General features: G+C 73.9%; 106 protein-coding genes and 1 pseudogene (1 of these 107 running past the window's edge). 42 read left to right on the top strand and 65 right to left on the bottom strand.

Annotated features, from left to right (window positions below; genetic code table 11):
- The 3 genes from ACFPL3_RS23110 to ACFPL3_RS23100 form a co-directional block, all read right to left on the bottom strand.
- Nucleotides 1-1,141: the 5' portion of a TerC family protein gene (locus tag ACFPL3_RS23110; RefSeq protein ID WP_343944527.1), read on the bottom strand. It extends 47 nt beyond the left edge of the window; the window shows 1,141 of its 1,188 coding nt (coding positions 1-1,141); the start codon lies at nt 1,139-1,141; its stop codon lies beyond the left edge, outside the window.
- Nucleotides 1,142-1,178: 37 nt separating this feature from the next.
- A complete protein-coding gene (locus ACFPL3_RS23105; protein ID WP_343944526.1) occupies nt 1,179-2,537 on the bottom strand; it encodes a PepSY-associated TM helix domain-containing protein in 1,359 nt (452 codons plus the stop codon).
- 78 nt (nt 2,538-2,615) lie between these two features.
- Complete coding sequence (locus tag ACFPL3_RS23100) at nt 2,616-3,173, bottom strand: hypothetical protein (RefSeq protein ID WP_379589632.1); 558 nt, start codon at nt 3,171-3,173, stop codon at nt 2,616-2,618.
- 178 nt (nt 3,174-3,351) lie between these two features.
- On the opposite strand from ACFPL3_RS23100, the gene ACFPL3_RS23095 reads away from it, so the two are divergent.
- Entirely contained in the window at nt 3,352-3,900 is a 549-nt protein-coding gene (locus tag ACFPL3_RS23095; RefSeq protein ID WP_343943791.1) for a DUF5134 domain-containing protein, read from the top strand.
- A gap of 79 nt (nt 3,901-3,979) precedes the next feature.
- Nucleotides 3,980-6,115 (top strand): heavy metal translocating P-type ATPase, encoded by a 2,136-nt coding sequence (locus ACFPL3_RS23090; protein ID WP_343943792.1) that lies wholly within the window; start codon nt 3,980-3,982, stop codon nt 6,113-6,115.
- 3 nt (nt 6,116-6,118) lie between these two features.
- On the opposite strand, the gene ACFPL3_RS23085 is transcribed toward ACFPL3_RS23090, so the two are convergent.
- The gene (locus ACFPL3_RS23085; RefSeq protein ID WP_379589631.1) at nt 6,119-7,996 is read right to left on the bottom strand and encodes a cytochrome c oxidase assembly protein; all 1,878 of its coding nucleotides are present in this window, start codon (nt 7,994-7,996) and stop codon (nt 6,119-6,121) included.
- Between the two features lie 148 nt (nt 7,997-8,144).
- Here ACFPL3_RS23085 and ACFPL3_RS23080 point away from each other — a divergent pair, with 148 nt between their 5' ends.
- A complete protein-coding gene (locus tag ACFPL3_RS23080) occupies nt 8,145-8,429 on the top strand; it encodes a GlsB/YeaQ/YmgE family stress response membrane protein (protein ID WP_343943794.1) in 285 nt (94 codons plus the stop codon).
- Between the two features lie 29 nt (nt 8,430-8,458).
- Here the strand turns inward: ACFPL3_RS23080 and ACFPL3_RS23075 are convergent, their stop codons facing one another.
- Nucleotides 8,459-8,803 carry a hypothetical protein gene (locus ACFPL3_RS23075; protein WP_343943795.1) on the bottom strand — a complete coding sequence of 115 codons (345 nt, stop codon included), beginning with the start codon at nt 8,801-8,803 and terminating at the stop codon, nt 8,459-8,461.
- Between the two features lie 35 nt (nt 8,804-8,838).
- Complete coding sequence (locus ACFPL3_RS23070) at nt 8,839-9,489, bottom strand: trimeric intracellular cation channel family protein (RefSeq protein ID WP_343943796.1); 651 nt, start codon at nt 9,487-9,489, stop codon at nt 8,839-8,841.
- Nucleotides 9,490-9,587: 98 nt separating this feature from the next.
- Here ACFPL3_RS23070 and ACFPL3_RS23065 point away from each other — a divergent pair, with 98 nt between their 5' ends.
- The gene (locus ACFPL3_RS23065) at nt 9,588-10,121 is read left to right on the top strand and encodes a hypothetical protein (RefSeq protein ID WP_343943797.1); all 534 of its coding nucleotides are present in this window, start codon (nt 9,588-9,590) and stop codon (nt 10,119-10,121) included.
- A gap of 1,754 nt (nt 10,122-11,875) precedes the next feature.
- Here the strand turns inward: ACFPL3_RS23065 and ACFPL3_RS23060 are convergent.
- Together ACFPL3_RS23060 and ACFPL3_RS23055 are read right to left on the bottom strand one after the other, a co-directional pair.
- Nucleotides 11,876-12,559 (bottom strand): hypothetical protein, encoded by a 684-nt coding sequence (locus ACFPL3_RS23060; RefSeq protein ID WP_343943798.1) that lies wholly within the window; start codon nt 12,557-12,559, stop codon nt 11,876-11,878.
- A gap of 102 nt (nt 12,560-12,661) precedes the next feature.
- Nucleotides 12,662-13,915 carry an NAD(P)/FAD-dependent oxidoreductase gene (locus tag ACFPL3_RS23055; RefSeq protein WP_343943799.1) on the bottom strand — a complete coding sequence of 418 codons (1,254 nt, stop codon included), beginning with the start codon at nt 13,913-13,915 and terminating at the stop codon, nt 12,662-12,664.
- Nucleotides 13,916-14,035: 120 nt separating this feature from the next.
- Here ACFPL3_RS23055 and ACFPL3_RS23050 point away from each other — a divergent pair, with 120 nt between their 5' ends.
- The 7 genes from ACFPL3_RS23050 to ACFPL3_RS23020 are packed head-to-tail and all read left to right on the top strand — an operon-like array spanning nt 14,036 to nt 22,507.
- The gene (locus ACFPL3_RS23050) at nt 14,036-15,598 is read left to right on the top strand and encodes a PucR family transcriptional regulator (RefSeq protein WP_343943800.1); all 1,563 of its coding nucleotides are present in this window, start codon (nt 14,036-14,038) and stop codon (nt 15,596-15,598) included.
- A gap of 58 nt (nt 15,599-15,656) precedes the next feature.
- Nucleotides 15,657-16,889 carry a CaiB/BaiF CoA transferase family protein gene (locus tag ACFPL3_RS23045; protein ID WP_343943801.1) on the top strand — a complete coding sequence of 411 codons (1,233 nt, stop codon included), beginning with the start codon at nt 15,657-15,659 and terminating at the stop codon, nt 16,887-16,889.
- 32 nt (nt 16,890-16,921) lie between these two features.
- Entirely contained in the window at nt 16,922-18,247 is a 1,326-nt protein-coding gene (locus tag ACFPL3_RS23040; RefSeq protein WP_343943802.1) for an MFS transporter, read from the top strand.
- A 15-nt stretch (nt 18,248-18,262) separates the two neighbouring features.
- On the top strand, nt 18,263-19,408 hold the full coding sequence (locus ACFPL3_RS23035; protein ID WP_343943803.1) for a zinc-binding dehydrogenase: 1,146 nt from the start codon (nt 18,263-18,265) through the stop codon (nt 19,406-19,408).
- Nucleotides 19,405-20,937 (top strand): aldehyde dehydrogenase, encoded by a 1,533-nt coding sequence (locus ACFPL3_RS23030; protein WP_343943804.1) that lies wholly within the window; start codon nt 19,405-19,407, stop codon nt 20,935-20,937. The genes ACFPL3_RS23035 and ACFPL3_RS23030 overlap by 4 nt, the downstream gene beginning before the upstream one ends.
- Nucleotides 20,934-21,827, top strand: coding sequence for an HpcH/HpaI aldolase/citrate lyase family protein (locus ACFPL3_RS23025; RefSeq protein WP_343943805.1), 894 nt, complete (start codon nt 20,934-20,936; stop codon nt 21,825-21,827). The genes ACFPL3_RS23030 and ACFPL3_RS23025 overlap by 4 nt, the downstream gene beginning before the upstream one ends.
- Entirely contained in the window at nt 21,824-22,507 is a 684-nt protein-coding gene (locus ACFPL3_RS23020; RefSeq protein ID WP_343943806.1) for a GntR family transcriptional regulator, read from the top strand. Before ACFPL3_RS23025 ends, ACFPL3_RS23020 begins: the two co-directional genes overlap by 4 nt.
- Before the next feature lie 7 nt (nt 22,508-22,514).
- Here ACFPL3_RS23020 and eda read toward each other — a convergent pair whose 3' ends face one another.
- Nucleotides 22,515-23,174 (bottom strand): bifunctional 4-hydroxy-2-oxoglutarate aldolase/2-dehydro-3-deoxy-phosphogluconate aldolase, encoded by a 660-nt coding sequence (gene eda, locus ACFPL3_RS23015; RefSeq protein WP_343943807.1) that lies wholly within the window; start codon nt 23,172-23,174, stop codon nt 22,515-22,517.
- 70 nt (nt 23,175-23,244) lie between these two features.
- Between eda and ACFPL3_RS23010 the strand changes: the two genes are divergently transcribed.
- Nucleotides 23,245-23,388, top strand: a complete 144-nt coding sequence (locus ACFPL3_RS23010; RefSeq protein ID WP_343943808.1) for an NAD-dependent epimerase/dehydratase family protein — start codon at nt 23,245-23,247, stop codon at nt 23,386-23,388.
- A 125-nt stretch (nt 23,389-23,513) separates the two neighbouring features.
- On the opposite strand, the gene ACFPL3_RS23005 is transcribed toward ACFPL3_RS23010, so the two are convergent.
- Together ACFPL3_RS23005 and ACFPL3_RS23000 are read right to left on the bottom strand one after the other, a co-directional pair.
- A complete protein-coding gene (locus ACFPL3_RS23005; protein WP_343943809.1) occupies nt 23,514-23,933 on the bottom strand; it encodes a nitroreductase/quinone reductase family protein in 420 nt (139 codons plus the stop codon).
- A 49-nt stretch (nt 23,934-23,982) separates the two neighbouring features.
- Nucleotides 23,983-24,477 (bottom strand): FBP domain-containing protein, encoded by a 495-nt coding sequence (locus ACFPL3_RS23000; protein WP_343943810.1) that lies wholly within the window; start codon nt 24,475-24,477, stop codon nt 23,983-23,985.
- 71 nt (nt 24,478-24,548) lie between these two features.
- Between ACFPL3_RS23000 and ACFPL3_RS22995 the strand changes: the two genes are divergently transcribed.
- Complete coding sequence (locus ACFPL3_RS22995; RefSeq protein WP_343943811.1) at nt 24,549-25,121, top strand: TetR/AcrR family transcriptional regulator; 573 nt, start codon at nt 24,549-24,551, stop codon at nt 25,119-25,121.
- A 64-nt stretch (nt 25,122-25,185) separates the two neighbouring features.
- Nucleotides 25,186-26,082, top strand: coding sequence for an SDR family oxidoreductase (locus ACFPL3_RS22990; RefSeq protein WP_343943812.1), 897 nt, complete (start codon nt 25,186-25,188; stop codon nt 26,080-26,082).
- Nucleotides 26,083-26,095: 13 nt separating this feature from the next.
- On the opposite strand, the gene ACFPL3_RS22985 is transcribed toward ACFPL3_RS22990, so the two are convergent.
- Nucleotides 26,096-26,476: a winged helix-turn-helix transcriptional regulator gene (locus ACFPL3_RS22985; RefSeq protein WP_343943813.1), complete on the bottom strand. Its 381-nt coding sequence runs from the start codon at nt 26,474-26,476 to the stop codon at nt 26,096-26,098.
- A gap of 97 nt (nt 26,477-26,573) precedes the next feature.
- Between ACFPL3_RS22985 and ACFPL3_RS22980 the strand changes: the two genes are divergently transcribed.
- Nucleotides 26,574-26,981: a RidA family protein gene (locus ACFPL3_RS22980; RefSeq protein WP_343943814.1), complete on the top strand. Its 408-nt coding sequence runs from the start codon at nt 26,574-26,576 to the stop codon at nt 26,979-26,981.
- Nucleotides 26,982-27,070: 89 nt separating this feature from the next.
- Nucleotides 27,071-27,949 (top strand): manganese catalase, encoded by an 879-nt coding sequence (locus tag ACFPL3_RS22975; RefSeq protein WP_343943815.1) that lies wholly within the window; start codon nt 27,071-27,073, stop codon nt 27,947-27,949.
- Here ACFPL3_RS22975 and ACFPL3_RS22970 read toward each other — a convergent pair.
- The 8 genes from ACFPL3_RS22970 to ACFPL3_RS22935 are packed head-to-tail and all read right to left on the bottom strand — an operon-like array spanning nt 27,925 to nt 35,892.
- The gene (locus ACFPL3_RS22970) at nt 27,925-29,049 is read right to left on the bottom strand and encodes an MSMEG_0565 family glycosyltransferase (protein WP_379589630.1); all 1,125 of its coding nucleotides are present in this window, start codon (nt 29,047-29,049) and stop codon (nt 27,925-27,927) included. The genes ACFPL3_RS22975 and ACFPL3_RS22970 overlap by 25 nt on opposite strands.
- On the bottom strand, nt 29,046-29,861 hold the full coding sequence (locus ACFPL3_RS22965) for a carbon-nitrogen hydrolase family protein (protein WP_343943817.1): 816 nt from the start codon (nt 29,859-29,861) through the stop codon (nt 29,046-29,048). Before ACFPL3_RS22965 ends, ACFPL3_RS22970 begins: the two co-directional genes overlap by 4 nt.
- Nucleotides 29,858-31,171: an MSMEG_0569 family flavin-dependent oxidoreductase gene (locus ACFPL3_RS22960; RefSeq protein ID WP_343943818.1), complete on the bottom strand. Its 1,314-nt coding sequence runs from the start codon at nt 31,169-31,171 to the stop codon at nt 29,858-29,860. Before ACFPL3_RS22960 ends, ACFPL3_RS22965 begins: the two co-directional genes overlap by 4 nt.
- Entirely contained in the window at nt 31,164-32,012 is an 849-nt protein-coding gene (locus ACFPL3_RS22955) for a carbon-nitrogen hydrolase family protein (protein WP_343943819.1), read from the bottom strand. The genes ACFPL3_RS22960 and ACFPL3_RS22955 overlap by 8 nt, the downstream gene beginning before the upstream one ends.
- Nucleotides 32,009-33,421 (bottom strand): MSMEG_0567/sll0787 family protein, encoded by a 1,413-nt coding sequence (locus ACFPL3_RS22950; protein ID WP_379589629.1) that lies wholly within the window; start codon nt 33,419-33,421, stop codon nt 32,009-32,011. Before ACFPL3_RS22950 ends, ACFPL3_RS22955 begins: the two co-directional genes overlap by 4 nt.
- Complete coding sequence (locus tag ACFPL3_RS22945; protein WP_343940143.1) at nt 33,418-34,485, bottom strand: MSMEG_0568 family radical SAM protein; 1,068 nt, start codon at nt 34,483-34,485, stop codon at nt 33,418-33,420. Before ACFPL3_RS22945 ends, ACFPL3_RS22950 begins: the two co-directional genes overlap by 4 nt.
- A 4-nt stretch (nt 34,486-34,489) precedes the next feature.
- Nucleotides 34,490-35,047 (bottom strand): MSMEG_0572/Sll0783 family nitrogen starvation response protein, encoded by a 558-nt coding sequence (locus ACFPL3_RS22940; RefSeq protein ID WP_343940141.1) that lies wholly within the window; start codon nt 35,045-35,047, stop codon nt 34,490-34,492.
- A complete protein-coding gene (locus ACFPL3_RS22935) occupies nt 35,044-35,892 on the bottom strand; it encodes an amidohydrolase family protein (protein ID WP_343940139.1) in 849 nt (282 codons plus the stop codon). The genes ACFPL3_RS22940 and ACFPL3_RS22935 overlap by 4 nt, the downstream gene beginning before the upstream one ends.
- Nucleotides 35,893-36,048: 156 nt before the next feature.
- Here ACFPL3_RS22935 and ACFPL3_RS22930 point away from each other — a divergent pair, with 156 nt between their 5' ends.
- Complete coding sequence (locus ACFPL3_RS22930) at nt 36,049-36,717, top strand: FCD domain-containing protein (protein ID WP_343940137.1); 669 nt, start codon at nt 36,049-36,051, stop codon at nt 36,715-36,717.
- Nucleotides 36,718-36,735: 18 nt separating this feature from the next.
- On the opposite strand, the gene ACFPL3_RS22925 is transcribed toward ACFPL3_RS22930, so the two are convergent.
- From ACFPL3_RS22925 to ACFPL3_RS22885, 9 genes are all read right to left on the bottom strand, one after another.
- A complete protein-coding gene (locus ACFPL3_RS22925) occupies nt 36,736-37,827 on the bottom strand; it encodes a zinc-binding dehydrogenase (RefSeq protein WP_343940135.1) in 1,092 nt (363 codons plus the stop codon).
- Nucleotides 37,824-38,447, bottom strand: a complete 624-nt coding sequence (locus ACFPL3_RS22920) for an alpha/beta hydrolase (RefSeq protein ID WP_343940133.1) — start codon at nt 38,445-38,447, stop codon at nt 37,824-37,826. The genes ACFPL3_RS22925 and ACFPL3_RS22920 overlap by 4 nt, the downstream gene beginning before the upstream one ends.
- The gene (locus ACFPL3_RS22915) at nt 38,447-39,412 is read right to left on the bottom strand and encodes a VOC family protein (RefSeq protein ID WP_343940131.1); all 966 of its coding nucleotides are present in this window, start codon (nt 39,410-39,412) and stop codon (nt 38,447-38,449) included. Before ACFPL3_RS22915 ends, ACFPL3_RS22920 begins: the two co-directional genes overlap by 1 nt.
- A 53-nt stretch (nt 39,413-39,465) precedes the next feature.
- The gene (locus ACFPL3_RS22910; protein WP_343940129.1) at nt 39,466-40,194 is read right to left on the bottom strand and encodes a GntR family transcriptional regulator; all 729 of its coding nucleotides are present in this window, start codon (nt 40,192-40,194) and stop codon (nt 39,466-39,468) included.
- Between the two features lie 75 nt (nt 40,195-40,269).
- Complete coding sequence (locus ACFPL3_RS22905; RefSeq protein ID WP_343940127.1) at nt 40,270-41,517, bottom strand: acyl-CoA dehydrogenase family protein; 1,248 nt, start codon at nt 41,515-41,517, stop codon at nt 40,270-40,272.
- Nucleotides 41,514-42,827: an MFS transporter gene (locus ACFPL3_RS22900; protein ID WP_343940125.1), complete on the bottom strand. Its 1,314-nt coding sequence runs from the start codon at nt 42,825-42,827 to the stop codon at nt 41,514-41,516. The genes ACFPL3_RS22905 and ACFPL3_RS22900 overlap by 4 nt, the downstream gene beginning before the upstream one ends.
- Nucleotides 42,824-43,801: an alpha/beta fold hydrolase gene (locus ACFPL3_RS22895; RefSeq protein ID WP_343940123.1), complete on the bottom strand. Its 978-nt coding sequence runs from the start codon at nt 43,799-43,801 to the stop codon at nt 42,824-42,826. Before ACFPL3_RS22895 ends, ACFPL3_RS22900 begins: the two co-directional genes overlap by 4 nt.
- Nucleotides 43,801-45,045 carry an acyl-CoA dehydrogenase family protein gene (locus ACFPL3_RS22890; protein WP_343940121.1) on the bottom strand — a complete coding sequence of 415 codons (1,245 nt, stop codon included), beginning with the start codon at nt 45,043-45,045 and terminating at the stop codon, nt 43,801-43,803. The genes ACFPL3_RS22895 and ACFPL3_RS22890 overlap by 1 nt, the downstream gene beginning before the upstream one ends.
- Before the next feature lie 41 nt (nt 45,046-45,086).
- The gene (locus tag ACFPL3_RS22885) at nt 45,087-46,178 is read right to left on the bottom strand and encodes a zinc-binding dehydrogenase (RefSeq protein WP_379589628.1); all 1,092 of its coding nucleotides are present in this window, start codon (nt 46,176-46,178) and stop codon (nt 45,087-45,089) included.
- A gap of 140 nt (nt 46,179-46,318) precedes the next feature.
- Here ACFPL3_RS22885 and ACFPL3_RS22880 point away from each other — a divergent pair, with 140 nt between their 5' ends.
- On the top strand, nt 46,319-46,936 hold the full coding sequence (locus tag ACFPL3_RS22880) for a gamma carbonic anhydrase family protein (RefSeq protein WP_343940115.1): 618 nt from the start codon (nt 46,319-46,321) through the stop codon (nt 46,934-46,936).
- Between the two features lie 19 nt (nt 46,937-46,955).
- On the opposite strand, the gene ACFPL3_RS22875 is transcribed toward ACFPL3_RS22880, so the two are convergent.
- Both ACFPL3_RS22875 and ACFPL3_RS22870 read right to left on the bottom strand, forming a co-directional pair.
- Nucleotides 46,956-47,657, bottom strand: coding sequence for a class I SAM-dependent methyltransferase (locus ACFPL3_RS22875; protein ID WP_343940113.1), 702 nt, complete (start codon nt 47,655-47,657; stop codon nt 46,956-46,958).
- 86 nt (nt 47,658-47,743) lie between these two features.
- Nucleotides 47,744-48,778 (bottom strand): LacI family DNA-binding transcriptional regulator, encoded by a 1,035-nt coding sequence (locus ACFPL3_RS22870; RefSeq protein ID WP_343940111.1) that lies wholly within the window; start codon nt 48,776-48,778, stop codon nt 47,744-47,746.
- A 113-nt stretch (nt 48,779-48,891) separates the two neighbouring features.
- Here ACFPL3_RS22870 and ACFPL3_RS22865 point away from each other — a divergent pair, with 113 nt between their 5' ends.
- The gene (locus ACFPL3_RS22865) at nt 48,892-49,701 is read left to right on the top strand and encodes an MBL fold metallo-hydrolase (RefSeq protein WP_343940109.1); all 810 of its coding nucleotides are present in this window, start codon (nt 48,892-48,894) and stop codon (nt 49,699-49,701) included.
- 41 nt (nt 49,702-49,742) lie between these two features.
- The gene (locus ACFPL3_RS22860; RefSeq protein ID WP_343940107.1) at nt 49,743-51,482 is read left to right on the top strand and encodes an HNH endonuclease signature motif containing protein; all 1,740 of its coding nucleotides are present in this window, start codon (nt 49,743-49,745) and stop codon (nt 51,480-51,482) included.
- 80 nt (nt 51,483-51,562) lie between these two features.
- Here ACFPL3_RS22860 and ACFPL3_RS22855 read toward each other — a convergent pair whose 3' ends face one another.
- The 3 genes from ACFPL3_RS22855 to ACFPL3_RS22845 form a co-directional block, all read right to left on the bottom strand.
- Nucleotides 51,563-51,688 carry a nuclear transport factor 2-like protein gene (locus ACFPL3_RS22855; RefSeq protein WP_343940105.1) on the bottom strand — a complete coding sequence of 42 codons (126 nt, stop codon included), beginning with the start codon at nt 51,686-51,688 and terminating at the stop codon, nt 51,563-51,565.
- Nucleotides 51,689-52,046: 358 nt separating this feature from the next.
- On the bottom strand, nt 52,047-52,523 hold the full coding sequence (locus tag ACFPL3_RS22850) for a nitroreductase/quinone reductase family protein (RefSeq protein ID WP_343940103.1): 477 nt from the start codon (nt 52,521-52,523) through the stop codon (nt 52,047-52,049).
- Nucleotides 52,524-52,571: 48 nt separating this feature from the next.
- Complete coding sequence (locus ACFPL3_RS22845; protein WP_343940101.1) at nt 52,572-53,042, bottom strand: hypothetical protein; 471 nt, start codon at nt 53,040-53,042, stop codon at nt 52,572-52,574.
- 121 nt (nt 53,043-53,163) lie between these two features.
- Here ACFPL3_RS22845 and ACFPL3_RS22840 point away from each other — a divergent pair, with 121 nt between their 5' ends.
- The 5 genes from ACFPL3_RS22840 to ACFPL3_RS22820 all read left to right on the top strand — a co-directional run bounded on the left by ACFPL3_RS22840 (nt 53,164) and on the right by ACFPL3_RS22820 (nt 59,032).
- Nucleotides 53,164-54,477: an MFS transporter gene (locus ACFPL3_RS22840; RefSeq protein WP_343940099.1), complete on the top strand. Its 1,314-nt coding sequence runs from the start codon at nt 53,164-53,166 to the stop codon at nt 54,475-54,477.
- A gap of 31 nt (nt 54,478-54,508) precedes the next feature.
- The gene (locus tag ACFPL3_RS22835; protein ID WP_343940097.1) at nt 54,509-55,540 is read left to right on the top strand and encodes a LysR family transcriptional regulator; all 1,032 of its coding nucleotides are present in this window, start codon (nt 54,509-54,511) and stop codon (nt 55,538-55,540) included.
- A 131-nt stretch (nt 55,541-55,671) separates the two neighbouring features.
- On the top strand, nt 55,672-57,024 hold the full coding sequence (locus tag ACFPL3_RS22830) for an MFS transporter (RefSeq protein ID WP_343940095.1): 1,353 nt from the start codon (nt 55,672-55,674) through the stop codon (nt 57,022-57,024).
- Complete coding sequence (locus ACFPL3_RS22825; RefSeq protein WP_343940093.1) at nt 57,021-58,208, top strand: CaiB/BaiF CoA transferase family protein; 1,188 nt, start codon at nt 57,021-57,023, stop codon at nt 58,206-58,208. Before ACFPL3_RS22830 ends, ACFPL3_RS22825 begins: the two co-directional genes overlap by 4 nt.
- Before the next feature lie 29 nt (nt 58,209-58,237).
- Entirely contained in the window at nt 58,238-59,032 is a 795-nt protein-coding gene (locus ACFPL3_RS22820) for an enoyl-CoA hydratase/isomerase family protein (RefSeq protein WP_379589627.1), read from the top strand.
- Between the two features lie 9 nt (nt 59,033-59,041).
- Here ACFPL3_RS22820 and ACFPL3_RS22815 read toward each other — a convergent pair whose 3' ends face one another.
- The gene (locus tag ACFPL3_RS22815) at nt 59,042-59,836 is read right to left on the bottom strand and encodes an SDR family NAD(P)-dependent oxidoreductase (RefSeq protein WP_343940087.1); all 795 of its coding nucleotides are present in this window, start codon (nt 59,834-59,836) and stop codon (nt 59,042-59,044) included.
- A gap of 97 nt (nt 59,837-59,933) precedes the next feature.
- Between ACFPL3_RS22815 and ACFPL3_RS22810 the strand changes: the two genes are divergently transcribed.
- Nucleotides 59,934-60,377 carry a fluoride efflux transporter FluC gene (locus ACFPL3_RS22810; protein WP_343940085.1) on the top strand — a complete coding sequence of 148 codons (444 nt, stop codon included), beginning with the start codon at nt 59,934-59,936 and terminating at the stop codon, nt 60,375-60,377.
- Nucleotides 60,374-60,766, top strand: coding sequence for a fluoride efflux transporter CrcB (gene crcB, locus ACFPL3_RS22805; protein WP_343940083.1), 393 nt, complete (start codon nt 60,374-60,376; stop codon nt 60,764-60,766). Before ACFPL3_RS22810 ends, crcB begins: the two co-directional genes overlap by 4 nt.
- A gap of 7 nt (nt 60,767-60,773) precedes the next feature.
- Here the strand turns inward: crcB and ACFPL3_RS22800 are convergent, their stop codons facing one another.
- Nucleotides 60,774-61,346: a TetR/AcrR family transcriptional regulator gene (locus ACFPL3_RS22800; protein WP_343940081.1), complete on the bottom strand. Its 573-nt coding sequence runs from the start codon at nt 61,344-61,346 to the stop codon at nt 60,774-60,776.
- Between the two features lie 60 nt (nt 61,347-61,406).
- On the opposite strand from ACFPL3_RS22800, the gene ACFPL3_RS22795 reads away from it, so the two are divergent.
- From ACFPL3_RS22795 to ACFPL3_RS22775, 5 genes and pseudogenes are all read left to right on the top strand, one after another.
- Nucleotides 61,407-62,240, top strand: coding sequence for an LLM class F420-dependent oxidoreductase (locus ACFPL3_RS22795; RefSeq protein ID WP_343940079.1), 834 nt, complete (start codon nt 61,407-61,409; stop codon nt 62,238-62,240).
- Between the two features lie 47 nt (nt 62,241-62,287).
- Entirely contained in the window at nt 62,288-63,523 is a 1,236-nt protein-coding gene (locus ACFPL3_RS22790; RefSeq protein ID WP_343940077.1) for a cytochrome P450, read from the top strand.
- A 37-nt stretch (nt 63,524-63,560) separates the two neighbouring features.
- Nucleotides 63,561-64,610, top strand: a complete 1,050-nt coding sequence (locus tag ACFPL3_RS22785; RefSeq protein ID WP_343940075.1) for an NAD-dependent epimerase/dehydratase family protein — start codon at nt 63,561-63,563, stop codon at nt 64,608-64,610.
- Nucleotides 64,562-64,777, top strand: a pseudogene (locus ACFPL3_RS22780) (hypothetical protein); the annotation flags it as partial. The gene ACFPL3_RS22785 and the pseudogene ACFPL3_RS22780, both read left to right, overlap by 49 nt.
- Before the next feature lie 25 nt (nt 64,778-64,802).
- Complete coding sequence (locus ACFPL3_RS22775) at nt 64,803-65,258, top strand: TetR family transcriptional regulator C-terminal domain-containing protein (RefSeq protein WP_343940074.1); 456 nt, start codon at nt 64,803-64,805, stop codon at nt 65,256-65,258.
- 72 nt (nt 65,259-65,330) lie between these two features.
- On the opposite strand, the gene ACFPL3_RS22770 is transcribed toward ACFPL3_RS22775, so the two are convergent.
- From ACFPL3_RS22770 to ACFPL3_RS22760, 3 genes are read right to left on the bottom strand one after another with little or no spacing between them, the layout of a single operon-like run.
- On the bottom strand, nt 65,331-65,696 hold the full coding sequence (locus tag ACFPL3_RS22770; protein WP_343940072.1) for a cupin domain-containing protein: 366 nt from the start codon (nt 65,694-65,696) through the stop codon (nt 65,331-65,333).
- The gene (locus tag ACFPL3_RS22765; RefSeq protein WP_343940071.1) at nt 65,693-66,598 is read right to left on the bottom strand and encodes an allantoinase PuuE; all 906 of its coding nucleotides are present in this window, start codon (nt 66,596-66,598) and stop codon (nt 65,693-65,695) included. Before ACFPL3_RS22765 ends, ACFPL3_RS22770 begins: the two co-directional genes overlap by 4 nt.
- Before the next feature lie 31 nt (nt 66,599-66,629).
- Nucleotides 66,630-68,063 (bottom strand): MFS transporter, encoded by a 1,434-nt coding sequence (locus tag ACFPL3_RS22760; protein WP_343940069.1) that lies wholly within the window; start codon nt 68,061-68,063, stop codon nt 66,630-66,632.
- Between the two features lie 350 nt (nt 68,064-68,413).
- Here ACFPL3_RS22760 and ACFPL3_RS22755 point away from each other — a divergent pair, with 350 nt between their 5' ends.
- Complete coding sequence (locus tag ACFPL3_RS22755; protein WP_343940067.1) at nt 68,414-69,070, top strand: GntR family transcriptional regulator; 657 nt, start codon at nt 68,414-68,416, stop codon at nt 69,068-69,070.
- Nucleotides 69,071-69,135: 65 nt separating this feature from the next.
- On the opposite strand, the gene ACFPL3_RS22750 is transcribed toward ACFPL3_RS22755, so the two are convergent.
- From ACFPL3_RS22750 to ACFPL3_RS22730, 5 genes are read right to left on the bottom strand one after another with little or no spacing between them, the layout of a single operon-like run.
- Nucleotides 69,136-69,858: an amidohydrolase family protein gene (locus ACFPL3_RS22750; protein WP_343940065.1), complete on the bottom strand. Its 723-nt coding sequence runs from the start codon at nt 69,856-69,858 to the stop codon at nt 69,136-69,138.
- 25 nt (nt 69,859-69,883) lie between these two features.
- A complete protein-coding gene (locus ACFPL3_RS22745) occupies nt 69,884-70,900 on the bottom strand; it encodes an ABC transporter permease (protein WP_343940063.1) in 1,017 nt (338 codons plus the stop codon).
- Entirely contained in the window at nt 70,900-73,392 is a 2,493-nt protein-coding gene (locus tag ACFPL3_RS22740) for an ATP-binding cassette domain-containing protein (protein ID WP_343940061.1), read from the bottom strand. The genes ACFPL3_RS22745 and ACFPL3_RS22740 overlap by 1 nt, the downstream gene beginning before the upstream one ends.
- 13 nt (nt 73,393-73,405) lie before the next feature.
- Complete coding sequence (locus ACFPL3_RS22735) at nt 73,406-74,542, bottom strand: substrate-binding domain-containing protein (RefSeq protein WP_343940059.1); 1,137 nt, start codon at nt 74,540-74,542, stop codon at nt 73,406-73,408.
- Nucleotides 74,539-75,558 (bottom strand): sugar-binding transcriptional regulator, encoded by a 1,020-nt coding sequence (locus ACFPL3_RS22730; RefSeq protein WP_343940057.1) that lies wholly within the window; start codon nt 75,556-75,558, stop codon nt 74,539-74,541. The genes ACFPL3_RS22735 and ACFPL3_RS22730 overlap by 4 nt, the downstream gene beginning before the upstream one ends.
- Nucleotides 75,559-75,681: 123 nt before the next feature.
- On the opposite strand from ACFPL3_RS22730, the gene ACFPL3_RS22725 reads away from it, so the two are divergent.
- Nucleotides 75,682-77,238, top strand: a complete 1,557-nt coding sequence (locus tag ACFPL3_RS22725; protein ID WP_343940055.1) for an HNH endonuclease signature motif containing protein — start codon at nt 75,682-75,684, stop codon at nt 77,236-77,238.
- 18 nt (nt 77,239-77,256) lie between these two features.
- On the opposite strand, the gene ACFPL3_RS22720 is transcribed toward ACFPL3_RS22725, so the two are convergent.
- From ACFPL3_RS22720 to ACFPL3_RS22675, 10 genes are all read right to left on the bottom strand, one after another.
- The gene (locus tag ACFPL3_RS22720; RefSeq protein ID WP_343940053.1) at nt 77,257-78,129 is read right to left on the bottom strand and encodes a methylenetetrahydrofolate reductase; all 873 of its coding nucleotides are present in this window, start codon (nt 78,127-78,129) and stop codon (nt 77,257-77,259) included.
- Nucleotides 78,119-78,970 carry a bifunctional methylenetetrahydrofolate dehydrogenase/methenyltetrahydrofolate cyclohydrolase FolD gene (gene folD / locus ACFPL3_RS22715; RefSeq protein ID WP_379589626.1) on the bottom strand — a complete coding sequence of 284 codons (852 nt, stop codon included), beginning with the start codon at nt 78,968-78,970 and terminating at the stop codon, nt 78,119-78,121. Before folD ends, ACFPL3_RS22720 begins: the two co-directional genes overlap by 11 nt.
- A complete protein-coding gene (locus ACFPL3_RS22710; RefSeq protein WP_379589625.1) occupies nt 78,967-79,956 on the bottom strand; it encodes a carbohydrate kinase family protein in 990 nt (329 codons plus the stop codon). The genes folD and ACFPL3_RS22710 overlap by 4 nt, the downstream gene beginning before the upstream one ends.
- A gap of 23 nt (nt 79,957-79,979) precedes the next feature.
- Nucleotides 79,980-80,849, bottom strand: coding sequence for a formyltetrahydrofolate deformylase (gene purU / locus ACFPL3_RS22705; RefSeq protein ID WP_343940048.1), 870 nt, complete (start codon nt 80,847-80,849; stop codon nt 79,980-79,982).
- The gene (gene metK, locus ACFPL3_RS22700) at nt 80,846-82,054 is read right to left on the bottom strand and encodes a methionine adenosyltransferase (RefSeq protein ID WP_343940046.1); all 1,209 of its coding nucleotides are present in this window, start codon (nt 82,052-82,054) and stop codon (nt 80,846-80,848) included. The genes purU and metK overlap by 4 nt, the downstream gene beginning before the upstream one ends.
- Nucleotides 82,051-83,091, bottom strand: a complete 1,041-nt coding sequence (locus tag ACFPL3_RS22695; protein WP_343940044.1) for a uroporphyrinogen decarboxylase/cobalamine-independent methonine synthase family protein — start codon at nt 83,089-83,091, stop codon at nt 82,051-82,053. Before ACFPL3_RS22695 ends, metK begins: the two co-directional genes overlap by 4 nt.
- Nucleotides 83,091-84,569: a hypothetical protein gene (locus tag ACFPL3_RS22690; RefSeq protein WP_343940042.1), complete on the bottom strand. Its 1,479-nt coding sequence runs from the start codon at nt 84,567-84,569 to the stop codon at nt 83,091-83,093. The genes ACFPL3_RS22695 and ACFPL3_RS22690 overlap by 1 nt, the downstream gene beginning before the upstream one ends.
- 30 nt (nt 84,570-84,599) lie before the next feature.
- Nucleotides 84,600-85,805, bottom strand: coding sequence for an epoxyalkane--coenzyme M transferase (locus ACFPL3_RS22685; RefSeq protein WP_343940040.1), 1,206 nt, complete (start codon nt 85,803-85,805; stop codon nt 84,600-84,602).
- Between the two features lie 100 nt (nt 85,806-85,905).
- Entirely contained in the window at nt 85,906-86,910 is a 1,005-nt protein-coding gene (locus ACFPL3_RS22680) for a peptidyl-alpha-hydroxyglycine alpha-amidating lyase family protein (protein WP_343940038.1), read from the bottom strand.
- Nucleotides 86,907-88,172: an amidohydrolase family protein gene (locus ACFPL3_RS22675; protein WP_343940036.1), complete on the bottom strand. Its 1,266-nt coding sequence runs from the start codon at nt 88,170-88,172 to the stop codon at nt 86,907-86,909. The genes ACFPL3_RS22680 and ACFPL3_RS22675 overlap by 4 nt, the downstream gene beginning before the upstream one ends.
- Before the next feature lie 199 nt (nt 88,173-88,371).
- Here ACFPL3_RS22675 and ACFPL3_RS22670 point away from each other — a divergent pair, with 199 nt between their 5' ends.
- Nucleotides 88,372-89,298, top strand: a complete 927-nt coding sequence (locus tag ACFPL3_RS22670; protein ID WP_343940034.1) for a LysR substrate-binding domain-containing protein — start codon at nt 88,372-88,374, stop codon at nt 89,296-89,298.
- 26 nt (nt 89,299-89,324) lie between these two features.
- Here the strand turns inward: ACFPL3_RS22670 and ACFPL3_RS22665 are convergent, their stop codons facing one another.
- From ACFPL3_RS22665 to ACFPL3_RS22625, 9 genes are all read right to left on the bottom strand, one after another.
- Nucleotides 89,325-90,857 carry an ABC transporter substrate-binding protein gene (locus ACFPL3_RS22665; protein WP_343940032.1) on the bottom strand — a complete coding sequence of 511 codons (1,533 nt, stop codon included), beginning with the start codon at nt 90,855-90,857 and terminating at the stop codon, nt 89,325-89,327.
- Complete coding sequence (locus ACFPL3_RS22660) at nt 90,854-91,924, bottom strand: ABC transporter ATP-binding protein (protein ID WP_343940031.1); 1,071 nt, start codon at nt 91,922-91,924, stop codon at nt 90,854-90,856. The genes ACFPL3_RS22665 and ACFPL3_RS22660 overlap by 4 nt, the downstream gene beginning before the upstream one ends.
- On the bottom strand, nt 91,921-92,934 hold the full coding sequence (locus ACFPL3_RS22655; protein ID WP_343940028.1) for an ABC transporter ATP-binding protein: 1,014 nt from the start codon (nt 92,932-92,934) through the stop codon (nt 91,921-91,923). The genes ACFPL3_RS22660 and ACFPL3_RS22655 overlap by 4 nt, the downstream gene beginning before the upstream one ends.
- A gap of 41 nt (nt 92,935-92,975) precedes the next feature.
- On the bottom strand, nt 92,976-93,872 hold the full coding sequence (locus ACFPL3_RS22650) for an ABC transporter permease (RefSeq protein ID WP_343940027.1): 897 nt from the start codon (nt 93,870-93,872) through the stop codon (nt 92,976-92,978).
- On the bottom strand, nt 93,869-94,816 hold the full coding sequence (locus tag ACFPL3_RS22645; RefSeq protein ID WP_343940025.1) for an ABC transporter permease: 948 nt from the start codon (nt 94,814-94,816) through the stop codon (nt 93,869-93,871). The genes ACFPL3_RS22650 and ACFPL3_RS22645 overlap by 4 nt, the downstream gene beginning before the upstream one ends.
- Nucleotides 94,817-95,000: 184 nt before the next feature.
- Nucleotides 95,001-96,527, bottom strand: coding sequence for an ABC transporter substrate-binding protein (locus tag ACFPL3_RS22640; protein ID WP_343940023.1), 1,527 nt, complete (start codon nt 96,525-96,527; stop codon nt 95,001-95,003).
- A 103-nt stretch (nt 96,528-96,630) separates the two neighbouring features.
- A complete protein-coding gene (locus tag ACFPL3_RS22635) occupies nt 96,631-98,949 on the bottom strand; it encodes a CoA transferase (RefSeq protein ID WP_343940021.1) in 2,319 nt (772 codons plus the stop codon).
- Between the two features lie 190 nt (nt 98,950-99,139).
- The gene (locus ACFPL3_RS22630; protein WP_343940019.1) at nt 99,140-100,144 is read right to left on the bottom strand and encodes a cyclase family protein; all 1,005 of its coding nucleotides are present in this window, start codon (nt 100,142-100,144) and stop codon (nt 99,140-99,142) included.
- A 32-nt stretch (nt 100,145-100,176) separates the two neighbouring features.
- Nucleotides 100,177-101,595, bottom strand: a complete 1,419-nt coding sequence (locus tag ACFPL3_RS22625) for an MFS transporter (protein ID WP_343940017.1) — start codon at nt 101,593-101,595, stop codon at nt 100,177-100,179.
- A 355-nt stretch (nt 101,596-101,950) separates the two neighbouring features.
- Between ACFPL3_RS22625 and ACFPL3_RS22620 the strand changes: the two genes are divergently transcribed.
- Nucleotides 101,951-103,024: an extracellular solute-binding protein gene (locus ACFPL3_RS22620; protein ID WP_343940015.1), complete on the top strand. Its 1,074-nt coding sequence runs from the start codon at nt 101,951-101,953 to the stop codon at nt 103,022-103,024.
- 30 nt (nt 103,025-103,054) lie between these two features.
- On the opposite strand, the gene ACFPL3_RS22615 is transcribed toward ACFPL3_RS22620, so the two are convergent.
- On the bottom strand, nt 103,055-103,798 hold the full coding sequence (locus ACFPL3_RS22615; RefSeq protein WP_379589624.1) for an SDR family NAD(P)-dependent oxidoreductase: 744 nt from the start codon (nt 103,796-103,798) through the stop codon (nt 103,055-103,057).
- Nucleotides 103,799-104,007: 209 nt separating this feature from the next.
- Between ACFPL3_RS22615 and ACFPL3_RS22610 the strand changes: the two genes are divergently transcribed.
- From ACFPL3_RS22610 to ACFPL3_RS22590, 5 genes are read left to right on the top strand one after another with little or no spacing between them, the layout of a single operon-like run.
- Nucleotides 104,008-104,901, top strand: a complete 894-nt coding sequence (locus ACFPL3_RS22610; protein ID WP_343940011.1) for an ABC transporter permease — start codon at nt 104,008-104,010, stop codon at nt 104,899-104,901.
- Entirely contained in the window at nt 104,898-105,692 is a 795-nt protein-coding gene (locus tag ACFPL3_RS22605) for an ABC transporter permease (protein ID WP_343940009.1), read from the top strand. Before ACFPL3_RS22610 ends, ACFPL3_RS22605 begins: the two co-directional genes overlap by 4 nt.
- On the top strand, nt 105,689-106,771 hold the full coding sequence (locus ACFPL3_RS22600) for an ABC transporter ATP-binding protein (protein WP_343940007.1): 1,083 nt from the start codon (nt 105,689-105,691) through the stop codon (nt 106,769-106,771). Before ACFPL3_RS22605 ends, ACFPL3_RS22600 begins: the two co-directional genes overlap by 4 nt.
- Nucleotides 106,772-106,797: 26 nt before the next feature.
- Nucleotides 106,798-107,829: an ABC transporter substrate-binding protein gene (locus ACFPL3_RS22595; RefSeq protein WP_343940005.1), complete on the top strand. Its 1,032-nt coding sequence runs from the start codon at nt 106,798-106,800 to the stop codon at nt 107,827-107,829.
- A 53-nt stretch (nt 107,830-107,882) separates the two neighbouring features.
- On the top strand, nt 107,883-108,836 hold the full coding sequence (locus ACFPL3_RS22590) for a DUF6282 family protein (protein ID WP_343940003.1): 954 nt from the start codon (nt 107,883-107,885) through the stop codon (nt 108,834-108,836).
- Here ACFPL3_RS22590 and ACFPL3_RS22585 read toward each other — a convergent pair.
- The gene (locus ACFPL3_RS22585) at nt 108,820-111,312 is read right to left on the bottom strand and encodes an ATP-binding protein (RefSeq protein ID WP_379589623.1); all 2,493 of its coding nucleotides are present in this window, start codon (nt 111,310-111,312) and stop codon (nt 108,820-108,822) included. The two genes, ACFPL3_RS22590 and ACFPL3_RS22585, sit on opposite strands and share 17 nt — an antisense overlap.
- Nucleotides 111,313-111,513: 201 nt before the next feature.
- Here ACFPL3_RS22585 and ACFPL3_RS22580 point away from each other — a divergent pair, with 201 nt between their 5' ends.
- Complete coding sequence (locus ACFPL3_RS22580) at nt 111,514-111,753, top strand: hypothetical protein (protein WP_343939999.1); 240 nt, start codon at nt 111,514-111,516, stop codon at nt 111,751-111,753.
- Nucleotides 111,754-112,328 lie beyond the last annotated feature (575 nt).

The raw sequence follows: 112,328 nt of genomic DNA, 5'->3' as shown, positions 1-112,328 counted from the left end.
CGAGGAGCGTCATCAGCTTCTCCTCCTCGCGGATCCGCGCCCGGTACTTCTCCGGCAGCCTGCGCAGCTGGGCCTCCTCCGCGAGCAGCCTGCGGAAGACGTCCTCGCGCACCTCGGGGTCGACCTCGCAGGTCAGGTACTCCGTGGCGTGCCGCCGCGCGGCCGACACGATGTTCACCGCCCGGCCCTTGGGGCTCACCAGCGAGGCGATCACGGTGACGACCAGGACACCGATGATCACCACCAGCGAGAGGCCGGTGCCGATCTCGACCACGTTCACCGGCTGGCCCTCGTTGATGAACGGGACGTTGTTCTCGTGCAGCGCGTGGAGGATCAGCTTCACGCCGATGAACGCGAGGATCGCGGCCAGGCCGTAGGAGAGGTAGACGAGCCGGTCGAGCAGGCCGTCGAGGAGGAAGTACAGCTGCCGCAGGCCCAGCAGGGAGAACGCGGTGGCCGTGAACACCACGTACACGTTCTGCGTGAGCCCGAAGATCGCCGGGATCGAGTCGAGGGCGAACATGATGTCGGTGCCGCCGATGGCCACCATGACCAGCAGCATCGGGGTCATCATCCGCTTGCCGTCCCGCACCGTGAACAGCTTGTCGCCGTCGTAGTGCTCGGAGGTCCGGAACAGCCCCCTGGCCAGCCGCACCACGATGTTCTCCGGGGACCGGTTCTCCGAGTCGCGCGGCCGCAGGATGTTGCCCGCCGTGATCAGCAGCACCAGCCCGAACAGGTAGAACACCCACGCGAAGGTGTTGATCAGCGCGGCGCCCAGGAGGATGAAGCCGGTGCGGGCGATCAGCGAGAACACGATGCCGAAGAGCAGCACCTTCTGCTGGTCGGCCCGGGGCACCCGGAAGCTGGTCATGATCACGAGGAAGACGAACAGGTTGTCGACCGAGAGCGCCTTCTCCGTGAGGTAGCCCGCGAAGTACTCCGCACCGGTGGCCGGGCCCGCGAGGACCAGCACCCCGACCCCGAACAGGACCGCGATCCCCACGTAGAGCCCCGACCACACGGCGGCTTCCGAGATCGTCGGCACGTGCGCCTTGCGCACGTGGAAGAAGTAGTCGAACGCGAGCAGGCCCACGATCCCGGCGATCGTCGCCCACCAGACCACGGCCGATGTGTCCATCCAGGCTCCCCGGTTCGGGCCGACCAGGGGCCCCACCCTACGGGGCCACCCCCCGGTGGGCGCGCCGGCCGAGGACCGCGTCGACGACGAGAAAACCCAGAAGGCTGATGCCGAACAACGGCGCGAACCAGCCCACCACCAGGGCCGCCACCACCGCCGCGAACACCACCGGCTGCCCCGCCCCGCGCAACCGCCCCCGCGGCACCGGGCGGCCGCCCCACCCACCCGTGGGACGGCGCTGCCACCACATCCGATACCCGAGCAGGATCAACACGATCAGCCCCACGCCGAACGCCACCAGCAGCAGCTGGTTCACCCACCCGAACAACACGCCCATGTGGGCGTCGATCCCCCACCGCGCCAGCTTCGCCATCAGCGGGTAGTCCGCGAACCGCACCTGGTCCACCACCGTGCCGGTCGCGGCATCCACCGCCACCGCGTCCACCTGGGTCGGCCAGCCCCGGCCCACCTCGGTCACGGTCCACGCCGCACCCGCCTCGGTCGGCAGCGCCACCTCCACCCGGCCCGCGTCGATCCCCGCCGTCCGCGCCGCCCCCAGCACCGCATCGAACGCACCCGGGTCGACGTGCCCCGCGCCGGCACCGTGGTCTGCGGCGGCGGCGCCGTGGCCGGCGTGCTCGCCGCCCACCGCCGTCTCCAGCACCGGGTTCTCCCACCCCAGCGCGGCCCGCAGGGCGGCCACGTTCTCGCCCGCGTACGTCGACCAGGTCAAGCCGGTCGCCGACAGGAACAACGCCCCCAGCAGCAACCACACCCCCAACGCGCCGTGCCGGCCGAGCGTGCGCCGCCTGCCGGTCACCCCCGGCTGCGGGCGGACCAGGTCGCGCACGGCTGCCCGGCGGGCCCGCCACCGCGTCACCCACAACGCCACGCCACCCAGCGCCACCACCCACAACCACGACGCCGCCAACTCGCTGTACAAGCGCCCCGGCTCCCCCAGCAGCAGGTTCCGGTGCAGCTGGTCGATCGTCGTCCGCAGCGGCAGCACCCCGCTCGTGCCGTAGGTGACCAGCGCCCCCGTCAGTTCACCGGTGCCCGGATCGACGAACACCGTCCTCCGCTCGGAATCGCCGAGACCGTCTTCGTCGAACAGGACCCGGGTGGTGGCGCCGGGCTCCGGCGCGGGCCGGACGGCCACCAGCTCGCCACCGGGGCTGCCAGCCACCGCCGCCCGCACCTGCTCCGACAACGGCAGCTGCTGCGCCGAGGGCGGCACCCGCAGCTGCTCGGAGTACAGCCAGTCCTCCAGCTGCGGCGTCAGCACGTACAGGATGCCGGTGGACACCGCCACCAGCAGGAACGGGCCCACCAACAAGCCCGCGTAGAAGTGCAGGCGCAGCACCAGGCCACGCCAGGAACTGGCGTTCGTGAACATGAGAGGCTCCCGATTCAGGGTCGCTGGGGCGGCCGGGCACGGCTCAGGTGCCCGGCCGGATCTGCCGGTGAACGGAGGTCAGAGGCAGATCGCGGGAGGACCCCGGTGCACGATCGAGTGCCGCAGCCGGACACCCGGCAGGGCGGCGAACGGTGCGCCCGCCGGGAACGCGGCCGTGAGCGGGTGGGCGCCGCGCCACTCCCGCGGCAACCGGCCGAACAGGCTCCGCAGCAGGGCGACCGTGCGCCGGGCGGCCGCGACGGCACGGCGCTCGCCCCGGCGCAGCCACGCGCCCGCCGCGGCCGCACCGAGCACGTGGACGAGCAGCACCAGCTCCTGCCGCCCGTGGCCCGCGTGCGCGGCCGGGTCGGCGGCGGTGAGCACGAACAGCGCGTGGCCGCCGAACTGCGCCGCGAGCTGCGCCCCGGCCAGGCGTTCCCAGCCGCGTTCGCCGCCGGTGAGCCACCACGCGGGCCCCGCCAGCACGGCGGCGGTGAGCAGCAGCCCGACCAGGGGCGGCGGGGCGCCGGTGGCCAGCGCGTGCCCGCCCGCCGTGGTGGCCAGCGCGGCGGCGACCGCACCGGCGGCCCGCCCCGCGCGGCTGCGCGGGAGAGCGGAGTGCCGATCGGTGCGCACGGCGTGAGGATGCCAGTCACGGGCGGCGCGCGGACCCGATTCGCACATTCCCTGCCGCCGTACGATCACCGACGGGCGTCGAGCGGTCGCCCGCTGCTCCGTCCGTCCGCAGGTCCGCGGGAACCCGGACGAGCGGCGCGACGACTCCCCTTACGGCGAGTGGAGGAGGTCGGCGCTCATGTTCGGGTCCCCGGTGCAGGGCCTGGTGTTCACGGTGGTGTTCGCGGCGACGGGGATGTACTCGCTGGTGCTCCTCGCCCGCGGCCCCGCCGGGACCGACCGGGTGGCCGAGGTGGCGCACCTGCTGATGAGCATCGCGATGATCGCGATGAGCTGGGGGTGGACCGGCGGGCCGGACACCCTGAGCGGCCTCGCGCAGATCGCGGTGTTCGGCCTGTTCGGCGCCTGGTTCCTGGCACACCAGCTGAGCACCGGCGGGCCGGTGCTGTCCGGACCGACCTACCACGTGGTCGTGCTGGGCGCGATGGTGTGGATGGTCGCGGCGACCCCCGGCGGCGGGCACACCCACCACGCCCACCACGCCGCCGCGGCCGCGGCCGGGACCGGGCCGTTGACCCGGCTGGTGACGGTCGCCGCCGCCGCGCTGCTCGCCGCGGCAGCCGTGTGGTGGGTCGCGAGGGCCGTGCGCACCCGCCGGCGCCTCGAGGCCTCCTGCCACGTCCTGATGAGCCTCGGCATGGCGGCCATGCTGATCGCGATGGCGTGATCTCCCCCTCGGCGGGAACCGCGACGCCACCACCGCCGACCCCTCCGCGGTGAGGACGGAGACACGAACAGCTGCCACCGTGGAACTCGCGGTCGGCGGGATGACGTGCGCGGCGTGCGTCGGGCGGGTCGAGCGCAAGCTCGCCAGGCTCGACGGCGTGCTCGCCACGGTCAACCTCGCCACCGGCCGGGCCACCGTCACGCACCCGGCGAGCACACCGGTGGCCGAGCTCGTCGCGGCCGTGGAACGGGCCGGCTACCGCGCCCACCCGGTCGCCCCGGACACCCCGCCCGCCCCGCCGCACGGCGACGTGACCGACCTGCGCAGGCGCCTCGCCGTCGCGCTCCTGCTGTTCATCCCCCTCGCCGACCTCTCGGTCGCGCTGTCGTTCGTGCCCTCGCTGCGCTTCCCCGGATGGGAGCTCGTCGTGGCCGCGCTCGCGCTGCCGGTGGTCGGCTGGTCGGCGTGGCCGTTCCACCGCGCGGCGCTCACCGGGCTCCGGCACGGCACCACCACCATGGACACCCTGGTGGCGCTGGGCATCGCCACCGCGTCGGCCTGGTCGCTGTGGTCGCTCGCCGTGACCGGCGGGCCGCTCTACTTCGAGGTCGCCGCGGGCATCACGACGTTCCAGCTCGCCGGCCGGTACTTCGAGGCCAGGGCCCGCCGCGCCGCGGGTGGGGCGCTGCGCGCGCTCGGTGCGCTGCGGCCCGCCGAGGTCACCGTGCTGCGGGGACCCGCGGGCCGGGAGGCCGAGCACCGGGTCGCGGTGGCCCACCTGCGGCCCGGCGACCGGTTCGTCGTCCGCCCGGGCGAGCGGATCGCGGCCGACGGCACCGTGGTGTCCGGAGCCGCCGCGATCGACGTCAGCGCGATGACCGGCGAGCCGGTGCCCGTCGAGGCCGGCCCCGGCGACGAGGTCGTCGCGGGCACGATCGCGGCGGGTGGCACCCTCACCGTGCGCGCCGACCGGGTGGGCGAGGGCACGCGGCTGTCGCGGATGCTGCGCGCGGTGCAGGACGCGCAGGCCGGCAAGTCGGCCGCGCAACGCCTGGTCGACCGGGTGTCGGTGGTGTTCGTGCCCGCCGTGCTCGTCCTGGCCGGGCTCACCCTCACCGGCTGGCTGCTGGCCGGGGCGAGCGCCGCCGACGCCGTCGTCCGTGCGGTGGCCGTGCTCGTGATCGCCTGCCCGTGCGCGCTGGGGCTCGCCACCCCCACCGCGATCATGGTCGCCACCGGGCGCGGCGCGGAGCTGGGGATCTTCGTGACCGGCTTCCGCGCGCTCGAGGCCGTGCACGCCGCCGACGTCGTGGTCCTGGACAAGACCGGCACGCTCACCACCGGCCGGATGCGCGTCACCGGTGTGGCCACGGCCCCCGGCGTGGCCGAGCAGGAGCTGCTCGCGCTCGCCGCCGCGGTCGAGACCAGCTCGGAGCACCCGATCGCGGCCGCCGTCGTCGCCCGCGCCGGGGACGGGCCGCTGCCCACCGTGGCGGGGTTCCGCGCGCTGCCCGGCCGCGGCGCCCGCGCCACCGTGGACGGGCGGGACGTCCTGGTCGGCCGGCCCGATGCCGTCGGGGAGGCCGGCCCGCTCGCCGGGCAGGTGGCCGAGTGGGCCACGACTGGCGCGACCGTGGTGCTGGTCTCCGTCGACGGCGCCGTCGCGGGCGCGCTGGCCGTCACCGACACGATCCGCCCCAGCGCCGCGCCGGCCGTCGCGCAGCTGCGGGCGATGGGCCTGACCCCCGTGCTGCTCACCGGCGACGCGCCCGCCGCCGCCCGGCACGTCGCCGCCGCCGTCGGCATCGACGAGGTGCACGCGGGCGCGCTGCCCGAGCAGAAGGTCGAGTTGGTCCGCGACCTGCGGGCCGGCGGCCGGACCGTCGCGATGGTCGGCGACGGGATCAACGACGCCGCCGCGCTCGCCACCGCCGATCTCGGAATCGCGGTCGGCTCGGGCACCGACGTCGCCGTGGAGTCGGCCGACCTCGTGCTCGTCCGCGACGACCTCACCGTGCTGCCCGCCGCCGTCCGGCTCGCCGGGGCCACGATCCGCACCATCCGCGGCAACCTCGCCTGGGCGTTCGGCTACAACCTCGCCGCCGTCCCGCTCGCGGTGGCCGGCCTGCTCGACCCGCTGCTCGCCGGGGCCGCGATGGCCCTGTCGTCGCTGCTCGTGGTGTCGCACAGCCTGCGGCTGCGCCGCCAGGTCTGACGCCTACCGGTCCGAGCCCGCCAGCCGGGCGAGCATCGCGTTGTAGGCGGCGAGCTCGGCGTCCCCGTCGGCGTCGGCGCGGCGGTCGGACCGGGACGCCTCGCGGGCGTCGTCACGCGCCCACCGGGTGAGCAGCACGATCACGACCAGCAGCATCGGCACCTCGCCGGACGCCCAGGCGATCCCGCCGCCCAGCTGCTGGTCGGCCGCCAGGTCGGGCAGCCACGGCAGGGCCAGGGAGCGGTAGAAGTCGCCGCCGAGCAGCCGGTCCGAGCTCATCACCACGATCCCGAAGAACGCGTGGAACGGCATCGCCGCCAGCAGCACGGCGAGCCGGCCCAGGTGGGGCAGCCGCACCGGGGCCGGGTCGGAGCCGACGAGCGGCCAGAAGAACAGGTACCCCACCGCCAGGAAGTGCAGGTTCATCAGCTGGTGGGCCCAGTGGTAGCGCAGCGCGGCGTCGAACAGCCCGGTCAGGTAGAGCGCGTAGAAGGAGCCGACGAACAGCGCCAGCGCCACGAGCGGGTGGGCCGCGGCGCGTGCCGTGCGGGAGCCGACCAGCCCCGCGAGCCACTCCCGCGGCCCCGGCGCGCCGCCCCGACCGGCGACGGGCAGGGCGCGCAGCGCCAGCGTGACCGGCCCGCCGATCGCGAGCAGCACCGGCACCAGCATGTTGAGCGCCATGTGCGTCACCATGTGCACGCTGAACACACCCGGCGAGAAGCGGCCCAGCCCGGACGACGTCGCCAGCAGCAGCACCGCGCACCCGGCCAGCCAGGCCACCGTGCGGCCCCGCGGCCAGCCGTCCCCGCGGCGGGCCAGCCGCCGCACCGCCAGCAGGTAACCGCCCGCGAGCAGCAGCGCCGCCGTGCCGAAGAGGATGTTGAACCGCCAGTCGAGCAGCAGCCGCGCCACCGTCACCGGGTCGGGCAGGTCGTGGCCGATCAGCGTCTCCCCGGGGGTGTCGGAGCGCTCCAGGAAGCGCGGGGGAACCCACCGGGCGAGCACGGCACCGAACACCACGGCGCACACCGCGCCGGCCAGCGCCAGGCGCGCGCCGGCCACGACGACGATCCCCAGCACGGCGATCCGCAGCACGGCCACCGTGCCCCACGGCGTCGCGATCAGCGGCCCCGAGCCGGCCCGCAGCACCGTGAGCACCAGCGCCGACACCAGCAGCGCGGTCCCGAGCACCACGACGAACCGGCGGCAGCGACGCTCCACCACCTCGTCGGCGTCCCCGCGTGCCCGCTGCCTCAGCAACGAGGCGAGCAGGCCGACCAGCACGCCACCCACCGCCTGCAGCGCGGACGCATCGGACGTCCAGTCGTGGTTCGCCCCGGTGGCGGCCGGGCCCACCACGGCAGACGGCACCGATGCGGCCACGGCGAGGACCGCGAACGCGGGCACCCAGCGCCACTGCTGCACCAGCGCACCCCCGGCCGCCACCACCAGGAGCCCGGCCGCGGCGATCAGCCACGCCATCGGCTCCTCCAGCGCCGGGTAGAGGTCGAAGCGCCGCGGGTCCAGCACGTCCCCGAGCGCGACCCCGGCCAGGTCCGCCGCCGTCAACGGCCCCAGCAGCAGCGCCGCCACCCCGGCGACCGCCGCCGCCGCGCCCGCCCGGCGCGCCGCCAGCCAGCCGTCCACGTCGAGCACCCCGGAACGCTGCGGCGCCGCGATGAACGCCGCGAACAGCAGCGCTCCCGCCGCGTACCCCGCGCCCAGCTCCGCCAGCGCGCGCAGGGCGGCCACGAGCGCCTGCGCCCCGGCGGCGGGCGCGGGCACCCCGAGCCGCTCGTAGGCGCCCGGGTCGGCGAGCACGAGCAACCCGGCTGCCACCGACGCACCCGCCGCCACCACACCCGACCCGACCCGCACCCGCCGCCACCGCACCCCCAGTGGTCGTCCACGGGGGAGGGCGCGGTTCCGTCCCCGCGCAATTTCTGATGTTCAGGTGTGGATCGTCGGCCGCGTGGGCACTCAGCACCCGTACGTGCCTCACGCACCCGCTCACCTTGGAGAGGGCATGACCATCACCGGAGTCATCACGGCGATCATCATCGGCGCCATCATCGGCGCGCTGGCGCGGCTCATCCTGCCGGGGAAGCAGCCGATCCCGATCTGGCTCACGATCGTCGTCGGCATCGTCGCGGCGTTCATCGGCACCTTCATCGCCCGGCTTCTCGGCATCCCGACGTCCACGAGCGGCATCGACTGGCTCGAACTACTGGTCCAGCTCGTCGTCGCGGTCATCGGCGTCGCGGCCGTCGCGGGCATGTACACCCGCCGGGGCACCCGCGGAACCGTCTGACACCCGCGCTCACCCGGACGACCCCACCGTCACACCTGGCGGTGGGGTCGTCCGCGCACGCTGCACCAGTACGCGGCGACCTCCGCCGGGCTCATCTCCAACCGCACCTTGGCCGACACCGACCGCCCGAAGCTGCGGCGCAGCCCTTTGCGCGCCACCTTCCGCAGGCGGCGCCCGAAGTCGGCAGGCACCTCCTCCCCGCGCACGCGCAGGATCGCCACGAACCCGTGTCTTCGCCGCCCGTGCCGCGGCGCGGAGCGGACGTCCTCGGCCAGCGCCAGCTCCGCCGACATCGGTTGCTTGCGGGAGCTGGTGATCGCACGGGTGAGCTCGGCCTCGATGACGTGCGGATCGACGTCCGCCGGTGCAGTCACGTGGACCACCGCCATGACGTCCGTCGCAGATTCGGTCACGGCTCCTGGTTCCCCGATTCCGGGCCGCCCACCCGCCCGGCGCCGGGTGCGTTCAACCCGAACCCGACGCCCACCATCCTGATCAGGAAGCAGACCGCGGCCGCCCCCAGCGCGGCGGGCAGGCCGTAGACGCCCAGCCCGACGGCCGCCACCGTGATCGCCGAGGCGACCAGCGCCGGGATCGCGTACAGCTCGCTGCGCAGCACCGACGGCACCCTCCCGACCATCAGGTCGCGGATCGTGCCGCCACCCACCCCCGTGATGGTGCCGAGGATGATCGACGGCCAGACCCCCAGCCCGAAGGCCATCGCCTTGCTCGCGCCGATCACGGCGAACACGCTCAACCCCACCGCGTCCAGCACCGTGATCGGCAGCTCCCAGCGGTCCAGCCACCGGGCCAGCACGAACGCCAGCAGCCCACCGGAGGCCGCCAGCGCCAGGTAGGGCCAGTCCCGCAGCGTGGCAGGCGGCACGTCGCCGATCAGGACGTCGCGGACGATGCCCCCACCCATCGCGGTGACCATCCCGAGCGTGACCACCCCGACGATGTCGAGCCGCGTGGCGCGCAGGGCCGTCAGGGCCCCGTTGAGCCCGAACACGAACGTGCCGAGCAGGTCCAACACGGCGAGCAGCGGCTCGGTCGTCATACCCCTTCCTACCCGCACCGGCCCTACTCCGCCGGAAGACCCCACCGTGTCGCCCGCAGTCGGACGACAAACGCGGCCCCGGACGGGAAGGTCGTCCCATGACCGCGAACGCCGCCCCCCGGCGGCTCGGCGCCCGCACCCGCCGCGCCGTGCTGATCGTCCACATCGCCTCGGCAGGCAGCTGGCTCGGCGTCGACGTCGCGATGGCCGTCCTCATCGCCACCGCGATGACGACCGACGACACGGCCACCCTCGTCTTCAGCCTGCAGGCCCTCGAACTCGTGTCCGTCTGGCCGCTGCTGGCGTGCGGCACGATCTGCCTGCTCTCCGGCCTCACCCTCGGACTGGGCAGCAAGTGGGGGCTCGTGCGCTACTGGTGGGTCGCGATCAAGCTGGTGCTCAACGTCGTCCTCACCGGGCTCGTCCTCGTCGCCCTGCAGCCCGAGGTCGCGAAGCAGGCCGACCTCGCCCGCCGGCTCGCCGCAGGTGAAGCCGTGAGCTTCGACCTCAGCAACCTGATCTACCCACCCACGGTCTCCCCCACCCTCCTGCTCGCCGCCATCACCCTCTCCGTCGTCAAGCCGTGGGGGCGGATCCGGCGGCGGGAGACCGCGCCGGCCGGGGCACGCTGAGGGGGCACGCCTCGAGATCGACCTGACGGTCCTCCGAGCGCCACCGTGCAACCGTGGTGTCGACGTCGAGCGCGTGGACAGCAACCCACCTCGAGACCGCACCGGACGGGACGGCTGCTCGCGCATCGGTCGTGGTGCCGGCACACCGGTTGCAGTCGATGTGTGAGCACCGACGGCGGTGTGTGAGGGCAGCCGGAGGCTGCGGCGGGCGCTCCCACACCAGATGTCGTGCCGACACACCGGTTGCAGCCGATGTGTGAGCACCGACGGCGGTGTGTGAGGGCAGCCGGAGGCTGCGGCGGGCGCTCCCACACCAGATGTCGTGCCGACACACCGGTTGCAGCCGATGTGCCGGCGCCTGAAGTGGTGTGTGGGCGGCAAAGCGGTGTGCCGGCCGCCGGCGCTGCCGAGGGAGAGGCTCGTTCGCTCGCACACCAGGTGTGGTGCCGACACACCGGTTGCAGTCGATGTGTGAGCACCGACGGTGGTGTGTGAGGGCAGCCGGAGGCTGCGGCGGGGCGCTCACACACCAGGTCTGGTGCCGGCACACCGGTTGCAGTCGGTGTGCCGGCACCCGGCGTGGTGTGCCAGCGGCGAAACCGGTGTGCCAGCGGCCGGCCGTCGGCGTCGCCGCCCCGCACGCAACGCAGCGCGCGCAGCGCAGGCCCGCCCACGCGAGGACCGGTGGTCGCACCCCACGGGACGAGTGAGCCCGGGCGCTGTGCATCTCCGACAGGCCGGCGCAAGCCGGGTCTCGAACCGCGCCAACCCCGCCGGCATCCCGCGCCGGGTTCAGCTGAACCCACCCTCACGCGGTGATCATGCGGTTGGCGAGCCGGGTCACCGTGCTGCGGAAGCTCTCAGGCCTCGTCCCGGCCCAGCACGCGATTCCTCCCGTCCCCGGCCCGTCGCGCGTCGCGTCGTGGCCGGGTGGGCATCACTGCCGAACCCCGTGGTCGCTGTGGCGGCCGTCCCCGACGCGGGGGCACGCCCGTTCTCGGCGAGACCGTCACTGCCGGGTGCCTACGCCACTGTCCTGTGGTCCCGAACCATCCCGATCGCCATCCTCAGAGGTTCGGGCGCATCCCGCCGCGCACGTGTCCACATGCTCGAGATCGACCTGACGGTCCTCGCGCAAGATCGAAACAACCGTGGTGTCGACGTCGAGCGCGTGGACAGCGACCCACCTCAAGACCGCGTTGACGGGACGGCTGTCGCACACCAGAGGTGGTGTCGACACACCGGATGCAGTCGATGTGTGAGCACCGACGGTGGTGTGTGAGGGCAGCCGGAGGCTGCGGCGGGGCGCTCACACACCAGGTCTGGTGCCGGCACACCGGTTGCAGTCGGTGTGCCGGCACCGGGCGTGGTGTGCCAGCGGCGAAACCGGTGTGCCAGAGGCAGGCCGTCGGCATCGCCGCCCCGCACGCAACGGCAGCGCGCGCAGCGCACGCCCGCCCACGCGAGGACCGGTCGTCACACCCCGACGGCCGGGTGAGACCGAGCGTGGTGCACCTCCGACCGACATCACGATCTGGCGGCCCAGACAGCTCACCGATCCCGGATGTCGCACCCCCACTCAGCGGGAACCTCGAGGACCTCGCCGAACGGCACGCCCGGATCGACCACCGGACGTTGACCCCGGACTGGTACGGCGACCGCCTCGACCCCGACCCCATCCTCGACGCCCTGCTCCCGAAGCGGATCAAGGCGGTGGCCGCGTGAGCAGAGGGCGTCCTCGGGCGAAGGGCAGATCATCGGCCGGCGAGCTCGGCCCGCACCCGCCGGTAGATCACGATGCCGGCGACCACGGTCCACACCATCGACAGCACGCGGCCGATCGGGAGGAACGCGTTGGCGTAGTAGAACGCCAGGGACAGCACCGACAGCATGGCGAGCGTGCCGGCCACGAAGCCGAACCAGCGGGTCGGCTTGCCGAACAGCAGGTCGCGGCCGAGCACCAGGGCAGCGCCGAACACGAACACGCCGAGCAGCACCACGTTGACCAGGCCGCCCGCGAGGAAGTTGGCCTGGCGCAGGGCCGCCACGGTCGAGTCGCCCGCCGACAGCGAGAGCGCGAGCAGCGTCATCGACAGCGCGGACGACACCACCATCGCGGCCGCCGACAGGTAGCCGACCCGCGGCAGCCACCCGGCGCCCGCCGCGCGCAGGGCCGGGGCGAGGCCGCCGACGAACACCGCGAAGCAGGCCACCGACACGACCTGCAGCACGGCGGTCGTCGTGATCGCCGCCGGATTGGCCGCGTAGTAGGCGGCCACCTCGGCGGCGGGTCCGCCGGGGAGCGGGAGCGGGCGGTCGGCCAGCGCGTCCGCCAGGGGGCTCACCGCGAGGTAGGCGAGGAGGAACCCGAGCGGGGCGAGCACACCGGCGCCGAGGCCGGGGCCGGTCGTGGGGAGGAAGTGGGAACGCAGGGACATGTCGGTCTCCTTCTCCGGGAAGGTCCCCAGAATCCGGATCCGACGTGCCCCGCACGTCCCGCTCAGGGCGACAACCGGCCTACCGCCCCGGTGGTACGCGGCTCAGCGCAGCGGGTCGAACGGGCGCAGCTCGACCGGGCGCACACCCGTGCCGATCTGCTCCGCGAGCAGCCGGGCGCTCGCCGGGCCCAGGGTGATGCCCCACATGCCGTGACCGCCGTCGACGAACACCCGCGGGGAGCGCGTGGCCCCGATCAACGGCAGGCCGTCGGGTGTGCACGGGCGGGAGCCGACCCACTCGTCGGCGCGGTCGTCGAAGTCGGCGCCGCGCAGCAGCGGGCGGGCCGCGTCGACGATCGCCTGGATCCGGCGCGGGTCGAGCGGGGCGTCCGGGCGGCGGAACTCCATCATCCCGGCCACCCGCAGCCGGTCGCCGATCGGCGTGCACGCCACCCGCTGCGCAGGGAAGTAGACCGGGCCCGCCGGCAGGTGCTCCACCGGGACGCTGAAGCTGTAGCCGCGCCCGGCCTGCACCACCGTCCGCACGCCGAACGGCCGCACGAGGTCGCCCAGCCAGGCGCCGGTGGCCACGACCACCGCGTCGTAGGTGTCGGCGCGGCCGTCCTGCTCGATCTCGACAGCGCGGCCGGTGTCGCGGATGCCGGTGACCGGCATGCCCACCCGGATGTCGCCGCCACGCGCCCGCACCGACTCGGCGAGCTCGTGGACGTAGCGGCCCGGGTCGATGAACCGCTGCCCGTGCAGGCGGATCGCGGAACCGATCTCGTCGGACAGCGAGGGCTCGATCTCGCGCGCGTCCGCGCCGGTGAGCACCTCGTACTCGATGCCCTGCCCGGCGGCGTGGATGTGCTCGATCTCCTCGAGCAGCGCCGTGCGCTCCGACTCGGTGCGGTACGCGGCGAGGAACGACTTGGCCTCCACGGTCTCCCCGCCCACACCGCCGTCGGCCAGTGCGTCGAAGCCGTCGAGCGCGAGCCGGTTCATCGGCACGAGGGCAGCCATGGCGCGCTTCCACTGCGTGGCCGTGCTGTGGCGGGCGAACCCGAGCGCGAAGCGGATGAGCTGCGGGTCGGCGGTCGGCGGGAGGTAGACCGGCGACGAGGGGCTGAGCACCGCGCGCAGCCCGTAGCGCAGCACGGCGGGCTCCGGGAGCGGGGTGCTGATGCCCGGTGTGAGCCAGCCGGCGTTGCCCCACGAGGAACCGGCGGCCACGCCCTCGCGGTCCAGCACGGTGACGGTGATGCCGCGTTCCTGGAGGAACCAGGCGGTGGCGAGGCCTGCCATGCCGGCCCCGATGACAGCGACCCGTTCGGGCGGACGGTGCGCGGTGACCATCGGTGAGCTCCTCTTCTGCGGCGGTTCGACACCTCGATGGTCTCCCGGTGCCGAGAGCGAGTCTTCATGCGATGACGACAAACCGATGCGCCGAGATGGTGGAACGAGCACAATGAAGCGGTGATCACCGTCGCCGCGCTCGTCGATGCCGTCGGCCCTGCGCTGCTGCGCGTCGTGGGCGCGGTCCGCGGGGGGCCGGTCGCCGACGTCACGCTGGCCGAACCGGGCGAGGACGTCGTCGGCGTCGCGGGCGACCTGGTGCTCGGGATCGGGCTGGCCGAGCCGGACGAGGCCGCCGACCTGGTCGAACGCGCCGCGGAGCGCAGCGCGTGCGGGGTGGTGGTCAAGCCGCCGCTGGCGCGCGACCCGCTCGTGGTCGCGGCGGGCGACCGCGCCGGGATCGCGGTGCTCGAGCTCGCCCCGCACGCTTCCTGGGCGCACCTGGTGTGGCTCGTGCGCGGCGTGGTCGACCGCGCCGCCGCGCCGGGCCCGCCCGCCCTGGGCGACGCGGGCGTGCACGGCGAGCTCGTGGCGCTCGCCGACGCGGCCGCCGCGATCATCGACGCCCCGGTGACGATCGAGGACGCGCACTCGCGCGTGCTGGCCTACTCGGCGCGCCAGGAGCACACCGACCCGGCGCGGGTGTCGACGATCGTGGGTCGCCGGGTGCCCGACGAGGTCGTGGCGCACTTCCGGGCCCGCGGCGTCTTCCGCACGCTCGCCCGCTCGAGCGAGCCGCTCTACATCACCGACGTGCCGGAGGGGACCCTGCCCCGGCTGGTCATCCCAGTCCGCGCAGGTGGCGAGTGGCTGGGCTCGATCTGGGCCGTCGTGGCCGAGCCGGTCGCCGCGGACCGCGTGGAGGAGCTCACCCGGGCGGCGTCGGTGCTCGCCCTGCACCTGCTGCGCCTGCGCGCCCAGGCGGGGATGGCCCGCCGGGCGTCGGCGGACCGGTTGCGCGAGGCGTTGCGCACCCCGGCGACGTCGGCGAACGAGGAGCTGTGGCTGCCCGAGGGCCCGTGGCGGGTGGTCGCGCTGCAGGGCGCGGGGGACGTCCGGGCCCGGCTCGACCTGTGGGAGTCGATCACCCGCCGGTTCGGCTGGAACCAGCCCTTGCTGGTCGACCTCGACGGCGCGGTGTTCGCGGTGGTCACCGCGTCCGGCCCGGCGAGCGCGGCGGGTTCGCTGCCGTGGCTCGCCGGGCTGCTCGACGCGGTGCACGCTCACGACCCCGCGCTCGCGGCCGCGGCGGGCGGGACGGTGGCGAGCCGGGCCGAGCTTCCCCGGTCGCGCGCGGAGGCCGCGGAGCTGCACGCGCTGATGGCGACCGAGCCCCTGCCCGGGCCGCTGCTGCGGATCGAGGACGCATGGGACACCGTGGTCGTGGCCCGGGCGCGGGCGGCGGTGCGCCCGGAGGTCAGCCTGCTCGGCGGCCCGCTCGCGGCGCTCGTGGCGCACGACCGCGAGCACCACACCGACCACCTCACGACGCTCGCGGCCTGGCTGCGGCACGCCGGCGAGCCGAAGGCGGCCGCCGCCGAGCTGCGGATCCACCCCAACACCCTGCGGTACCGCATGCAGCGCATGGCCGGGATCGCCCCGCTGGACCTCGGGTCGCCACGGGTCCGATTGGCGCTGCAGCTGCAGCTCAGCGCGCTCGAGGCGGGCCGGCTCGCGGGCTGACGAACCACCCGGTTGTGCCCCGCCGAACCCGTCGTCTAGGTTTTATCAAATGTTTGACATGACCTCTGCCGCGGACCGGTCCCCGCTCACGGGGGTGCGGGTCGTCGACGCCGCCACGATCTACGCGGGCCCGATGATCGCGACCCTGCTGGGGGACTTCGGCGCCGACGTGGTGAAGGTCGAACACCCCCGCGGCGACGGCCTGCGCTCCTGGGCGTGGCACAAGGACGGGGAGTCGCTGTGGTGGGCCCTCGTCGCGCGCAACAAGCGGGCGATCACCCTCGCGCTGTCCGACCCGCGCGGCGCCGCGGTGCTGCGCACGCTCCTCGCCGAGACCGACGTGTTCGTCGAGAACTTCCGGCCGGGCACCCTCGAACGCTGGGGCCTGGACCCCGAGGACCTGCTGCGCGTCAACCCGCGGCTCGTGGTCGTGCGCGTCTCCGGGTTCGGCCAGACCGGGCCGTACCGCTCCCGGCCCGGCTTCGGCACGCTCGCGGAGGCGATCTCCGGGTTCGCCGACACCAACGGCGACACCGACGGCCCGCCCGTGCTCCCCCAGTGGCCCCTGGCCGACGGCGTGGCCGCGCTCGCGGGCGCGTTCGCCACGATGATGGCGCTGCGGCACGCGGAGCGCACCGGCGAGGGCCAGGTCGTCGACCTGTCGATCTACGAGCCGCTGTTCTGGATCCTCGGGGCGCAGACCTCCGCGCACGACCAGCTGGGCATCGTGCCGCGGCGCCAGGGCAGCCGCACCGACTTCAACGTGCCCCGCGAGTGCTACCGCACCCGCGACGGCCGGTGGGTCGCCCTCTCCGGGGCCACCGCTGCCACCGGACGGCGGATCCTGCGGGTGGTGGGCCGCGACGACCTGGCCGACGCGCCCTGGTTCGACGACATCACCGGCCGCGTGGAGCACCGCGACGAGATCGACGAAGCCATCGGGAGCTGGATCGCCGGGCGGGACAACGAGGAGGTCCTGGCGGCGTTCGACGCCGTCGGCGCCACCGTCGGGCCCGTGTACTCGATCGCCGACATCGCCGCCGACGAGCACTTCGCCGAACGCAGCATCACCACGGTCGACCACCCCCGCCTCGGTCCGCTGCGCATGCAGGGGCTGATCGCGAACCTGACCCGCACGCCGGGCCGCGTCCGCTCCGCAGGAGCGCCGCTCGGCGCGCACAACGACGAGGTGCTCCGCGAGCTGCTCGGGTGTTCGGCCGAGGAGATCGCGCAGCTCGTCGCGGACGGCGTCGTGGCGCGCGACGCCCCCGAAGACCGGGATCTCGGCTGACCGGAACCCCAACGACGGGAGGACCCACGAGCATGTCCCCGACGAAGCCGCACGCCGGCGCGGACCAGCGGCAGATCCGCCGCGTCGCCCTCGCCAGCGCCATCGGCACGATGCTGGAGTACTACGACTTCTACCTCTACGGCGCGCTGTCGGCCACGATCTTCGGGTCGCTGTTCTTCCACAGCGACGACCCGGCGGTCGGCACGCTCCTCGCGCTGGCCACGTTCGGCGTCGGTTTCGTCGCCCGGCCGCTCGGCGGCGTGATCGCGGGCCACTTCGGCGACCGCGTGGGCCGCAAGTCCGTGCTGATCGCGACGCTGGCGCTGATGGGCTTCTCGACCGTCGGGATCGGCCTGCTGCCCACCTACGACGCGATCGGCACGGCCGCCCCGGTGCTCCTCGTGCTGCTGCGGCTGCTGCAAGGCCTCGCGCACGGCGGCGAGTGGGGCGGCGCGGCGATCATGACCGTCGAGCACGCCCCGCAGGGCCGCCGCGCGTTCTACGGCACCTGGCCGCAGATGGGCGTCTACGCCGGGATCGTGCTGTCCAACCTGGTGCTCAACGGGTTCCTGCTGCTGCCGGAGGAGCAGTTCCGGTCGTGGGGGTGGCGGGTGCCGTTCCTGCTGGGCTTCGTGCTCGTGGTGGTCGGGCTCTACCTGCGCCGGTCGATCACCGAGTCGCCCGAGTTCACCGAGGCCACGGCCGGGGCCCGGGAGGCGGTGAAGGTGCCGATCGTGGAGGCGCTGCGCACGAGCGGACGCGGCATCTTCGTGACGTTCGGCGCGAAGGCGGCCGAGACCGGCACGTTCTACCTGATCACGGTGTTCGCCCTCACGCTCGCCGCCCGCGACACCGGGCCCGGCACGGGCACCGCGCTGAACGGCGTGCTGCTCGCGGCCCTCCTGTCGATCGGCACGGTCGGCGTGTTCGGCGTGCTCGCCGACCGGGTCGGGCGACGCCCCGTGTACGCGCTGGGGGCGGCGTTCATGGGCCTGTTCGCGTTCCCGTTCTTCTGGCTCGCCGGCAGCGGCTCCGCGGCGTCGCTGTGGCTCGCGCTGGTGATCGGGCTGGCCGTCGGCCACGCCTCGATGTACGGCGCCCAGACCCTCTACTTCTCCGAGCTGTTCGACGCGCGCGTGCGCTACAGCGGCGCCTCGCTCGGCTACCAGCTCGGTGCGGCCCTCATCGGCGGCTTCACGCCGCTGATCGCGGCCGCCCTGATGCTGCGCAGCGGCGGCGAACCCTGGCCCGTCGCGCTCTACATCGTCGGGCTGTGCCTGGTGACCGTGGTGGTGATCGGGCTCTGGGGCCAGGTCCGCACCCGCAGCACCGACGCTCCCCTGCCGACCACCCGCTAGAAGGAGGACCACCGAATGACGTCCAGCACCGCGTCGGGCACCCTGCCCGGCCACACGCGCGCGGCGGTCGTGCGCGAGTTCGGCGCGCCCATCGGCATCGAGGACGTGCCGGTGCCGCCGCGGGTCGAGCCGGGCGGCCTGCTCGTCGAGGTCGTCGCCTGCTCGCTGTGCGGCACCGACGTGCACTGCTGGGAGGGCTCGCTGGCCCTCGACATCCGGCTGCCGCTGATCCTCGGCCACGAGATGGTCGGCCGGGTCGTCGCGATCGGCGAGGGCGCCGACGTCGACTCCGTCGGCCAGGACCTGCGGATCGGCGACCGCGTGATCTGGACACACTCGTTCTGCGGCCGGTGCGAGATGTGCACGCGCAAGCGGCCGGCCATGTGCCTGAACCGCACCGCGTACGGCCACGTCTCGATGCAGGAGTGGCCCTACCTGATGGGCGGGTTCGCCCGGCACGCCTACGTGCTGCCCGGGTCGGGCCGGGTCCGCGTGCCCGAGGCCGTGCCGGACGCGCTGGCGAGCATGGCCAGCTGCGCGCTGCGCTCGGTGGTCAACGCCGTGGAGCAGGCGGGGCGGGTGGGGCCCGAGCACACGGTCGTCGTGCAGGGCGCGGGCCCGCTCGGCATCCTCGCCACCGGCCTGTTCGCGCAGGCCGGGGCCGGCCGCGTGGTGACGGTCGGCGCCCCCGCGGCGCGGCTGGAGCTGGCCACCGCGTTCGGCGCCGACGAGGTGATCTCCCTCGAGGACACCCCCGACGCGGCCGACCGGCTCGAGCGCGTGCGCGCGGCCACCGGCGGGCTGGGTGCCGACCTCGTCGCGGAGTTCTCCGGGCACCCGGCCGCCTTCGCCGAGGGCGTGGAGATGGCCGGACTCGGTGCCCGCTACCTCGTGGTCGGGCAGCTCGGGGCCGGCACCACAGCCGTGGCGCCCGGCACCATCACCAAGAAGAACCTCACGGTGATCGGGTCGTTCTCCGGCGACGTCTCGCACTACCACAAGGCCCTCACCGTGCTGGACCGCTACGCGGGCCGGCTGCCCTTCGACCGCCTGATCAGCGGGCAGTACCCGCTCGACCAGGTCAACGCCGTGATCGGGCGCATGCAGGCGTTCCAGGAGATCAAGCCGGTGCTGCTGCCCGGGGAGGAGACCCGCTCATGAGCGACCTCGTCGCCACCCTCGTCTCGACCGAGCGGTCCGGGGCGCACACCGGGCAGCCCGTGACGCTGCCGATGCTCGTCGGCGGTGAGTGGACCGGCGCGGTGGACGGCGCCGTGTTCGACTCCTACGAACCGCGCACCGGCGGCGTGTGGGCCACGCTCCCCCGCGCGTCGGCCGCCGACGTCGACCGGGCCGTCGCCGCGGCCCGCCGCGCGCTCACCGGCGAGTGGTCGCGCGTGAGCGCCGCCGACCGGGCGCGCTACCTGATCCGGATCGCCGCTGTGGTCGACCGGCACCGCGAGGAGCTGGCCGTCATCGAGTCGCGCGACAACGGCAAGCCGCTGCGCGAGGTCCGCGCCGAGATCGACGCGATCGTGCGCTACTTCGAGTACTTCGCGGGCGTATGCCAGACGGTGCTCGGGGAGACCCACCCGCAGGCCGCGTCGGCGTTCACCTACACGCGCCGCGAGCCGGTGGGCGTGGTGGGCGCGATCGTGCCGTGGAACTCCCCGCTGCTCATGCTGGCCTGGAAGCTCAGCCCGGCGCTGGCGGGCGGCAACACGATCGTGCTCAAGCCGGCCGAGGAGACCTCGGTGTCCTCGATCGTCTTCGCGCACCTGGTCGCGGAGGTGGGCCTGCCCGACGGCGTGTTCAACGTCGTCACCGGGCTCGGCGAGTCCGCGGGCGCTGCGCTCGTGGCCCACCCGCAGGTCGACAAGATCGCGTTCACCGGCTCCACGGAGGTGGGCAGGCAGATCGCGGCCACCGCCGCGGACGACCTCAAGCTCGTGACCTTCGAGCTGGGCGGCAAGTCGCCCACGCTGGTGTTCGCCGACGCCGACCTCGACGCGGCCGTGCACCGCACCGCCTACGGGATCTTCTCCGCGGCCGGCCAGACCTGCCAGGCCGCCTCGCGCATCCTGGTGCAGGACTCGGTGCACGACGAGTTCCTCGACCGCTTCGCCGCCCTCGCCCGCAGCATCCGGGTGGGCGACCCGCTGTCCGAGAAGACCCAGATGGGCGCGCAGATCTCCGCGCAGCACCGCGAGCGGATCGCCGGCTACGTGGAGAGCGGCAGGCAGGAGGGCGCCACGCTCGTGTGCGGCGGCACCCGCCCCGACGACCCGACCCTCGCGGGCGGCTACTACTACACACCGACCATCCTCGACGGGGTGGACAACTCGATGCGGATGATCCGCGAGGAGATCTTCGGACCCGTCACGGGCGTGATGACCTTCTCCGACGAGCAGGACGCCCTCGCGAAGGCGAACGACACCGAGTACGGGTTGGCCGGGTCGGTGTGGACCCGCGACGTCGCCAGGGCCCACCGGGTGGCCGCGGGCATCCAGGCCGGGTTGATCTGGGTGAACACCACCCGCACGATCAACCACCTCGTGCCGTTCGGCGGGTACAAGCAGTCGGGCTACGGCCGCGAGGGCGGGATGCAGGTGATGGAGCACTACACCCGGGTCAAGTCGGTGTGGGTGGACCTGCAGGACGAGCTCCCGAACTGGTACGCGGACCGATGAGCCCGCAGCCCACCCCGCTGCGCCTGCGCACGCTGCTGTTCGTGCCCGGCGACCGCCCGGACCGCATCCCCAAGGCCGCCGCGGCGGGCGCGGACGGGATCGCCGTCGACCTGGAGGACGCGGTCGCGCTGTCGCGCAAGGAGGAGGCCCGCCAGGCGGTCGCCGAGACCCTGCCCGGCCTGCCCGCGGACGGCCCGGTGGTCGCGGTGCGGATCAACGGCGTCGACAGCGCGTTCGCCGAGGCCGACGTCGCGGCGCTCGAACCCGTGCTCGGCCGCGTCGACCTGATGATCGTCCCCATGTGCTCCACGCCGGACGCGGTGCACGCGGTGGCCGCGCTCCTCGACGCGGCGGAGGCGCGGGCCGGGCTGGAACCGGGCCGCACCGGGATCGTCCCGCTCGTCGAGACGGCGGCGGGGATCGCCGACGCCCGCGCCGTCGCGTCCGCCGACCCGCGCGTGCGCACGCTGACGTTCGGGCCCGCGGACCTCTCGCGCGAGCTGGGCGTCACCCCCACCGCCGACGGCGAGGAGCTGTTCGTCGCCCGGTCCCAGCTCGTGCTCGCCACGGCGGCCGCCGGGCGCCCGAAGCCGATCGACGGACCGCACCTCGACCTCGACGACGCCGACGGCCTCGCCCGCGCTGCGGCCCGGGCCCGGCGGCTGGGCTTCGGGGGCAAGCAGGTGCTGCACCCCCGGCAGATCCCGGTGGTCGCCGCGGCCTTCGCCCCCACCGCGGAGGAGCTGGACCGCGCGCGGCGCATCGACGCGGCGTTCCGCGAGGCGGAGGCGGCGGGCGTGTCCTCGATCCGCCTCGACGACGGCACGTTCGTCGACTACCCGATCGCCCACCGGGCGCGCGCCCTGCTCGCCGAGGCGGCAGCAGGATGAGCCCGACGCCGGCGAAGCGGGATCGCGGGTCGCTGACGAAGGCCGAGGAGGCCTTCACCGTGATCCGGCGCCAGATCGAGCGCGGGCAGCTGCCGGGCGGCGCGAAGCTCACGTTGCAGAGCCTGTCGGACGAGATGCAGATGAGCCTCACCCCGATCCGCGAGGCGCTGCGCATGCTGCAGGCGCACGGGCTCGTCGAGTACCGGCCGCACCACGGCCACGTCGTCACCCGCTACTCGATCCCGCGCGCGGAGGAGATCTACCTGCTGCGCGAGACCCTCGAGCCGCTGGCCACGCGGCTGGCGGCCGAACGGGCCTCCGCGCAGGAGCTCGAGGAGATCCGCGGGCTGCACGAGGAGTTCCGCGCCGCCTCCGAGAAGGAGGACGGCGAGCAGGGCGTGGTGGTCGACCTGAACGCGCTGTGGCACCGCAGCGTGTACGAGGCCGCGCACTCCGGCTTCCTCGACGAGTTCATCGACCGGCTCTGGACCGGGGTGCCCTACCAGGCGATCTGGTTCATCCACCGCAGGCACCGCTCGGTGCTCGACCACCAGGCCGTCACCGAGGCGCTGCTCGAGCGCCGGGCCGAGCAGGCCGCCGCCGGGATGCTCGAGCACATCGGGCGGGGCAAGAAGGCCACGATCGACCACCTGCGCGCGATCGGGGCCCCGGAGAGCTGACCGGGCGTCAGGCCGCGCCCGGCCGCAGCGCGGCGGCCGCGCGGGCGCGCTCGGCGATCGCGTCCCACCGGCCCTCGGCGATGTCGGCGCGCGGCGCGATCCAGGTGCCGCCCACCGCGAACACGTTGGGCAACGCCAGGTACTCGGCCGCGTTCTCCGGCCGCACGCCTCCGGTGGGCATGAAGCGCGCTCCCGTCCAGCCGAACGGACCGTCGAGCGCCTTCAGCGTGCCGATCCCGCCGTAGGCGCCCGCGGGGAAGAACTTGATGTGCCGCGCCCCCGCCTCCAGGCAGGCGCCCACCTCGCTCGGGGTGACCGCGCCGGGCACGAACGGCAGGCCCGCGTCCGCGGCGGCGGCCAGGCAGGCGGCCGAGTGCCCCGGGGACACGCCGAACCGCGCCCCGGCCGCGGCGGCGGCGGTGACCATGTCCGGCAACACCAGCGTGCCCGCGCCGAGCAGGAAGTCCGGCAGCTCCGCCGCGATCGCCTTCACCGCGTCGCGCGCGGCGGGCGTGCGGAACGTGACCTCCACGAGCGGGAGCCCGGCGTCGGCGAGGGTGCGGGCCAGCGGCACCGCGGACGCCACGTCGTCGATCTCGACGACGGGCACGACGGCGAGCGCCTCGACGGCGGCCAGTACGTCGGACTCGAGTTCGGTGGCGATCACGCCGGTCCTCCCGTGGTGCGGTCGGTGACACTCCTGGGGCCCTACCCAAGCACGTGAGGGAGCGCGACTGATGACCAACCGCTTCGAGGGCAGGCGGATCGCCGTCACCGGCGCCGCAGGCGGGATCGGCCGGGCGATCTGCGAGAGCCTCGCCGGCCAGGGCGCGCAGGTCCACGGGCTCGATCTGACCGGGCTCGACGCGCTCACCGGCTGACCGCCGAGAAGTAGCCCAGGGCGAGCAGTCGCCCCACCCGCATCGGGTCGGCGCCCTGGCGCAGCTCCGCGTGCGTGTCGACCACCAGTTCGGCGAGCTCGCCGCCGAGCGGGTTGAGCGCAGCGTCAGCGCCGCACCGTGATCACGGCGACCGGGAACTTCCGGTCGGTCTTCTCCTCGTACCCGGCGGCGTCCGGCCAGTAGTCGCGCCACACGCCGTACAGCCGCTCCCAGTCGTCGTCGCGCCCGGGGCGGACGACCCGGTGCCGGGCCTGCAGCGTGTCGGCGCCGAGCTCGATCGTGACCGGGCCGTCGACGGCCTCGAGGTTGGCAACCCACTGCGGCTCCTGCGGGGCGCCGCCTGCGCTGCCGCAGACGATGTACGAGCCGTTGTCGGGAGCCGCGACGAGCGGGTTGACGAAGACCCGGCCCGACTTGCGGCCGGGGATGTGCAGCAGGAGGACCGTCTTACCCTCCCAGTGCCCGCCGAGCACGCCCCGGTGGGCGCGGAAGTCCTCGATCACGGTGTCGTTGAAGGAAGCCACCCCCGGACGCTAGCGTGCGCCGGCCGCGCCGGAGGTGGCGGACGTCCGACTACCCGATGACCGCGCCCAGGAAAGCGGCGAGGTGGGAGCGGACGCGGGTGATCTTCTCCTCGCGGGAGAGGCTCTCGTCGACCGGGCCCCCGACGGACTGCTTGCGCCCGCGGACGTAGGCGGAGCAGGCCAGGTCGGCGCACAGGTACTGGCCGACCGTGTTGCCGCCGCGCCCGGCCGCGCCGGCGCGGCGGGCGCTCATCAGCACGACGCCGCCGCCGGTGCGGGTGGTGAGGCACAGCGAGCAGAGGCTGCGCGCGGTGAAGCCCCGGAACCCGGCGGCCGCGGCGCGCAGGACGACGCCGACGACGCGCTCCTCGTGCTCGGCCACGAGGTAGGCGCGTTCGGGTGCGCCGGGGTCGCGCCAGCCGAGGAAGTCGAGGTCGGCCCAGGGGAGCTCGTCGAGGCCTGCGGGGACCTTGAGGCGCTGGGCCTCACCCTTCGAGCAGTTGACGAACGACCGGCGGATCTCGGGTTCGGTGATCGGTTCCATGACGACTACCTAAAGCTGATGGTATGTTTCCTAAAAGCTTTAGGCAGTGTACTCCCCCGGGAGGGAACCCCGTGGCACGTGCCGGACTCACGCCCCACCGACTGGCGCTCGCGGGCGCCGACCTGGCCGACGAGGTGGGCTTCGAGCAGGTCACCGCGTCGGCGCTCGCCCGGCGGTTCGGCGTCAAGGTCGCGAGCCTGTACTCGCACGTGCGCGGCACGCAGGACCTCAGGACCCGGATCGCCCTGCTCGCACTGGAGGAGCTGGCCGACCTCCTCGCGGCGGCGCTGGCCGGCCGGTCCGGCGCGGCGGCGCTCGCCGCGTACGCGAACACCTACCGCGACTACGCCCGGACACACCCCGGCCGCTGGGCCGCCATGCAGCTGCGACTCGACGCGGACACGGCGGCGGCGAGCGCGGGCCGCAGGCACGTGGAGCTGACGCGGGCGATCCTGCGCGGCTACGACGTCGCGGAGGCCGACCACCCGGCCGCGGTGCGACTCCTGGGCAGCGCGGTGCACGGCTACGTCGAGCTCGAGGCGAGCGGCGGGTTCAGCCACAGCGCACCGGACAGCCAGGAGACCTGGCCCCGGGTGCTCGACGCGCTCGACGCCTTGCTGCGACACTGGCCCGAACCACGATGACAGCGCCTGACATCACCGGGTAGTCTTATCGATGTCAGCACCTGACATCGATGAGGAGCCAACCATGCACGTCTTCGTCACCGGCGCATCCGGCTTCATCGGCCGCGCCGTCGTCGCCGAGCTCGTCGCCGCCGGCCACACCGTCACCGGCCTCGCGCGCTCCGACGCGTCGGCCTCCGTCGTCGAGGATCTCGGCGCGGCCGTCCGGCGCGGCGACCTCGACGACCTCGACGGGATCCACGAGGCGGCCACCGCGGCCGACGGAGTGATCCACCTGGCCAACAAGCACGACTGGACCACCCCCGGGGTCTCCGACCGCGCCGAGCGGGCCGCGGTGCAGACCATCTGCGACGCGCTGGCCGGCTCGGACAAGCCGTTCGTGTTCGCGGCGGGCCTCGCGCTGCCCGGGCTGGGACACCCCGCGACCGAGCGCGACGTCAACCCCGCCGTCGGCCCGGACTCACCCCGCGGCGGCGCCGAGAACCTCGCGCTCGCCTACGCCGAGAAGGGCGTGCGGGTGGTCTCGGCGCGGTTCGCCCCGACCGTCCACGGGGAGGGCGACCACGGCTTTGTCTCCATCACCGCCGCCGCCGCCCGCCGCCGCGGCGCGAGCACCTACCCCGGCGACGGCGCCAACCGGTGGCCCGCCGTGCACCGCACCGATGCCGCCCGCCTGGTGCGGCTCGGGCTCGAGAGCGCGCCCGCGGGCACGGTCATGCACGCGGCGGCCGAGGAGGGCGTGCCCGTCCGCGCGATCGCCGAGGCCCTCGCGGCCCGGCTCGGCGTGCCGGCGACGTCGGCGCCTGCCGAACAGATCGCCGCCGAGATCCCGTTCGTCGGCCGCTTCCTGACGCTGGACGTGCCCGCCTCGAGCACGATCACGCGCGAGCTGCTCGGGTGGCAGCCCACCGGCCCCACCCTCCTGGAGGACATCGCGGCGGGCCACTACGACCAGCCCTGACAGGGGCGGGCCCTCAGGCGTCGAAGCGGCGGCGGGACTCCTCGATGTGGCCGATGTAGCGGCGGGTCCAGCCGCACATGAGGTCGACGGTGGCGCGCAGGGCCTGCCCCGGCTCGGTCAGCGTGTACTCCACCCGCGGCGGCACGGTGGGGTGGACTTCCCGCACGAGCAGGCCGTTGCGCTCCAGCATCCGCAGGTTCTGGGTGAGCATCTTGTGGCTGATGCCCTCCAGCGCACCGCGCAGCTCGGTGAAGCGCAGCGTGCGCTCCCCCAGGGTCTCGATGATCAGCAGGGCCCACTTGTTGGCGACGTCGGAGAAGATCTCCCGCGCCAGCGAGTCCGCCCGCGAGATGTCCGCGTCCTCCGCCGAGCCGCTGAACTGGGTGGTCACCACGAGGTTCCTCCGTCACCGGAAAGTGCGTTCTTCCACGTCGCCCGCCACTCTCCTACGGTGACTGAGTCACCGCAAGAGAGCACGAGGAGGACGCACGATGGCCGTCAAAATGATCGACCCCGACGGGCTGCCCCGGGTCGGCGCCTACCACCAGGTGTCCATCGCCACCGGGTCGGCGCTGGTCTTCGTGGCCGGGCAGGTGGCGTGGGACGCGAACGGGGAGACGATCGGCGCGGGTGACCTCGCCGCCCAGGTCGAGCGGTGCTACCTCAACGTCGCCAGCGCGCTGGCCGGGGCCGGGGCCACGTTCGCCGACGTCGCGAAGGTCACCGTCCACGTCGTGGACTGGACACCCGACAAGATGCCCCTGTTCCTGGAGGGCGTCGCCCGGGCCGCGGAGCAGCTGGGCACCACCCCGGTCCCGCCGGGCACGTTGATCGGAGTGGCCGCTCTGGACGTGCCCGAGCACCTGGTCGAAGTGGAGGCGGTCGCGGTGGTCGGGTGACCGGCGGCGTTTCCGCCGGGCGGGCGGGGGCACCCCCGGGACTCCGGCACGTGCCGGAGACCACCCGGACGACCCACCCCAGGAGAGCCATGTTCTTCCACCGCCAGGAACTCCAGTTCGCCTCCACGCCCGACAAGCCGGACGCGGTGTACGCCCGCAAACTGCAGGAGGTCCTCGGAGGCCAGTACGGCGAGATCACCGTGGCGATGCAGTACATGTTCCAGGGCTGGAACAGCCACCTGCCCGGCAAGTACCGCGACCTCGTCTTCGGGATCGGCGCCGAGGAGATCGGCCACGTCGAGATGCTCGCCACCATGATCGCCCAGCTGCTCGAGAAGTCACCGCTGGGCATCACCGAGGACGCCGTGCAGGACGACCCGACGGTCGCCGCGATCGTCGGGGGCACCGATGTCCAGCACGCGATCGTGGCCGGCGCGGGCGCCCGCCCCGTCGACAGCAACGGCAACCCGTGGCAGGGCTCCTACATCACGGCCAGCGGCAACCTGCTCGCCGACTTCACGGCCAACGCCAACGCCGAGATGCAGGGTCGCGTCCAGGTGGCGCGGCTCTACCACATGACCGACGACCACGGGGTCCGCGAGCTGCTGTCCTTCCTGCTCGCCCGCGACACGATGCACCAGAACCAGTGGCTGGCCGCGGCCAAGGAGCTGCAGGAGGAGGGCTACGAGGGGATGCCGGTGCCCAGCAACTTCCCGCAGAGCAAGGAGTACACCGAGGTCTCCTACCAGTACCTCAACTTCAGCGACGGCAAGGAAGCGGCCAACGGCAGCTGGGCGTCCGGGCCCACGCCGGACGGGCACGAGTTCAGCTACCACGAGGGCCCGACGACGTCCGCCCCGATGCCGCCGCCCACCCGCCCCGACGCCCGGATGTACGGCACCACCGACGTGCCCAACCCGATGGAGAAGGTGGCCGGATCCGTTCAGGACAAGCTCAACCGTGAATGAGGGGTGAGCCGGCGGTAGACGTCCAGGTGGGCGGCCGCCGCGTCGTCCCAGCTGTGCCGGGCCGCGAGCGCGGTGCCCGCGGCCTGTCGGGCCGGGTCCGTGCCCGCCGCGGCGCGGCACAGCTGCGCGGCGAGGCCGGGCGGGTCGTCGGCGAACGCCGCGGCGCCGCCGAAGACCTCCCGCAGCACCGGCAGGTCGCGCACCACCAGCGGCACCCCCGCCGCGAGGGCCTCCATCGCGGCGAGCCCGAAGCCCTCCTTCGTGGACGGGAACGCGAACACGTCGGCGGCGGCCACCAGCGCCGGTAGGTCGGCGTGCGGCACCGGGCCGAGCACGGTGGGCACCACGCCCAGTTCGAGGGCGCGGGCCTCGACCCGGGCCCGGTAGTGCCGGTGGTCGAACAACGTCTCGCCGCCCGCCACCACGAGGGCGAGGTCGGGCCGGGCGGCCTGCACCAGCGCCATGGCCTCGACGAGGTCGAGGGTGCCCTTGCGCGGCTCGATCCCGCCGACGGCCAGCACGTAGCGGCCCAGCCGCGCCCGCCACCGCGCCCGGCCGGGCGCACCGGCCGGTTCCGCGGCGGCGGCGAAGCGCGCCGCGTCGACGCCGTTCGGGATGACGGTGGGGCGCCTGCCCCATCCGCGCTCGACCTCCGCGGCCACGGCGGCCGACACGCAGATCAGTGCCCTGGGCTGCGCCACCGCGCGGTCGTGGCAGGCGACCAGTGCGGGCGTGGTGAACGTGTCGAGGTGGTGCACGGTGCGCAGGCACCCCGGCACGGCGTTGGCGCTGATGCAGTCCTGCGCGTGCACCACGTCGTAGCGCTCGCGGGCGTCCGCGAACGCCGCGCCGAGCACCGCGATCGAGCGCAGGATCCGGTCGCCGACGTCCTCGCCGGGCACGTCCGGGAACGGCGCCAGCCGCACGGTCACCGCCGGGTCGACCGGCCGGAAGAACGCGGCGTCGCCGCCGCGGCCGAGCGACCAGACCGTGACGTCGTGCCCGGCTCGGGCCAGCGCCTCGGCGAGCGCGAGGGTGTGCACCACGCCGCCGCGGGGTTTCGTCGAGTACGTCAGCAGCGCGATCCGCAGGGCGCTCACGCGTAGCTCTCCGGCCGCCGCTCGGTGAGGTGCGACAGCACCGTGCGCGCCCGCGCGACCTCCGCCTCCGCGTCGAGCTCGGTGAGCGCGAGCCCGGCCTTCGCCCAGGTGCGGGCGAGGACGTCCCCACCGGGCCCCACCACCTTCGACCGGCCGAGGAAGCGCAGCCGCCCCATCGTCCCCGTCTGGTTCGCCGACACCCACACCACCTGGTTCTCCGCGGCGCGGGCGCAGTCGTAGAGGTCGAACAGCCGCGTCTGGCGGTCCTGCACCAGCCGCGGGGCGCGATTGGTGAGGCTCGCCGGCCACGCGGAGAGGCAGGCGATCACCCGCGCGCCGTCGGCGGCGAGCGTGCGGGCGGCCTCCGGGAAGGTCTTGTCGTAGTCGATCAGCATGCCCAGCCGCCCGACGGGCGTGTCGAACGCGGCGAACCGGTCGCCCGCCCGGTAGACGCCCGCCTCCCCCGCCGGCTGGTGCACCTTCCGGTGCCGGCCCAGCACGCCGTCCCCGGTGAGGCAGACCGACGCGTTGTACGGCAGGTCCGCGGCGTGCTCCCGGTAGCCCAGGCACACCACCATGTCCCCGGCCGCCTTGCCCACCCGCTCGATCTCCGGCGAGTCCTCGGTGAGCACGGGCGGCAACCCGGTCTCGTCGGTGCCCGCGAAGGTGCCGAGGTAGCCGCCGATCGTGGCATCCGGGAAGACGAGCAGGTCGACGCCCTGCGACGCCGCCGCCCCGACGATCATCTCGATCTTGGTGAGGCACTGCTCGACGTCGCGCCCGAAGTGCGCCGCCACCGCGGCGATCTTCATCCCGCTGCCGCCAGGGCCGGGTGCGCCGCGGCGGCGATCTGCGTGGCGATGTGCGCGGCGAGGTGTTCCGCGTCGCGCGCGATCCCGGAGAACCGCCCCGATCCCCACGTGTGCAGCCACGGCAGGCCGAGCACCGACAGGCCGGGCACGCTGGTGACGCCGCGGGTGTGGGTGGGGTAGCCGCGCCCGTCGAACGCGGGCACGCGCACCCAGCTCCAGTCGCTGCGGAAGCCGGTGCTCCAGACGACGGCCGCGATGCGGTCGACGCCCAGCGCGGTGGGGTGCCCGGCGCCGGGCGCCCACACGGGTCGGTACCGCGGTTCGGCGGGCGCCGCGATCCCGGCCGCCTCGAGGTAGCGGTCCACGAGGTCCTTCGCGTTCTCGCTGACCCGGTCGGCCGCGTCGAGGTTGGCCGCGAGGTCGTCGGCGAAGCGGAGAACGCCGCTCTCCAGGCCGGTGAGCCGCCCGTAGAGCCGCATCCCCTCGCGGGCGAAGGCGCGCAGGTCGATGTCACGCCCGCCGTCGCGGCCGGTGACGTAGTGGTTGGTGCCCAGCCGGGCGGCCTCGCCGTCGCGGTGCCGCTCGACCGGCACGTCGTAGTGGCCCATGTCGTGCAGCCACGCCACCATGTCGCGGCCGCGGTAGAACCGCGCGATGCGGGGCGCGCGCCCGACGGCCAGGTGCACGGTGCGGCCAGCGAGGTGCAGGTCCTCGGCGATCTGCGCGCCGGACTGCCCCGTGCCGACCACCAGCACGTCCCCGGCGGGAAGCTGCTGCGGGTTGCGGTAGGCCGAGGAGTGCACCTGCGCGATCCGCGCGGGGAGCCGATCGGCCCAGCCGGGCACGACGGGACGGTGGTAGCCACCGGTGGCGAGCACCACCTGGCCGGCGGACAGGCGCCCGGCCGGGGTGGACAGGACGAAGCCGCCCTCCGGCCCGGGCGCCAGCTCCTGCACCGGCGTGTGCTCCAGCACCGGCGGGTCGAACGATGCCGCGTAGCCACGGACGTAGGCCACGATCTCGTCGCGGACCATGAACCCGTCCGGGTCGTCGCCGCGGTAGGGCATGCCCGGCAGCCGGCACTGCCAGTTCGGGGTGACCAGGCAGAAGCTGTCCCAGCGGGCGTCGGCCCACTCGTGGCCGACCGTGTCGCGCTCCAGCACGACGTGCGCGACCCCGTGCCGGCGCAGGTACCAGGACATCGACAGCCCGGCCTGCCCGCCGCCCACCACGGCGACGGGCACGTGATCCGGGAACGGCACGCGGGGCGTGCCCCAGGACGTGGACGTGGGTTCAGGGGGCTCAGACACCGCTCGGCACTCCGTACGTCTCGGGTCGGCGGTCGCGCAGGTGCGCCATCGCGCGGCGGGCTCCGGCGAGCACGGCGGGCACGTCGACGTCGGCGACGGCCATGCCGGGAGCCACGCCGGTGGTGGCCAGCAGGTCGCCGCCGGGGCCGACGACCTTCGCGCTGCACACGAAGCGCAGCGCGCCGAACGTGCCGGACTGGTTGGACGCCACCCAGACCACCTGGTTCTCCAGCGCCCGGGCGCGGTCGAACAGGTCGAAGCGGTGGGTCCAGCGGTCCTCGGCGAGGTCGGGGCTCGCGGCCGTGCGCGCCGCGGGCCACGCCGAGACGCACACGATGATCTCGACGCCGTCGAGCGCGAGGGCGCGGGCGGCCTCGGGGAAGGCCTTGTCGTAGCAGATCAGCATGCCCAGCCGCCCGACCGGCGAGTCGAACGCGGCGAACCGGTCCCCCGCTGCGTAGCTCGCGGACTCGCCCAGCGGTTGGTGGACCTTGCGGTGCAGGCCGAGCACGCCGTCGCCGGTGACCGTGACGGCCGTGTTGTACCGCTCCGCGCCGTCGGACTCGCAGAACCCGGCGGTGACCACGAGGTCGCCCGCCATCCGGGCGAGCCGGGCGATCTCCGGGCCGTCGGCGTCGAGGGCGGGCGGGAGCGCGTCGCCGGGCAGCACCCCGCCGGGGTCGGTGTCGAGGTTCGCGAGGTAGCCCCCGAGCGCGGCCTCGGGCAGCGCGAGCAGCTGCACGCCGCGCGCGCGGGCGTCGGCGATCAGGCCCTCGATGCGGGCGAAGCAGGCGTCGAGGTCCCGCCCGAACGGGGCGGCGACGGCCGCGAGGGTGGTCATGGGGTGCCTCCGGTGGCGGGCCCGAGGCCGGTGACCGGGCCGGGCAGGGCGGGGGTGGTGGAGCCGTCGGGCCAGCGCAGGCGCACCCCGCTGCCGGGCACGAGCTCGCCGCAGCGGGCGGTGGTGGCCGGGCCCGCGGGGGCGACGGCACGGCCGGGGTCGTCGGCGGTGAGGAACGCCGAGCCGGGGAAGCAGGTGAACCAGTCCCCCACGGTGGCGCCGTCGGGCCGGGGCACCGCGGCGACGTCGAGCACGGCGCCGCAGCCGCTCGCCTCGGCGAGCATCCCCAGCGTGCCGACGAGCCCGGCCATGCTGACGTCCTTGGCCGCGGCGGGCGCGGTGCGCGCGACGGCCGAGCCGATCTCCTGCAGCTCGGCGGTGGTCCGGACGCTCGTGGAGTCCCATTGCCTGCCGGTGTGGCCGCGGCGCCAGCCGCCGCCGAGGTCTGCGGTGAGCCAGACGTGCTGCCCGGGCCGCCCGCCACCCGCGGGCACCGGCCGCCGCGTGCGGCCGAGCGCGGTGACGGAGAGGGCCGCCGGCACGCCGAGCTGGGTGTGGCCGCCGAGCACCGGCACGCCCCACGCCGCGCTCGCCGCGCGCAGCCCGGCGAGCACCCGCGCGGTGAACGACGCGTCCCGGCCCGCCACCGCGTCGAGCAGCCCGAGCGGGGCGGCGCCCATCGCCGACAGGTCGTTGACGTTCACGAGCGCGCCGCACCAGCCGGCCCACTCCGGGTCGCGCTCGACCATCGACGGGAGGATCGCGTCGCAGGCCGCGACGACGTCGGTGCCGGGCACCGGGGCGCCGTCGTCGCCGACGAACCCGGCGCCGCCGAGGTGCATCCCGGCGAGCAGGCCGCCCAGCGGGCCCTTGGTGGCGCCCGCGAGCGCGGCGAGCCGCCCGACCGGCCAGGTCATCGTGGCGTGCGGGCGCCCGCCGACGGACGCGGCGCCGGTGCGGCGCCAGCCGAGCCTGCGGAAGAGCCGCTCGTAGCGGTCCTGCACGGTGGCGTCGAACCGCAGCGCGCCTGCCGCCTCGGCGGTGGCGCAGGCGGCCCGCACGAGCGCGGGTCCGACCCCGGGCGGGGCGCCGCGCGCGGAGACGAGCCGGGAGCCGGTCCACCAGCCGACGTCCGGCCCGCCCGGGTCGGACGGCCCGAGCCGGACGCCGCCGAGCACCTCCCCGCCGGCGTCCCGGGCCACGAGCTGGCGGGTCCGGGGGTCGTCGTCGGCCGCGTCGCGGTCGGTGCCGGGGAACAGACCCTGGTCGGCGACGAACGCCTCGTGCCGCAGCCGGTGGTGCGCCGCGCGGCCCGCGGCGTCGGCGTCCTCCACCCGCCACGCCGGGGCGGCGGGCCGGGTGCGGTGGTCGACGAGCAGGACGTTGCGGGCGAACAGGTCGGTGGTCATGCGCCGGCCGCCTGCAACGCGCTGCACGCCCCGCAGGCCGCGCAGCCCGCACCCTGGTCGGCACCTGACATGCCGCGGGCCCGCAGCCCGGCGGCCACCCGCCGGGTGACGTCGTCCAGCACGAGCGGGTCGGGCGGACCGGCGCCGTCGGCGGCCGCCAAGGTGCCCGCGAGCGGGCGGTAGGGCACCACGAACGGGTAGACGCCCCGGTCGGCGAGCCGCAGCGCCCCGTCGACCAGCTCGTCCGGGTCCTCGCCGAGCCCCACCAGCAGGTAGGTCGACACCCGGTTGTGCCCGAACACCCGCACGGCCTCGTCCCACGCCGCCTCGTACTGGGCGAGCGGCACCGTGGCCTTGCCCGGCATCCACTTCCGGCGCACCGCGTCGTCGAGCGACTCCACGTGGATACCGATCGCTGTGGCCCCCGCGTCGTGCAGCTCCCGGATCGCGGCGAGGTCGTCCGGGGCGGGCGGCTCGCACTGCACCTGGACCGGCAGCCCGGGCACGGCGGCCCGCACCGCGCGCACGCAGCGCGCGAGGTGCCGGGCGCCGCGGTCGCGCCCGTTGGTCGTACCCGTGGTCATCACCATCTGGCGCACCCCGTCGAGCCGCGCAGCGGCCTCGGCCACCTCGGCGAGCTGCGCCGGGGTCTTCACCCCCGTGGTCGCGCCCGCCTGCAGCGACGCCTCGATGGCGCAGAACCGGCACCGCTGGTCCTCCGCGTAGCGGATGCAGGTCTGCACCACCGTGGTGGCGAGGACGTCGCTCCCGTGCAGCCGGGCGAGCTGCTCGTAGGGCACGCCGTCGGCGGTGACGAGGTCGTAGAACCGCGGCCGGCGCACCGGCTCGGCCGCGAGCCCGAGGTCGGCCCCGTCGAGCAGGAGCCTGCCCCCGCGGATCGCGTACGGGCTCGCCGGGTTGATCGGCAGCGCCGCGGCCCGCCCGTCGAGCAGGACGTGCCCGTCGTCGCTGGGGCCGGCCCCGGCGCGCCGGGAGACGGGGGCGTCGACCCTGACGCCCAGGATCGCGATGTCCACGCGGGTGGACGTCCGGGTCGCCGTCACGGGCTCAGAGGTTGTAGGTGGAGTTGATGATGGCGCCCTTGCGGGCGTAGTGGATCAGCGCGTCCTGCACGTCGAGCGGGTGGCAGGGGATGCACCCGGCGATGAGGTCCTCCTCGCGCAGGCCGTGCAGCGACAGCCCGAACCGGCAGACGTAGACCGTGCCGCCCTCGGCGATGAACCGCTCGATCTGGCCGTTGATGTTGTGCTCGCCGGGGAACGCGGACTCGCCGGTGGTCGGGAAGCCGCGGGTGGCCATCGCGTTCATCGCGGCCGGGCCGTAGAAGTACAGCACCGACTCGAAGCCCTTCCGCAGCGCGCGCAGCGCCTGCAGGATCGCCACGAAGCTCACCGATGACTCGTGCGCGATGCCGTGCACGAGCGTGAAGTAGCACTCCCCCTCGCCCGCCTGGTAGTCCGGGAAGATCTTGGTGGAGCCGTAGAGGCTGCTGCCGGCCGGCAGCGAGGGGTGCGGGATCTCGCTCAGGCTGGTCTGCTGGTTGGCCTTCAGGTCCTCCTCGGAGATGAGCGGCGTTCCGGTGGTGGCGGGGGCGGTCTGGGTCATCGGTTTCCCTTCTCGTGGAGCGCGGTGAAGTTGCGGGTGAAGACGAGGTCGGCGAGTTCGCCGTCCCCGACGGCGGCGGCCAGGCGGGCGTGCTCCCCGGCGAAGTCGCCCCACGGCTGGTCGGAGGCGAAGAGCACCCGATCGGCGCCGAGGCCGCGGCGCTCGATCTCGGCGGCGAGCCAGCGGGGCGCGAACCCGATCGCCCAGCTGGTGTCGGTGTAGACGCGCTTGCCCGCGGCGATCCAGTCGAAGAACCGGTGCCCGATGAGCTTGATGTGCCCGCTCACCCCACCACCGAGGTGCACGAGGTGCAGCGGCACCTCGTCGGCGTAGCGCTCGACGAGCAGGCCGATCTCGTCGACGTCGCTGGCCGCGCCCGGGCTGGTGTGCACGTGGACGACGAGGTCGTGCGCGCGGGCCGCCGCGAAGATCGCGTCCAGCTGCGGGCGGCAGTCCTCGGCGCCGGCCCGGCCGCCGAGCAGGAACGACAGCTTGAGCGCCGCCACCCCCGGCTCGCCCGCCAGCGCGAGCGCCTTCTCGGTGGCGGCGGCGTCCTGCGGGCGGGGCGAGGTCCACAGCCCGGCGAGCACTCTGTCGTCGCGCTGCGCGGCCTCGACCACGAGCTCGTTGAGCGCGAACGACGGGCCCGGGTCGGGCACGCCGTAGTTCGGCAGCACCAGCGCCCGCTCCACGCCCTCGCGGTCGAGGTCGGCGAGGAGCTCGGCGATCGTGGCCCGCGCGGTGGTGTCCGGGTGCACGGGCGGCCCGCCGTAGAACGGGTGCGCCGGCAGCACGCCGAGGTGGCGGTGCGCGTCGTGCACCCTCGCCGGGCTGCGCGTGGTCATGGGAGAAGCGTCGGGTGCGCACGTGTCGCTGTGGTGACGTCCGGAACGAGTTCACGTTTCCCGCGGCGACCCTGCGTTGCCGCGCAGTTGCACCGCGTTGCGCGGCGATGGCATGAAGTTGATCTTGAAGCGGCCCAGGGCTGCTAGGGTTGCCCCGTGCCCGCCAACGACGGCTCGGCCACGCCTGGCACGCAGCACGCGGCAGTGCGCGACGCGGTCCTGCGCTGGATCGTGCAGGGCACCCTGCACCCCGGCGACGTCCTGCCCCTCGACGTCGTCGTCGCGCGCACCGGGGCGTCGGCCGACACCGCGCGCCACGCGTTGCGCGAGCTCTGCGAGCTCGGCGTCGCCCACGCCGACGGTTCCGGGGTGGTGATCGCCCACCCCACGGCGAGCAACATGGCCGAGACCGACGAGATCCGCCACATCCTCGAGGACGTGGCCGTGCGCCGGTTCGTCCAGCAGGCCACCGACACGCAGGTCGCCGCCCTCGGGCGGGCCGTGGACGCGGTCGGGGAGGTCGCCGCGCAGCCCGACCCCGCCCTCGACCAGCTCGTGCGCGCCCGCGACTGGTTCTTCGTGCTGATGCTGCGCACCGCCGGGCTCGCCACCCGCGACCTGCTGCGCAACCTGCGCTCGCACGCCGGCCTCGTGATGTCGCTCGCCGTGGCGGGCCCCGGCAGGCCGGGGGAGGTCGTCGAGGAGCTGCGCGCCATCCACGAGGCGCTCGCCGCCCGCGACGCCGACGCGGCCATCGCCGCGTGCGATCGGCACCGCACCAACTCCACCGACGCCGGGCTCAAGCAGCTCGGGAACGCCCCCTGAACTGCCCCCTGAGGCGGGTCACCTCCGGTTCGGGACCACCACTCCGATCACGGTCCGGTGCGCCCGCGCCGCCTCCTTCGCCTCGGTGATCTCGTCCAGCGTGAACTCGGCGCTCACCACGAGCGACGCGTCGAGCCGGCCGTCCTCGAGCATCCGCACGTAGCGCGGGATGTCGTGGTGCATCCGCACCCGCCCGTTCTGGCTGCTCAGGATCGCGCGCCCGTGCAGGGCGGCAGGTACCTGCGGGAGCGAGAGCTCGGCGCCGAGCGGCTCGCAGCCCGTCAGCACCACGGTGCCGCCGCGGTGGGTCATGAGCACGGCCTGCCGCTGCGCGAGCGCGGGCCCGGCCGCCTCCAGCGCGTACGTCACGCCGTACCCGCCGGTGAGCGCGCGCACCTGCTCGACGGGATCGGCGGCGTCCGGGTCGAGGGTGGCCGTGGCCCCGGCCTTCGCCGCACGCTCGCGCCGGCCCGCGTCCGGGTCGAGCGCGATGATCTGCCCGGCACCCGCCAGCCGGGCGGCCTGGATCATCCAGAGCCCCAGCTGCCCGCAGCCCACCACGGCCACGTCCGACCCCGGCACCACGGCGGCCACGTTGAACACCGACCCCAGGCCGGTGGTGACCCCGCAGCCCATCAACCCCAGCTCGACGTCCGACAGCGTGGTGTCGACCGCGACGACCTGGCGGGCGTCCACCGACATCAGCTCGGCGTACCCGCCGACGTTGCCGGCCGCCGTCGCGATGCTCCCGTCGGCGAGCCGGGCCACCTGCGGCGGGCCGTCCGGCCGGTCGAAGATCAGCGAGCACTGGTCGGTGCGGCCGCGCACGCAGTAGAAGCAGCGGTCGCACTCTGCGGTGCCGTGCACCACCACGCGGTCGCCCACCCGCACCCCGGCAACCTCGGGCCCCAGCTCCTCGACCACCCCCATCGAGGCGTGCCCGAGGATCGTGGGCGGCTCCTTGCCGAACACGCCGTCGGAGTTCATCACGTCGGTGACGCAGAACGGGGTGGCACCGGTGCGCACCCGGATCCGCCACGGTGCGAGCGGCAGCAGGTCGACCTCCTGCACCTCGAGCCGGCCCGGTGCCGTCATCACGGCAGCCCTCATCGCGACCTCCCCAGCAGGGCGCGGATCGCATCGACCGTGGCGTCGTTGACGTGGTGCTCGGGGTCGTCGTCGACGTGGAGGGTGACCTCGGCGCCCGCGCCGCGCAGGAGCTCCGCGGTCTCGCGCACCCGGTCGACGGGCACCCACTCGTCACGCGAGCTGGTGGCGAGCAGCACCGGGGTGCCCGCGAGGTCGCCTGCCACCTGCCGCGGCGCGCCGGGCGGCCCGGCGAACCCGCCGGTGAGCACGGCGGCCGCGGCGTAGCGGGCGGGGCGGCGTACGAGGTGCTCGGTGAGCAGGCAGGCCCCCTGGGAGAACCCGAGCAGCACCACGCGTTCCGCGCCGAAGCCGTCGCCGGCGATCGCGTCGACCACCGCGGCGACGGCGCCGAGGGACGCCGAGAGGAACGGCTCGTTCTCCTCGAACGGCTCGATGAACCGCTTCGGGTACCAGGTGCGCCCGGGTGCGGCGGGCGCGTACCAGGCGAGCCCGGCGTCACCGACCCGGTCGGCGATCCCGCGCATGTAGCCGGGTTCCTGGTCGCGCCCGTGCAAGGCGAGCACGGCGAGCCCGGCCCGCCGCGCGGACGCTCCCCACCGCTGCGTCCGCAGCGTCTCCATCAGCCGGCCTCGCCGGGCACGTGGATCGGCTCGAGCCGGCCGAGCAGCTCCGCCCTGCGGTCCTCGAACTGCTCGGGCAGCTGGAAGGCGCTGCCGAGCTCCTTGGGCGACTCGTCGCACGTCCACCCGCCCTCGGCGTGGGTGACGGCGAGCTCGAACAGCGCGCCGCCCGGCGTGCGGACGTAGACCGACTTGAAGTACTTGCGGTCCTTGAGCTCGGAGATGTCGGTGTAGCCGACGCCCTCGATCTCGAACTTGAGCGCGTCCTGGTTCTCCAGGGTCTCGGCGTTCCAGGCGAAGTGGTGGATCGTGCCCTCGCCGTAGCGCCACGTGCCGGGCTCGTCGGTGCGATTGACCACCAACTCCACCGAGCCGCCCTGACCGGGCCGCCCGACCTGGTGCACCACCCGGTCGCCCTCCTCGGCGAGCCCCTTGCCGTGGAACGACTCGCTGAGGAACTCGACCATGTTCTCCGGGTTCGCCACGTGCACCCCGACGCCGTACACGCCGTGGATCGCGTGCTCGGGCGGCACCCCGGCCCCGGCGTGGCCCTCGCGCGGGTCGTCCTCGACGCCGACCATCGCGTACTCGATCCCGCACGGGTGGCGGAACAGCAGCCGCCGCTGGTCGAGCACCTCGGCGTCGGCCACCTCGACGCCGCGTCCGGTGAGCCGCCCCTGCCAGTAGTCGAGGGAGCCCGCGGGCACCGCGAGGTGGACCTCCCGCGCCTGGTTGGTGCCGCGCCGCCCCTTCAGCCCGGCCTGGCGGAACGGGAACGTGGTGACCACGGCGCTCGGGTCGCCGCCCGCGTTGCTGTAGTAGAGGTGGTAGATCGGCAGCGAGCCGTCGAACAGCACGGTCCTTTTGATGAACCGCATGCCCAGCGTCTCGACGTGGAACTCGACGTCCTCCTGGGCGGGGCCCACCGACAGCGTGATGTGGTGGCTCCCGTTCACGTGTGCCATGTCTCCTCCTCGAGACAGACGGATGGTGCGGACGGAGCGGGGGAAGGGAGGGATCAGCGGGTGGGGGCGGGCGCGGCACCGATGGCCGCGATGCCGAGCCGGGCCGCCGCCCGGACGTGGGCGATCATCGCGGCCGATGCGGCCGCGGCGTCGCGGGCCTCGACGGCCTTGACGAGCTCTCGCAGCTCGGCCACGGACCGCGCGGGGCGGTCGGGGGCCGACGACAGCGAGCCCGCGCGCAGCAGGCTCACCCGGGCGTGCAGCTGGGAGAGGCTGGTGCGCAGCGCGGAGTTGCCCGCGCCGTCGAGCAGCACCTCGTACATCGCGTCCTTGGCGCGCAACACCTCGAGCGTGCCGCCGCCCTCGGCGACGACGTCCTCGAGGCGGGTGAACGCGCGCCGCAGCGCGACGAGCTTGCCGTCGGGTGCCTGCGCGACGAACCGCCGCACGAGGTGGGCCTCGAGGACCTCGCGGAGCTCGTAGAGCTCCTCGGCCTCCTCCGGCGAGAGCGCGACCACCACGGCTCCCTTCTGCGGGATGGTGCGCACGAGGCCCTCCGCGGCGAGCTCGCGCAGGGCCTCGCGGATCGTGGTGCGGGAGACGCCCGTCATGTCGATGAGCTCGCGCTCCACCAGACGCTGGCCGGGTGCGAAGCGCATCGTGAGGATCGCCTCGCGGAGCACGTCGCGCACCTGAGGGCGCAGCGGCGCGGAGACCCGCCCGATCCGGGACGCGAGATCGGGTACGGCGGGCTTGTCCTCGGCCCGGCCAGGCTCGTCCACGGCGGAAGCCTACTCGACGATCGTCATACGGTCGGTCACGACGGGAGCCTCCTCGACGGGTCTCGGCTGAGCGGGTCACAGCGGTGTGGGGAGTCCGAAGTGGACGCGGGCGTTGGCCGCGAAGTGCAGGTCCGCCTGCGCACCGATGTGCGTGCGGTACATGGCGACGTCGCGGAAGCAGCGCTGCAGGCGCGAGCCGCGCTTCGCCGCGGACGTCCCGCCGGTGCTGAAGAGCCGGTCGACGGCGTCGGCGGCCAGGCGCGCGGCCTGCTGGGCCATCCCCCGCGCCCGCGCGTCGGCGCCCACGGGGAAGGCGCCGGTGCGCTCCCACTCGCGGCCCGCGGCCATGTAGCTCTCGCCCGCGGCCACGAGCACCGCGAGCGCGGAGTCGGCGAGGCTCTGCGCCTCCCCGAACCAGCGCTGGTAATCCGGCGACTCGCAGCGCAGCACCTTCGGCGGCACGGTGGTGGGACGGGTGCGCAGGATCTGCTCGTACTCGTCGAGCGCCGCGTACGCCGCGCCGACCACCGGAGCGGCGAGCCCGCCGTAGTAGATCGTGAGCGAGCGCCCCAGGTAGAGCGGGTTGCGGTGCAGCCGGTAGCCGGGCGTGCCGTCCGGCGGCATCGCGAAGGCCTTCCAGTCGTAGTGCTCCGCGAGGTGCTCGGGCACGAACACGTCGTCCACGCGCACCGAGTTGGAGCCGGTGCCCTGCAGGCCCAGCGTGGCGCCGCCGCCCCAGTCGCCCAGCACCGCGTAGTCGCCGCGCGGCAGCACGCAGGCCAGCGGCACCGGCGGGCCGTCGGTGCCGGGTGCGGGCCCCATCGCCGTGGCGATGAAGTGCGTGGCGTGGGTGATCCCGGAGCAGTAGTCCCACGTGCCGCTCACCCGGTAGCCGCCCGGCACGCGCTCGGCGGTGCCGGTGGGCGCCGCCCGGTGCGGGGCGCAGAAGTGCCCGTCGGGGGCGAAGAGCTCCTCCTGCGCCTGCTCGGAGAAGAACGACGCGATGTGGAAGATGTGGTCCGAGGCCAGGCACACCGACCAGCCGGTGGCCGGGTCGCCGTGGGAGAGCTCGGTGATGAGCCGGAAGAACGTGTCGAGCCCGAACTCGTACCCGCCGTAGCGGCGCGGCTGCAGCACCCGGTAGAAGCCGGCCTCGGTGAAGCGCTCGTGCAGCCGCTGCGAGTAGCCGCCGCGCTCCTCCCCCTCCGGCGCCTCGGCCACGAGGTCGTCGCGCATCGCGACGGCCCGCGCGATCATCGCCTCCGGTGTGAGATCCGGCTCCGGCGGCTCGATCACGCGCCGCGTGGGATGCGTCCTCGTCATGCTCCCCTCCCGCTCAGCGCTGCCGGCACCGCGGCCGGGCGCGGGCGTCCGGTCAGGACGGCCAGGCACACCAGGGAGATCACCAGCATCGCGCCGACGTACGCCGCCACGGCGTAGGGCTGCCCGGTTGCTTGTAGCACGATCGCGGACACGCCCGGGCCGACCGCGCTGCCCAGCACCGTGGCGAGCTGGAAGCCCAGCGACATGCCCGTGTAGCGCACGCGGGCGTCGAACGCCCCGGCGTAGACCGACGGCTGCGCGCCGTAGCCGATGCAGTACAGCAGGCCGAAGCCGAGCACGTACCCGAGCGTGATCAGCCCGACGTCCCTGGTCTCCACCGCGCCGACCAGCACGAAGATCCCCACGATCGACGCCACCGCCCCGGTGAGCACCACCGGGCGCGCGCCGTACCGGTCGGCCATCCAGCCCGACAGCGGCACCACCCCGAGCTGCACGACGTTCGCGATCAGGATCGCGGTGATCACCGCGAACCGGTCGACGCCGAGGGTGACCGTGGCGTGGTTCAGCAGGAACGTCGCGGCCACGATCGAGAGCGCGCCGAAGCCGAGGAAGCCGCCGCAGACCAGCAGCACCTCGCGCAGGTTGTGGCGCAGCACCTCCACCAGCGGCACCCGCGCCTCGGCGCCCGCCTCCTGCACGGCCACGAACTCGGGCGACTCGGCGATCCGCAGCCGCACGACGATCCCGATCGCGATCAGCACGATGCTGGCCAGGAACGGCACCCGCCAGCCCCACGAGAGCAGCTCGTCGTCGGGGAGGGCGGCCACCGGCAGGAAGGCCAGGTTGCCCAGGAGCACGCCCGCGGCCGGGCCCGTCTGCGGGAGGCTCGCGAAGAAGCCCCTGCGGTCGGGCGGTGCGTACTCGTAGGCGAGCAACACGGCCCCGCCCCATTCCCCGCCGAACGCGATCCCCTGCGCCAGCCGCAGGACGATCAGCAGCGTCGGGGCCAGAGCGCCCGCCGCGGCATAGCCGGGCAGCAGGCCGATCGCGGTGGTCGCGACGCCCATCAGCACGAGCGTGATCACGAGCATGCGCTTGCGGCCCACGCGGTCGCCGAAGTGCCCGAACAGCACCCCGCCGACCGGGCGCGCGAGGAACCCCGCCGCGAACGTGCCGAACGACGCGAGCGTGCCCACGAACGGGTCGGCCTCGGGGAAGAACAGCTCCGGGAAGACGAGCGCCGCGGCGGTGCCGTAGATCGCGAAGTCGTAGTACTCCACGGTGGTGCCCGCGAAGCTCGCGGACGCCACCCGCCACGTGGACACCCGGCCCGGCGTCGGCTCACTCACCGGTCGGTCACCTCCTCGAGCCAGCCCAGCAGCACCGCGAGCGCCTCGCGGTTGTTGCGCTCGAACTGCACGGCGTGGCCGTTGCCGCGCACGCCCCGCTCGGCGAGGCGCACGTGCTCGGCCCGGCACCCCGCGGCCGCCAGGAACGCCACGACGTCGCCACCGAAGCCGTCGAAGGCCGACGCCTCCCCGGTGAACACGCCGATCGGCACCTTCGCGAGGTTCGGGAGCCGGTGCGTGCCGGGCTCGATGCCGGCCGGGTCGGTCACCGGCGGGTCGAACGCGGGCGGGGCCGCGGTGAGCCCCCACGGCAGCAGCCGCGGCCCGTCCGGCACGGTGAGGAACGGCGGGCCCATCGGCTCCAGCGCGAGCAGCGCCCCCACCAGCTCCGGGCGCGCGTCAGCCGCGAGCCACCCGCCCGGCGCCCCCGCCGAGTGCGTGAGCAGCACCGCGGGGCCGACCTGCTCCAGCAGCTGCACGAGCCGTTCCGCGTCGAGGCGCTGGCTCGCGGCGAGGTCGGCGAGCATCGGGCCGGTGGGGGCCGCGACCTGGTCGAACAGCGGGTCGGCGAGGTCGCGGGAGCCGGGCCACTGGATGTGCCGCTCCGCGGCGGCGTCCGGGGCGAAGAGGTCCTTGAGCCGTTCGTAGCCGAACGGCGGGCCCATCGGGCCGAGCACGTCGGGGTGGTGCGGCGAGCGCCCGTGCCCCGGCCGGTCCACCACGTACACCCGGTGCCCGCGGCGCACGAGCTCGCCCGCCCAGCCGGGCCGCCCGTCCGGGGTGCCCATCCAGTCGGTGCCCTGTCCCCCGCCGCCGTGCACGAGCACCACCGGGTACTCCGCGGTGACGTGCTCGGGCTCCTCCCAGGCCACGAACATCGGCGCCCGCGGCACCGTGTCGTCGCCGTGCCGGACCCGTTCCGTGCCGATCCAGAAGAACCCGCGCCGCGAGGTGATGAGCTCCCCGGTGCCCATCACGTGACCGGCAGGCCGAGGTGCAGCTGGGCGAGCTTGCGGAACGAGGTCTCCCGGAAGCCCGTGTTGCGGTGGCTCGCGATCATCGTGAGGTCGCGCCACACCCGCTCGAACCGCTGCCCGGCCTTGATCGCGCTCGAGCCGACGTTGCGGAACAGCGCCTGGTCGACCGCCTCCCACACCTGCACGATCGCCTCGCGCGCCACGATGCCGATGCGCTGCTCGTCCTCCTCGCTGTAGGGCTCGCCGCCCGCCGCGGTGCGCTCGCAGATCTCCATGTGCTCCTCGGCGCAGCGGATCGTCAGCGCCTCCGCGGTGGCGAGCTTGCCCAGCGCGGTGCCGTACCAGCGCTGGTGGTCGGCGTCACCCAGCCGCGGCACCATCGGTGGCACGCTGGTCTTGCGGGTGCGCATCTGGTGCTCGAACTCGTCGAGCGCGCTGTAGCCCGCGCCCGTGGTGAGCGCGGCCAGGGAAATCGTGAACGGCGCCAGCGCGCGGCCCACGTACATCGGGTTGCCGTGCAGCGCGAGCCCCGGCGTGCCGCCCGAGACGTCCACGTTGACCATCGAAGTGTCCTCGACCGCGAACTCGGCCGGGATGCGCCCGCCCTCCAGCCGGATGCTGTGCGAGCCGCTGCCGCGCAGGCCCAGGGTGTCGCCCCAGTCGTCGAGCATCGTCCACTCGCTGCGCGGGGCCACGTACAGCAGCATGTGCTGCGCGGCCTCCTGCGGCGGGATCCCCGCGACCAGCGCCTGCCCCATGAAGTGCGTGGAGTACGGGATGCCGGAGCAGTAGCGCACCGTGCCGTCCAGCCGCCACGTGTCGCCCTCGCGCTGCGCGACCGCGTCCGGCGACGCCACCGACGCGCAGCGGAAGTCGCCGTCGCCGAAGATCTTCTCCTGCGCCGACTCCGGGAAGTAGGAGCCGATCTGCAGCGCGTGGCTCGAGGACAGCGCCCAGCACCAGGCCGTCGACACGCACCCGCGGGCCATCTCCAGCTGCAGCCGCGCGAACGTCGGGGCGTCGCACTCGAGCCCGCCGTAGCGCTTCGGCTGCACCACCCGGTACAGCCCGGCCGCGCGCAGCTTCTCGTGCAGCTCCGGGGAGTAGTAGGTGCGCTCCTCGGTCTCGGCCTGCGCCGCCACCAGCTCCGGACGCAGGTCGATCACGGTCTGCACGAGCTGCGCGGGGGTGGGATCCGGCTGGGCCGCCGCGGACGGCGCCGGTGAGGCGGTGGTGGTCATGGCTCCCTCGATCGCGTCGGGTGGCGGTCAGGCGTGCAACATCAGCACTGGGGCAGCAGGACGGCGGTGATCAGTTCCCGGTCGGCGGCGGCGGCGAGCGCCTTGCCTGCCTCGGCGAGCGGGTAGGTGCGGTCGACCATGGCGGCGGGGTCGAGCAGCCCGGACTCGAGCACCCGGGCGAAGCGCGGCAGGTCGCGGCGCACGTCGACGTTGCCGTACTGGCAGCTGCGGATCTCGCGGCCGCGCATCGCGAGGTCGTTGACCGGTAGGTCGACGGTGACGCCCCAGTCGACCATCCCGAGCGGCACGACGACCCCGCCCCGCCGCGTGGCGTCGAACGACGCGCGCACCGCCGCGGCGTCGGCCGCGGCCTCGAACGCGACGTCGGCGCCGCGACCGCCGGTGAGGTCCCGGATCCGCTCGACCACGTCGCCGTCGGCCGGGTCGAGCACGTGGGTGGCGCCGAGCCCCGCCGCCCGCTCCCGCCGCTCGGCCATCGGCTCGACCGCCACGATGCGCACGGCCCCGGCCAGCCGGGCGCACTGCACGATCCAGCCGCCGATCCGGCCGGCGCCGAACACGGCGACCGTGTCGCCCAGCCCGACCCGCGCGATGCCGAAGACGGCCCCCATCGCGCTCGTGGCGCCACAACTGAGCAGGCACAGGTGCTCGTCGGCCAGGCTCGTCGGCACGCGCACCACCCCGTACTCGCGCAGCAGCAGCCGCTCGGCGTAGGTGCCGACGCCGCCCGCCGCGCTGATCGGTGTGCCGTCCGCCCGCCGCGCGACGTGGCGGACCGCGCCCTCGAAGATCTCGCGGCACTGGTGGGGTTCACCGCGGTCGCACCAGAAGCACTCGCCGCACTCCGGGGTGCCCGCCACGACCACCCGGTCCCCGGGCACCACGGTGGTGACGGCGGCCCCCACCTCCTCCACCACACCGGCCGCGGAGTGGCCCAGGATCGCGGGCGGGTGGGCCAGCGGGCCCGGCCGCAGCGCGTAGGAGTCGGTGACGCAGACCTCGACGGCGCCGGGGCGCACCACCACGTCGTGCGGGCCGGGCGTCATCAGCTCGACGTCCTCGACGGACGGCGCGGATCCGAACGCCCCCAGCACCGCTGCCCGCATCGCCATCCGCCTCTCTGTCGGATGGTCATACAATTCATGCCGATCCAGAGGCCGTCAAGGATCCTTCCGCCTCCTGGAATGACCCAGAGGCCGCCGCAGCCCCCGAGTTCTTGTCATACAAACTTCGCCCGCCCTAGACTCGGCCGATGCTCGTCGAGCACCGCGGCCACCGCCCGGCAGTCCCGCCCTCCGCGTACGTGGCCCCGTCTGCGGTCCTGTGCGGAGCCGTCGTCCTCGGGGAACGGGCCCGCGTGCTGCACGGCGCCGTGCTCACCGCGGAGGACGGCGAGATCCGCGTCGGCGCCGACGTGGTGATCATGGAGAACGCGCTCGTCCGCGGCCGCGCCCGGCACCCCGCGGTGCTCGGCGACGCGGTCCTCGTCGGACCGCACGCCCACGTCAACGGCGCCACGGTGGACGACGAGGTGTTCGTGGCCACCGGGGCATCGCTCTTCCCCGGCTCGGTCGCGGGCACCGGGTCGGAGCTGCGCATCGGCAGCGTGCTCCACGTGAACTCGAAGCTGCCGGCGGGCACCGTCGTGCCGATCGGCTGGATCGCGGCGGGCGACCCCGCGCAGCTGTTCCCACCCGACCGGCACGACGAGCTGTGGGAGGTCCAGCGGCAGCTCGACTTCCCGGGCACCGTCTACGGCGTCGCGCGGGACACACCGATGCGGACGATCATGGCGCGGCAGGTGGAGTTCTACGGCGCGCACCGCGCCGACCGCGTGCTCGACGAGGACGACCCGAGCGAACCCGGGTGACGGGTGCCGTCAGCGCCGGTCAGCCCGCGCGGCGGCAGCGCGCGTGCAGGAACAGCGGCCACGCCGCCGCGCCCGCGAGCCGCGGGTGCTCCGCCACGACGGCTGCGTCCGGCCGCGGCTCGCGCAGCGCCTCCACGACGAACCCGGCGCCCTCCAGGGCGCGGGTGTAGTGCTCGAGCGGGCGGTCGATCGCCTCGAACGTCATCGTGAGGCCGTTCGCCTCCACGGGGACCACCACCCGCTGGTGCGCGAAGTAGTCCGCCAGCGCCTCCGCGGGCCTGTTGAGCGGGTGCACGATCGCCAGGCAGAGCAGCCCACCCGGTGCGAGCACCCGCCCGCACTCGGCGATGGCGCCCGCCGGGTCGTCCATGTCGTGCAAGCTCATGAACGCGATCACGAGGTCCGCCGCACCGTCGCCCAGCGGGAGCGCGGTGGCGTCGGCGTCGAGCACCTGCTCGTACCCCCCGGCATCGCGGGCGAGCGCCGCGAGCGTCGGGGCGGGCTCCACCCCCACGACCCGGTGCCCCGCGGGCCGCAGCTGCCGCCCGACCCGCCCCTCGCCACAGCCCAGGTCGAGCGTCAGGCGTCCCGGTGGCGGGAGGAGCTCGGCGAACGCGGGCCAGTTGAGGTGCGTGAAGTGCACGTCCTGGCCCGGGGTGCGGGCCCACGCCGCCCACTCCCCCGCCCGGCGCTCCCACACCCCGGCGAGTGGATCATCCACGAGGGCACGGTATCCGACGCGCGGTTCCGGTTGGCCATTGTTGCCACAACGACCATGGACAACCGAAACCCCGGCGATCCGGCTCGTCAGGGTCCCAGGTCGCTGGACGCGCGCACTCGCAGCCGCGGCGGCAGCAGCACGGAGCCCGGCCGCCCGCCCTCCAGGATGTCGAGCAGCAGCCGCACGGCGGTGCGCCCCATCTCCAGGTTCGGGGTGGTGACGCTGCTGAGCGGGATCGGCAGCTCCGCCGACAGCGGCACGTCGTTGTAGCCGACGAGCGCGACGTCGCGGCCGACCTGCAGCCCGGCGTCGCGCAGGGCGCCCATCGCGCCGATGGCGGCGAAGTCGTTCACCACGAACACGGCTGTGGGGGGCGGGCCGGGGGTCTCGAGTACCCGTTCCATCGCGCGGCGCCCGCCCGCGGCGTCGAACGGGCCGTGGACGACCCGGTCGGGCGGCACCGTGCGGCCCGCGGCCGTCCAGCGCTCCAGGAACCCGGCGGTCCGCTCGCTGCCGGTGCTCGCGTAGGCCTCGCCGGCGAGCACGGCGACCCGTTCGTGGCCGCGGTCGAGGAGGTGCCCGGCCACCGCGCGGCCGCCGGCGAGGTCGTCGCCGGTAGCGGCGGGGAACGCGCCGCCCCGCCGGCTGACCAGCACGAACGGCACACCGCGGCGTTCGAGGTCGGCGAGCAGCCCGCCGCGCGGCGAGGCGTCACCGATGATCAGCCCCTCGACGCGGTGGTCGAGCATGACCTCGGCGCGGGCCCGTTGCTCGTCCGGGTCGTCGTGGGTGTTGGCCACCACCGTGCGGTACCCGGCGCGGCCCGCCTCCTCCTCGACGCCCTCGTAGATCGTGGCCAGGACGTAGTCCGACAGCCGCGGGACGAGCATGCCGAGCAGGCGGCTGCGCCTGGTGCGCAGGCCGCCTGCCAGCTGGTCGCGCGAGTAGCCGAGCCGGGCCGCGGCCTCGCGCACCCGCGCGGCCGTCTCCGCCGACGGGGCCCGCGCGCTCCCGGTGACCCCGTGCAGGGCGCGGGAGGCCGACGTCACCGACACCCCGGCCTCCCGGGCGATGTCCCGGAGCGTGACGCGCCGCGGCGAGCCTCCGGACGTCGTGGGCACGAGCCTCCCCCACCGCGTCGATCTTGAACATTGGCGTTGACATCGTCCGGCGCCCTGCGGTTCAGTGGACGCCGACGGTGTACAAACGATAGTACAAGATCGGATTCGGGCCTGTGATCATCTGCAGCACCTGCGCCGTGGAGCACGCCGAGAAGGTCGACGTGTGCGCCATCTGCGCCGACGAACGCCAGTGGGTCCCCGCCGACGGGCAACGGTGGACCACCCTCGAGGAGCTCGCGGAGGCCGGCCACCAGGTGCAGGTGCGCGAGCTCGAATCCGACCTCTTCGGCATCACCGTCGAGCCCAAGCTCGGCATCGGCCAGCAGGCCCACCTCGTGCGCACCCCGGCGGGCAACGTCATCTTCGACATGGTCGGCTACGTCGACGAGGACGCCGCCCGCCGCGTGCGCGAGCTCGGCGAGGTAGCCGCGATCGTCGCGAGCCACCCGCACATGTACGGCGTGCAGGTCGAGTGGAGCCGCGCCCTCGGCGACGCGCCGATCTTCGTCTCGGCGGCCGACGAGGAGTGGGTGGCCAGGCCGGACCCCGCGATCCGCACGTGGTCGGACCCCTTCGAGGTCGTGCCCGGGGTCACCCTCCTGCAGCTGGGCGGCCACTTCCCGGGCAGCGCGGTGGCGCACTGGGCCGCGGGCGCCGGGGGCGGCGGCGTGCTCCTGGGCGGCGACACGATCCAGGCCAACCCGGACCGCGTCACCGCCACGTTCATGCGCAGCTACCCGAACCGGATCCCGCTCTCGGCGGCGGTGGTGGACCGGGTCACCCGCGGCGTCGAGCACCTGGAGTTCGACCGGCTCTACGACAACTTCGGCAAGACGATCGACCGCGATGCCCGGGCGGCCGTGCGCCGGTCGGCCGACCGGTACATCGGCTGGGTGCGGGGCGACTTCGACCACCTGACCTGAGCGCACCGGCAATTGTCAGGGGTCGAACGTAAGTTCGATGCATGGCCGGAGTGGCGGATCTCCTCGACCGGGCGGTGGACCTGCCGCCCGGGCCCGCGCTGGCCGCGGTCCTGGAGCAGCCGGCAGCCGCCGCGGTGCCCAATGCCCGCCGGGTGGACGTCCTCCGAGCCCGCTCCCGGCAACTCGCCCATGCGCAGGCGGAGCTCTTCGCCGAGCTGGTCGAGCTCTCCCACACCGTCGCGCTCGCCGAGCTCGACACCGCGGAGGCGGTGGCCCGCGCGGCCGAGCAGCAGGAATGGGCCGCCCCCGAGATCGCCGCCGCGCTCACCTGGACCACCGGCGCCGCCGATCGCGAGCTCGCCCTCGCCACCGCGCTCGTCGAACGCCTCCCGCTCGTGCAGGCGGCGCTACGCCACGGAAACATCGACCGGAGCAAGGCGCGCGTGTTCGTCGAGTACCTCGACCCCGCACTCGGCGACATCACCGAGGAGCAGGCCCAGGCGCTGTGCGAGAGGTACCTGCCGCCCGCACCGGGCCTCACCACCAAACAGCTCGCCGACCGGCTGCACCGGGCCGTGCAGGCCATCGACCCCGCGCTGCGCAGGCGCCGCTACGAGCGCGCCGTCCAGGCCCGCGGTGTCGCCCTGTACCTCGACCCGCGCACGGGCACCGCCACCCTCGTCGGCAACGGGCTGCCGGCCCACGAGGCCGCGGCCGCAGCGGCCCGGCTGGATCGGCTCGTCGAGACCGCCAAGCGGGCCGGCCACCCGGGCACGCGGCCCCAGATCTCCGCCGACCTCTACCTCGGCATGCTCGACGGCAGCTTCCACCTGCTCACCGAGGAGCAGATCATCCAGCGGCTCCTGACCGGCCGCCGTCCCGACGACCAGCCGGCCACCGTCCGGGAGGGCGGCGCCGTCCGGGAAGGAATCGAGATCCGCCTCGGACTCGCCACCGCGGCGGGGCTGGACGACCGTCCCGGGGAGATCGCCGGGCTCGGACCGGTCGGGGCGAGCGTCGCCCGCGCCGCCACCGCCGCCCAGCGCCGGGGTGCGGCCTGGAGGTTCGCGGTCGTCGACTCCCGGGGCCACCTGCTGCTGGCCGGTCCGTTGCGCCGCCGCCCCCGCACCTCGGAGCGTCCGCCTGCGGTCCGCGGCGGCGTGGTCGAACTGCACGTCACGCTCCGCGAACTGCGGCGCCACGGCGCCCACCCGGGCTCCGTCCCCGCCGAGTGGGAAGGCGTACTGGCCGAGATCGCCGCCGCGTGGGCCGACCGCCATGCCCGGCTGGAGCGGCTCGCCGCCCGTCCGGGCACGCGTTTCGCCCGCGGCGCATTGGCCGACCACATCCGCATCCGCGACCGCAACTGCATCGGGCCCGGCTGCACCCGCCCGGCGCGCCGCTCCGACCTCGACCACACCCGGGACCACAGCCGCGGCGGCCCCACGGTCGACACCAACATCGGCCCGGCCTGCCGGCGCCACCACGGCGACGAGGACCGCGGCTGGACGCTCACCCAGCCCGAACCTGGCCTGTTCCAGTGGATCAGCCCGCTCGGGCGCGTCTACCGCACCCGCGGCGAACCGATCCGCCCCGACCTCCGAGCCGAACCCCGGCCCCACCCCCGCCGACGACACCGACGAAGCCACCGCCGAGCCCGACCGGCGCCTGCGCCGCTTCGAGCCCCGGATCCTCGAGCCCGACACCACCGATCCGCCCCGGCCGCCACCACCGCAACGCCGACCGCCCGGCGACGGTCCGCCGCCGTTCTGAATACCTGAAGTCCGCCCCGATGACGGCGTCCGCTGACGCCTCACGACATAGCGCACCCTCCGGGGGCATTGGGTCGTGCGCGGCTCGGTCAGGCGTCGTTGGTGCTGGGCGAGCCGGCGTATTCCTCGATGCGGGTGATGAGGCCGTCGTCGAATCGGAAGTACACGGCCGCGTCGACGCGGAAGAGCGTTCCGTCCTTGGTGACCACGTTCACGACGTGTTGCTGGAGGAGTTCGCCGGGCTGGAGAACTGCTGGGTGATGTCGTAGCGCATCGATTCGATGGGCTCGATCTGAGCCTCCATGCCGGAGATGTTCTCGTCGATCGTCGAGTCGCCCTTTCCGTCGTTGTGCCAGACGGTGGCGGCGCGAGGATGGCCTCGGTGCTCCGGGGGGTCGTGAGGCGTTCCACCTCGACCTTCGCCTTGCCGTTCGGCCCGCCGATCTCGTCCCATCTGGCCTCGCGCCACGTCGCGTACTCGGCGGGCACACCGTCGGTGGCGCTGTGCGCCGTCTGCGGCGGGGATGCAGGCAGGTTCAGGCGTCCTCGCCGCCGTGCGTCCGTCTGCGGTGCTCAGGCGCGGCGCGCCGCCCGCGGCTCCAGCACCACCACCGCGGTCTCCCCCGACCGGAGCGCGGCGAAGCCGTCCAGATCCCGTTCGACCTCGCGCCACGTCGCCCACAGCCGCGCCCGCTCGTCCCCGTGCGCCGCGCGGGCGCGCACGCGGCGAGCGCCGTCGACGAGCACCACCGTGGCGTCAGGGTGCGCCTGCAGGTTGAGCCACCAGGCCGGCTCGCCGTCGGCCCAGCCGTTCATCGCGAGCGTGAAGAGGTTCGGACCGTCCTCGAGGTAGGCGAGGATCACGCTGCGCTCGCGGCCGGAGCGGCGCCCGGTGGTTGTCAGCCGCATGGTTCCCCAGCGACCGGGCTTCGGTCGCCACAGGCCTCTCCGGCCGCCGGTCGCCCGGTACAGGGCCCGGTGCACCGACCAGGCGGAACGCACGAACCAACGGGGCGGAACCCGCGGTGCCGACCTACGTGCCTCAACCATGCCGAGCCCCTCCCACACCGACCACCCGACGCTCGGGTGCTGACCAGGTCACCCGACGCACACCCGGCGGGCCCGCTCGTCGAGCACGATGGAGGTGCCCTCCACCCGACACAGGCCGATGATCGCCGCGTTCAGCGCGATGCGGCCGAAGAACGTGGTGGCCGGCTCGGCGTCGACCTCGACGAGGATGCGCGAGTACTCCGCGCTCACCAGCTCGGGCCCGCAGGAGTTCGACAGGTTGCTGCCGAGCCGGGTGATGGGGACCTCGCCGATCATGGCGTCGGCGGCCGAGCCGTCGAGGAGACCGCCGTTGTCGACGCGCTGCACCACCGTGCGGACCGCGGTGACGATCGCGTCGCCCGCCGCGCGGCACTCGCGTTCCTGCGCGAGCCGGGCCACGACGGCGGGGTCGGCCGCGGCGCTGCCGGCGACCGCCTGGGTGCAGCCCACGAGCAGCGGGGCGACGAGGGCGAGGGCGGTCAGGATCCGCGCGGCGGACACACCTCCCGGTTCGGCCACCGGAGCGCGGTCGTTACCGCCATCTCGACGACGGGCTATGCCGACCGGCGGATCCGGCCGTACGCTGCCGAGATCATGCGAAACGGAGATTCCGCTTAGCGGAACACCGGAGGGTTCATCGATGCATCCTGCTCCGCCCGCACCCGTTCCCAACAGCACCCGCAAGGTCGCCCTCGCCACCCTGATCGGCACGTCCATCGAGTGGTACGACTTCTTCGTCTACGGCGCGGCCGCCGCACTCGTGTTCGGGAAGCTCTTCTTCCCCGACGCGAGCCCGCTCACCGGCACCCTGCTCGCGCTCTCGACGTTCGGTGTCGGGTTCATCGCCCGCCCGATCGGCGGCATCGTCTTCGCCCACTACGGCGACAAGATCGGCCGCAAATCCATGCTCGTGCTGTCGGTGCTCCTCATGGGCGGCGGCACGTTCCTCGTGGGGCTGCTGCCCACCGCCGACTCCATCGGCGTGGCCGCCCCGATCATCCTCGTGATCCTCCGGATCGCCCAAGGCATCGGCATCGGCGGTGAGTGGGGCGCGGCCGCCGTCATGGCCGTCGAACACGCCCCGCCCCACCGCCGCGGGTTCTTCGGCAGCTGGCCGCAGGTCGGCGTGCCCGCCGGCATGCTCACGGCCAACCTCGCCATCCTCATGATGTCCGGCAGCATGTCGGAGGAGGCGTTCCTGGCCTGGGGCTGGCGCATCCCCTTCCTCGCGTCCATCGTGCTGGTCGTCGTCGGGATCGTCATCCGGCTCAAGATCCAGGAATCGCCGGTCTTCGAAGAGGCCAAGGCCGCGGGCAAGATCGAGCGGTTGCCCGTGCTCGCCGTGCTGCGCACGCAGCCGAAGAACGTCCTGCGCGCCGCCGGCCTGCGTTTCGCCGAGAACAGCACGTTCTACATCCACACCACGTTCGTGCTCACCTACGGCACCACCCTCGGCATGCAGCGCAACCACCTGCTGCTGGCGGTGATCGTCTCCTCCGCGATCGGCCTGTTCAGCCTGCCGTTCTACGGCTGGGCCTGCGACCGGTTCGGCCGCCGCCCCGTGGTGCTGTGGGGATCGTTCGTCCTGCTCGCCATGAGCTGGCCCTACTTCTGGGCGCTCGACACGCAGTCGGTCCCGCTGATCATCCTGGCCACCGTCGTGGCCGTGAACGTCGGCAACAGCGCCGTGTACGGCCCGCAGCCCGCGTACTTCTCGGAGCTCTTCGAGCCCCAGGTCCGCTACAGCGGGGCCTCCATCGGCGCCCAGGCCGCCAGCGTCTTCGCGGGCGGGCTCGCGCCCGTGATCGCCACCGCGCTCTTCAGCGCCACCGGCGGCTACGACGCGATCGCCCTCTACATGTCCGCCATGGTCGCGATCACGATCGTCACCGCCTTCCTCTCCCCCGACCCCTACGGCGCGTCGCTGCGGAAGGGGGCATCGGTGCCGACCTGATCGGCGCCGCGCGGGCTGCGAGACTCGGCCGGTGGACCTGCGTCAGCTCGAGTACTTCCTCGCGGTCGTCGAGCACGGCGGCGTGCACCGGGCCGCGGCCGCGCTGCACGTCGCTCAGCCGTCGCTGAGCCAGTCGCTGCGGCGGCTGGAGCGTGACCTGCAGACGGACCTGTTCCACCGCGTCGGGCGGGGTCTGGTGCTCGCGCCCGCGGGTGAGGCGCTCGTCGGGCCGGCCCGGCAGGTGCTGCGCTCGCTCGGCTCGGCCTACGACGCCGTGCGCGAGGTCCGCGACCTCGAGGCGGGCCGGATCGACGTCGCCTCGCTCGCCGACCTGTCGGCCGACCCGGCCGCGATCTGGGTGGCCCAGTTCCGGGTGGAGAACCCGCGGGTCAGCGCGCGCATCGAGGAGCGGGGTGGCGTCCCGCAGGTCGCCGACCTGGTGGCCTCCGGCGAGTGCGAGGTCGGGGTGAGCGTGCTTCCGCACCCACGCGACGGGCTCGTGCACGAGCGGCTGCTCACCCAGCACTTCGTGCTCGTCGCCCCGCCGGGCACCGACGGCGGGTTCTCCGACGCCGTCCGGCTCGCCGATCTCGACGGGGTGCCGCTGGTGCTGGGGGAACGGCACGCGACGACCCGCGAGTGGATCGAGGGGAGCCTGCGGGCCGCCGACGTCGAGCCCCTGGTGTCGGTGGAGGTGCCGCAGCGGGGCGCCGTACTGCCGATGGTCCTCAACGGCGGCGGCGCGGCGATCGTGCCGCTGCGCCTCGCCCTCGACGCGCTCCTGCGCGACGCGGTGGTGCGTGAGCTGGTGCCGCCGCTGCGCCGCGAGATCGGCGTGATCTACCGGCTGGGTCCGCTCACCGCGGCCACGGAGGCCTTCCTCGACTTCACCCGCGACCGGGTGCGATCGTGGGAGCGGGCGGTGGAGCGGCGCATGGCCACGGGGCTCGGGCGGGTCCAGGCCACGGCCGCGATCGACCTGGCCGTCCGCCGCCGGCAGCGCACCACGTTCGCCGACCGCTCGCCGGTGGCGCGCATCCCCTCCCGGACGCCCACCGAATGATAGGCAGCATCAATCGGACCGGGTGGTTTCCGGTCTTTGACGCTGTCGGTCCCGGGGCCTTGACTGGTGCCCGGACCGGCCCCGGGGATGGCCCGCTCGCCCTCCCGCGGCCCGATACCGCGGGAGAGACCATGGCAGAGACGCCACGCACCGAGGCAGCACCAGTAGAGACACCACCCGTCGCCACCCCGGCAGCACCGTCGCCGGGGGCCGAGGGGCTGCGTCGCGGCGCGTGGACGGCCACCGCCCTCGCGTTCGCGTTCATGCTCCTGAACTTCGCCGACAAGGCCGCGCTCGGCTTCGCCGGCAGCGCGATCATGCGTGACCTGGGCATCACCCCGGCCGAATTCGGGGTGGTGCAGAGCTCGTTCTTCTGGCTGTTCGCCGTCGGGGCCCTGGTCGTCGGGGCGCTGAGCACGCGGATCTCGGTGCGCCTGCTGCTGCCCGCGCTGATGGCGGTGTGGATACTGACGATGGTCCCGCTGCTGTTCCCGGTCGGGTTCGGGCTGCTGCTGGTGTCGCGCGTGGTGCTCGGCTTCGCCGAGGGGCCCGCGTACGCGCTCGCCACCCACGTCGTGCACTCGTGGTTCCCGCCGGAGAAGCGCGCCCTGCCCGCGGGCGTCATCAGCGCGGGCAGCTCGGTGGGCCCGCTGATCGCGGCGCCGGTACTGACCATGGTGATCGCCACGTGGGACTGGCACGCGGCGTTCCTCGTGCTGATCGTCGCGGGGCTGGTCTGGCTCGTCACCTGGTTCCTGCTGAGCAGGCCCTCGCCCGAGGAGACCACGGCGGCGGCCCGCCCGGCGGCCCGCACCCGCACCGACTGGCGGCTCCTGGGCCGCCAGCTGCGCACCCCGACGATCCTGGGCGTCGCGCTGCTGGCCTTCGTGGGCTACTGGACCACCACGCTGCGGGTCTCCTGGCTGCCGCTCTACCTCGAGCAGGGCCTCGGCTACGACCCGATCACCGCGGGCCGGCTCGTGACGGCCCCGTACGCGGTGGCGGCGATCGCCGCCGTGAGCGCCGGGTTCGTGTCCAACCGCATGATCGCGGCAGGGGTCTCGCGGCGCTGGGCCCGCGGCGGGCTGTCGGTGGGCTTCGTGGTGACCGGCGGGCTCTGCATGTACCTGTTCACCGTGGTGCCCGCGGGCGCGCTGCAGATGGCGTTCGTGGCGTTCGCCTTCTCGTTGAACTCGGCCGCCTACGGGGTGGCGCTCACGATCGTGGCCGACCTGGTGCTCCCGGGCCACCGGGGCGCCGTGCTGGGATGCCTCGTGGCCTTCTACAGCATGGCGGGCGTGATCGCGCCCCTCGTGCTCGGCTTCTCCATCGGCGACGGTGCGTCGCCCGCCGGGTACGGGGTGGGCTTCGCGATCAGCGCGGTGGTGATCGTCGTGGGCGGTCTGGCGTCGCTGCTGTTCATCAACCCCGAGCGCGACATCGCCCGCCTCCAGGAGGAGGACGGCCAGGCGGTGCCGGGGTGAGGCAGCCGCTCGACGGGGTCCGGGTCGTCGACTTCGGGCAGTTCATCGCCGCGCCCGCCGCGGGTGCCGCGCTCGCCGAGATGGGCGCGGACGTGATCAAGGTGGAGCCGGTGGGCGGCGAGTCCGCGCGGCAGATCGGCGTCTACGGCCAGGCGATGGTCGACGGCTACAACGGGGGCAAGCGCTCCATCGCCGTCGACCTGCGCACGCCCGAGGGGCGGCAGGTGGCGCAGCGGCTCGTGCGCGACGCCGACATCGTGCTGCAGAACCTGCGCACCGGGGTGATGGAGGCCTTCGGCCTCGGGCCCGCGGACGTGCGGGCGGTCAACCCCGGCGTCGTCTACGGCTCGGTGAGCGGCTTCGGCCGGCACGGCCCCTCGCGCGATCGGCCGGGGTTCGACATCGCCGCGCAGGCCGAGAGCGGCCTGATGTCGATCACCGGGGAGGCCGGGCGCGACCCGCAGCGGGTCGGGGTGCCGGTGGTCGACGCCGCAGCCGGGCACGTCCTGGCCGAGGCGGTGCTCGCCGCCTACATCGGCAGGCTGCGCTTCGGCACCGGACGCGACGTGGAGGTGTCGCTCCTCGACGTGGCCATCCACCTGCAGGCCACCACGTGGGGCGAGTACTTCCTCACCGGACAGGTGCCCGAGCGCAAGGGCAACGGGCAGCCGACGGTGGCACCGGCCGCCGACGTGGTGCCCACCGCCGACGGGGCCATCGTGCTGTCCGCGTACACGCCCGCCCACTTCGCGAAGCTCTGCGCGCTCATCGGGCGCCCCGAGCTGGCCGACGACCCGCGGTTCGCCACCAACCCCGACCGCGTGGCCCACCGCGACGCGCTGCTCGCCGAGCTCGCCCCCGCATTCGGCGAGCTCACCAGCGAGAAGGCGATCGAGGTGCTCGTCGGCAACGGCATCGTCGCGGGGGCCATCAACACCTACGACCAGGTCGTCGAGCATCCCGACGTGCGCGCCTCCGGCACCTTCACCGACGTCGACGGCCACCCGGGCCGCACCGTGGTGCGCACCCCGTGGCGCGACGGGGACGGCGCCGCGACCACCGGGGCCGCGCCGGCGCCGCGGGTCGGAGAGCACACCCGGCAGATCATGACCGAGCTCGGCTACCCGGTGGCCGAGATCGGCGACCTCGCCCGGCGCGGCGTCGTCCGCATGGGCGAGGAGTGAGCGCCGCCCCGGCGGCGGGAGGAGGCCATGTGCCCGCAGGCGTGGACCGCGCGGACCACGACGGCGTCGCGACGCTGGCGCTGCGCAACGAGGGGCGCCGCAACGCGTTCGCGGTGGAGCTGCTCGACGACCTGGACCGCGAGCTGACCGACCTCGCAGGCGACCGCCACACGCGGGTGGTCGTGCTCACCGGCCACGGGTCGGCGTTCTCGGTGGGGGCCGACCTCGCCGCACCCCCGGAGCGGCGCACCCTGCGCGGCGACTCGGTGGGGGCCGACCTGGCCCGGCTGCGCCGCGTCGGCGGGATCGCCGAGCGGCTGCACCGGCTGCCGCAGGTCACCGTGGCGGCGGTCAACGGGGCGTGCGCGGGTGCGGGTCTGTCCCTCGCGCTGGCGTGCGACCTGCGGATCGCCGCCGAACGCGCCGTGTTCAACACCGCGTTCCTCGGCGCCGGCCTGTCCGGCGACCTCGGCGGGATCTGGTTCGCCACCCGCATCGTCGGTCACGCGCGGGCCCGCGAGCTGTTCCTGCTGCCGGGCCGGCTTCCCGCGCGGGACGCGGCGGCCGCCGGGCTGGTCACCCGGGTGAGCCCGGACGACTCCTTCGCCGCCGACCTCGCCGCGCTCACCGCGCGGCTGGCCGGGTTCGCCCCGCGCGCGGCCCGGGCGATGAAGGCGAACCTGCACGACGCCGACCGGATGCCGCTCCCCGACTACCTCGACGCCGAGAGCGAGCGGATGGTGGCCACGTTCCACACCGACGACGCCCGCGAGGCCGCCCGCGCGTTCCTCGAGCGCCGGGAACCGGTATTCACCGGCCGGTAGGCGTGGAGATCAGGGCACGATCGCGTCGACGTACCCGCCGTCCACGCGCACGGCCGCGCCGGTGGTGGCCGAGGCGAGGTCCGAGCTGAGGTAGGTGACCATCTGCGCGATCTCCTCCGGCTCGATCAGCCGCTGCAGCAGCGACTGCGGCCGGTGCTCGCGCATGAACCGGCGCTGGGCCTCGTCCCACGGCAGGTCCGCCCCCACCATCTCGGCCACGAAGTCCTCCACGCCCCCGGTGTGCGTCGGCCCGGCCAGCACCGAGTTGACCGTGACGCCGGTGCCGGCCGCCGCCTTCGCGTAGCCGCGCGAGACGGCGAGCAGCGCGGTCTTCGTCATGCCGTAGTGCACCATCTCGGCGGGGATCACCACCGCCGAGTCGCTGCCGATGAACTGGACCCTCCCCCAGCCGCGCTCCATCATCCCGGGCAGGTAGGCCCGGGTGAGCCGCACGCCGGACAGCACGTTGACCTCGAAGTAGCGCCGCCACTCCGCGTCGTCGACCTCCAGCACCGGGCGGGCGCCGAAGATCCCCAGGTTGTTCACCAGCACGTCGACGCGGGGCAGGTCGGCCACGAGCGCCGCGGTCTGCTCCGCGTCCGCCACGTCGGCCACCGCACCGATCGCCTCCACCCCGGGCACCTGCGCCCGCAGCCGCTGCACGGCCTCCTCCACGCGCTCGGCGCTGCGGCCGTTCACCGCGACCCGGGCCCCGGCCGAGGCCAACCCGACTGCGATCGCGTACCCGATGCCCTGCGTCGAGCCGGTGACGAGGGCCGTGCGACCGGACAGATCGATCTCCATACCGGTGACTTCCCGCCGGACGGCCGCGCCGAACCACCGGGCGCGCCCGGGTAGCGTGACGGCCCTGGTGCGGGGTGGTCGGGCACGGGAGCGGCGGATGACGGGGGAACGGGCCCGCGCACGTCGTCGCGAGGCGTCCGTGCTGGGGGTCGTCGCCGCGGGCGGCGTGCTCGGCGCCGAGGCCCGCTACGGGCTCGGGGTGCTCCTCCCCCACGGACCAGCGGGCTGGCCGTGGTCCACGCTCGTGGCGAACCTGTCGGGCTGCCTGTTGATCGGCGTGCTCATGGTGGTGATCACGGAGCTCACGGTGGCGCACCGGCTGGTGCGCCCGTTCCTCGGCGTCGGGGTGCTGGGCGGGTACACCACGTTCTCCACCGCCACCGTGGACGTTCTGACCCTGGCGCACGCGGGGCGCCCGCTCGCCGCCCTCGCCTACGTGGTGGCCACCCCTGTGCTCGCCGTGCTCGCCTGCGGGATCGGCGTCGTCGCCACCCGCGTGGCGGCCGGCCGGGCGCCGCAGCCGCGGGAGGGCGGGCGGTGAGCGGGGCCGCGGTGCTGTGGGTCGCGCTGGGCGCAGCCGTCGGCGCTCCCCTGCGCTACCTCGTCGACCGGGCCGTGCGGTCGCGCTACCGCGGCCGGTTCCCGTGGGGCACGTTCGCCGTCAACGTGGCCGGGTCGGCCGTGCTCGGCGCGCTCACCGGCGCCGTGGTCGCCCTCCCCGACGGCGTGGTGCCCGCCGCGGTGCAGGCGGTGCTCGGCACCGGCTTCTGCGGGGCGCTCACCACCTACAGCACCTTCGGCTACGAGACCGTCACCCTGGTCGAGAAGCGTGCACCGGTCACCGCCGTGGTCTACGTGGTGGGCAGCGTGGTGGCCGGTCTGCTGGCGGCGGCGCTGTCCTGGTGGGCGGCCGGTCTGGCGGTCGGCTGACCGGCCGTCACGTGCCGGCCGGTGGCAGCGGTGCGCGGGCCGCGGCCGGGGCCAGGCCGTCGAGCAGCAGCGCGAGGTAGCGCGACCAGCCGCCCGCGGTGGCCGCACCGGCCACGAGCATCGTGACCAGGCACGGGACGTCGTCCGGGGTGAGGTCGGCGCGCACCGCGCCCGCCTGGCGGGCCCGGGCCAGCAGCTCGGCGAGAGGCTCCCGGTAGCGGGCCGTGATCTCGGCGGTGCGGGCGGCGGCGCCGAGCGCCAGCATCCCCGGGTGCTCGACGAACGCGGCGGTGATCTGCCTCAGCACCGTCTCCAGCGCGCGGCGCGGGTCGGGGTCGGCGGCGGCCCGCTGCAGCACCGGCTCCACGCGCTCGGCGAAGTAGTCCTCGAGCACCGCCGCGAGCAGGTCGTCGCGGGTGGGGAAGTGCCGGAACAGCGTGCGCGCGCTGACGTCCGCGCGCTGGGCGATCTGCTCCAGCGAGACCCCGTCGCCCCACTCCTCGACGGCCGCGCGCGCCGCCGTGACGATCGCGTGCCGGTTGCGCCTGGCGTCCGCGCGCACGCCCCTGCCCTCCGCCACCGCGCGACGCTAGCACCCCGTAAATGTCAGTGCACTGCCACTTATGGCTAGGCTGGGGGCATGGACCACGGCGTCGTCACGTTCCTGACCGACTACGGCATCGACCCCGTCCGCCTGGGACGGGCGGTGGAGGAACGCGGGTTCGACTCGCTCTTCCTCGCCGAGCACACCCACATCCCCACCAGCCGCGACACGCCGTGGCCGGTGGGCGCGGCACAGCCGCAGCCACTGCCGCGCCACTACTCGCACACCCTCGACCCGCTGGTCGCGCTCACCGCCGTCGCGGCCACCACCCGGCGCATCCGCCTCGGCACCGCCGTCACGCTGGTCAACCAGCACCACCCGATCAACCTGGCCAAACGTGTCGCGAGCGTCGACGTGATCGCCGGGGGACGGTTCGAGCTGGGCGTCGGGCCCGGCTGGAACGCCGAGGAGATGGCCAACCACGGCGTCGACCCGGCCCGGCCGCTGGCCCGGATGCTCGAACACGTCGAGGCGATCACGAGGATCTGGACCGACGACGAGCCGGAGTTCCACGGGGAGTTCGTGGACTTCGACCCGATCTGGAGCTGGCCCAAGCCCGCCGGGCGCCCGCCGCTGCTCATCGCGGGCGTCGGGCCCACGGTGCTGGACCGGGTGCTGAGCCACGGCGACGGCTGGCTCCCGCTACCCCTGTTCACCCCCGAGCAGCTGGGCGAGCACATCCGTGAGCTGCGCCGCCGCGCGGCCGAGGCCTGCCGCACCGTGACCGTCACCCTCTACGGGGGCAGCCCCGACGCGCTGGCCGCCTACGAGGACGCGGGGGTCGACCGGGTGCTGCTCGAGCTGTCCGACCACGAGGGCGCCGACGGGGCGCTGCGCGAGCTCGACCGCTTCGCCGCCGCCGTCGGCTGACCCGCGGGCACAGGCATGGGCGGGCCCGTCGCGGGTACGGACCCGCTGTGCACCGTGACCGGACGATCGAGCTCCTCCGCACCGGCTACCCGTGGGCGGCGTCGCTGCGCGCGGGCCGGCCCGCCGTCGCGACCCGCCTCCTGGGCAGGCAGGCGGTGGTGGTGGGCGGCCCGGCGGGCGTGCGGCGCTTCTACGACCCCCGGCTGCGCCGCAAGGGGTCACTGCCCGCGCCGCTGGGGCTCCTCCTCTTCGGACCGGGCACCGTGCACGGCCTCGACGACGCCGAGCACCGGCTGCGCAAGGCGCTGGCGCTCGGCGTGATCACCCCGACGACCGTGGCCGCGCTGGGCGAGCGGGCCGAGCGCGAGTGGGCCGTGGCCACCGCGCGGTGGACCGAACGGCAACGGGTTGTGCTGTTCGACGAGGCCGTCCAGGTGCACACCGCGGCGGTCCTGCCGTGGGCGGGCGTCCCGGCCGGCGCCGGGGAGCTGCCGCGCCGCGCCCGCCAGCTGGCGGCCGTGCTGGACGGCTTCGCCACCCCGGGCCCCGCGTACCTCCGCGCCGTGCTCGCCCGGCTGCGGATCGGCCGCTGGGCGAAGGGCCTGGTCCGCGGGGTGCGCGCCGGGCGCGTCCACGCCCCGGACGGGAGCGCCCTGCAGCGCGCGGCGGACGCCACGGACCAGCGCGGCACGCGCCTGTCCGACGCCGCGGCCGCCACGGCGCTGCTCAACGTGGTGCGCCCGACCGTCGCCGTGGCCTGGTTCGTGGCGTTCGCCGGCAAGGCGCTGCACGAGCACCCCGAGTGGCGGGAGCGGATCGCCGGCGGGGACGCCGAGGCCGTGGCGGCGTTCGTGCACGAGGTGCGCCGCCTGTACCCGTTCGTGCCGGTGCTGGCCGCCCGGGCCCGCGAGGCGCAGGACGTCCTCGGGGTCCGCATCCCCCGCGGCGGGCTCGTCGTGCTCGACGTCCACGGCACCGACCACGACCCCGCGCACTGGCCGGAGCCGGACCGGTTCGACCCCGGCCGCTTCCTCGGCCCGCCCGTCGACCCGGACACCCTCGTGCCGCAGGGCGGCGGCGACGTCACCACCGGGCACCGGTGCCCCGGCGAGGACGTCACGCTCACCATGCTGGCCGTCGCGGTCCGGGCCCTGGCCAGGGCACCGCACGCGGTGCCGGCGCAGGACCTCGGCTACGACCTCACCCGGGTGCCGACGCTGCCCCGCAGCGGCGTGGTGCTGGAGGCAGCGCGAGTGGCTGCAGCCGCCGACGGGTCGCGCTGACGGGTTTCACGCCCGCCGCCCGGGAAACCCGGGCCGCATGCGGGTCGTGGTGGTGGGCGCCAGCGGGAACGTCGGGACGAGCGTGGTCGGTGCGCTGGCGGAGGACCCGGCGGTGACCTCGATCCTGGGGCTCGCCCGCAGGCGTCCGTACTGGAGTCCGCCGAAGACGGAGTGGGCCACCGCCGACATCGTGCGCGGCGACCTCGAGGAGCACTTCCGCGGCGCCGACGCCGTGATCCACCTGGCCTGGCTCTTCCAGCCCACCCACGACACGATGCTGACCTGGGAGAACAACGTCGTCGGCGGCACCAGGGTGTTCCGGGCCGCCGCGGCGGCCGGGGTGCCCGCGCTCCTGTACGCCTCCTCGGTGGGCGCCTACTCCCCCGGCCCGCAGGACCGGCCGGTGGACGAGAGCTGGCCGACCGACGGGTGGCCCGCCGCGGGCTACACGCGCGAGAAGGCCTACCTCGAGCGCGTGCTCGACGCGATCGAACGCGAGCACCCCGGGATGCGCGTGGTCCGGATGCGCCCCGGGTTCATCTTCAAGCGCGAGTCGGCCGCCGAGCAGCGCAGGTTGTTCCTCGGACCGCTGCTGCCGCGGCGGCTGGTCCGGCCCGGGCTCGTGCCGGTGGTGCCGGACCTTCCCGGGCTGCGGTTCCAGGCCCTGCACGCCGACGACGCCGCGCAGGCGTTCCGCCTGGCGCTCGGCCGGCCCGTGCGGGGTGCGTTCAACCTCGCGGCCGACCCCGTGGTCGACGCCGCCGAGCTGGCCCGGTTGCTGCACGCGCGGACGGTGCGGGTGCCCGTGCGGGTGGTCCGCGCGGGCCTCGCCGCGGCCTGGCTCGCCCACCTGGTACCGGCCTCCCCCGCACTGCTCGACGCGGTGCTGCACCTGCCCGTCCTCGACACGAGCCGCGCCCGCACCGAGCTCGGGTGGCAGCCGCGGCGCAGCGCCTCCGACGCCGTCGGCGAGTTCCTCGAGGGGCTGCGTGACGGCGCCGGGATGGGCACGCCACCGCTCTCGCCCGCCACCAGCCGGTGGGGCCGGGCCCGGGAGTTCGCGACGGGGGTCGGGAGCAGACCGTAGCCCGCCCCCGACTTGCCGGTCGGCAAGCAAGTGGTGAATACCATCGTGCCGTGCCGACCGACCGCCGCACCCAGAGGCAGCGCCGCGACCAGGCCGAGGCCGCATTGCTCACCGCCGCCGCCGAAGTCGTCGTCGAGCAGGGTGTGCGCTCCCTGACGCTGGCCCGCGTCGGCGAGCGCGCCGGCTACAGCCGTGGGCTCGTCACCCACCACTTCGGCTCAGCAGGCACTCCTCGAAGCACTTGCCGTCGCCTCCCAGACCGGGTTCGTGCCCGGCCTCGACGAGCTGCAGCCCGGCCTGGAGCGCCTCCTGCGGCGGATCGACGGGTACGTCCACGGACTCGGCCGGCTCGGCACCCTGAACCGGGCGTTCCTCCTGCTGTGGGCCGACTCCATCACCGCACCGGAGCTGGGCGCGATCTTCCGCACGCGGGACGAGGCGTTCCGCGCCGACCTGCGCGAGGACGTCGCCGCCGGGATCGCCGAGGGCACCGTCGTGCCCTGGGCCGTGCCCGACGACGTCGCGACGGCCGTGCTCGGCCAGCTGCGCGGGATCGGGCTGCAACGCCTGCTCGACCCCGGCGCCGTCGACACGGACCGGCTGCGCCGCTCGGTCACCGAGCAGTGGCGCCGGGCCCTCAGCCGGTGATCCGGGCTCGGCGAGAACGGCGCGGGCCGGGGACGGAGCCTTCCGCTGCGAGCGGATTCCCCCGGTCGCCCCCTACCCCGTCGGGCGCGACTCGCTCGCCGGGCGGGCCGGGTGGGGGAATGAGAACACCGAGATCAGGTCGCCGACGCCGGTGTTGGCGAGCGAGTGCCACTCACCGGCCGGGATGAAGATCGCATCGCCCTGCCGGAACGGGATCGGCTCGCCCCGCTTGCGCAGTTCCCCGCTGCCTGCGGCGACGTACATGACCTCTCCGGTGGTGTGTGCCGTCTCCACCTCCAACACCACCCCCTCCGGGATCGTGGCGACCCCGAGGCAGTTCTGGATCTCCGGGACGTTCGCCGACGACAGCAGCAACCCACCGTCGTCGGGCTCGCCCCGGTGGCGCACGAAACCGTCGACGCGCACGTCGTCGCTCACACCGCACCGTCCTTGCGCAGGGCGTGCCACCACTGCGCGATCTGCGCCCTCGTGGTGATCCAGACATCCGGGAACGACGCTGCGTGGGCGAGGAACCGGTCGAGCCCGCCGATCCGCCCAGGCCGGCCGATGATCCGGCAGTGCAAGCCGACCGACATCATCCGCGGCCGCTCCTGGGCCTCCGCGTGCAGCACGTCGAACGACTCGCGGGCGTAGTCGAGGAACTGGCCGCCGGTGACCATGCTGCCCATCCACCACTGCATGTCGTTGACGTCCGCGGTGTAGGGGATGACGAGGTGGTCGGTGTCGTTCACCTCCACGAAGTAGGGCAGGTCGTCGTTGTAGGCGTCCGAGTCGTAGGTGAACCCGCCCTCCTCGACCACGAGCTCACGCGTGTGGACGCTGGGTCCGTAGCGGCAGTACCAGCCGACGGGCCGTGACCCGGTGACCCGCTCGATGATCTCGACGGCCTCACGGATGTGTGCGCGTTCCTCGTCGCGGGAGAGGTGGAAGACCTCCTCCCAGCGCAGCCCGTGGCTGCAGATCTCGTGGCCCCGCTCGACGGCGACCCGGCCGACCTCGGGGTGGATCTCCAGCGCCTTCGCAGCTGCGTAGAACGTGGCCGGTGCGGAATGCCGCTCCAGCACGTCCAGGATGCGCCAGACGCCGACCCGGGAGCCGTACTCGAACATGGACTCCATCGCGAGGTCACGGGTGCCGTCGGGCACCGGAGAGCGGCCCCACTCGGTGCCGGTTTCCTGGACCGGATCGCCGTCCAGGTAGGACTTCTCGGCGCCCTCCTCGTAGTTGACCACGATCGAGAGCGCGAGCCGCTTCCCGTCGGGCCACGACACGTCCGGGTACGCGTTCCCGTAGCCGATGAAGTCCCTGCTGGCTGTCATCTTTCCCTTCCTCCAGGAGTTGTCCGCGCCGTCACGCCGCTGCGGCGGCGCTCTTCCCGTGCAGCCGTTCCAGTGAGACCCCTCGGGTCTCGGTTGCGAGCGCCATCAGCACAGCCATCACCACGTACATGCCGGCAAGCACGGCGAACGCGGGCACAGCGCCGAGGCGGTCGAACACGACGGTCGAAGCCACCGGCACCAGTGCGCCCCCGAGGAAGCCGATGTTGACGACCAGGGAGGTGCCGAACGCCCGGACGTTCGTCGGGTACAGCTCCGGCGCCCACAGCCACAGGGTCGTGTTGACCATGAGGCAGAAGACCTGGAGCACGAACCCGATGACGAGGACCAACCAGTCGCCGTGGGCGAACAGCGCGAACGCCGCGACGGAGGCGGCGCCGGCCAGCGCGCCGACCGCGACGACCCGCCGGCGGGCCACGGAGTAGCTCGCGAACGTCGCAGCGCACGCGCCCACCAACGCGCCGACGTTCTGGACCATCGTGAGGGTGAGGCTGCCGGTGATCGAGTAACCGCGTTGGACCAGCAGGATCGGCATGATGATGATGACGCTGAACTGCACGCCCCAGGCCAGGAACGTCGACAGCGACATCACCAGGGTGCGCCGCCGCAGCGCCGGGCCCAGGATGCTGGCCAGCTCCTCGCGGGCCGTGCCGTGCGTCTGCGCGCTCTCCGACGCCGAGGCCGTGCGCTCGTCCACGAACGGCGTCACCTCGTCATCCGGGCGCAGCCGCAGACGCCCCCGTGCGAGCCGGGTGAGTGCCCGGTTGGTTCCCGCGATGTCACCGCGCTTGAGCAGGTGCGCGGGTGTCTCGGGCAGGTAGCGGCGGAAGAAGACGATGAGAACGACCGGCACCCCGAGCAGCCCGAACGCCCACCGCCACGCGTCGGGGCCCGCACCAACGGCGATGGCGACCGGACCCAGCACGAGCAGGGTGTAGGCGAACACCAGGAACGTGCCGACACCCGCCGAGACGGTGTTGAACAGCGAGACGAACACGCCGCGGACCCTGGTCGGCGCGAGCTCCGACAGGTACGTCAGCCCGATCGCGATCTCCCCGCCCACACCGAGCCCGGTGACGACCCGGCTGAGCGCGAGCACCTCGTAGGTGGGCGAGAACGCCGAGATGACCGTGCCGATGCAGTAGATCGCAAGGCTGACGGAGAGCACCGACCGCCGGCCGAGCCGGTCCCCGAGTACCCCGCCGATGATCCCGCCGGCCACGACGGCGAGCAGCGTGATGCTGGACAGGATGCTGATCCGCGCCGCGTCGATCCCGAAAGCCTCCTGCAGGGCCGGACCCAGCGAGGAGAGGATGAGCTGCTCGAAGACCTCGAACAGCCCGCCCAGGACGACGAGGACGAGCGCGACGTAGTGCGTGCGGGTGACGCCGATGCGGTCGACGACGTCGCCGAGGGTCTCGGTGGGTGGTGGCTGCTGGCTCGTCACGTTTCCTCCGTGGTGTCGCGGGCGGCGCTGGTCGGAGTCGCCATCACCTGCTTCCGTGCTGCCGGCGGACCGCTTCCATCGGCAGTGCATACCGGACTGCATGCAGCTCTGTACTTCGGTCGTACCTAAGCACGCCACGAGGCGGGAGGCAAGGAATGGGTAGAGCACCCGGAAGCAGCTGGTCAGCGCCCGCTCGATGCTAGGAAGCGTGTGATGACCGACGCGTGACGCGATGCAACAACCAGGTGACGGCTGGCGCGCCGACAGGGAGGTGCGGCGCCGTATACTGCTCGGTACGTGTCCAGGATCGTGGACCACGGGCGCGACGACGATGGGACGCTGAAGGGGTCATGAAGGCTGCTGGGGGCAACGAGGCGCGGAGCCGGATGGTCGTGGACGGTGTCGCCCGGCAGATCTCGGAGTTCGAACTCGAGCCCGGGGAGCGGCTCACCGAGGAAGGGCTCGCACGCCACTACAACGTCAGTCGCACCCCGGTCCGCGAGGCGCTCAAGTCACTGCAGGAGATGGGGCTCGTCGAGCGGCTCCCCGGCGGCGGTTACGCGGTCCGCGTCGTCCGCCTGGAGACCGTGGCCGACCTGATGGTCATCTGGGCCACGCTCGAGGAGCTCGTGGTCCGGCTCGTGGGCCGGTCGGCCGACCGCGCGTCCCTGCAGGAGCTGCTGGCGCGGGCTCGCCGCGAGACCAGCGGCGACCCCGTCGTCGAGGAGCAGATCCACTCCGAACTGGCGAGGCTGTCCGGCAACGAGGAGCTCGTCCGACTGCTCGGCACGATCTACTCGCGCACCCAGCCCTACCGGCGGCTCGACGGCCTCAACCGGCGCGACGAGATCCACGACGACCACGTCCGGATCCTGGAACTCCTCGTCGAGGGCCGCACCGATGATGCCCGCGCGTTCATGCGCGAACACGTCGAGAAGAGCCACCGATTCGTCGAGATGCTGCTGCGGGGCGGCGTCCGCTCGCTGTCCTTCGACACACCCGCCTGATCCCGCGCACGGGCGGTCTCTGATCCGCGTTGTGCGCAGCCGGCAACAAGGATGCGCGAGTACGGTCAGTCGATCCCGAGCAACCGGGCGAGGTTGCCGCCGCAGACGAGCTGGCGGGCGTCCTCCGATCCCGCGGCGCGCGCCATCTTCTCGAACTCGAACGTGTAGTCCACGAACGGCGAGTCGGTGCCCCACACCACCTTCTCCGGCCCGAGCTCCTTGATCGAGAGCGCCACCTCGAAGATCGGGACGCGCGCGGTCTCGAGGTAGAGGTTGGGGGTCTCGGCGGCGATCTCGACGGCCTGGTCGTGGGACCAGAACGTGCCGCTGTGCGCCATGAGGAACGGCACCTCGGGGTAGGCGCGGCAGGCCCGGGCGAACTCCGGCGGCGCGTTGTACAGGTCGGAGGCGCCGTGGCAGATCACCACCAGCCCGCGCTCGCGCACCGCGTCGAGCACCGGGCCGACCAGCCCGAGGTCGGACAGGTGGTAGCCGTGGATGGTCGGGTGCAGCTTGAGGCCGCGGTAACCCTTGTCGGCCCGGCGGTGGATCTCGGCCACGGCCTCGTCGCGCTGCCACGGGTTCACGGCGAGGAACGGCACGATCCGATCCGGGTCGGCGGCGCGGGCGGCGTCCACGTCGTCGTTGTCGAACACGCCCTCCACGAAGGGGAACGCGCAGGCGCGGTCGACGCCCGCGGCGTCGATGCGGGCGAGGAGCTCCTCCCCGGTCTGGCTCGCGCCGTGGCGCACGCCGACGTGGTTGTGGGCGTCGAGGGTGAGCGGCATCGCTTCTTCCTTCCGGTGTCGGGGGTCAGCGGGTCGCGCGGCGGCGCAGGACGCCGAGGGCGAGCGCGAGCAGGATGAGGGCGCCGTTGAGCCCGTAGCGCCATGGCGCGCCCAGGCCCAGCAGCACGAGCCCGTTGGCGAGCAGCGTGACGAACACCGCGCCGAGCACGGTCCACACGACGCTGACCCGGCCCCGCGGGGAGGCGGTGGCGCCGAGGTAGACCGCGGTGAACGCGTCGAGCAGGAACGGCTGCGCCGAGCCGGGCACGGCGAGCCCGGTGCGGGCCGTGAGCATGAGGCCACCCGCCCCGGCGAGCAGGCCGCAGAGCACGAACCCCGACGCGAAGGTCGCGCGCACCGGCGTGCCCGCCAGCTCGGCGGCCCGCGCGCCCGCGTCCACCAGCTCGATCCGCCGCCCCCAGGTGGTGCGGGTCGTCGCGAACCAGACCACGGCCACCACCACCACGGCGGCGAGCAGCAGCAGGCGGAACGGGCCCCACGAGTCGCTGCCGAACACGAGCATGGGCTTGACCAGGTCGATCGGCGCGGTGAACAGCTGCTGCGGGGTGCCGTTGTCCGAGACGACGAGCCCCACCGCGGTGAGCACGAGGTTGAGCCCGAGCGTCGCGACGATGGCGGGGACGCCCAGGTAGCCGGCGAGCACCCCGTTGGCGACTCCGACGGCGAGCCCGACGGCCAGCCCGATCAGCACGGCCGTGGCGGTGCCGTGCCCGTCGAGCAGGGCGCGGGCCGCCAGGTAGCCGGCGAGGTCGGCGGTGGCCGCGATCGACAGGTCGAGGCCCTTCATCGCCATGAGCACGCTCAGGCCCACGGCGAGCACCACGAGCACGGTGGCGTCCACGGCCACCGCCGCGAGGTTGCGCGGGTCGACGAACAGCGGCCGCGCGACGGCGATCAGCACGACCACCACCAGCATCCCGATCACGGTCGCGTAGGACCGCACGCCGTCCAGCCGCGACGGCGGCGAGGCCGGGGAACCCGACGGTCCGCCCTCCGGGCGGGTCACGGTCGGAGCGCTCATCAGAAGATCACCACCTGTCCGAGTGCGCGGCGTCTCGCGACCGCGACGAGCACCGCGGCCAGCAGCACCACGCCCTGCACCCCGCCGAGCCACTCGTCGGAGAGCCCGTTGGCGATGAGGCCGGCGCCGGTCGCGGTGACGAAGAGGGAGCCGACGGCCGCCGTGGCCGGGTCGAAGAGGAACGTGCGGGTGAGCGCCGAGCCGAGGAACGCGGCCGCCAGCGCGGTGACCAGCAGCTCCAGCGAGGCGTCCCGGGCGGTCGCGCCACCGGCGTAGGAGGCCAGCAGCACGCCGGCCAGCCCGCTCAGGGCCCCGGAGAGCACCAGCGCGGTGACGGTGGCCCAGCCGGTGCGCACCCCGCGCAGCCGGGAGGTGCGCTCGTCGTCGCCGGTGGCGCGCAGCCGCAGCCCGGTGGGGGTGAGCCGCCAGACCAGCGCCACGACCGCGATGACGACGCCCGCCGTGATCACGATGGCGGGCACGGGCCCGACGAAGCCCTGGCCGAGCAGCAGGAACGAGTAGGTCTCCGCGGGCACCGCGAGCCCGCCGTTGACGCCCAGCGTGATCCCCACCAGGAGGAACAGCATCCCGAGCGTGGCGACGAACGACGGCACCCGCAGCAGCACCGTCACGCCGCCGTTCACCGCCCCGACGACCACGCCGGTGACGATCCCGGCCGCCAGCACCAGCGGAGTGGGCACGCCGGCCACCACGAGCGCGGCCGACAACGTGGCGGTGAGCTGGGCTACCGCGCCGACCGACAGGTCGAACGCGCCCGCGCCGAGGGCGACGGTGAGCGCCGCGGCGAGCAACACCGGGGTGCCGGCCTGCCGCAGGACGTCCCAGAACCCCGAGGAGAGCAGGAACCCGGGCGACCCGGCGACCAGCGCCGCCACCACCGCGAGCATCGCCACCCCGACCCCGATCTGCCGCAGCCGCGCCGCCCGCCGGGGCGCAGGCTCCGCGGCGGGGGCGGCCGGGTCCGCGGTGGTGTCACCGTCGGCGGCATCCGCGCCCGCGGCGCGCGCGGTGAGCTCCTCCTCGTCCACCTCGCCGCGGCCGATCTCCTCGACGACCACACCGTCGCGCACGACGAGGATCCGGTCGCAGAGCCCGATCAGCTCCTCGAAGTCGGACGACACCACGAGCACCGCCGCTCCCCCGGCCGCGAGCTCGCCGAGGTGGCGGTAGATCTCCGCCTTCGCCGCGACGTCCACGCCCGCGGTGGGCTCGTCGACGAGGTACAGCTGCCCGCCGCGGGCGAGCCAGCGCCCGACCACGACCTTCTGCTGGTTCCCGCCGGAAAGCGTGGCGACGTCCTGCGCGGGTGAGCGCGGCACGATGCCGAGCCGCTCGACGAGGTCCTCGGCCGTGCGCCGCTCCCGGCGCCGCGACAGCACGCCGCCGCGGGCGTGCGCGCCGAGGCTCGACGCGGTGAGGTTCACCCCCACCGACAGCCCGGGGAACAGCGCCTCGGTGCGCCGCTCCTCCGGCACGAGCGCCACCCCGCGCCGCACGGCCGCGCGCGGGTTCGACGCGGCGAGTTCCCGCCCGCCGAGCCGCACGTCGCCGGTGGAGCGGCGGTCGCCGAACAGGGCCAGCAGGGTCTCGCTGGCCCCGGACCCGACGAGCCCGGCGAGGCCGACGATCTCCCCGCTGCGCAGCGACAGGTCCATGTCGCGCACGAGCTCGCCGGAGCGCAGGTGCCGCACCTCGAGCAGCGGGTCGCCCGGCGTGTGCGGGACGTCGGGGAACAGCGCCTCGAGGTCGCGCCCGACCATCGCCGCGATGATGTCCTGCGTGGACAGCCCTGCCGCGGGCGCCACGCTGGTGCGCCTGCCGTCGCGCAGCACGGTGACGCGGTCGGCGAGGGAGGTGATCTCGTGCAGCCGGTGCGAGATGTAGAGCACCGCCACGCCCTCGGCGCGCGCGGCCCGGATGAGTTCGAAGACGGAGGCGGACTCGGCGGCGCCCAGCGCGGCCGTCGGCTCGTCGAGCACCAGGACACGGGGCTCAGCGGCCAGTGCGGCGGCGATCGACACCTGCACCCGCTGGGTGGGCGTGAGGTCGCCGACGACGTCGTCCGGCCCGCAGAGCGCGCCCACCCGCTCCAGCACCTGCCGGGCCCGCCGGTGCATGCCGGCGCGGTCGAGCACGCCGGTCCGGGCGGGCTCGCGGCCGAGGAACATGTTCTCCGCCACGGTCATCCGCGGCGCGAGCGGCTGGTCCTGGTAGACGATCTCGAGCCCGAGCGCACGGGCGTCCTCGGGCCCCGCGAGGTCCACGCGGCTGCCCGCGACCTCGACGTGCCCTTCCGCCAGCGGGTTGACGCCCATCAGCGCCTTCACCAGCGTCGACTTGCCCGCGCCGTTCTGCCCGACGAGGGCGTGCACCTCACCGGCGCGCAGCTCCAGGTCGACCCCGTGCAGCACGGTGGTCGTCCCGAACCGCACGACGGCGCCGCGGACGGCGGCCGCGATCCCTTCGGCCATGTCGCCCTCTCCCTCAACCGCGCGGGGAGATCGGCTGCATGACCACCACGTCCTGCGACTGGGGCCACCGGCTCTCGATCCCGGCCTTGTCGAGCTTGACCTGCTCCCAGATCCCCGGGCCGTAGCGGCGCTCGGCGGCGGCGATCCCGTTGTGGCGGGTGGCCACCCACGCCGTGGTGAAGATGTTCGGGCTGACCTGCTCCCCGGCCCGCGCGTCGAGCGCGGCCTGCGCCGCGAGCTGCCCGATGAGCTGGGCGTTCTGCACGACGGTCGCGACGAACGGGCTGTTCGGCGCGTACAGCATCGGGAAGCTCGCACGGTCGCCGTCGATCGAGGCCACCGCGATCTCGGGGCGGTTCGCCTGCTGGATCGCCTGCACCGCGCCGGACGTCATCTGGTCGTAGGCGCCCCACACGCCGGCGATCGACCCGGGGTCCGGGTTCGAGGTGAGGATCGCCTGCATCTGCGACTGCACCCGGGCCGGGCTGTGGTCGGACGGCTGCAGGTGCAGCGTGACGCCTGGGTAGTCCTCGACCATGGCCTGCAGCACCCGCAGCCGGGTCTCGAGCAGAGGCGCCCCCGGCACCCAGAACGCGTAGAGGTCGCCGCGGTAGCCCATCGCGTCCAGCAGGGCCCGGGCCACCATCTCGGCCATCAGCGACTCGTCGCCGCCGACGTCGGTGACGGCACCGGGCACGGTGGAGCCCACGCCCGCGGTGACCACCACGACGCCCTTGCTCCGCGCCTGGGCCACCACCGGCCCGAGCTGCGCCGGGTCCCCCAGCTCGATGACCAGGACGTTGATCCCGGAGTTCACCAGCGTCTGGATGTTGTTGATGTGCCGGGTGGCGTCCCCGCCCGCGTTCGTCGTCGTCACGGTGCCGCCCGCGGCCCGGAACGCCTCCTCGGCGCCGGCCACGATGTCGCGGTTGTAGTCGTTGACGATCTCGCGGGCGGCGATGCCGACCTTCAGCGGGCCCTCGAGGTAGGGGGTCTCCTCGGCGGCGCCCGGCTGCGTGGCGCCCGCGGCGCCGTCGGTCGCGTCGGTGACGGGACCGTTGAGCGTGCAGGCGGAGACGAGGGCGACGGCCAGGAACGCGGCGACGAGCGTCAGTGTCCGGCGAACTCCCCTGGTCGCAGGTCTGTTCACGGTGTGGTGCCTCTCGGATCGGGGTGGACGGGCTCCGGCCGGTGCCCTTCGAGGAGGGCCTGCGCGGTCGGGGTGTCGGTGACGACGGCGTTCGCGAGGCCGCCGGACAGGGCCGCCCGCAGCGCCTCGACGCGCTCGGGCCCGGCGGCGGCGGCCACCCGCAGCGGCCGCGATCGGATGACCTCGAGCTCGACGGACAGGGTCCGCTCGGCGAGGTCACCCCCGATCGGCCGGCCCGCGGCGTCGAAGAAGCGGCCCACCGCGTCGCCGACGGCGCCCTGGCGCTGCAGCTGCCGCAGGCTCGGGTCGTCGAGGTAGCCGTTGGCGTAGAGCGGCGTCGTCTCGGTGACGTGACCGACCCCGAACATGCAGATGTCGGCGCGGGCCGCGGTGTCGAAGGCCGTGCTGATCCCGCGGTCGGCGCGCAGGCTGGCCACGGTGGCGGCGTTGTCCACGTAGAGCGGGGCCGCGATGAGGATCTCGTGCGCCCCGAGGGCGTCGGCCACCGCCGACACCGTGCGCATCGGGTTCACCCGCGTCGGGTCGCTCGGCGCCGCACCGGCGAGCTGCACGACCGTGACGTCGAGGACCTCGTCCGCGGTGCGGCGCAGCGTGCGCAGCACCTCGGCGGTGCGGGCGATCCACTCGTTGGGGTTGGAGCTCCAGCCCAGCCCGATCACCGTGCCCGGCTCCAGCCTGCGGGCGAGCATGTCGGCGCAGCCCTGGCCGAGGTCGACGTTGCCCGCGGCGTCGGTGTCGGCGGGGTCCACCACGACGACCTCGTCGAGCCCGTAGGCGGCCTCGAGTGCGAGCTCGGTCTCGACCTGCCGGGTGATGCCCGAGACGATCTCGATCCGAACGATCCCCGACGCCCGCGCCTGCGCGACGAGCCGACCTGCGGTCGCGCGGCTCACCCCGAGGTGGCGCGCGATCTCGAGCTGGGTCTTCCCCTCCACGTAGTACATCACCGCGGCACGGACCAGCAGCCGCTGCTTGTCCACGTTCGGTAGGGGCACCCGGACCCACTTCCTGAGCATATGCTCATGGCGTGCGCATCTGTCACCGCACAGTAGGTCGGCAGTACGGCGCTCGTCAAACAACAGTTGTCACAGCGCACATCGACCCGTACTATCGAACACATGTTCGATGCCGCGTCCGTTGATCCCGAGCTGGAGGACGCCTTCGACTGGATGGCGATCGAACGCGATCTGCGCCAGGACATCGAGGACCGCACCTGGGCCAACACCCGTCCGTCCGGGCTGGCCGCCCTGGAGATCGACACCGACACCGAGCACGAGGCAGGCCTGTCGGACGCGCAGCTGATCGACGCGATCGTCGGGTTCGAACGCTTCGCCGCCTGGGCCGAGGCGCGGCAGGCACGGCTGCTGGCCGAGTTCGCGCGCCGCCGCCCGGGCGACGACCCGTGCCTGGTCGCCGCCGACACCAGCTGCACGATGGGCGGGTTCGCCCCGGACGAGGTCGGGCTCGCCCTGAAGCTGGCCCGGCTCACCGCCAAGGGCCGGCTGGGCCGCTCGGTGCAGCTGGAACAGGTGCTGCCCGAGACCCTGCAGCTGTGGGAAGAGGGCCGCCTCGACGAACGCCGGGTCACGGCCATCTGCGAGGCCACCCTCCACCTGCCCGCCGACAAGGCCCGCGCGGTGCAACTGCGGGTCCTGGACCGGGCGCCGGACCAGACCGTGGGCCAGCTCAAGGCCGCGCTGCGCCGCGCCGTGATCGCGATCGATCCGGAAGGTGCTGCCGAGCGCCACAAGGTGGCCCGGCGCGGGCGCCGGGTCGCGGTCAGCGAGGAACAGGACGGCATGGCCTCGCTGTGGATGCTGATGACCGCATCGGACGCGCAGGCCGGCTACCAGTGGCTCACCCGCCTCGCCCTCGGCTGCGGCAAGGACGACCCCCGCGGCATGGATGCCCGCCGCGCCGACATCGCCGCCGCCCTCCTCTCCGGACGACTCACGTTCACCGCACCCACCGACAGCGGTGCTGAGCCCGGGGAAGGCGGTTCAGCCCCGCGACCGGTCAACCCCGGCAAGCCGCTCGTGCAGGTCCAGATGCCGTTCAGCACCCTGATCGGCGCCGACGACCAGCCCTGCGAGCTGGTCGGTCACGGCTCCATCCCCGCCGACCTGGCCCGTGAGATCGCCGCCGACGCCGTGTGGAAGCGCCTGATCTACGACCCGCTCTCGGGCACCGTCCTGGACTACGGGCGCACCACCTACCGGCCGCCGGCCGGGCTGGCCGACCACGTCCGCGCCCGCGACGGGTACTGCCGCGGCCCGATCTGCCGCCGCCGGGCCCTCGACAGCCACCTCGACCACGTCACCCCGTACCCCGAGGGCCCCACCAACGAGCAGAACCTGCACGCCTGCTGCGGGCACGACCACCGCGTCAAGCACGCTCCCGGGTGGGAGGTGCGGGCGCTGCCCGACGGGCGCATCCAGTGGATCACCCCCACCGGGCACCGCTACCACAGCGAGCCCCACGACCACCGGCCCGACGAAGGCGACGACCTCCCACCGGACAAGGCCCCCAGAAGACGCGGCCTGCCGAAGGACCTGCTCGCCCGGCTGGAACGGATCGCCCGCGACCGCCGCAGCGCCGCGCGGTGGAACGACGGACCTGAGCCACCCGACGGCCCGGCCCCACCCGCGGACGACGAAGAGCCGCCACCTTTCTGATCGGCCGGAGCGCGCCGGTCAGACCCGTCCGTCGAAGGCCCGGCCCGGCCGGGCCGCGAAGCCCCGCACCCACGCCGAGGTCGCCGGCAGGCCTCCGAAGGTGTAGAAGTGCGTCCGCACCTCGCCGTGGACGCCGGGGGCGAGCCCGTCGCCCAGCGCCGTGACGAACGCGTCCGGGCCGGCGGTGCCCAGGAGGTTGGCGAGGGAGAACCCGTACTTGCGGGTGACGCTCGCGGACGTGGCCACACCGAAGCGGCGGGCGTAGGCGAGCAGCCGCCTGATCCCGACCGGCCCGGGCACCCCGACGCGGACCGGTGCCGTGATCCCCTGGCTCCGCAGCGCCTCGATCCAGTCGAGGACCGGGTGCACGTCGAATCCGAACTGGGTGATCACCGCCGGTTCCAGCCCCTGCTCGGCGAGCACGGCGACCTTGGCACGCAGCGCCGCGTCCAGCGTGGCGGCGGGGATGTCCGGGTGGCCCTCCGGGTAGCCCGCGACGCCCACCCGGCGCACCCCGGCCTCCTGCAGCAGGCCGCTGCGCAGCACCGACAGGCTGTCGGCGAACGGGCCGGCGGGGGTGGCCGGGTCGCCGCCCACCACGAACAACTCGTCGGTCGCCCCCACCTGGTGCAGGGCCACGAGGAACTCGGCGAGTTCGGCAGGCGAGTGCATGCGACGGGCCGCGACGTGCGGCACCGGGGTGAAGCCGCGCACCCGCACCGCCCGCGCGGCGTCCACCCGCTGCTCCGCGGTCTCGCCCGCGAGGTAGGCGATGTTGACCCGGGTACCGAGCGGCAGGAGCGTGGCGGCCTCGTCGAGGCCCGCGACGTCGCGTGCGGTCATCTCGATCGAGAACCCGTCGAGGACGGAGACCTGCTGATCAGGCCGCATGGGTCGCCCCCGCCGTGGTCGCCGCCTCGAGGGTGTTGTGCAGCAGCATCGCGATCGTCATCGGCCCGACACCGCCGGGCACCGGGGTGAGGGCGCCCGCGACCTCGCTGACCGCGGCGGCGTCGACGTCGCCGCACAGCCCGTCCGCGGTGCGGTGGATGCCGACGTCCACGACGGTGGCGCCGGGTCTCACGGCGTCGGCCCCGATGAGGCGCGGCACGCCTGCGGCGACGACGAGCACGTCGGCGAGCCGGCAGGTGGCTGCCAGCTCCTTGGTGCGGGAGTGGCACACGGTCACCGTGGCGTGGCGCTGCAGGAGCAGTTGCGCCATCGGCTTGCCGACGAGGTCGGAGCGGCCGACGACCACGGCGTGCGCGCCGGCCAGGTCGACCCCGGTCTCGTCCAGCAGCGCGAGCACCCCGGCGGGGGTGCACGGGCGCAGGCCGGGGCGGCCGAGGGCGAGGCGCCCCGCGCTGCCCTCGGTGAGCCCGTCGACGTCCTTGGCCGGGGGGATGCGGTCCACGAGGGCGGCGGCGTCGAGGTGCGGGGGCAGGGGCAGCTGCAGCAGGATCCCGGTGACGGCCGGGTCGGCGGCGAGCTCGTCGAGCACGGCGGCGGCGCCGGCCTGGGTGACGTCGCCGGGCAGGTGCCGGTGCAGGTCGCGCATCCCCACCTCGACGCACTGGCGGCGCTTGTTGCGGACGTAGATCGCCGAGGCCGGGTCGTCGCCGACGAGGACCGTGGCGAGCCCGGGCGGCACCGGCAGCGCGGCGACGGCCCGCGCGACGCGGGCCCGCACCTGCGCGGCGACGGCCCGGCCGTCGATCGGGGTCGCCGTCATGCCGCGGCGTCCACGCGCAGGAGGGGGCCGAGGTCGGCGGCGGCGCGAGTGCCGTAGGCGTCGGCGAGGCGCGCGACGGCGTCGTCGGGGTCGAGGTGCCACTCCTGGGGCCCGGAGGCCTCGAGCACCAGGGTGGCGACGAGCGCCCCGAGCTGGGCGGCGCGTTCGAGCCCGAACCCCTGCGCGACGGCGGCGAGGAACCCGGCCCGGAACGCGTCGCCGACGCCCGTGGGGTCGACGATCTCGCGCGGGGGGACGGCGTCGACGTGGATCTCGGTGTCCTCGTCGACGACGACGACGCCCTTGGAACCGAGGGTGGTGACGCGCAGGTCCACCCGGGCCGCGATGTCCTGCTCGCTCCACCCGGTGCGGCGCTGCAGCAGCTCCCACTCGTACTCGTTGCTGAACAGGTAGCGGGCGCCGCCCACGAGCATGCGGCACCGGTCGGTGTCCAGGCGGGGCAGCTGCTGCGAGGGGTCGGCGGCGAAGGGCACGCCCAGCTCGCGGGCCTCCTGGGTGTGGGTGAGCATGGCCTCCGGGTCGTCGGCGCCGATCAGGACGAGCTCGACGCCGTGGCTCTCGACGAGCGGGGCGAGCCGGATCGCGGCGGCCTCGCTCATGGCACCGGGGTAGAACGACGCGAGCTGGCACTGCGCCTCGTCGGTGGTGCAGGTGAACCGCGCGGTGTGGGCGGTGGCCGAGGTGTGCACGCCCGCGCAGTCGACGCCGTGCCGTTCGAGCCAGGCGCGGTAGTCGGCGAAGTCCTCGCCGACGGCCCCGACGAGCAGCGGGCGGGCGCCGAGCACCCCCAACGCGAACGCGATGTTGGCGCCGACCCCGCCGCGGCGCACCACGAGGTCGTCGACGAGGAAGCTCAGCGAGATGCGGTCGAGGTGGCCGTCGACGAGCTGGTCGCCGAACAGGCCGGGGTAGCGCATGAGGTGGTCGGTCGCGATGGAGCCCGCGACGGCGATGGTTCCGGGCATGGGGCGTCCCTCCGGTGGGCGGCTCAGAAGACGACGGTGGTGCGCCCGTCGACCAGCACCCGGTCCTCGCAGTGCCAGCGGACGGCGCGGGCGAGCACGGCGCGTTCGATGTCGGCGCCTGCGCGGGTGAGCTCGGCGACGCCGGCGCGGTGGGAGACCCGCACGACGTCCTGCTCGATGATCGGGCCCTCGTCGAGGTCCTCGGTGGCGTAGTGCGCGGTGGCGCCGATGAGCTTCACGCCGCGCTGCTTGGCGCGCTCGTAGGGTCCTGCGCCGGCGAAGGCGGGCAGGAACGAGTGGTGGATGTTGATCACCGGTACGCCGACGCGGTCGAGGAAGTCCGCGGACAGGACCTGCATGTACCGGGCGAGGACGACGAGGTCGACGCGCCCGGCGAGCAGCTCGAGCTCGCGCTGCTCGGCCACCGGCTTCGTGTCCCGGGTGACCGGGACGTGGGCGAAGGGCACGCCGAACCCGGCGACGTCGGCCGCCAGGTCCGGGTGGTTCGACACGACCTGCACCACCGTCATCGGCAGCTCGCCGCGCCGGGCGCGCCACAGCAGGTCGAGCAGGCAGTGGTCGTAGCGGGACACGAACAGCACCACCCGCGGGGCCTCGGCGGCATCGCGCAGCTGGAACGTGCCACCGACAGTGCGGGCCACCTGGGAGGCGAAGTCGCGTTCCAGATCGGGCAGCGCCTTGGCCAGGCCGGGCAGGTGGAACTCGGTGCGCAGGAAGAACCGGCCGCCCACCGGCCCGGTGGAGAACTGGTCCGACTGCACGATGTTGGCGCCCCGCCCGTGCAGGAACGCGCTGACGCGGGCCACGATCCCCGGCCCGTCGGTGCAGGACACGACGAGCCGGCCGATGTCGGCCTCGACCGGGGCGGTCACCGGGCCGCGTCGAGGAGCGCTTCTGCCCGGTCGATGCGCTCCCAGGGCAGGTCGAGGTCGGTGCGGCCGAAGTGGCCGTACGCCGCGGTCGGGCCGTAGATGGGGCGGTGCAGGTCGAGCTGGGCGCGGAACGCGGCCGGGCGCAGGTCGAAGTGCTCGGCCACCAGCTTCTCGATCAGCCGCCTGTCCACGCGTTCCGTGCCGAACGTCTCCACCAGCACCGACACCGGGCGGGCCACGCCGATCGCGTACGCCACCTGCACCTCGGCCCGGCGGGCCAGGCCCGCTGCCACCACGTTCTTCGCGACGTAGCGCGCCGCGTAGGCCGCCGACCGGTCGACCTTCGACGGGTCCTTCCCGGAGAACGCGCCGCCGCCGTGGCGGGCGAACCCGCCGTAGGTGTCGACGATGATCTTCCGGCCGGTCAGGCCCGCGTCGCCGACGGGGCCGCCGATGACGAACCGGCCGGTGGGGTTCACCAGCAGGTCGGCGTGCAGCGCGTCGGCGTCGTAGAGCTCGTCGGGCAGCTCGGCGGTGACGACGTGGCGCCACAGGTCCTCGCGGATCTGCTCGGCGGTGACGTCCTCGGCGTGCTGAGTGGAGATCAGCACCCGCTCGACGGCCACCGGGACACCGTCGGCGTAGCGCACCGACACCTGCGTCTTGCCGTCCGGGCGCAGGTAGCCCAGCGTGCCGTCCTTGCGCACGGCGGCGAGCCGCCGCGACAGCCGGTGCGCCAGCGCGATCGGCGTCGGCATGAGCTCGGGCGTCTCGTCGGTGGCGTAGCCGAACATCATCCCCTGGTCGCCGGCGCCTGCGAGGTCGTACGCGTCGCCCGACGACCCGCTGCGGTGCTCGTGGGCCTGGTCGACGCCCTGCGCGATGTCCGGCGACTGCTTGTCCAGCGCCACGAGCACCGCGCAGCTGTGCCCGTCGAAGCCGTAGTTCCCGTCGTCGTAGCCGATGCGGTTGACGGTGTCGCGGACGATCTGGGTGTAGTCCAGGTGCTCCGGGGTGGTGATCTCCCCCGCGAGCACCACCATGCCCGTGGTGATCAGCGTCTCGCACGCCACCCGGGAGTAGGGGTCGTTGGTGAGCGCGGCGTCGAGCACGGCGTCCGAGATCGCGTCGGCGATCTTGTCCGGATGTCCCTCGGTCACCGACTCGGACGTGAACAGGTAGTCGTGCGGGTCGGACTGGGTCATCCTGGTGCTCCTTCGGTGTCGCCGGCGACCGAGCGCCGGACCTGTTCGGCGCCGGTCACCATCGCCGCGAGCTTCGCCCGCGCGACGGGGCCGGAGAGGTTGCGCAACCCGCAGTCCGGGTTGATCACGAGGCGGTCCGCGGGCACGAACTCCAGCGCCCCGCGGATGCGGGCGGCCACGAGCTCGGGGCTCTCGACCTCGCCGCTCTTGACGTCGACGACCCCCACGCCGAGCGCGCGGTCCCAGCCGTGCTTGGCCACGACCGTGAGGTCGTCGTATCCCTTGCGGGCGAACTCGAGCACGAGCTGGTCGACGTCGGCGTCGAGCACGGCGGGGAACAGGAAGTCGTAGTGGCCCTCCCACGAGGGCCGGGCGTAGCGGTTGCCGTAGCAGACGTGCAGGCCCCAGGTGACGTCCACGCCCGCCGTGACGATGTTGATCGCCTCGACGGCGATGCCGACCTCGTGGGGGTAGCCGGCGAGGAACGGTTCGTCGATCTGGAGCAGCTGCGCGCCCCGGGCGGCCAGTGCGCGCGCCTCGGCGTTGAGGACCCGGGCGATCGCCCGCACCAGCTCGGTGCGGTCGGCATACGCCTCGTCGCGCACGCGGCGCGAGAGCGAGAACGGCCCGGTGAAGGAGAACTTGATCGGCCGCTCGGTCTGCCCCGCGGTGAACGCGTAGTCCTCGGCGAGCCCCAGAGGCGCGCCGTCGCCGGGCGCGGGCAGCGGGGCGCGCACCAGCGTCTCGTAGTAGTCGAAGTAGAAGTCCTTGGCCGTGTGGGCCAGCTCGATGCCCGGGATGCGGGCGAGGAAGTAGTCGAGGTCGTTGTCGCGGCGCAGCTCGCCGTCGGAGACGATGTCGATGCCGGCGCGCTCCTGGTCGCGCAGCGCGGCCTTGATGGCGGTCTCGTGCACGTCCTGCAGCTGGGCGGGGCTCATCTTCCCGCGGAAGTACTCCGTCTTCAGCCGCTCCATCCACTCCGGTACCGGGTAGGAGCCCACCACGGTGGTCGGGAGCAGGGGCAGGTCGCTCGCCATCAGTCCCGCACCTGCGCGGTCATCGTGACGATGTTGCCGCCGGACCGGTGCCGGAAGCGCTCGTAGTGCACCTCGAAGCCGCGGCGGCGGCCCACGTGCGCGAGCAGCGGCCCGTTGACCCAGTTGACGACGGAGCCGTCGTACTTGCCGGGCCCGCGGAAGTGGGTCCGGTAGCCCTCGATGTCCGTGACGAACAGGTCGTGGCACACCAGCCTGCCGAACGGGTGCAGCAGCATGAGGCTGTCGACGAAGCTGGCCAGCGCCCCGTTGTTGACGTGCATCCGGATGTCGGCGCCGGACTCGACGAGCGGCCGCAACAGCTCCCCGCCCAGCCCCGGCGCGAGCGTGTAGGTGTCCAGCCCGAGCAGCGGGACGTAGCGCTCCTCGAGCCGCAACGCCGACCACGCGCGCTGCCAGAAGGCCACCGCCGACTCGACGTCGGGGAAGTGGGCGGGCGCGGCCTCGGGCAGCAGGGCGGGCCCGAGCCGCAGCAGCTTGTGCACCAGCCCCGGCAGGTCCTGCGTGCTCGCCCCGGCCGCCTCGGCCAGCTCGGCCGCGTCGGCCTGCGCGAGGTAGGCGCGGGTCTGCACGCAGTAGGTGCGGCCCCCGAGGTGGGCGACCTCGTCGGTGGGCAGGTTGTCGTAGACGTTGGAGACGTAGACCAGGAAGACCTTGTACTGCAGGAACCCCAGTGACGTGCGGGGCCGGGTGGCGTCGAGGGCGAACGAGCTGACGTGCGCGATGTGGTCGGCCACGGTCTCGCGCGCCAGGTCGAGGACGTGCTGGGAGTAGTCGCACATGAGGTAGTGCAGGCGCCGGTAGTAGCCGCGCCCGTGTTCGCGGTCGCGCTCGGCGAACACGTCGAGGAACACCTTCGCCTGTCCCCCGTTGCCCACCCCGAGCTCCACCACGTAGAGCTCGTCGGGCAGCGCGTTGGACTCCGAGAGCCGGTCCCACACCGCGAACAGCCCGTCGACGAGCTCGCGCGCCGCGGCCCGGTTGCGGGCGTCGCTCTCCCCGCCGGGCAGCGCCTGCTCGTACCCGCGGCCGGTCGCCTTCTCCCACAGCTCGAGCGCCGACCAGTAGAGCGCGTTGAAGTCCCAGACGACGCTCTCGCTCCCCCGCCCCCAGCTCTCCAGCAGCACGCGGTCGGGCTCGCTGCGCAGCAGCGCGGCGGTGACCTCCTTGAGCGGCACGTCGTGGCTGCGCCGCACGTCGACGGCCACCTCGAGGTCGTCCTCGCGCACGCCCATCGGAACGGGCACGGCCCCACCGGCGGGGGCGGAGTGCAGGATCGGGCGCAGGTCCACGACCTCGCGGAAGTTCTCCCGGTACTGGACCCAGTCCGACACCACCCGGACCTTCGCCAGGTCCACCGCGCCCTCGCCCAGCGCCTCCACGACGGGGACGACGGACTTCACGAGGTCCACCGGCTGCGCGCCGCGCAGCCGGGTGTGCGGTCGGAAGTCAACGAGCATGGCCGATCGTCCTTCGCGTCTCGGAGGCCCTCACGACCAGAGCCGTGAGCTGGCGAGCGCAGCGCCCTGGCCGAGGGCGCGCAGCTTCGCCCAGACGATCTCCTCGTGGCCGACGCGGGAGCCGATCCCGCAGTCGGTGCCCGCCTGGACGTTCTCGCGCCCGAGCACGCTCGCGAAGTTCGTCAGCCGCTCGGCCACCAGCTCGGGGTGCTCGACGAGGTCGGTGGCGTGGCTGATGACGCCAGGCATGACCATCCGGCCCTCGGGGAGGTCGACGTCCTCCCACACCCGCCACTCGTGCGCGTGCCGGACGTTGCCCGCCTCGATCGCGTAGCACTGGGCGTTGATCCGCACCAGCAGGTCGACGACCTCGCGCAGTCCGATGTCGGTGGTGTGGGGGCGGTGCCCGCTGCCCCAGCAGGAGTGGAAGCGGACCTGCTCGAGCGGGATGCCCTCGAGCGCGTGGTTGATCACCCGGACGGCCATCTCCAGGTAGCGGCGCAGGTCGGCGACCTCCCACTCCGGGTAGAAGGTCCAGGTGGTGAGGAACTCGGGCTCGTCGACCTGGACGATCAGGCCGGCGTCGGTGATGGCGCGGTACTCCTCGCGGACCACTTCCGCCACCGCCATGAGGTACTCCTCCTCCGACGCGTAGTGCTCGTTGACCGCACCGGCGCCCAGGCTGAGCGGGCCGAGCGCGGCGATGAAGCCCTCCGTGTCGCCGTTCTTGCCCTTCAGCGCGTGCTGCAGCGCGGTGATGTCCGCGGCGATGGCCTCGTGCCCCACGTAGCGCACCGGTTCGACGCACACCCGCGTGCCCCGATGGCGCGGCACCGCGCCCGGCGTCGCGAACCCGGGACGCACGGGGCCGCCGGAGCCCGACATCCACAGCCCCGACTCGTAGACCCCGGGGAAGAGGCGCCGGTCGCGCTCGGCCGTGCCGGCGCGCTTGGCGGGCGGCGCGTCGTCGCCGGTGCGCACCTCCCAGCCGGTGACCCGGGCGTGGATGTAGCCCGCGTAGGCACCCGCCGCGCCGGCCTTCACGTACTCGCCGTCGTTGAGGACGTCGACGCCGCACTCCGCCTGGAGGTCGACGACCTCCTGCACGGCCTCGGCGAGCCGGCTGCGGACGGCGGCCTCGTCGCGCTCCGGGGTGGCGAGCATCGCGTTGAGGTCGGCGGGCAGCGGCAGGTTGCCGCCGTGCGAGGTCCGGATCCGCCCGTCGTTGCGCTTCATCGCTTCGTTCCTCCTCGTCGGGACGCCGGACCTGCCGGCGCCCAGCACGGCCTGCCGGTGCAGCGGGAGCTGCCCGGTGGGATCGGTGCGTCGGGTCTGATCAGGTGGTGCGGGTGAACTTCTGGAGCTGGTGACCGGCCATGTCGTCGGGCACGCGGCCGGGCTTGATCCCGAACGAGCCGGTCACCTCCCCCACGTAGACCGCGCCGTGGGAGTCGACCGCGATGCCGTGCGGGGCGATGAAGTTGCCGGGCCCGTCGCGCATCACGGTGGAGGCGCCCCAGCGGGCCACCACCGTGCCGCGCGGGTCGAACACCGTGACCCGGCCGGGCAGGTCGACGGGGGTGGCGCCCCGGGTGAACGACGCGCCGCCGCGGGGCCGCCACAGCTCCGAGACGTAGATCAGACCCTCCCGGTCGACGGCCAGGTCCGTGGGCCGCTGGACGTCGGTCCACTGCGTCACGTAGGCGCCGTCCAGGTCGAACACCTGGATGCGGTCGTTCTCCCGGTCGCCGACGAGGATCCGCCCGTCGGCGGTGGCGCAGATGCCGTGCGGGAGGTGGAACTCCCCGGGCCCGGACCCGACCTCCCCGAAGGACCCGACGAGCTCCCCGTCGCCGGTGAACCGGTGGACCCGGCAGTTGCCGTACCCGTCGGCCACGTACAGCTCCCCGGTGGGGGCCACCGCGAGGTTGGTGCACCCGTTGAACGGCCCCGCGGCGCGGCGGACCGTCTCGTTCATGTGCACCACGGAGCCCGGGCCCGGCCGGTAGCCGGTGTCGGTGGGCGTGCCCGGCGTGCCGAGCGTCTGGATCAGCTCCCCGTCGGGGGTGAACCGGCGGATGCTGTGGTCGCCGCAGTCGACGCAGTACACGGTGCCGTCCGGACCGAGGGTGAGCCCGTGCGGGGTGGTGAAGATCCCGTCGCCCCACGCCGCCCGGAACCCGCCGCCGGGGTCGAGGACGAGCACGCCGTTGCGGTCGCGGGTGAACAGGTAGACGGTGTCGTCGGCGGCGACGTCGACGGCCGCGACGTCGCGGTGCGCGTACTCCGGAGGCACCTGCGCCCAGGTGTCGGTGACCGTGAAGCGGAGGTCGCCGGTCATCGGGCCGCTCCGTCGCCCGCGGTGCCTTCTGGGGTGGCCGGCAGCCACCCCCACGGGTGCGGACCCCACCCCGGGGCTACGAGCTCCCCCGCGCGCACGGTGGCCACGGGCACGATCCCGTGCTCGCCCCGGAAGCTCGCCTTGGTGGTGTCGACGAACGTGAAGTCGCCGCGCACCAGGTCGAGCACGGTGATGTCGGCCTCCCGGCCCACCGCGAGCGCCCCGACCTCGTCCTGCTTGCCGATCGCCGCGGCGGCCCGCCCGGTGGTCATCGCGACGACGTCCGCGAAGGAGTAGCCGACGGCCATGAACTTGGCCATGCACTCGACGAGGCTGTGGAAGCTCTGCCCACCCAGGGTGAGGTCGCTGCTGATCGTGTCCGGCTGCAGGCCGCGTTGCGCCTGCTCGCTGGCGACGGCGTAGCCGAAGTTGCCCAGCCCGAGCGCGGGGTCGAGCACCACGCCCCGGGCGCGGGCCTCGGCCAGCAGCGGGAACGTCACGTCGACGTCGTCCATCACGCCGCCCGTGTTCGGGGTGCAGAGGTGGGTGAGGATGTCGCCCGGCTCGAGCACCTCGAGCAGGTGGCGGGTGACCTCCCCCAGCCGGTCCGGGCGCGGGCGGTCGGCGGCCCGGAAGTCGCCGATGTGCACCATCAGCGGCACGCCGTGCTCCCGCGCGACCTTCTTGGACCGGTCGACCACCTCCTCGCCGACCTCGGTGATGATGTCGCCCACCAGCCGCAGCTTCACGCCCTCGACGAGGCCGGGGTTGTGCTGGACGCACGCCGCGATGGCCCGCTCGTCGATCTCGCCGAGCCGCGCGAGGTCGGCCCACCCGGGCATGGTGTGCGCGTGGCTGCCGGCGTTGACGTAGACCACCACGCGGGTGCGGGCCCGGGGCAGGATGTGCACCGGGAACACCCCGAGGTTCGCCACGCCCACCGACCCGCAGTCCACCACCGTGGTCACGCCGGACCGCACGCCGATCTCGTCGGGGTCGCAGCACCCCATCCCCACGCCTGGCGTGGTGGCGCCGTGGGCCACGTGCGTGTGGATGTCGACGAGCCCGGGCACCACGTACCGGTCGGCACCGCGGATCTCCAGCACCCGCTTCGCACCGGACGCGTCGAGATCCGGCCCGATCGCGCTGATCCGCCCCGCGGTCACAGCGATGTCCATCCGCCCGTCGAGCCCCGATCCGGGGTCGAGCACGTGCCCGTTGCGGATGAGGAGGTCGCACGATGTCGTGGGCGCTGTCACCATTCGGGGAGCTCCTGTCCTCGTCGACCCGATGCTCAGACAATCAATTCCGGAATTTCCATTCCTGAGCCTAGGGCCCGGGACGCGAGGTGGCGTCGACGAGAACTGCACCAACCGTTGAGCTCCGGGAAACGGTTGAGGATCCGTTGACGGAGCCGATCCGATCGCAGAGACTCGTCGCGTGGACGGCAGGGATGCACCGATGCAGCTGCCGCCCCTCAACGCGCTGCGCACCTTCGAGGCGGCCGGCAGGCTCGGGAGCATCCGAGCTGCGGCGGAGGAACTCGTCGTCACCCCGGGCGCGGTCAGCCGCCAGGTCCGTGTGCTGGAGGCGTGGCTCGGCGTGCCGCTGTTCCGCCACGAGGGGCGCACCATCCAGCTCACGGACGTGGGCGCGCGCTACCTCGAGGCCGCCTCCCAGCACCTGTCGGCGATCGCGAAGGCCACCAACCAGGTCACCGGCCGCTGGCGCAGCGAGGAGACCCTGCAGATCAGGTCCTACACGCTCTTCGCCAACAACTGGCTGATCCCGCGGCTGCCCCGCTTCAAGCGCAGCCAGCCGTGGATCGAGCTCGAGCTCGACACCTCGAGCAGGCCGGAGGACTTCGGCCGGTTCGACGTGGACGCCGAGATCCGGCCCAACCCGCATCAGCGCCCGGCGGACGGGTTCGACTCCGACCTGCTGTTCACCGACACCGTGGTGATCGTCTGCAACCCCGATTACCAGGCCGAGTACCGCCTGCACGAGCCGGCCGACCTGCACAGGGTGCCCGCCGACGGGTTCCTGCGCTCCGTGGCCGCGCCCCTGCTGTGGGAGCGGTGGCTGGAGGCCAGCGGCATCGACGGCGTCGACCCCAGCCGGGGCGCGCGGTTCGGCGACTCGAGCCTGACCTACCGGGCAGCCACCGCGGGGCAGGGGGTCACCCTCGCCCCGCGCACGTTCGTCGGGACGGAACTGAACGCGGGCACCCTCGTCATCCCGTTCGACGCGCGCGGTCAGCTCCTCGAGTTCTACCTGTTCCACCCGGCCGACCGGCCCCGTCGACGCGCGTTCTCCGCATTCCGCTCCTGGTTGCTCGCGGAATCGAACGCCCAAAGCGTTCCCGCCGGGGCCGGCCGGGCCGAATAGGTATCCCTATTCGTCGGCATTCGTCGTCACCGCGGGTCCACCGACACCCGCGACAGGTTCGAGTCGAACAACGGCGCGACGCTGAGGCCGTGGACGTTGTCGCGGTAGGCGTAGGACGTGGTCCGCGTGCAGATCGGCATCACCGGGGGGCCGTCGTTCAGGACGTCGGTCATGATCTGGTGCATGGGCGGCGTCCGGACCGCGAGGTCGGGGCTCGACGAGGACTGCACGAGCAGCTCCGCCAACCCGGGCAACTCGTAACCGGACGGGTTGAACAGGCCACCGGGCACGTAGAACGTCTTGACGAACTCCGAGGGGTCCGGCCGGGCCGTCTGGTAGACCGACACGGTGGCCTCGAACTCGCCGTTGCGGCGCGCGGTCACGAACTGCACGTTCTCCATCGGCCGCAGGTTCACGGTGATCCCGATCTCCGCCCACTGCGCCTGCAGCACCTCGGCCGTCCGCACGTACGACTGCATCGCGCCGGTCTGCAGCTCGAACGCGAACCCGTTGGGCAGCCCCGCCTCGGCGAGCAGCTGCCGGGCGCGCGCCGGGTCGTACTGGGCGGCGGGCAGATCGTCCAGGCCGGGCACGTACGCCCAGTCGTCGGGCCGGAACGGCTGGGCGCTCGGCACGCAGCCGTCGCCGAAGAGGTTGCGGGCGATCGCCGGGCGGTCGAGCCCGAGCATCATCGCCTGCCGCACCCGCGGGTCGGCGAACTCGGACTGCCCGATGTTGACGATGACGCCCCAGAAGTCCGCCGTGGCGGAGCTCGTGACCTGCAGGCCCGCGGTGCGCGCCTCGTCCACCTGCTCCGCGGTGAGGAACGCCGCGTCCATCTGCCCGGAGCGCAACGCCCGCAGCCGGGCGGTCTCGTCGATGAGCACGGTGACGTCCACGCCGGGCAGGGTCACCGCGGCCCGGTTCCAGTAGCCGTCCCACGCCGTGAACTCCAGCTCGGTGCCCACGAACCGGTCGAGGGTGTAGGCGCCGGTGCCGGCCGGGTTCGTCGACAGGTCCTCGCGCGACAGCGCGGCCGGGCTGATCATCATCCCCGCCTCGCCGGCGAGCACGCCGAGCATCGGTGCGGGTGAGTCCGACATGCGCAGGCGCACGTGCGTCGGGTCGACGACCTCGACGGCCTCCAGGCTCGTGAGCTGGTTGGAGAAGTTGGCCGAGTGGGTGGTGGAGTAGTCGAGGTTGGCCTTGACGGCCGCGGCGTCGAACGGCGCGCCGTCCTGGAAGGTGACGCCGGTCCGCAGCGTGAGCTCCAGGCCGTCCGGGGTGAACGTCCAGCTCTCGGCCAGCCCCGGCTGGTAGCTGCCGTCCTCGGTGCGCGTGACGAGCGCGTCGTAGAGCAGCCCGACCCACAGCGCCTCGTACGGCGCGGACTTGCGGGGGTCCAGGGAGGCGGGCACGGCGGCCGCGCCGATGCTCAGCCTGCCCTCCGCGGCGCTGCTGGAGGCCCTGGTCCCCCCGCCGCCGCCGCACGCGGCGACGGTGACGGCGAGCAGCAACGTGAGCAGCGCACCGCAGAGGCGCGCGAGGGGTGTTCTCATGTGGTGCTCCTGGGGGTCGCTGAGGTGGACACCGGCGTGCCGGCCTCCGCGTGCAGCAGACACGCGACGCGGTGGGCCGGCCCGATCTCGGCGAGCGCCGGGTCGATCGTCGAGCACGAGGGCATGGCCTCGCGGCAGCGCGTGCGGAAGCGGCAGCCCGACGGCGGGTCCGCCGGGTTGGGGACGTCGCCGTGGAGCACGATGCGCCTGCGGGCGCGCTGGGCCGACGGGTCCGGCACCGGCACGGCCGACAGCAGCGCCCGCGTGTAGGGGTGGAGGGGGTTGCCCACCACCTCCTCGGTGGGGCCCTCCTCGACGATGCGTCCGAGGTACATCACCGCGACGCGGTGGGCGAGGTGCTGCACCGTGGCGAAGTCGTGCGACACCAGCAGGATCGACTGGCCGGTGTCGCGCTGGAGCCCGAGCAGCAGGTTGAGGATCTCCGAGCGGGTGGACAGGTCGAGCGCCGACGTGGGTTCGTCGGCCACGAGCAGCCACGGTTCGAGCGCGAGCGCGCGGGCGATGCAGACCCGCTGCCGCTGGCCCCCGGACAGCTGCTCGGGGAAGCGGCCGGCGAGACCGGGGTCCAGCCCGACGCCCGCGAGCAGGTCCGCGGCGGCCGCAGCCATCCCGGACCGCCCGATCCGGCCGTGCACGAGGAGCGGCTCGGCCACCGCGTGGCCCACGGACTTGGTGGGGTCGAGCGAGCCGAACGGGTCCTGGAACACCACCTGCAGGCGCGTCCGCAACGCCGCCAGCGCGCGGCCGCGCAGGTGGGTGGCGTCCACCCCGTCGAGCACGACGGAACCGGTGTCGGGCCGCTCGAGCAGCGACACGAGCCGCCCGAGGGTGCTCTTGCCGGACCCGGACTCGCCGACGACGCCGACCGTGGTGCCCGCCGTGACCTCGAGGTCGACGCCGTCCACGGCCCGGACCCGCGAGGCCGGGCGCCCGAGCAGGTCGCGCGAGAGCGGGAACGACTTGGTGAGGCCCGTGGCCACCAGCGAACCGGTGCCGGGCCCCGCGGCGGCCCGCGTGCGGGCGCCCTTCTCCTCCACGCCGGTCACCGGGCACCCACCCCGGCCGCGAGGACGAGATCGCCGTCGGCCACCCGGGCGCACCGGCTGTACCGGCCGTCCGCGACGGCCGCCTCGTGCTGCGGAGCGCGGCAGCGGTCGTGGCCGCCGTGGTCGCAGCGCGGCTCGAACCGGCACCCGGTCGGGAAGCTGCCCGCGGGTGGCACGCGCCCCGGGATGACCGGCAGCACCGTGCGCGGCCGGCCGGACTGCGGGATCGCGTCGAGCAGCGCACGGGTGTACGGGTGGGCGGGGGCGCCGAAGATGTCCTCCACGCCCGCCCGCTCCACCACGGCTCCCGCGTACATCGCCACCACCCGGTCGCAGAAGTCGGCGACGACGCCGAGGTCGTGGGTCACCAGCAGCACCGCGATCCCCTGTTCGGTCCGCAGGTCGCGCAGCAGCTCGAGGATCTCGGCCTGGATCGTGACGTCCAGCGCGGTGGTCGGCTCGTCGGCCAGCACCAGCTCGGGGTCGCACGCGATCGCCGAGGCGATCATCACGCGCTGCTGCATCCCGCCGCTCAGCTCGTGGGGGTAGGAGGCCAGCCGCTTGTCGGCGTTGGGGATGCCCACGCGGTCCAGCAGTTCCCGCGCCCGCCGCAGCGCCACCGGGCGGCGCTCCTTGAGGTGCAACCTGCGCGCCTCCGCGATCTGGTCGCCGACCCGCATGGTGGGGTCCAGGCTGCTCATGGGGTCCTGGAAGATCGCCCCGATCGACCGGCCGCGGATCGCCCGCAGCTCCCGGGCGCTGCAGGTCAGCAGGTCGCGACCGCCCAGCGCGATGCGCCCCGCAGCCACCCGGAAGCCGGCGGGGAGCAGGCCGAGCACGGCCATCGCCGTCATCGTCTTCCCGCACCCGGACTCGCCGATCAGCGCCACGGACTCGCCGCGCGAGACCGTGAACGACACGTCCTGCACCAGGCCGGGCTGGGAGACCGCGCCGTCGAAGTCGATCGTCAGCCCCTCCACCTCGAGCAGGGGATCCGTACCGTTCCTCATCGCGCCGTTCCTCATCGCGCCGTTCCTCATCGCGCCGTTCCTCATCGCTGCCACCTCGCCGCCATGACGTCGCGGATCGTGTCGCCGATCACGTTGAACGCGAGGACCGTGAGCACGACGGCGATGCCGGGCGGCAGCACCGACAGCGGGGCCTCGAACTGGTTGTCGTACGCGGTGCGCAGCATGGAGCCCCAGCTCGACTCGGGCGGCTGCACGCCGAGCCCGAGGAAGCTCAGGCCCGCCTCCGCGAGCAGCGCGACGCCCATGAGGATCGTCGCCTGCACGAGCAGCGGGGCGGCGACGTTGGGCAGGATGTGCACCCACAGGATCCGGTGGGTCGAGCAGCCGATCGCGCGGGCCGAGTCGACGTAGGGCTCCTGCGCCACGGCCATGGCCGCGCCGCGCACCACCCGGAACACGCTGGGCATGAACACGATGCCCAGCGCGACCATCACGTTGACCAGGCCCGGCCCCACCACGGCGACGATCGCGAGCGCGAACGCCAGCCCCGGCAGGCTCAGCAGCGCGTCGGTGATGCGGCTGAGCACCGCGTCGACGTACCCGCGGCGCAGCCCGGCCCACAGCCCGCTCGGCACGCCGAGCACGAGCGCGACACCCACCGAGATCAGCGGCGCGAGCAGCGCGATCCGGATCGCGTACAGCAGCCTGCTCGCGACGTCGCGGCCCAGGTCATCGGTGCCGAGCAGGTGCTCGGCGGAGTACGGGGCGAACGCGGCGGCCAGGTCCTGGGCGGTGGGGTCCTGCGGCGCCACCCACGGCGCCAGCACGGCGAGCACCACCAGCACCAGGACGAACACGATCGCCACCAGGCTGGAGGGCCTGCGGATCATGCCGCGGAGCAGCTTGCGCCGCGGCGATCGTTCGGACGGGGCGGGCCGCCGGTCGACGACCGGCTCGGCGGTGGCCTCGGCGGTCATGCGGTACGCACCTTCGGGTTCAGCCATCCGTACATGGCGTCGACGGTCAGGTTGGCGACGACGACGATCGCCGCGGCGAACAGGACGTAGCCCTGCAGGATCGGGAAGTCGCGCTGGAGGATCGAGTTGATCGTCAGCGTGCCCAGCCCCTGGACCCCGGCCACGAGCTCGATCACGATCGAGCCGCCCAGGAGGCGGCCCGCCTGCAGCCCGAGCACCGTCACCACCGGGATCGCGGCGTTGCGCAGGACGTGCTTGCGGATCAGCCAGAACGGGCCGCACCCGCGCGCCCGCGCGGTGCGGATGTAGGGCCGGGACAGCACGTCGGTGACGCAGCCGCGGGCGTGGCGGGCGAGCTCGGCCCCGGTGGCGAGGCCGAGCGCGGTGGCGGGGAGGATCGCGTGCTCGAACCACGTGCCGACCCCGTCGGAGAGCGGCGCGTAGCCGGTGGCCGGCAACCACGGGTTGGCCAGCGCGAACACCAGCACGAGCAGCATCCCCACCCAGAACCCCGGCATCGCGATGCCGACGGTGGCGAGCATCGACACGACGCGGTCGATCCACGTGCCCTGCCGCAGGCCCGCGATCACCCCGGCCGGCACCCCGATGCCCACCGCGATGATCAGCGCGAGCAATGTGATCGACAGCGTGGCCGGGGCGGCGCGCAGCACGGCGTCGACGACCGGTTCACCGGTGAAGAGCGACACCCCGAGGTCACCCTGCAGGACGCGGCCGAGCCAGGTGCCGTACTGCACCAGCAGCGGCTGGTCGAGCCCCAGCTGGGCACGGATCTCCTCCACCCGCTCCGGGGTGGCCGCGTCGCCCGCGAAGACCTGGGCCGGGTCGCCCGGCACCAGGTGGATCAGGGCGAAGGTCAGCACCGAGACGAGCCACAGCACGACCAGCCCGCCGAGGAGCCGGGGGACGATGGACGCGACCTTCATGAGCGGCGCCGGAACGGGAAACGGATTCGACGCGGTTCGTGCGGATTCATCGTCACGCCACTCCAGTGTGTCGACAACGTTGTGCGAAACAGCGGCCGGGCCGAGTATATGGTTCAGCGAGACCCGAAAAGTGCGATGCAAACGGCCACAACCGTTGACCGCACCTCAACGGTGCGAATCTTGATCACGACCGGTCGACCGAGATCCCCCCCAGCTCGGGGTCGAACAGCGGCGAGATCGAGACGCCCTGCACGCCCTCCCGGAACGCCCACACCGACACCCGCGCGCAGATGGGGAAGACCGGCGGGCCCGCCTCCAGCACGTCGCCCACGATCCGGTGCAGCGCCTCCTGCCGCACCGCGACGTCCGAGCTCGCCGAGGCCGCGGCCAGCTGCTCGGCCGTGCCGGGCACCTCGAAGTCGCCGGGGTTGAAGATCCCGTCGGGGAGGTAGAAGTTCTTCACGAACTGGCTCTGGTCCGGCCGAGAGGTGATGAACACCGACATCGTCGCCTCGAATTCGCCGTTGCGGCGCGCGGTCACGAACTGCACGTTCTCCATCGGCTTCAGCACGACGTCGATCCCGATCGCGGCCCACTGGGCCTGGAGGACCTGCGTGAGCTGCTGCGCGGTGGTGGAGGTGTTGGACTGCAGCTCGAAGGAGAAGCCGTCGGGCACCCCCGCCTCGGCCAGCAGCTGCTTGGCGCGCGCCGGGTCGAACTGCGCCGCCGGGCTCGCGTCGAGCTCGGGGCGGTTGGCCCAGTCACCCGGCGAGAACGGCTGGGCGCTGGGCGTGCACCCACCGGCGAAGACGTTGTCCGCGATCGCGCGCCGGTCGATCGCCAGCATCATGGCCCGGCGCACGTCCGGGTTGCCCAGCTGCGGGTGCCCGGTGTTGACGATCACGCCCCAGAAGTCGGCGGTGTCGGCGCTCACCGTCTGCAGGCGGCCGCTCTCGGCCTCCGGGATCTGCTGGGGCTGGATGCCTGCCACGTCGATCTGGCCGGAACGCAGGGCGCGCATCCGCGCGCTCTCGTCGAGGAAGACGGTGATGTCGATGCCGCCGATCCGGATCGCATCCTTGTTCCAGTAGCCGTCCCACGCCGACAGGCGGATGGTGCCGCCGTTGAAGGAGTCCAGCGTGAACGGGCCTGCACCCGGGGGCGTCTTCGCCTTGTCGGTGCTCCCGAGCGCGGCCGGGCTGATCATCATGCCCGCCTCGCCCGCGAGTACGCCCAGGATCGGCGAGAACGGCTCGGAGAAGCGCAGGCGGACGTGGGTGTCGTCGACGACCTCGACCTCGCTGATCGGCCCGACCTGGCCCGCGAGGGTGGTGGCCGGGTCCTTCGCGGCGTCGAGGTTGGCCTTGACCGCCGCCGCGTCGAAGGGGGCGCCGTCCTGGAAGGTCACGCCGGTGCGCAGCGTGAGGTCGAGGGAGAGGAGGTCCTCGGAGAGGGCCCACTCCGTGGCGAGGCCGGGCTGGTACGCCCCGGCGGTGTCGCGCTTGATGAGGCTGTCGTAGAGCAGGCCGGCGAGCTGGGCGTCGTACGGGCTCACCTGGCGCGGATCCAGCGATGCGGGGATCGCGGCGGCTCCGAACGCCAGCCGGGGCCGGCCGGAGTCGCCGGCCTGCGATCCGCCGCACGCGGCGACCACGACGGCCATGAGGATCGTGAGGACGACGGCGAGACAACGGCGCACGCGGTCGTTCATGGTGGGACCTCCGGTCAGGTCTTTCGGGTCAGGTGGGCGTGCCGCTGGAACACCCGCAACGACCGCCGCGACATCCTGCGCCTGCGGACCGCCACGGGCGCGGTCACCACCCGGCCGGTAGGCCCGCGGTCTGCACGGCCCAGCGGCGCTCCAGCTCCGTGACCGCGCCGTCGAGGCCTGCTGCCGCGAGCACCGCGGCGGCGTCGGCACCGGGCTGGCGCACCGGGTCGCCGATGCGGGGCGGGGTGTCCGACATCGCGATCGCGACGCCGGGCATCGTCACCTCGCCCACCTCCTCGGAGACCTGGGTGATGCTCAGCCGCCTGCCGCGCACGAGGGCGTCGACCATCAGCGCGTCGAGGTCGACGACCTCGTGCGCGCCCACCCCGGCCGCGTGCAGGAGCCCGACCCACTCCCTCGCGGGCCGCCGGGCGAACGCCGCCTCCAGCTCCTTCTCGAGCTCGCCTGCGGTCAGGCCGGCCGTGCCCGCGAGCCCGTCGACCCCGGCCAGCCGGTCTCGATCCTCTTCGGTGGCACCGAGGAAGAACCACCCGTCGCCCGCCCGGTAGAACCGCATCAGCGGACCCTCCCCCAGCGCGGCGGGCCCGGCGGGCTCGGTGCCGTAGACGGCGCCGGCGTGGCCGATCAGGTAGGCCCCCTGGTGGTAGGTGGCGGTCTGCGCGAGCGACGTGCGCAGCTGCAGCCCCTCGCCGGTGACCGTGCGGTGGTAGACCCCGAGCGCGGCCGCGAAGGCCGTGACCACCCCGGTGCCGTAGTCGAGCAGGTTGTAGGGCCCGAGCACCGCGGGCTTGCCGCCCGGTCCGCCCGCGCGGGCCATGATCCCGCTGACGGCCTGGCCCTGCGTCTCGTAGCCGCGGCCGCGGGTCCACGGGCCCAGCCCGCCGTAGCAGCTCACGGAGACGTGCACGATGTCGGGCTTGCGCGCGCGGACGCTCTCGTACCCGATGCCGTAGCGCTCGGCGGTGCCGGGCGGGAAGTTCTGGACGATGACGTCGGCCTCGTCGACGAGCTTCCAGAAGACGGCCTGACCGGCCGGGTTCTCGACGTCGAGCAGGATCGTGCGCTTGCCGCGGTTGACCACGCCGTGCGCGGCGATCCGGCGCTGGGGAGCGTTGATCTTGACGACCTCGGCGCCGAGCTCGCCCAGGATCCGGCCCGACGTCGGGCCCGCGAGGATCTGGGTGAGGTCGAGCACCCGCAGGCCGCTCATCGGCAGGTCCCGCGGTGCCGCCTCGCCCGCCTGCGCCGCCGTGGGGGCGTCCGCCTCGAGCTCGCCCAGCACCTCGGCGCGGTCGGCGTCCGGGAGGCTGCGCGGCCGCAGCGGGTGGTCCAGGCCGTTCTCGTCCTGGTCGGCGCCGACGTGCACCGGCACACCCGGCATCCAGGTGGGGCCGAGCCGGGGGTCGTCGAGCTGGGTGATCATCCCGGACGCGCGTGCGTGCGGGGTGGCGAGCCACTCCTCGGCGGTGCGGATCCGCGCGAGCGGCACCCCGGCCGCGTGGCCGAGCTCCTCCCACTCGGCCGCGGTGCGACTGGCGAACAGCTCGGTGAGCCGCGGGCGCAGCACCTCGTCGCCCGCCTCGGCGAGCGGCGCCCACTCCGGCCGCCCGGCCTCCTGGAGGAACCAGATCAGGAACCGGGTGCTCGCGCCGATCGGGTTGAACTGCACGTAGCGGCCGTCGGCGCAGGCGTAGGTGCCGCTGCCGTTCTGGGCGAGCGGGAGCGGCGCGGACGGCCCGCGTTCGGTGACGTACGCGCCCGCGGCGCCGATCGCCTCGAACATCGCGTCGAACAGCGGCACCGAGACCCGCTGGCCCCGCCCCGAGCGGTGCCGCTCGGTGAGCGCGCCGACGACCCCGACCGCGCCGAGGAACGCGGCGAAGTCCGACGCCACCGGCACGCTGCTGTAGGTCGGGAGGGAGTCGTCCCAGCCCTCGGGTGCCTCGCCCACTCGCACCCGGCAGTTGCCGGTGGCCGCGTCGACCACGCCCTCCCAGGCGCGCACGCCCGCCCGCGGGTCCTCCGGGGCGAACCCGGGCAGCGAGAGGTACACCAGCTGCGGCGCGATCTCCCGCAGCTGCTCCCAGCCCAGCCCGAACCGGTCCATGACCCCGGGCCGGAAGTTCTCGATCAGCACGTCGGCCCGGGCCGCGAGGCGGCGCGCGACGTCCCGGTCAGCCGGGTCGGTGAGGTCGAGCGTGATGCGCCGCTTGCCGCGGTTGTAGAAGGCATCGGCCGGCTCGTCGGCCCCCGGCGCTCCCGGGCGGTCGACGTGGACGACGTCGGCCCCCTGGTCGGCGAGCATCACCGCGACCAGCGGCCCCGCCACGTGGTGGCCGAAGTCGACGACCCGTATCCCCTCGAGCGGTCGCGCCGGTTTTCCTGGGTCATCGGTTCGCACGTTCCGCGACAATTGCAGCCTCCGTCGTCGTCGACCGGGCGGGGAATGAGGAGTACGAATGCGCCGAGAATCGGTTCCGTGCTGGCGGTCCGCCGGCGATTCCCCCGAATCGTACGGCTCGGGGGACCCCCGGGAAGGCGACGAGAACGGTGCCAACCGTTGACCTGACGGCAACAGTGCCGCGGCCGGTTCACTTGAGGGCTATGGCATTGGGCGGCGAGCCCACCCCTCCCACGAGGTTCAGCGGCTTGACCGTGACCATGAACTCGTACACCCCGTCGGCGGCGCAGTCCGCGGCGAGTTCATCCAGCTTCCACAGCTCGCCGATGATCATGCCGAGGAGGCCGATCAGGGGGCGGTGCAGCATGCCGTTGTGCGACGGCCCGCGCGCCGGCAACGGCTCGTCCGGGTCGACCCAGCCCGAGTCCGGGTTCACCGGGAACGACTCCAGGCCGCCGTTGTCCGACGCCATCAGCGCCACCTGGTGGTCCCACAGCCAGGCCAGCATCTCCTCGGACTGGTCGAGCCCGGTACCCCCGGTGCGCGCCGCGCGCTCCTCGGGCGTGCCGGCGATCCACGCCTCGGCGAACCCGGTGTTCAGGAGCACGACGTCGCCGGACTCGATCGTCACGCCGCAGTGCTCGGCGATGGCGTCGAGGTCTGCCGGCGTGATCCGGGTGAGCGTGCCGAAGTCGAGCGGGCAGCCGTCGGCCTCGTAGTAGCGCACGGCGTCCAGCAGCACGCCGCGCCCGGCGATGCCCTTCTCGGCCAGCAGCTGGATGCCCAGGTCGGCCGTGCCGACCTCGATCGCGTCGTCGGGCACCCCGCCGTAGAAGCCGTGCCGCGGGTGGCGGATGTGGCGCAGCCCGTCCACCTGGGATGTGGACTGCAGGTAGAACGAGTCCAGCCAGTCGTCGCGGTGGTGGGGGTTGTTGGAGAAGATGTGGTGCTCGGTGGGCGGGCGGGTGCGGGACACGCTCGGCACGAACGTGTTGAGCGGGTAGTCGAGGTTGAACGTCGCTCCGCGGCGCACCAGCCCGGCGGCGGCCGCGGTGCGCTCCGCGGTGATGAAGTTGAGCGTGCCGAGCTGGTCGCCCGGGCCGAACACGTTCCACGACGCCCCCGGCGGGGCGTCGGAGCGCCGGGTCAGCTCCTCGTAGGTGGGCACGGTGGTGGACCGGGTGCCGGACGTCATCGTCGGCTCCTCCGCTCTCGGGTGTCGGCTGGTCAGGAACGGGTCCGGACGGGTGGCGGCTCGGCGGCGACGGCCGGCCGCGGGGCGGGCTGCGCGGACCGGGCGGGCTCCGGGCCGGTGCCCGCCGTGCGCAGGTCGATGCCCCGGGTCTCGGGCCCGAGCGCGGTGGCCACGAGGATGAGCAGCGCGCCGATGGCCGCCAGGATCCCGGCGGTCCACTCGAACGGCACGAATGCACTCAACCAGATCATGTAGTAGGAGAAGAAGGACGGGATGATCACCGCGGTGCTGTAGGCCACGCCCCACCCGGTGGACCGCACGGTGGTCGCGAAGCGCTCGTTGATGTAGGCCGGGAGCACGCCCAGCGGGGCCACGGTGAGCAGGTGCGCGGCCACCGCGAGCAGCGTGAGGTTGAGCCAGCCGCGCACGGCGCCGGACCCGATCAGCGAGATCACCACCGGGTAGAACACGAGCGAGAGCGACGTGGCGATGTACAGGGCGCGCTTGCGCCCGATGTGGTCCGACAGCCACCCGAAGAAGACGTAGGACACCATCGCGACCGAGACGACGAGCTGGGTGTTGGCCAGGTCGGTGGCCTCGAAGCCCTCGTTGCCGAGCAGGAACTGGTTGAGCACGCTGCCGGTGAGGTTCACGACGAAGAAGACGCCGGTCATGATCGCGTAGGCCTGCACGAACGCGCGCCCGGACCGCCCCTTGAGGACCTCCCGCAGTGGCGACCCCTTCCGGGCGCCCGCCTCGGCGACGGCCTCCTTCTGGATCGCCGACTCCTCCACCTTGCGCCGCAGGAACCACGCCACCAGGAAGGACAGCACGAAGCCGAGGACGAACGGCAGGCGCCAGCCCCACTGCACGTAGGGGGAGTCGAGCCCGCCGCTGGGCGCGACGAGCAGCGTGAGCGCCATCGCGACCGCCACGATCAGCGGTCCACCGCTCGCCGAGCACTGGATCAGCGCCCCGATCAGGCCGCGCCGGTTCGGCGGGGCGTACTCCAGCGCCATCGGCGTGGCCGCGGTGTACTCACCGCCCAGGAAGATCCCCTCGACGAAGCGGAGCACGAGCAGCAGCGACATCGCGGGCACGGCGCCGATCAGCTCGGCACCCGGCAGGCAGGCGATGAGCAGCGAGATCCCGCCGAAACCGAAGATCGTGATGGAGCCGATCCGCCTGCGCCCCAGCCGGTCGGCGAAGTGCCCGAAGATCACGCCCCCGAGCGGGCGCCCGAGCAGCGTGGCGGCGAGCGTCAGCCCGGCGAAGATCGTCTTCGCCTCGTCGGACATGTCGCCCTGGAAGTAGATCAGCGCGGGGAGCAGCACCGTCGACACGATGTAGATCGAGTACGAGTCGACGGCGAAGCCCGCCCAGGCGCTCAGGACCGCCCGCCGCCGCTGCGTGCGGTACTCGGCGTCCGGCACGCCGGGGCTCTCGGACATGACAGGTCTCCTTCGACGCCGGACTTCGGCGCTGGTCTTCGACGCGGATTTCGTGGCGGAGGGTGCCGCGATCAGGAGGGTCACGGCTGTTCGGTTTACGAACAGACAGTTCGCGATGCAGAATTGCACCCGGGATTCCGTCGCGCAAGGGGAAGTCCGCTTCACGCACGCCGGATCGATCCAGCGCCACCTGCGCGACCTTGACGGGCTCGAACCCGGCGGCTACGTTCCCGCTCGCCTGTTGCGCATCTCGCGATGGCCATCCCGCATCACGCGACATCCTGCCCCGACCTCCCCCGCCGGTCGCCGTCGGGCGCGCGTGTGCCACCGAGGACTCGACGAAGAGGAGAGGCACATGAGGAGCACGCACCTGCTGGCCGCGGCGATCGCCGGCACGGTCCTGGCGACCGCGGCCTGCGGGTCGGCCCCGGCCGCCGACCCGGCAGCACCCGCCGGCCCGGACACGAAGATCACCTGGCAGACGACCGGTGGCGACGCCACCGAGCAGGAGAAGCAGGCGTTCCAGGAGCCCTTCACCGCCAGGACCGGCGCGAACTTCGAGAACGTCACCTCGCTGAACTACATCAGCCAGCTGATCACGATGGTGGAGGCGCGCCAGACCATCTGGGACGTGGTGCACACCGGCTCCTACCTGGTGAAGCAGTACTGCGGCACGCTGTTCGAACCCATCGACCTCAGCCGCGTGCCCGCCGCCGAGCAGGTGCCCGAGGGCACCACCACCGAGTGCTCCGTGCCCGCCACCAAGTACGCCGCGGGCTTCGCCTACGACGCGTCGGTCTACCAGGGCGACGTGCCGACGAGCATCGGCGATTTCTTCGACACGGCGCGGTTCCCCGGCAAGCGGGTGGTGTTCGCCGGCTCCCCGAAGGGGATCATCGAGGCCGCGCTCGTGGCCGACGGCGTGGCGCCCGACCAGCTCTACCCGCTCGACGTCGACCGGGCGCTCGCGAAGCTCGGCACGATCAAGTCGGACATCATCTTCGCGCCGTCGTTCACCGCTCTGCAGCAGAACCTCGTGAACAAGCAGGCCACGATGACGGTCACCTTGAGCGGCCGGCTCGGCATCATCCGCGACAGCGGCAGCGACCTGCAGCCGGTGTGGGACTTCACCAGCTGGGACTTCGACGCGTTCGTGGTGCCGAAGGGCTCTCCGAACGCGGCCGCCGCGAAGGAGGCCGTGGAGTTCGGGCTCGAACCCGAGCAGCTCGTGCGCTACGCCGAGCTCAGCGGGCTGACCCCGGTGCGCGGCGACATCGACCCGAACGGAGTGCGGTTCAGCGAGTCCGGGAAGCTGTTCAACCCGTTCCTCGACGGCGACCGCGGCGACGTGGTGCTCCAGGACCCCGAGTACTGGGCGGAGCACTACGCCGAGGTGGCCGAGAAGTGGACGGCGTGGCAGGTCGGCTGACCCGCCACCACCGGAGAAGTCCACGAGCGGCTACTGGGCCACGTACCCGCCGTCGACGCTGAGGATCGCTCCCGTGATCCCGTCGGCGTCGGGCGAGGCGAGGAAGGCGATGGCCCGGGCGACGTCCAGCGGCGTGGAGATCCGGCCGAGCGGGTGGCGCGAGACGACGGCGGCCGCCGTGGCCGCCGGGTCGGGGTCGACGGCCCGCGACTCCGCGATGAAGTCGGTGTCGACCGCGCCCGGCGCCACGGCGTTCACCCGGATCCCCCGCGGGGCCAGTTCGATCGCGAGCTGGCGGGTGAGCTGCACGAGCGCGCCCTTCGTCATCGCGTACACCGACTGGTTCGGCATCCCCACCAGACCGGAGATCGAGGTGACGGAGATGATCGCCCCCTTCGTCCTGGCCAGCGGCTCCACGGCCGCCCGGCTGTGGACGAAGGCCCCGCGCACGTTCGTGGAGAACAGCCGGTCGAAGTCCTCGTCGGCCACCTCCCCGATCGGCTTGCGCAGGAACCGGGCGGCGTTGTTGACCAGCAGGTCGAGCCGGCCGAACTCGCGCTCGGCCACCGCCACGGTGCGCTCGGCCGCCGCGCTGTCGGCGACGTCGGCCACGACCGGCACCACCGCACCGTCCGCCGCGAGCTTCTCGACCCCAGGTGAGATGTCCGCCGCGACCACCGCGTACCCCCGGTCGGCGAGCAGCCCGACCAGCGCACTCCCGACCCCACCGGCCGCCCCGGTCACCAGCGCGACCCGCTCCCGTTCAGCACCCACCCGGTCCTCCTCGTCCGTTCACGTGATGGTGTGCCGCGCACCATACCCACGTGGCCTGACTGTCTGACAAACCCTGCTTGACGAGCATTGACGGCGACGCCCGGCTCGGCTAGCGTCCGATCCGGTCGCGCAATGCGCGATCCCCATCCCGGGATGCGCAACGCCTCGGCGGCGCTCTCACTCCCCCTGCATCTCTCGAAGCGGAGACGATGACCACCACAGCCGTACTCGAGGTCGGCCGTCCGGCCCGGCCACGCGCGGCCGAGCGCGACACCAGCTCGCGCACCGCGACGCTCCTGCTGCTGCTCCCCGCGATCGTCGCGTCGCTGCTGCTGTTCGTCTTCCCGCTCGTCCGGATCGTCTTCGTGAGCCTCACCGAGCCGACGATCGGGATCGGCAACTACGTCGAGCTGTTCACCGACGGCTACACGCTGCGTGTGCTCGTGCGCACCGTGGGCGTGGCGCTCGCCGTGGCCGTGCTGGACCTGCTCATGGCGTTCCCGTTCGCCTACGCGATGACGGTGTGCGGGCCGCGCGTGCGGGCGGTGCTGTTCACGATCGTGCTCATCCCGTTCTGGACGAGCGCCCTGGCCAAGAACTTCGCCTGGATGATCCTCTTCCAGCGCGGCGGGCTCGTCGACCGGTTCGTGCAGGCCACGCTGGGGATCGACAGCCCGCTGCTGGGCACCACGCCCGCGGTGCTCATCGCGATGGCCCAGGTGCTGCTGCCGTTCGCGGTGCTCCCGCTCTACGCGCGGCTCGACCAGATCGACCGCAGGCTGCTCGACGCCGCGCAGGGCCTGGGCGCCAGCCGGGCGCGGGCGTTCCGGCAGGTCTACCTGCCGCTGTCCACACCGGGCCTGGTCGCGGCGGGCACCCTCACCTTCGTCCTCTCGCTGGGCTTCTACGTCACCCCGGCCCTGCTCGGTTCCCCGCAGCAGACACTCATCGCCCAGCTGATCATGTCGCGGGTCGAGCAGGTGCTCGACTTCGCGGGCGCCGACGCCGTCGGGATCTTCCTGCTCGTGGTCACGGTCCTGATGCTGCTGCTCGGCCGCGCGATCTCCGCCCGCACCACCGGCCGCGAGGAGCGCGCCCGATGAGACGACCGCTGCTGTACCTCGTGGTGTGGACCGTCGCCGCCTTCCTCACGGTCCCCACGCTGTTCCTGATCCCGATGAGCCTCTCGGGCGGCTCCACCTTCCAGTTCCCGCCCCCGAGCTGGTCGCTGCAGTGGTACCGCAACCTCGTCGAGGCCACTGAGTGGCGCTCGGCCGTGCTGGTGTCGCTGCAGGTCGCGGCGTGCTCCACCCCGCTCGCGGTGATCATCGGCACGTGCGCGGCGTTCGGGCTCATGCGGCTCTCCGAGCGGTGGCGCGTCGCGGGCGCCGCAGCCCTGTCCGCCCCGCTCGTGATCCCGAACATCCTCATCGCGCTGGCGATCTACGGCACGTTCCTGCGCCTCGGGCTCAGCGGCACGCTGCTCGGGCTCGTGCTCGGGCAGACCGCGCTCGCGATCCCCTTCGTGCTCATCGCCGTGCTCGCCCGCCTGCAGGGCTACGAGCGGTCCTTCACCACCGCGGCGCTGAGCCTGGGCGCCACCCCGGCGGCCGCCTTCCGCACGGTCACGTTCCCGCTGATCCTCCCGGGGATCGTCGCCGGCGCGGTGTTCGCGTTCGTCGCCTCCTTCGACGAGCTGGTGATCGCACTGCTCCTGCAGGGCGCGGGCAACGTCACGCTGCCCGTCCAGATGTTCAACGCCGTCGTCGAAGCGGCCGACCCGACGATCTCGGCCGCGTCGACGGTCCTCGTGGTCGTGGTCAGCACGGTCATCCTGCTGGTCCAGCTCGGCTGGACGCGCAGGTCGGAACGGAGAAGTGGTAACGGCGCATGAGCACACGAGCGGGACGACTCGACATCCGGGACCTGGTGAAGCGCTACGGCGGCGACGGCGCCGCGGCGGCCGTCGCCGGGATCGACCTCACCATCGAACCCGGGGAGTTCCTCACGCTGCTCGGGCCCAGCGGCTCGGGCAAGACCACCACCCTGAACATGGTCGCCGGGTTCGTGCAGCCCACCTCCGGCACGATCCACATGGGCGGCACCGACCTCACCGAGCTGCCGCCGCACCGGCGCAACTTCGGGATGGTCTTCCAGAACTACGCCCTCTTCCCGCACATGACGGTCTTCGACAACGTCGCCTACCCGCTGCGGCAGCGCCGGACCGCCAAGGACGAGATCCGCGGGCTCGTGCTCGACATCCTCGACCGCTTCGGCCTGGCCGGCATGGAACGCCGCCGCCCCGCCCAGCTGTCCGGCGGTCAGCAGCAGCGCGTGGCGCTGGCCCGGGCGCTCGTGTTCTCCCCGTCGGTGCTGCTCCTCGACGAGCCGCTCGGCGCGCTCGACCGCAAGCTGCGCCAGTCGCTGCAGGCCGAGCTGAAGAAGCTGCACCAGGAACTCGGCCTCACCTTCGTGTTCGTCACGCACGACCAGGAGGAGGCGATGTTCCTGTCCGACCGGATCGCGGTCTTCGACGCGGGCCGCATCGACCGGGTCGGCGGGCCCGCCGAGCTCTACGACGACCCCGGCACCCTGTTCGTGGCGAACTTCCTCGGCGAGGCGAACACGTTCGCGGGCAGCTGGATCGACGCCCACACCTACGCCTGGAACGACGAGAAGTGGCGCACCACCACCGGCGAACGGCCCGCCGAGGCCGTGCTCGTCGTCCGGCCCGAGCGCGTGCGCGTCTTCGACCCCGGCGAGGTGCCCTCCGGCTGGAACTCCGTGGGCGCCGTCGTCACCGACGTGTCCCGGCTCGGCCCGTCGTCCCGGGTCGACCTGGCACTGCCCGACGGCAGGACGGGCGCGTCCGTCCTGCCGTCCACCGACGTGGTGCGGGTGCGCGCCGGCGACGACGTCCGCGCGGCGTGGGAGGTCTCCTCGCAGGCCTTCGTGGTGGAACGAGCCGTGTGATACCCGGATCAACGAGGAGAACGGTCATGCGCAAGGCGTTCCTGTTCGTCCCCGTCGTCGCGCTCGCGCTCGCCGCCTGCGCCGCGGCACCGCCCGCCGAGCCGCCCCCGGCCCCGGCGGCTCCCGCGGCCCCGCTCGCCGTGGTGGGGCACAGCTCGGTGCTGGAGTTCGGGCCGGTGCTGCTCGCCTCCACCACGGTGCCGCCGGGCACCGTGGTCACCGCGAGCGGCGGCGTGCCGAACCTGTGGAACGCCACCGACTCCCAGCTCTCCGGCGGGGTCAGCGGGCGTGCGGCGAGCGGCTCCGCCCCTGTCACCTCCGGGATCGCCGACCTCGCGGGCAACGCGGGCACCCAGACGCTGCGCATGTCGCTGGAACACCCCGACGTCCGGGTCGTCATGACCGTCACCGAGGGGCTGTACCGGATCGTCGCTCGCAAGTCCGCCGGGATCGGGTCGGTCGCCGACCTGGCGGGCAAGCGGGTCGCGACGTTCGCGAACACCTCGGCCGCTGTCTTCCTCAACGACGTGCTGACCTCGGCCGGCCTGAGCGACGCCGACGTCACGATCAGCTCGCTCACCGCGCCCGCCGGCGCCGACGCCCTGATCAACGGCGAGGTCGACGCGATCTCCATCTGGGAGCCGGACGCCGAACGGGCCGCCCAGGCGCTGGGCGAGGACGCCGTGAGCTTCCGGCCGGACGACAGCTACCGGGAGATCTACAGCCTCAACGCCAAGGAGGGCGACCTCGCCGACCCCGCGAAGCGGGCCCGGATCGTCGAGTTCCTGCGCGCGGTCACCGACGGCTGCCGCGCCGCGGAGGAGGACCCCGCCCGGATGCAGGAGCTGCTCGCGGAGCGCACCGGCCAGGACCGCACGCTCATCGCCGACTCGTGGCACCACCACCGCTTCCCCTGCGCCCTGCCCGACGACCTGCTCGACGTCCTCGTGGCGGAGGAGCAGTGGCTCGCCGACAAGGACGGCCGCACGCCCCGCGGCCGCGACGAGCTGGCCGGGCTGATCGACCCCAGCGTCCTCGAGGAGGTGCGCGCGCAGTAGCCGTCCCCGTTCCCCGTTCCGACCCTGACAGCACCACCGGAAGGACGCACGTGATGACCCGGTCGCAGGAGGCCCTGCTCGACCCCGACCTCGACGCCGACCGGCTGCAGCCGGACCCGGAGGTGGACGAGCTGCTCGTCGGCGCCGTCGACCTGCACGTCCACCCCGGCCCGAGCCCGTTCCCCCGCCGGATCGGCATCCTCGACGCCGCGCGCGACGCCGCGGGCGCCGGGTTCGCGGCCATGGTGGTGAAGTCCCACCACCTGAGCATGCAGACCGACGTGCTCGCCCTACAGGACGCGGGGCTGGCGGAGCTGCCGATCGAGGTCTACAGCGGCATCGCCATGAACCGCACGGTGGGCGGGCTCAACCCGTACGCCGCCGAGCTCGTACTGGCGCTCGGCGGCCGGGTCGTCTGGTTCCCGACGATCTCCTCCCGCGCGCACATCCAGTTCCACCACGATCACCACGACAGCAAGTTCCCCACGAGCGCGCTGCCGCTGCGCGCGCACGAGCCGCTCCCGGTACTGGCCGAGGACGACACGCTCCTGCCCGAGGCGCGCGACGTGCTCGACGTCATCGCCTCCCAGGAGGCCGTGCTCAACTGCGGGCACCTGTTCGCCGACGAGATCGACGTGCTGGTGCCCGCGGCGCGCGCGGCCGGCGTCGAGCGGATCGTCATCAGCCACCCCACGTTCATCGTCGGCGCCTCCGCGCAGCGGTGCGGCGAGTGGGCCCGGCAGGGCGCGATGATCGAGCACTGCCTCGCGCTGGCCGTCAACCGGCCGCAGTCACCGCTCACCCACGAGGCGTTGCAGCCCTACCTGGACGCCTGCGGCGTCGGCCACACGATCTTCTCCTCCGACCTCGGGCAGGCGGGCAACATCCTGCCGGTCACCGGGTACCGGCGGATGGTGCGGCGGCTGCTCGACCACGGCGTCGCCGCCGACGACATCAAGGCGATGGTCGGCGGCAACGCGCGGGGGCTGCTCACCCGAGGCAGCTGAGCCGTTCCCGGATCGACGCCACGCTGACCTCCGGGTCCTCCGTGCCCTCCGACCCCAGCCGGGCGAGGATCTCCAGTGCCTCCTCCCAGTGCCGGCGCGCCTCGTCGGCCTGCCCGAGCGCCGCGTGGGCGTGGGCGAGGCCGTCGTGCGCGCGGGCCTGCTCGGCCGCCTGGCCGAGCCGGCCCGCGAGGTCCAGCGCACGCTCGTGGCCGGCGAGCGCCTCGCGGTGCCTCCCGCCGGCGTGGTGCAGGCGCGCGATCCCGTACAGCGCCTCGAACCGGTAGCTGTCGCTGCCGATCTCCGTGGCGATCCGCAAAGCCTCCCGGAACCGCGCCGCCGCCTCCTCGCCGAGCCCGCAGCTGCGGTGCAGCGAGCCGAGCGCGACCAGGGCGTCCAGCTCCCCGAGCGGGCTGCCGGACGCACGCGCCACCTCCAGCGCCCGCTCGGCGTAGGCCACGGCCTCCGCCGGCCGGTCGGCGAGCCGGTAGGAGTGCACCAACCCGTTCAGGGCGAGCACCTCCCCCGGCGAGTGCCCCAGGTCGCGGGCGATCTCACCGGCGCGTTCGAAGAGAGCGACGGCCTCCCACCCCTGGGCCATGCGCACCCAACCCAGGCCGAGCAGCCCCTCCAGTTCCCGGCCCCGGTGACCACCGGCGGCCGCGATGCTCTGCAGCTGCGTGAAGTGCGCGTTCGCCTCGGCGTAACGGCTCTGCATCAGGTGCACCTGGCCGAGCCCGACCAGCGCGTTGAGCTCGGCGTGCCGGTCGCAGGCCGAACGTGCGAGCCCCTGCGCCTCGGTGAAGAGCCCGAGCGCGTTCTCCCGCTCGCCGCGCAGCCGCCGGATGTGCCCCAGGTCGTTCAGTGCGTCGAGCTCTCCCACCGGGTCACCGGCCGCACGCGCCGCCACGAGCGCCCGCGCGTGCAGATCCTCCGCCTCGCGGAACCGCCCCCGCCTGCGCAGGTGGGGGTGCAGGGCGACGGACAGCTGCGCCAGCCGCTCGGGCAGGCCCACCCGCTCGGCGAGCGCGGCCACCGCGAAGAGGGTGGGTAGCTCGGCGTCCAACCACGCCGCCGCCGTGCCCGGAGCCGCGGACGCCCGGCCGTCTGCGTCCGGCTCGGACCGGAAACGGTTCTCCCGTTCGTACCGGTACGCGGCGTCGATCGCGGAGCGCGCCGCCCGGCAGTAGTGGTCCACCAGCCTGCCGAGCGCCGCCCGGCGCTCGGCCTCCGGTTCCTCCTCGTCCGCCGCCCGGGCGGCGTGCACCCGGGTGAGGTCGTGGAACCGGTAGCGCCCCGGGGCCGGCTCCTGCAGCAGGTGCACGTCGAGCAGGTGGTCCACCACCCGGCGGGTGTGCGCCTCGGGCCCGCCGACCAGCGCGGCCGCCGCCCCCAGATCTGTCTCGACCCCCGGATGCAGGGCCAGCAGCCGGTAGGCACGGCGCTGCGGCTCGTCCAGCTGCACGTAGGACAGCTCCAGCGCCGCACCCACGCTCCGGTCGCCGACCTCGAGCTCGGTGAGGTACCGCGCGTCGCGCAGCCGGTCGACCAGGTGCGCCGCCGTCCACGACGGCCGGGAACGCAGGCGAGCCCCGGCGAGCCGGATGGCCAGCGGGAGCCGCCCGCACATCTCGACGGCCTCCGCCACGAGGTCCGGCGACCCGTTCCGTCCGCAGCTGCGGACGAACAGCGCGACGGCGTCGTCGGCCGGCAGCAGGTCCAGCGAGTGCGCGCGCGTGACGTCCAGGCCGGTGAGCCGCGACCGGCTCGTGATCACCACGAGGCAGCCGGGCGACGCCGGCAGCAGCGGCACGACCTGGGCCTCGCTCGCGGCGTTGTCGAGCAGCAGGAGCACCCGCCGGTCGGCGAGGAGGCTCCGGAAGAGCGCGGCCCGGTCCTGCACGTCGTCCGGCACGTGCGGCCCCGCCACCCCGAGCGAACGCAGCAGCCGGTGCAGCGCATCGCCCGGCTCGACGGGCGGCACCCCGCGCGCGTACCCCTGCAGGTCGAGGAACAGCTGGCCGTCGGGGTGGTCGCGCGCCCACCGGTGCGCGGCGTGCACGGCGAACGCCGTCTTCCCCACCCCCGCCATCCCGTCAATGGCGATGATCACCGGGCCGGGCTCGGCCCGCGCCTCATCGAGCACCGCGAGATCGGCGCCCCGGCCCACGAACTGCGGCGGCGCGAGTGGGAGCTGCCGCGGCGCGTACCCCTCCGCGGCTGCCGGCGCCGCCTGCTCCTCACCGGCCACCGCGCCCGCCAGGAGCGCCTGCTCCGCCTCCCCCGCACCGAGCGCCGTGATCAGCCGCCGCAGCGACCCGCTCTGCGGCCGCCCCTCCAGGCCGCCGCGCTCCAGCCTGCGGATCGTGCGCACGCTCAACCCGGACCGCTCGGCCAGCTGCTCCTGCGTGAGCAGCGCCCGCTCCCGCAGCGTGCGCAGCACGTCACCGAACCCGTCTGCCCCGGACCCCGTGGCCACCGCGCTCCCCTCTCGCCGCCGCGCACAGACCATCCCGTTCGACGCAGGCGCGAGCATCGGCCCGCAGGCGGCAACGAGAGTACTCCGCGGGGCGTACGGAAATGACCTTCGCGTAGCGGCCGCCGCCCCGCACCCGAACGAGCACCCCCACCCCTCACCAGGGTGATCGTCGCCGCACCGACCCAGGGGCAGGATGAGCGCGTGACCGGCAACGAGGACACCTCCCCCGCCGACCCGTTCCCGGTGGGCACCGCGGTCACCCTCGCCTGGTACTCGCCCGGGGAGCCCCACCGCCCCCTCGGCACTGTCGTCGAACCCACCCCCGACGACACCGCCCGCCCCGACGGCACCGGCGACCAGCCCCGCGTCCTCGTCCACTGGCACACCGGCGGCTGGCGCCGGTGGGAACTCGTCGCCGAACTGCGCCGGGACGAGCCATAGCCCCATGATCACCGGACGGGAGCGAAACCCGACTTCTGGCGTCGGGAAACGCGCCGGTCCACCGATCAAGCACCGACATGGGGCGGGCACACGGTCATCCACCCGCACGAGATCGACCTGACGGTCCTCCCCACAAGATCGAATAGCAGTGGTGTCGACGTCGAGCGTGTGGACAACCCACCCCCGGCCCCTGTACCACCGGAGAGTCGCCCTGCAGCCGACGGGACGTGCTCGTCCATGAGCCCGGGAGAGCAGGCCGAGCATCTCGCCAGGCGCCCACCGGATCGGTGGATCTTCCGACCCGGCTCGCACGGCACCGCAGCGCGCGTAGCGCCGGCCCGCCCAGACGAGGACCGGTGGTCACACCCCGGCGGGGGCGAGTCCGACAGGAGTGCATCTCCGACAGGCCAACGCGAGTCGCGGTCGAGGATCGCGCCAGCCCACCCAGGCCGCGTTCCGCAGTGAGGATGTAGGTGAGCCCCGCAGCGGTCGTTCTGACCCAGCGTTCCGCTGACCGTGGTGTCCTTGTTCCGATCCGTCGGACGTGCCGCTGCGGGGCTCGCCTGTGCACTCAC

This window comes from Pseudonocardia zijingensis (assembly GCF_042657305.1).
Classification (GTDB): Bacteria; Actinomycetota; Actinomycetes; order Mycobacteriales; family Pseudonocardiaceae; genus Pseudonocardia; species Pseudonocardia zijingensis.
Note: the sequence above shows the minus strand (reverse complement) of the source record. Positions and strands in the feature narration are given on the sequence as shown.

Bases quoted from the DNA above. Each gene is read 5' to 3' on its own strand.
- ACFPL3_RS23000 (WP_343943810.1), bottom strand. From the start codon at position 24,477: ATGGAACCGATCACCGAACCCGAGATCCGCCGGTCGTTCGTCAACTGC.
- ACFPL3_RS23065 (WP_343943797.1), top strand. From the start codon at position 9,588: ATGACCGCGAACGCCGCCCCCCGGCGGCTCGGCGCCCGCACCCGCCGC.
- ACFPL3_RS22950 (WP_379589629.1), bottom strand. From the start codon at position 33,421: ATGACCACCGACCTGTTCGCCCGCAACGTCCTGCTCGTCGACCACCGC.
- ACFPL3_RS22625 (WP_343940017.1), bottom strand. From the start codon at position 101,595: ATGTCCGAGAGCCCCGGCGTGCCGGACGCCGAGTACCGCACGCAGCGG.
- ACFPL3_RS22605 (WP_343940009.1), top strand. From the start codon at position 104,898: ATGAGACGACCGCTGCTGTACCTCGTGGTGTGGACCGTCGCCGCCTTC.
- ACFPL3_RS22895 (WP_343940123.1), bottom strand. From the start codon at position 43,801: ATGGGCACCGGGGAGCTCATCACCTCGCGGCGCGGGTTCTTCTGGATC.
- ACFPL3_RS22830 (WP_343940095.1), top strand. From the start codon at position 55,672: ATGGCAGAGACGCCACGCACCGAGGCAGCACCAGTAGAGACACCACCC.
- ACFPL3_RS22720 (WP_343940053.1), bottom strand. From the start codon at position 78,129: ATGCGGCCTGATCAGCAGGTCTCCGTCCTCGACGGGTTCTCGATCGAG.
- ACFPL3_RS22915 (WP_343940131.1), bottom strand. From the start codon at position 39,412: ATGGCACACGTGAACGGGAGCCACCACATCACGCTGTCGGTGGGCCCC.
- ACFPL3_RS22860 (WP_343940107.1), top strand. From the start codon at position 49,743: ATGGCCGGAGTGGCGGATCTCCTCGACCGGGCGGTGGACCTGCCGCCC.
- ACFPL3_RS23105 (WP_343944526.1), bottom strand. From the start codon at position 2,537: ATGTTCACGAACGCCAGTTCCTGGCGTGGCCTGGTGCTGCGCCTGCAC.
- ACFPL3_RS23040 (WP_343943802.1), top strand. From the start codon at position 16,922: ATGTCCCCGACGAAGCCGCACGCCGGCGCGGACCAGCGGCAGATCCGC.
- ACFPL3_RS22650 (WP_343940027.1), bottom strand. From the start codon at position 93,872: ATGACCGCCGAGGCCACCGCCGAGCCGGTCGTCGACCGGCGGCCCGCC.
- ACFPL3_RS23035 (WP_343943803.1), top strand. From the start codon at position 18,263: ATGACGTCCAGCACCGCGTCGGGCACCCTGCCCGGCCACACGCGCGCG.
- ACFPL3_RS22935 (WP_343940139.1), bottom strand. From the start codon at position 35,892: ATGACCACGCGCAGCCCGGCGAGGGTGCACGACGCGCACCGCCACCTC.
- ACFPL3_RS22975 (WP_343943815.1), top strand. From the start codon at position 27,071: ATGTTCTTCCACCGCCAGGAACTCCAGTTCGCCTCCACGCCCGACAAG.
- ACFPL3_RS22630 (WP_343940019.1), bottom strand. From the start codon at position 100,144: ATGACGTCCGGCACCCGGTCCACCACCGTGCCCACCTACGAGGAGCTG.
- folD (WP_379589626.1), bottom strand. From the start codon at position 78,970: ATGACGGCGACCCCGATCGACGGCCGGGCCGTCGCCGCGCAGGTGCGG.
- ACFPL3_RS22745 (WP_343940063.1), bottom strand. From the start codon at position 70,900: ATGAGCGCTCCGACCGTGACCCGCCCGGAGGGCGGACCGTCGGGTTCC.
- ACFPL3_RS22670 (WP_343940034.1), top strand. From the start codon at position 88,372: ATGCAGCTGCCGCCCCTCAACGCGCTGCGCACCTTCGAGGCGGCCGGC.
- ACFPL3_RS22890 (WP_343940121.1), bottom strand. From the start codon at position 45,045: ATGACCACCACCGCCTCACCGGCGCCGTCCGCGGCGGCCCAGCCGGAT.
- ACFPL3_RS22590 (WP_343940003.1), top strand. From the start codon at position 107,883: ATGACCCGGTCGCAGGAGGCCCTGCTCGACCCCGACCTCGACGCCGAC.
- ACFPL3_RS22810 (WP_343940085.1), top strand. From the start codon at position 59,934: ATGACGGGGGAACGGGCCCGCGCACGTCGTCGCGAGGCGTCCGTGCTG.
- ACFPL3_RS23025 (WP_343943805.1), top strand. From the start codon at position 20,934: ATGAGCCCGCAGCCCACCCCGCTGCGCCTGCGCACGCTGCTGTTCGTG.
- ACFPL3_RS22980 (WP_343943814.1), top strand. From the start codon at position 26,574: ATGGCCGTCAAAATGATCGACCCCGACGGGCTGCCCCGGGTCGGCGCC.
- ACFPL3_RS22815 (WP_343940087.1), bottom strand. From the start codon at position 59,836: ATGGAGATCGATCTGTCCGGTCGCACGGCCCTCGTCACCGGCTCGACG.
- ACFPL3_RS22620 (WP_343940015.1), top strand. From the start codon at position 101,951: ATGAGGAGCACGCACCTGCTGGCCGCGGCGATCGCCGGCACGGTCCTG.
- ACFPL3_RS23055 (WP_343943799.1), bottom strand. From the start codon at position 13,915: ATGGTCACCGCGCACCGTCCGCCCGAACGGGTCGCTGTCATCGGGGCC.
- ACFPL3_RS22600 (WP_343940007.1), top strand. From the start codon at position 105,689: ATGAGCACACGAGCGGGACGACTCGACATCCGGGACCTGGTGAAGCGC.
- ACFPL3_RS22965 (WP_343943817.1), bottom strand. From the start codon at position 29,861: ATGAAGATCGCCGCGGTGGCGGCGCACTTCGGGCGCGACGTCGAGCAG.
- ACFPL3_RS22665 (WP_343940032.1), bottom strand. From the start codon at position 90,857: ATGAGAACACCCCTCGCGCGCCTCTGCGGTGCGCTGCTCACGTTGCTG.
- ACFPL3_RS23045 (WP_343943801.1), top strand. From the start codon at position 15,657: ATGACCTCTGCCGCGGACCGGTCCCCGCTCACGGGGGTGCGGGTCGTC.
- ACFPL3_RS22990 (WP_343943812.1), top strand. From the start codon at position 25,186: ATGCACGTCTTCGTCACCGGCGCATCCGGCTTCATCGGCCGCGCCGTC.
- ACFPL3_RS22680 (WP_343940038.1), bottom strand. From the start codon at position 86,910: ATGACCGGCGACCTCCGCTTCACGGTCACCGACACCTGGGCGCAGGTG.
- ACFPL3_RS22655 (WP_343940028.1), bottom strand. From the start codon at position 92,934: ATGAGGAACGGTACGGATCCCCTGCTCGAGGTGGAGGGGCTGACGATC.
- ACFPL3_RS22710 (WP_379589625.1), bottom strand. From the start codon at position 79,956: ATGCCCGGAACCATCGCCGTCGCGGGCTCCATCGCGACCGACCACCTC.
- ACFPL3_RS22675 (WP_343940036.1), bottom strand. From the start codon at position 88,172: ATGGTGACAGCGCCCACGACATCGTGCGACCTCCTCATCCGCAACGGG.
- ACFPL3_RS22840 (WP_343940099.1), top strand. From the start codon at position 53,164: ATGCATCCTGCTCCGCCCGCACCCGTTCCCAACAGCACCCGCAAGGTC.
- ACFPL3_RS23060 (WP_343943798.1), bottom strand. From the start codon at position 12,559: ATGTCCCTGCGTTCCCACTTCCTCCCCACGACCGGCCCCGGCCTCGGC.
- ACFPL3_RS23010 (WP_343943808.1), top strand. From the start codon at position 23,245: ATGACCAACCGCTTCGAGGGCAGGCGGATCGCCGTCACCGGCGCCGCA.
- ACFPL3_RS22925 (WP_343940135.1), bottom strand. From the start codon at position 37,827: ATGAGGGCTGCCGTGATGACGGCACCGGGCCGGCTCGAGGTGCAGGAG.
- ACFPL3_RS22755 (WP_343940067.1), top strand. From the start codon at position 68,414: ATGAAGGCTGCTGGGGGCAACGAGGCGCGGAGCCGGATGGTCGTGGAC.
- ACFPL3_RS22795 (WP_343940079.1), top strand. From the start codon at position 61,407: ATGGACCACGGCGTCGTCACGTTCCTGACCGACTACGGCATCGACCCC.
- ACFPL3_RS22695 (WP_343940044.1), bottom strand. From the start codon at position 83,091: ATGGCGAGCGACCTGCCCCTGCTCCCGACCACCGTGGTGGGCTCCTAC.
- ACFPL3_RS22765 (WP_343940071.1), bottom strand. From the start codon at position 66,598: ATGACAGCCAGCAGGGACTTCATCGGCTACGGGAACGCGTACCCGGAC.
- ACFPL3_RS23030 (WP_343943804.1), top strand. From the start codon at position 19,405: ATGAGCGACCTCGTCGCCACCCTCGTCTCGACCGAGCGGTCCGGGGCG.
- ACFPL3_RS23070 (WP_343943796.1), bottom strand. From the start codon at position 9,489: ATGACGACCGAGCCGCTGCTCGCCGTGTTGGACCTGCTCGGCACGTTC.
- ACFPL3_RS22785 (WP_343940075.1), top strand. From the start codon at position 63,561: ATGCGGGTCGTGGTGGTGGGCGCCAGCGGGAACGTCGGGACGAGCGTG.
- ACFPL3_RS22955 (WP_343943819.1), bottom strand. From the start codon at position 32,012: ATGACCACCCTCGCGGCCGTCGCCGCCCCGTTCGGGCGGGACCTCGAC.
- ACFPL3_RS23080 (WP_343943794.1), top strand. From the start codon at position 8,145: ATGACCATCACCGGAGTCATCACGGCGATCATCATCGGCGCCATCATC.
- ACFPL3_RS22740 (WP_343940061.1), bottom strand. From the start codon at position 73,392: ATGGCCGAAGGGATCGCGGCCGCCGTCCGCGGCGCCGTCGTGCGGTTC.
- ACFPL3_RS22610 (WP_343940011.1), top strand. From the start codon at position 104,008: ATGACCACCACAGCCGTACTCGAGGTCGGCCGTCCGGCCCGGCCACGC.
- ACFPL3_RS22725 (WP_343940055.1), top strand. From the start codon at position 75,682: ATGTTCGATGCCGCGTCCGTTGATCCCGAGCTGGAGGACGCCTTCGAC.
- ACFPL3_RS22690 (WP_343940042.1), bottom strand. From the start codon at position 84,569: ATGCTCGTTGACTTCCGACCGCACACCCGGCTGCGCGGCGCGCAGCCG.
- ACFPL3_RS23095 (WP_343943791.1), top strand. From the start codon at position 3,352: ATGTTCGGGTCCCCGGTGCAGGGCCTGGTGTTCACGGTGGTGTTCGCG.
- ACFPL3_RS22880 (WP_343940115.1), top strand. From the start codon at position 46,319: ATGCTCGTCGAGCACCGCGGCCACCGCCCGGCAGTCCCGCCCTCCGCG.
- ACFPL3_RS22885 (WP_379589628.1), bottom strand. From the start codon at position 46,178: ATGGCGATGCGGGCAGCGGTGCTGGGGGCGTTCGGATCCGCGCCGTCC.
- ACFPL3_RS23020 (WP_343943806.1), top strand. From the start codon at position 21,824: ATGAGCCCGACGCCGGCGAAGCGGGATCGCGGGTCGCTGACGAAGGCC.
- ACFPL3_RS22685 (WP_343940040.1), bottom strand. From the start codon at position 85,805: ATGAAGCGCAACGACGGGCGGATCCGGACCTCGCACGGCGGCAACCTG.
- metK (WP_343940046.1), bottom strand. From the start codon at position 82,054: ATGACCCAGTCCGACCCGCACGACTACCTGTTCACGTCCGAGTCGGTG.
- ACFPL3_RS22920 (WP_343940133.1), bottom strand. From the start codon at position 38,447: ATGGAGACGCTGCGGACGCAGCGGTGGGGAGCGTCCGCGCGGCGGGCC.
- ACFPL3_RS22940 (WP_343940141.1), bottom strand. From the start codon at position 35,047: ATGACCCAGACCGCCCCCGCCACCACCGGAACGCCGCTCATCTCCGAG.
- ACFPL3_RS22645 (WP_343940025.1), bottom strand. From the start codon at position 94,816: ATGAAGGTCGCGTCCATCGTCCCCCGGCTCCTCGGCGGGCTGGTCGTG.
- ACFPL3_RS22905 (WP_343940127.1), bottom strand. From the start codon at position 41,517: ATGACGAGGACGCATCCCACGCGGCGCGTGATCGAGCCGCCGGAGCCG.
- ACFPL3_RS22850 (WP_343940103.1), bottom strand. From the start codon at position 52,523: ATGGTTGAGGCACGTAGGTCGGCACCGCGGGTTCCGCCCCGTTGGTTC.
- ACFPL3_RS22640 (WP_343940023.1), bottom strand. From the start codon at position 96,527: ATGAACGACCGCGTGCGCCGTTGTCTCGCCGTCGTCCTCACGATCCTC.
- ACFPL3_RS22595 (WP_343940005.1), top strand. From the start codon at position 106,798: ATGCGCAAGGCGTTCCTGTTCGTCCCCGTCGTCGCGCTCGCGCTCGCC.
- ACFPL3_RS22750 (WP_343940065.1), bottom strand. From the start codon at position 69,858: ATGCCGCTCACCCTCGACGCCCACAACCACGTCGGCGTGCGCCACGGC.